108 protein-coding genes and 1 pseudogene (2 of these 109 cut by a window edge) are annotated in these 115,343 nt (G+C 62.1%); 63 read left to right on the top strand and 46 right to left on the bottom strand.

Features of this window, described 5'->3' with window-relative positions; translation table 11 throughout:
- The 8 genes from P0M12_RS17010 to P0M12_RS16975 form a co-directional block, all read right to left on the bottom strand.
- Nucleotides 1–709, bottom strand: partial view of an MCE family protein gene (locus P0M12_RS17010; RefSeq protein ID WP_003945764.1) — the 5' portion only. It extends 584 nt beyond the left edge of the window; only the first 709 of its 1,293 coding nucleotides appear in the window; its start codon is at nucleotides 707–709; its stop codon lies beyond the left edge, outside the window.
- 8 nt (nucleotides 710–717) lie between these two features.
- Entirely contained in the window at nucleotides 718–1,776 is a 1,059-nt protein-coding gene (locus tag P0M12_RS17005) for an MCE family protein (RefSeq protein ID WP_277376598.1), read from the bottom strand.
- Nucleotides 1,773–2,792, bottom strand: coding sequence for an MCE family protein (locus P0M12_RS17000; RefSeq protein WP_007734337.1), 1,020 nt, complete (start codon nucleotides 2,790–2,792; stop codon nucleotides 1,773–1,775). Before P0M12_RS17000 ends, P0M12_RS17005 begins: the two co-directional genes overlap by 4 nt.
- Complete coding sequence (locus P0M12_RS16995; RefSeq protein WP_003945815.1) at nucleotides 2,792–3,976, bottom strand: MCE family protein; 1,185 nt, start codon at nucleotides 3,974–3,976, stop codon at nucleotides 2,792–2,794. The genes P0M12_RS17000 and P0M12_RS16995 overlap by 1 nt, the downstream gene beginning before the upstream one ends.
- An 11-nt stretch (nucleotides 3,977–3,987) precedes the next feature.
- The gene (locus tag P0M12_RS16990; protein ID WP_065351963.1) at nucleotides 3,988–4,839 is read right to left on the bottom strand and encodes an ABC transporter permease; all 852 of its coding nucleotides are present in this window, start codon (nucleotides 4,837–4,839) and stop codon (nucleotides 3,988–3,990) included.
- Nucleotides 4,840–4,903: 64 nt separating this feature from the next.
- A complete protein-coding gene (locus tag P0M12_RS16985; RefSeq protein ID WP_003945687.1) occupies nucleotides 4,904–5,668 on the bottom strand; it encodes an ABC transporter permease in 765 nt (254 codons plus the stop codon).
- Nucleotides 5,669–6,170: 502 nt separating this feature from the next.
- Nucleotides 6,171–7,088: a 3-oxoacyl-ACP reductase gene (locus tag P0M12_RS16980; RefSeq protein ID WP_065351962.1), complete on the bottom strand. Its 918-nt coding sequence runs from the start codon at nucleotides 7,086–7,088 to the stop codon at nucleotides 6,171–6,173.
- A 109-nt stretch (nucleotides 7,089–7,197) separates the two neighbouring features.
- Nucleotides 7,198–7,389, bottom strand: coding sequence for a ferredoxin (locus P0M12_RS16975; protein WP_007734330.1), 192 nt, complete (start codon nucleotides 7,387–7,389; stop codon nucleotides 7,198–7,200).
- Between the two features lie 265 nt (nucleotides 7,390–7,654).
- On the opposite strand from P0M12_RS16975, the gene P0M12_RS16970 reads away from it, so the two are divergent.
- From P0M12_RS16970 to P0M12_RS16960, 3 genes are all read left to right on the top strand, one after another.
- Nucleotides 7,655–8,836 (top strand): acyl-CoA dehydrogenase family protein, encoded by a 1,182-nt coding sequence (locus tag P0M12_RS16970; RefSeq protein ID WP_003945878.1) that lies wholly within the window; start codon nucleotides 7,655–7,657, stop codon nucleotides 8,834–8,836.
- Between the two features lie 12 nt (nucleotides 8,837–8,848).
- Nucleotides 8,849–9,970, top strand: coding sequence for an acyl-CoA dehydrogenase family protein (locus P0M12_RS16965; protein WP_042449516.1), 1,122 nt, complete (start codon nucleotides 8,849–8,851; stop codon nucleotides 9,968–9,970).
- Nucleotides 9,971–10,031: 61 nt separating this feature from the next.
- Nucleotides 10,032–11,663 (top strand): long-chain-fatty-acid--CoA ligase, encoded by a 1,632-nt coding sequence (locus P0M12_RS16960; protein ID WP_277376597.1) that lies wholly within the window; start codon nucleotides 10,032–10,034, stop codon nucleotides 11,661–11,663.
- A 9-nt stretch (nucleotides 11,664–11,672) separates the two neighbouring features.
- Here P0M12_RS16960 and nagB read toward each other — a convergent pair whose 3' ends face one another.
- The 9 genes from nagB to P0M12_RS16915 are packed head-to-tail and all read right to left on the bottom strand — an operon-like array spanning nucleotide 11,673 to nucleotide 20,050.
- Nucleotides 11,673–12,452, bottom strand: a complete 780-nt coding sequence (gene nagB, locus P0M12_RS16955) for a glucosamine-6-phosphate deaminase (RefSeq protein WP_277376596.1) — start codon at nucleotides 12,450–12,452, stop codon at nucleotides 11,673–11,675.
- A gap of 11 nt (nucleotides 12,453–12,463) precedes the next feature.
- Nucleotides 12,464–13,648 carry an amidohydrolase family protein gene (locus P0M12_RS16950; protein ID WP_277376595.1) on the bottom strand — a complete coding sequence of 395 codons (1,185 nt, stop codon included), beginning with the start codon at nucleotides 13,646–13,648 and terminating at the stop codon, nucleotides 12,464–12,466.
- Nucleotides 13,645–14,337 (bottom strand): SGNH/GDSL hydrolase family protein, encoded by a 693-nt coding sequence (locus P0M12_RS16945; RefSeq protein ID WP_042920430.1) that lies wholly within the window; start codon nucleotides 14,335–14,337, stop codon nucleotides 13,645–13,647. The genes P0M12_RS16950 and P0M12_RS16945 overlap by 4 nt, the downstream gene beginning before the upstream one ends.
- Nucleotides 14,334–15,041 (bottom strand): N-acetylmannosamine-6-phosphate 2-epimerase, encoded by a 708-nt coding sequence (locus P0M12_RS16940; protein WP_161120933.1) that lies wholly within the window; start codon nucleotides 15,039–15,041, stop codon nucleotides 14,334–14,336. Before P0M12_RS16940 ends, P0M12_RS16945 begins: the two co-directional genes overlap by 4 nt.
- The gene (locus P0M12_RS16935) at nucleotides 15,038–15,967 is read right to left on the bottom strand and encodes an ROK family protein (protein ID WP_277376594.1); all 930 of its coding nucleotides are present in this window, start codon (nucleotides 15,965–15,967) and stop codon (nucleotides 15,038–15,040) included. The genes P0M12_RS16940 and P0M12_RS16935 overlap by 4 nt, the downstream gene beginning before the upstream one ends.
- A 1-nt stretch (nucleotide 15,968) precedes the next feature.
- Nucleotides 15,969–16,898 carry a dihydrodipicolinate synthase family protein gene (locus P0M12_RS16930; protein ID WP_211921488.1) on the bottom strand — a complete coding sequence of 310 codons (930 nt, stop codon included), beginning with the start codon at nucleotides 16,896–16,898 and terminating at the stop codon, nucleotides 15,969–15,971.
- A gap of 46 nt (nucleotides 16,899–16,944) precedes the next feature.
- Nucleotides 16,945–18,003, bottom strand: a complete 1,059-nt coding sequence (locus P0M12_RS16925; RefSeq protein WP_042920434.1) for a Gfo/Idh/MocA family oxidoreductase — start codon at nucleotides 18,001–18,003, stop codon at nucleotides 16,945–16,947.
- Nucleotides 18,000–18,995 (bottom strand): Gfo/Idh/MocA family oxidoreductase, encoded by a 996-nt coding sequence (locus P0M12_RS16920; RefSeq protein WP_277376591.1) that lies wholly within the window; start codon nucleotides 18,993–18,995, stop codon nucleotides 18,000–18,002. The genes P0M12_RS16925 and P0M12_RS16920 overlap by 4 nt, the downstream gene beginning before the upstream one ends.
- Nucleotides 18,992–20,050, bottom strand: a complete 1,059-nt coding sequence (locus P0M12_RS16915; RefSeq protein WP_277376590.1) for a Gfo/Idh/MocA family oxidoreductase — start codon at nucleotides 20,048–20,050, stop codon at nucleotides 18,992–18,994. The genes P0M12_RS16920 and P0M12_RS16915 overlap by 4 nt, the downstream gene beginning before the upstream one ends.
- 274 nt (nucleotides 20,051–20,324) lie before the next feature.
- On the opposite strand from P0M12_RS16915, the gene P0M12_RS16910 reads away from it, so the two are divergent.
- From P0M12_RS16910 to P0M12_RS16885, 6 genes are all read left to right on the top strand, one after another.
- On the top strand, nucleotides 20,325–21,950 hold the full coding sequence (locus tag P0M12_RS16910) for an ABC transporter substrate-binding protein (RefSeq protein WP_007734285.1): 1,626 nt from the start codon (nucleotides 20,325–20,327) through the stop codon (nucleotides 21,948–21,950).
- 43 nt (nucleotides 21,951–21,993) lie between these two features.
- Entirely contained in the window at nucleotides 21,994–22,953 is a 960-nt protein-coding gene (locus P0M12_RS16905; protein ID WP_003945671.1) for an ABC transporter permease, read from the top strand.
- Nucleotides 22,953–25,031: a dipeptide/oligopeptide/nickel ABC transporter permease/ATP-binding protein gene (locus P0M12_RS16900; protein WP_277377923.1), complete on the top strand. Its 2,079-nt coding sequence runs from the start codon at nucleotides 22,953–22,955 to the stop codon at nucleotides 25,029–25,031. The genes P0M12_RS16905 and P0M12_RS16900 overlap by 1 nt, the downstream gene beginning before the upstream one ends.
- Entirely contained in the window at nucleotides 25,028–25,846 is an 819-nt protein-coding gene (locus tag P0M12_RS16895; RefSeq protein ID WP_003945888.1) for an ATP-binding cassette domain-containing protein, read from the top strand. Before P0M12_RS16900 ends, P0M12_RS16895 begins: the two co-directional genes overlap by 4 nt.
- Before the next feature lie 60 nt (nucleotides 25,847–25,906).
- Nucleotides 25,907–26,644: an FCD domain-containing protein gene (locus P0M12_RS16890; RefSeq protein ID WP_007734278.1), complete on the top strand. Its 738-nt coding sequence runs from the start codon at nucleotides 25,907–25,909 to the stop codon at nucleotides 26,642–26,644.
- 67 nt (nucleotides 26,645–26,711) lie between these two features.
- Entirely contained in the window at nucleotides 26,712–26,867 is a 156-nt protein-coding gene (locus P0M12_RS16885) for a hypothetical protein (protein ID WP_003945810.1), read from the top strand.
- Between the two features lie 54 nt (nucleotides 26,868–26,921).
- Here P0M12_RS16885 and P0M12_RS16880 read toward each other — a convergent pair whose 3' ends face one another.
- Together P0M12_RS16880 and P0M12_RS16875 are read right to left on the bottom strand one after the other, a co-directional pair.
- Nucleotides 26,922–28,037: a nitronate monooxygenase gene (locus P0M12_RS16880; protein ID WP_003945863.1), complete on the bottom strand. Its 1,116-nt coding sequence runs from the start codon at nucleotides 28,035–28,037 to the stop codon at nucleotides 26,922–26,924.
- A complete protein-coding gene (locus P0M12_RS16875) occupies nucleotides 28,037–29,710 on the bottom strand; it encodes an acyl-CoA synthetase (RefSeq protein ID WP_039973409.1) in 1,674 nt (557 codons plus the stop codon). Before P0M12_RS16875 ends, P0M12_RS16880 begins: the two co-directional genes overlap by 1 nt.
- Nucleotides 29,711–29,789: 79 nt before the next feature.
- Here P0M12_RS16875 and P0M12_RS16870 point away from each other — a divergent pair, with 79 nt between their 5' ends.
- A complete protein-coding gene (locus P0M12_RS16870; RefSeq protein ID WP_007734275.1) occupies nucleotides 29,790–30,614 on the top strand; it encodes a crotonase/enoyl-CoA hydratase family protein in 825 nt (274 codons plus the stop codon).
- A 137-nt stretch (nucleotides 30,615–30,751) separates the two neighbouring features.
- Here P0M12_RS16870 and P0M12_RS16865 read toward each other — a convergent pair whose 3' ends face one another.
- Together P0M12_RS16865 and P0M12_RS16860 are read right to left on the bottom strand one after the other, a co-directional pair.
- Nucleotides 30,752–31,726 carry a hypothetical protein gene (locus P0M12_RS16865; RefSeq protein ID WP_042920440.1) on the bottom strand — a complete coding sequence of 325 codons (975 nt, stop codon included), beginning with the start codon at nucleotides 31,724–31,726 and terminating at the stop codon, nucleotides 30,752–30,754.
- Between the two features lie 170 nt (nucleotides 31,727–31,896).
- A complete protein-coding gene (locus tag P0M12_RS16860; RefSeq protein ID WP_019746980.1) occupies nucleotides 31,897–32,934 on the bottom strand; it encodes an LLM class F420-dependent oxidoreductase in 1,038 nt (345 codons plus the stop codon).
- A gap of 73 nt (nucleotides 32,935–33,007) precedes the next feature.
- Between P0M12_RS16860 and P0M12_RS16855 the strand changes: the two genes are divergently transcribed.
- The 6 genes from P0M12_RS16855 (at nucleotide 33,008) to P0M12_RS16830 (ending at nucleotide 38,121) form a co-directional block, all read left to right on the top strand.
- A complete protein-coding gene (locus P0M12_RS16855) occupies nucleotides 33,008–33,985 on the top strand; it encodes an OB-fold nucleic acid binding domain-containing protein (protein ID WP_021342921.1) in 978 nt (325 codons plus the stop codon).
- 10 nt (nucleotides 33,986–33,995) lie between these two features.
- Complete coding sequence (locus P0M12_RS16850) at nucleotides 33,996–35,066, top strand: thiolase domain-containing protein (RefSeq protein ID WP_007734273.1); 1,071 nt, start codon at nucleotides 33,996–33,998, stop codon at nucleotides 35,064–35,066.
- Nucleotides 35,066–36,247, top strand: coding sequence for a thiolase domain-containing protein (locus P0M12_RS16845; RefSeq protein ID WP_007734272.1), 1,182 nt, complete (start codon nucleotides 35,066–35,068; stop codon nucleotides 36,245–36,247). Before P0M12_RS16850 ends, P0M12_RS16845 begins: the two co-directional genes overlap by 1 nt.
- 36 nt (nucleotides 36,248–36,283) lie before the next feature.
- Nucleotides 36,284–37,147: a TIGR03619 family F420-dependent LLM class oxidoreductase gene (locus P0M12_RS16840; protein ID WP_019746978.1), complete on the top strand. Its 864-nt coding sequence runs from the start codon at nucleotides 36,284–36,286 to the stop codon at nucleotides 37,145–37,147.
- Nucleotides 37,148–37,156: 9 nt separating this feature from the next.
- Complete coding sequence (locus P0M12_RS16835) at nucleotides 37,157–37,567, top strand: nuclear transport factor 2 family protein (RefSeq protein WP_007734269.1); 411 nt, start codon at nucleotides 37,157–37,159, stop codon at nucleotides 37,565–37,567.
- A gap of 173 nt (nucleotides 37,568–37,740) precedes the next feature.
- A complete protein-coding gene (locus tag P0M12_RS16830; protein WP_020906296.1) occupies nucleotides 37,741–38,121 on the top strand; it encodes a VOC family protein in 381 nt (126 codons plus the stop codon).
- Between the two features lie 194 nt (nucleotides 38,122–38,315).
- Here the strand turns inward: P0M12_RS16830 and P0M12_RS16825 are convergent, their stop codons facing one another.
- On the bottom strand, nucleotides 38,316–39,566 hold the full coding sequence (locus tag P0M12_RS16825; protein ID WP_007734267.1) for a cytochrome P450: 1,251 nt from the start codon (nucleotides 39,564–39,566) through the stop codon (nucleotides 38,316–38,318).
- Between the two features lie 174 nt (nucleotides 39,567–39,740).
- On the opposite strand from P0M12_RS16825, the gene P0M12_RS16820 reads away from it, so the two are divergent.
- The 4 genes from P0M12_RS16820 (at nucleotide 39,741) to P0M12_RS16805 (ending at nucleotide 42,631) form a co-directional block, all read left to right on the top strand.
- Nucleotides 39,741–40,904 carry a steroid 3-ketoacyl-CoA thiolase gene (locus tag P0M12_RS16820; RefSeq protein WP_058227631.1) on the top strand — a complete coding sequence of 388 codons (1,164 nt, stop codon included), beginning with the start codon at nucleotides 39,741–39,743 and terminating at the stop codon, nucleotides 40,902–40,904.
- A 1-nt stretch (nucleotide 40,905) separates the two neighbouring features.
- Entirely contained in the window at nucleotides 40,906–41,394 is a 489-nt protein-coding gene (locus P0M12_RS16815; RefSeq protein WP_050655745.1) for a nitroreductase family deazaflavin-dependent oxidoreductase, read from the top strand.
- A 57-nt stretch (nucleotides 41,395–41,451) separates the two neighbouring features.
- Nucleotides 41,452–41,865: a hypothetical protein gene (locus P0M12_RS16810; RefSeq protein ID WP_042449485.1), complete on the top strand. Its 414-nt coding sequence runs from the start codon at nucleotides 41,452–41,454 to the stop codon at nucleotides 41,863–41,865.
- Between the two features lie 94 nt (nucleotides 41,866–41,959).
- Nucleotides 41,960–42,631, top strand: coding sequence for a hypothetical protein (locus tag P0M12_RS16805; RefSeq protein ID WP_050655744.1), 672 nt, complete (start codon nucleotides 41,960–41,962; stop codon nucleotides 42,629–42,631).
- A gap of 67 nt (nucleotides 42,632–42,698) precedes the next feature.
- Here the strand turns inward: P0M12_RS16805 and P0M12_RS16800 are convergent, their stop codons facing one another.
- Nucleotides 42,699–43,613: an SDR family oxidoreductase gene (locus P0M12_RS16800; RefSeq protein WP_003945561.1), complete on the bottom strand. Its 915-nt coding sequence runs from the start codon at nucleotides 43,611–43,613 to the stop codon at nucleotides 42,699–42,701.
- A gap of 102 nt (nucleotides 43,614–43,715) precedes the next feature.
- On the opposite strand from P0M12_RS16800, the gene echA20 reads away from it, so the two are divergent.
- From echA20 to P0M12_RS16780, 4 genes are read left to right on the top strand one after another with little or no spacing between them, the layout of a single operon-like run.
- Nucleotides 43,716–44,492 carry a (7aS)-7a-methyl-1,5-dioxo-2,3,5,6,7,7a-hexahydro-1H-indene-carboxyl-CoA hydrolase gene (echA20, locus tag P0M12_RS16795; protein WP_003945611.1) on the top strand — a complete coding sequence of 259 codons (777 nt, stop codon included), beginning with the start codon at nucleotides 43,716–43,718 and terminating at the stop codon, nucleotides 44,490–44,492.
- A 7-nt stretch (nucleotides 44,493–44,499) separates the two neighbouring features.
- A complete protein-coding gene (gene ipdA, locus P0M12_RS16790) occupies nucleotides 44,500–45,408 on the top strand; it encodes a cholesterol ring-cleaving hydrolase subunit IpdA (RefSeq protein ID WP_003945662.1) in 909 nt (302 codons plus the stop codon).
- Nucleotides 45,405–46,160 (top strand): CoA-transferase, encoded by a 756-nt coding sequence (locus P0M12_RS16785; RefSeq protein WP_277376588.1) that lies wholly within the window; start codon nucleotides 45,405–45,407, stop codon nucleotides 46,158–46,160. Before ipdA ends, P0M12_RS16785 begins: the two co-directional genes overlap by 4 nt.
- The gene (locus P0M12_RS16780) at nucleotides 46,157–47,218 is read left to right on the top strand and encodes a nitronate monooxygenase (RefSeq protein WP_261257516.1); all 1,062 of its coding nucleotides are present in this window, start codon (nucleotides 46,157–46,159) and stop codon (nucleotides 47,216–47,218) included. The genes P0M12_RS16785 and P0M12_RS16780 overlap by 4 nt, the downstream gene beginning before the upstream one ends.
- 78 nt (nucleotides 47,219–47,296) lie before the next feature.
- Here the strand turns inward: P0M12_RS16780 and P0M12_RS16775 are convergent, their stop codons facing one another.
- Nucleotides 47,297–48,016 (bottom strand): helix-turn-helix domain-containing protein, encoded by a 720-nt coding sequence (locus P0M12_RS16775; protein WP_042449480.1) that lies wholly within the window; start codon nucleotides 48,014–48,016, stop codon nucleotides 47,297–47,299.
- 250 nt (nucleotides 48,017–48,266) lie between these two features.
- Between P0M12_RS16775 and P0M12_RS16770 the strand changes: the two genes are divergently transcribed.
- Nucleotides 48,267–49,031 carry an SDR family oxidoreductase gene (locus P0M12_RS16770; RefSeq protein WP_007734247.1) on the top strand — a complete coding sequence of 255 codons (765 nt, stop codon included), beginning with the start codon at nucleotides 48,267–48,269 and terminating at the stop codon, nucleotides 49,029–49,031.
- Between the two features lie 83 nt (nucleotides 49,032–49,114).
- Nucleotides 49,115–50,269, top strand: coding sequence for a 3-ketosteroid-9-alpha-hydroxylase subunit A (locus P0M12_RS16765; RefSeq protein WP_261257511.1), 1,155 nt, complete (start codon nucleotides 49,115–49,117; stop codon nucleotides 50,267–50,269).
- A gap of 246 nt (nucleotides 50,270–50,515) precedes the next feature.
- On the opposite strand, the gene P0M12_RS16760 is transcribed toward P0M12_RS16765, so the two are convergent.
- Both P0M12_RS16760 and P0M12_RS16755 read right to left on the bottom strand, forming a co-directional pair.
- Nucleotides 50,516–51,721 carry a crosslink repair DNA glycosylase YcaQ family protein gene (locus P0M12_RS16760; RefSeq protein ID WP_277376587.1) on the bottom strand — a complete coding sequence of 402 codons (1,206 nt, stop codon included), beginning with the start codon at nucleotides 51,719–51,721 and terminating at the stop codon, nucleotides 50,516–50,518.
- A gap of 34 nt (nucleotides 51,722–51,755) precedes the next feature.
- The gene (locus P0M12_RS16755) at nucleotides 51,756–53,015 is read right to left on the bottom strand and encodes a TetR/AcrR family transcriptional regulator (RefSeq protein WP_007734242.1); all 1,260 of its coding nucleotides are present in this window, start codon (nucleotides 53,013–53,015) and stop codon (nucleotides 51,756–51,758) included.
- Between the two features lie 541 nt (nucleotides 53,016–53,556).
- Here P0M12_RS16755 and P0M12_RS16750 point away from each other — a divergent pair.
- The 11 genes and pseudogenes from P0M12_RS16750 to P0M12_RS16700 all read left to right on the top strand — a co-directional run.
- Nucleotides 53,557–54,366 carry an ABC transporter permease gene (locus tag P0M12_RS16750; RefSeq protein ID WP_003945485.1) on the top strand — a complete coding sequence of 270 codons (810 nt, stop codon included), beginning with the start codon at nucleotides 53,557–53,559 and terminating at the stop codon, nucleotides 54,364–54,366.
- The gene (locus tag P0M12_RS16745; RefSeq protein ID WP_003945491.1) at nucleotides 54,366–55,223 is read left to right on the top strand and encodes an ABC transporter permease; all 858 of its coding nucleotides are present in this window, start codon (nucleotides 54,366–54,368) and stop codon (nucleotides 55,221–55,223) included. Before P0M12_RS16750 ends, P0M12_RS16745 begins: the two co-directional genes overlap by 1 nt.
- 3 nt (nucleotides 55,224–55,226) lie before the next feature.
- Complete coding sequence (locus tag P0M12_RS16740; RefSeq protein WP_007734237.1) at nucleotides 55,227–56,450, top strand: MCE family protein; 1,224 nt, start codon at nucleotides 55,227–55,229, stop codon at nucleotides 56,448–56,450.
- A complete protein-coding gene (locus tag P0M12_RS16735; protein WP_042449469.1) occupies nucleotides 56,447–57,478 on the top strand; it encodes an MCE family protein in 1,032 nt (343 codons plus the stop codon). Before P0M12_RS16740 ends, P0M12_RS16735 begins: the two co-directional genes overlap by 4 nt.
- On the top strand, nucleotides 57,478–58,533 hold the full coding sequence (locus tag P0M12_RS16730) for an MCE family protein (RefSeq protein WP_007734231.1): 1,056 nt from the start codon (nucleotides 57,478–57,480) through the stop codon (nucleotides 58,531–58,533). Before P0M12_RS16735 ends, P0M12_RS16730 begins: the two co-directional genes overlap by 1 nt.
- Nucleotides 58,530–59,627 (top strand): MCE family protein, encoded by a 1,098-nt coding sequence (locus P0M12_RS16725; protein ID WP_003945762.1) that lies wholly within the window; start codon nucleotides 58,530–58,532, stop codon nucleotides 59,625–59,627. Before P0M12_RS16730 ends, P0M12_RS16725 begins: the two co-directional genes overlap by 4 nt.
- Nucleotides 59,628–59,659: 32 nt before the next feature.
- A complete protein-coding gene (locus P0M12_RS16720; RefSeq protein WP_228401890.1) occupies nucleotides 59,660–60,688 on the top strand; it encodes an MCE family protein in 1,029 nt (342 codons plus the stop codon).
- The gene (locus tag P0M12_RS16715) at nucleotides 60,685–61,905 is read left to right on the top strand and encodes an MlaD family protein (protein WP_058227636.1); all 1,221 of its coding nucleotides are present in this window, start codon (nucleotides 60,685–60,687) and stop codon (nucleotides 61,903–61,905) included. Before P0M12_RS16720 ends, P0M12_RS16715 begins: the two co-directional genes overlap by 4 nt.
- Nucleotides 61,892–62,449 (top strand): hypothetical protein, encoded by a 558-nt coding sequence (locus P0M12_RS16710; protein WP_047269603.1) that lies wholly within the window; start codon nucleotides 61,892–61,894, stop codon nucleotides 62,447–62,449. The genes P0M12_RS16715 and P0M12_RS16710 overlap by 14 nt, the downstream gene beginning before the upstream one ends.
- Nucleotides 62,450–62,473: 24 nt before the next feature.
- A complete protein-coding gene (locus P0M12_RS16705) occupies nucleotides 62,474–63,379 on the top strand; it encodes an oxygenase MpaB family protein (protein WP_003945519.1) in 906 nt (301 codons plus the stop codon).
- Between the two features lie 484 nt (nucleotides 63,380–63,863).
- Nucleotides 63,864–64,190, top strand: a pseudogene (locus P0M12_RS16700) (transglycosylase family protein); the annotation flags it as partial.
- 368 nt (nucleotides 64,191–64,558) lie between these two features.
- On the opposite strand, the gene P0M12_RS16695 reads toward P0M12_RS16700, so the two are convergent.
- Genes P0M12_RS16695 through P0M12_RS16685 form a run of 3 tightly spaced genes read right to left on the bottom strand, consistent with a single transcriptional unit; the run spans nucleotide 64,559 to nucleotide 66,773 of the window.
- Nucleotides 64,559–65,050 carry an NUDIX domain-containing protein gene (locus P0M12_RS16695; RefSeq protein ID WP_073512098.1) on the bottom strand — a complete coding sequence of 164 codons (492 nt, stop codon included), beginning with the start codon at nucleotides 65,048–65,050 and terminating at the stop codon, nucleotides 64,559–64,561.
- 23 nt (nucleotides 65,051–65,073) lie between these two features.
- Complete coding sequence (locus tag P0M12_RS16690) at nucleotides 65,074–66,495, bottom strand: alpha/beta hydrolase (RefSeq protein WP_007734212.1); 1,422 nt, start codon at nucleotides 66,493–66,495, stop codon at nucleotides 65,074–65,076.
- 5 nt (nucleotides 66,496–66,500) lie between these two features.
- Complete coding sequence (locus P0M12_RS16685; RefSeq protein WP_003945457.1) at nucleotides 66,501–66,773, bottom strand: DUF2277 domain-containing protein; 273 nt, start codon at nucleotides 66,771–66,773, stop codon at nucleotides 66,501–66,503.
- A gap of 132 nt (nucleotides 66,774–66,905) precedes the next feature.
- On the opposite strand from P0M12_RS16685, the gene P0M12_RS16680 reads away from it, so the two are divergent.
- Both P0M12_RS16680 and P0M12_RS16675 read left to right on the top strand, forming a co-directional pair.
- On the top strand, nucleotides 66,906–67,784 hold the full coding sequence (locus P0M12_RS16680; RefSeq protein WP_003945620.1) for a bile acid:sodium symporter family protein: 879 nt from the start codon (nucleotides 66,906–66,908) through the stop codon (nucleotides 67,782–67,784).
- A gap of 82 nt (nucleotides 67,785–67,866) precedes the next feature.
- Nucleotides 67,867–68,877, top strand: coding sequence for an ABC transporter substrate-binding protein (locus tag P0M12_RS16675; protein ID WP_202426981.1), 1,011 nt, complete (start codon nucleotides 67,867–67,869; stop codon nucleotides 68,875–68,877).
- Between the two features lie 47 nt (nucleotides 68,878–68,924).
- Here P0M12_RS16675 and P0M12_RS16670 read toward each other — a convergent pair whose 3' ends face one another.
- Complete coding sequence (locus tag P0M12_RS16670) at nucleotides 68,925–69,512, bottom strand: TetR/AcrR family transcriptional regulator (RefSeq protein WP_277376583.1); 588 nt, start codon at nucleotides 69,510–69,512, stop codon at nucleotides 68,925–68,927.
- Nucleotides 69,513–69,608: 96 nt separating this feature from the next.
- Between P0M12_RS16670 and P0M12_RS16665 the strand changes: the two genes are divergently transcribed.
- Nucleotides 69,609–71,009 carry a cytochrome P450 gene (locus P0M12_RS16665; protein WP_277376582.1) on the top strand — a complete coding sequence of 467 codons (1,401 nt, stop codon included), beginning with the start codon at nucleotides 69,609–69,611 and terminating at the stop codon, nucleotides 71,007–71,009.
- A gap of 97 nt (nucleotides 71,010–71,106) precedes the next feature.
- Entirely contained in the window at nucleotides 71,107–71,424 is a 318-nt protein-coding gene (locus tag P0M12_RS16660; RefSeq protein WP_020906277.1) for a DUF4333 domain-containing protein, read from the top strand.
- Nucleotides 71,425–71,478: 54 nt separating this feature from the next.
- Here P0M12_RS16660 and P0M12_RS16655 read toward each other — a convergent pair whose 3' ends face one another.
- The 4 genes from P0M12_RS16655 to P0M12_RS16640 all read right to left on the bottom strand — a co-directional run bounded on the left by P0M12_RS16655 (nucleotide 71,479) and on the right by P0M12_RS16640 (nucleotide 75,428).
- On the bottom strand, nucleotides 71,479–72,627 hold the full coding sequence (locus P0M12_RS16655; protein WP_277376581.1) for an acetyl-CoA C-acetyltransferase: 1,149 nt from the start codon (nucleotides 72,625–72,627) through the stop codon (nucleotides 71,479–71,481).
- An 11-nt stretch (nucleotides 72,628–72,638) separates the two neighbouring features.
- Entirely contained in the window at nucleotides 72,639–73,310 is a 672-nt protein-coding gene (locus tag P0M12_RS16650; RefSeq protein WP_003945807.1) for a TetR/AcrR family transcriptional regulator, read from the bottom strand.
- Between the two features lie 76 nt (nucleotides 73,311–73,386).
- On the bottom strand, nucleotides 73,387–74,199 hold the full coding sequence (locus tag P0M12_RS16645; protein ID WP_003945582.1) for an SDR family oxidoreductase: 813 nt from the start codon (nucleotides 74,197–74,199) through the stop codon (nucleotides 73,387–73,389).
- On the bottom strand, nucleotides 74,199–75,428 hold the full coding sequence (locus P0M12_RS16640; RefSeq protein ID WP_277376580.1) for an acyl-CoA dehydrogenase family protein: 1,230 nt from the start codon (nucleotides 75,426–75,428) through the stop codon (nucleotides 74,199–74,201). The genes P0M12_RS16645 and P0M12_RS16640 overlap by 1 nt, the downstream gene beginning before the upstream one ends.
- A gap of 55 nt (nucleotides 75,429–75,483) precedes the next feature.
- On the opposite strand from P0M12_RS16640, the gene P0M12_RS16635 reads away from it, so the two are divergent.
- From P0M12_RS16635 to P0M12_RS16600, 8 genes are all read left to right on the top strand, one after another.
- A complete protein-coding gene (locus tag P0M12_RS16635) occupies nucleotides 75,484–77,025 on the top strand; it encodes a FadD3 family acyl-CoA ligase (protein WP_021332413.1) in 1,542 nt (513 codons plus the stop codon).
- The gene (locus tag P0M12_RS16630; RefSeq protein ID WP_064688590.1) at nucleotides 77,022–77,894 is read left to right on the top strand and encodes an enoyl-CoA hydratase; all 873 of its coding nucleotides are present in this window, start codon (nucleotides 77,022–77,024) and stop codon (nucleotides 77,892–77,894) included. Before P0M12_RS16635 ends, P0M12_RS16630 begins: the two co-directional genes overlap by 4 nt.
- A complete protein-coding gene (locus P0M12_RS16625) occupies nucleotides 77,894–79,054 on the top strand; it encodes an acyl-CoA dehydrogenase family protein (RefSeq protein ID WP_007734181.1) in 1,161 nt (386 codons plus the stop codon). The genes P0M12_RS16630 and P0M12_RS16625 overlap by 1 nt, the downstream gene beginning before the upstream one ends.
- Nucleotides 79,051–80,016, top strand: a complete 966-nt coding sequence (locus P0M12_RS16620; protein WP_007734178.1) for an acyl-CoA dehydrogenase family protein — start codon at nucleotides 79,051–79,053, stop codon at nucleotides 80,014–80,016. Before P0M12_RS16625 ends, P0M12_RS16620 begins: the two co-directional genes overlap by 4 nt.
- Nucleotides 80,013–81,065, top strand: coding sequence for an acyl-CoA dehydrogenase family protein (locus tag P0M12_RS16615; protein WP_003945931.1), 1,053 nt, complete (start codon nucleotides 80,013–80,015; stop codon nucleotides 81,063–81,065). Before P0M12_RS16620 ends, P0M12_RS16615 begins: the two co-directional genes overlap by 4 nt.
- 146 nt (nucleotides 81,066–81,211) lie before the next feature.
- On the top strand, nucleotides 81,212–81,976 hold the full coding sequence (locus P0M12_RS16610) for an SDR family NAD(P)-dependent oxidoreductase (protein WP_003945543.1): 765 nt from the start codon (nucleotides 81,212–81,214) through the stop codon (nucleotides 81,974–81,976).
- Nucleotides 81,977–82,098: 122 nt separating this feature from the next.
- Nucleotides 82,099–82,764: a hypothetical protein gene (locus tag P0M12_RS16605; protein WP_054188066.1), complete on the top strand. Its 666-nt coding sequence runs from the start codon at nucleotides 82,099–82,101 to the stop codon at nucleotides 82,762–82,764.
- A 225-nt stretch (nucleotides 82,765–82,989) separates the two neighbouring features.
- Nucleotides 82,990–83,877 (top strand): alpha/beta fold hydrolase, encoded by an 888-nt coding sequence (locus P0M12_RS16600; protein ID WP_003945464.1) that lies wholly within the window; start codon nucleotides 82,990–82,992, stop codon nucleotides 83,875–83,877.
- A 1-nt stretch (nucleotide 83,878) separates the two neighbouring features.
- Here P0M12_RS16600 and P0M12_RS16595 read toward each other — a convergent pair whose 3' ends face one another.
- Both P0M12_RS16595 and P0M12_RS16590 read right to left on the bottom strand, forming a co-directional pair.
- Nucleotides 83,879–84,697, bottom strand: coding sequence for a Cof-type HAD-IIB family hydrolase (locus P0M12_RS16595; protein WP_003945542.1), 819 nt, complete (start codon nucleotides 84,695–84,697; stop codon nucleotides 83,879–83,881).
- Between the two features lie 62 nt (nucleotides 84,698–84,759).
- The gene (locus tag P0M12_RS16590; protein ID WP_064688596.1) at nucleotides 84,760–85,230 is read right to left on the bottom strand and encodes a MarR family transcriptional regulator; all 471 of its coding nucleotides are present in this window, start codon (nucleotides 85,228–85,230) and stop codon (nucleotides 84,760–84,762) included.
- A 111-nt stretch (nucleotides 85,231–85,341) separates the two neighbouring features.
- On the opposite strand from P0M12_RS16590, the gene P0M12_RS16585 reads away from it, so the two are divergent.
- The 3 genes from P0M12_RS16585 to P0M12_RS16575 are packed head-to-tail and all read left to right on the top strand — an operon-like array spanning nucleotide 85,342 to nucleotide 87,749.
- Entirely contained in the window at nucleotides 85,342–85,857 is a 516-nt protein-coding gene (locus P0M12_RS16585; RefSeq protein ID WP_058039213.1) for a VOC family protein, read from the top strand.
- A 37-nt stretch (nucleotides 85,858–85,894) separates the two neighbouring features.
- The gene (locus tag P0M12_RS16580; RefSeq protein ID WP_020906267.1) at nucleotides 85,895–86,683 is read left to right on the top strand and encodes a pirin-like bicupin family protein; all 789 of its coding nucleotides are present in this window, start codon (nucleotides 85,895–85,897) and stop codon (nucleotides 86,681–86,683) included.
- 1 nt (nucleotide 86,684) lies between these two features.
- Nucleotides 86,685–87,749 carry a maleylacetate reductase gene (locus P0M12_RS16575; RefSeq protein WP_221741613.1) on the top strand — a complete coding sequence of 355 codons (1,065 nt, stop codon included), beginning with the start codon at nucleotides 86,685–86,687 and terminating at the stop codon, nucleotides 87,747–87,749.
- Between the two features lie 7 nt (nucleotides 87,750–87,756).
- Here the strand turns inward: P0M12_RS16575 and P0M12_RS16570 are convergent, their stop codons facing one another.
- Nucleotides 87,757–88,278, bottom strand: coding sequence for an Lrp/AsnC family transcriptional regulator (locus P0M12_RS16570; protein WP_003945867.1), 522 nt, complete (start codon nucleotides 88,276–88,278; stop codon nucleotides 87,757–87,759).
- A 109-nt stretch (nucleotides 88,279–88,387) separates the two neighbouring features.
- Here P0M12_RS16570 and ald point away from each other — a divergent pair, with 109 nt between their 5' ends.
- On the top strand, nucleotides 88,388–89,488 hold the full coding sequence (ald, locus tag P0M12_RS16565; protein WP_081557366.1) for an alanine dehydrogenase: 1,101 nt from the start codon (nucleotides 88,388–88,390) through the stop codon (nucleotides 89,486–89,488).
- 68 nt (nucleotides 89,489–89,556) lie between these two features.
- Entirely contained in the window at nucleotides 89,557–90,432 is an 876-nt protein-coding gene (locus P0M12_RS16560; RefSeq protein ID WP_007734162.1) for an aldo/keto reductase, read from the top strand.
- On the opposite strand, the gene P0M12_RS16555 is transcribed toward P0M12_RS16560, so the two are convergent.
- The 3 genes from P0M12_RS16555 to P0M12_RS16545 all read right to left on the bottom strand — a co-directional run bounded on the left by P0M12_RS16555 (nucleotide 90,433) and on the right by P0M12_RS16545 (nucleotide 92,863).
- Nucleotides 90,433–91,683 (bottom strand): NADH:flavin oxidoreductase/NADH oxidase family protein, encoded by a 1,251-nt coding sequence (locus P0M12_RS16555; protein ID WP_007734160.1) that lies wholly within the window; start codon nucleotides 91,681–91,683, stop codon nucleotides 90,433–90,435.
- Between the two features lie 28 nt (nucleotides 91,684–91,711).
- Nucleotides 91,712–92,215 (bottom strand): SRPBCC family protein, encoded by a 504-nt coding sequence (locus tag P0M12_RS16550; protein WP_019746932.1) that lies wholly within the window; start codon nucleotides 92,213–92,215, stop codon nucleotides 91,712–91,714.
- Nucleotides 92,216–92,287: 72 nt separating this feature from the next.
- Nucleotides 92,288–92,863: a TetR/AcrR family transcriptional regulator gene (locus tag P0M12_RS16545; RefSeq protein ID WP_007734151.1), complete on the bottom strand. Its 576-nt coding sequence runs from the start codon at nucleotides 92,861–92,863 to the stop codon at nucleotides 92,288–92,290.
- An 85-nt stretch (nucleotides 92,864–92,948) separates the two neighbouring features.
- Here P0M12_RS16545 and P0M12_RS16540 point away from each other — a divergent pair, with 85 nt between their 5' ends.
- The 3 genes from P0M12_RS16540 to P0M12_RS16530 all read left to right on the top strand — a co-directional run bounded on the left by P0M12_RS16540 (nucleotide 92,949) and on the right by P0M12_RS16530 (nucleotide 96,533).
- Entirely contained in the window at nucleotides 92,949–93,407 is a 459-nt protein-coding gene (locus P0M12_RS16540; protein ID WP_003945940.1) for a PaaI family thioesterase, read from the top strand.
- Nucleotides 93,408–93,664: 257 nt separating this feature from the next.
- Complete coding sequence (locus tag P0M12_RS16535) at nucleotides 93,665–94,966, top strand: TrpB-like pyridoxal phosphate-dependent enzyme (RefSeq protein WP_003945451.1); 1,302 nt, start codon at nucleotides 93,665–93,667, stop codon at nucleotides 94,964–94,966.
- A 142-nt stretch (nucleotides 94,967–95,108) separates the two neighbouring features.
- The gene (locus P0M12_RS16530) at nucleotides 95,109–96,533 is read left to right on the top strand and encodes a PQQ-binding-like beta-propeller repeat protein (RefSeq protein WP_158170148.1); all 1,425 of its coding nucleotides are present in this window, start codon (nucleotides 95,109–95,111) and stop codon (nucleotides 96,531–96,533) included.
- A gap of 642 nt (nucleotides 96,534–97,175) precedes the next feature.
- Here P0M12_RS16530 and P0M12_RS16525 read toward each other — a convergent pair.
- Nucleotides 97,176–98,393, bottom strand: coding sequence for a helix-turn-helix domain-containing protein (locus tag P0M12_RS16525; RefSeq protein WP_041814672.1), 1,218 nt, complete (start codon nucleotides 98,391–98,393; stop codon nucleotides 97,176–97,178).
- Nucleotides 98,394–98,793: 400 nt separating this feature from the next.
- On the opposite strand from P0M12_RS16525, the gene P0M12_RS16520 reads away from it, so the two are divergent.
- A complete protein-coding gene (locus P0M12_RS16520) occupies nucleotides 98,794–100,134 on the top strand; it encodes an MFS transporter (RefSeq protein ID WP_081557363.1) in 1,341 nt (446 codons plus the stop codon).
- 257 nt (nucleotides 100,135–100,391) lie between these two features.
- Nucleotides 100,392–101,702, top strand: a complete 1,311-nt coding sequence (locus P0M12_RS16515; RefSeq protein WP_042449434.1) for an FAD-dependent oxidoreductase — start codon at nucleotides 100,392–100,394, stop codon at nucleotides 101,700–101,702.
- Between the two features lie 163 nt (nucleotides 101,703–101,865).
- On the opposite strand, the gene P0M12_RS16510 is transcribed toward P0M12_RS16515, so the two are convergent.
- Nucleotides 101,866–102,738: an alpha/beta hydrolase-fold protein gene (locus tag P0M12_RS16510; RefSeq protein WP_277376573.1), complete on the bottom strand. Its 873-nt coding sequence runs from the start codon at nucleotides 102,736–102,738 to the stop codon at nucleotides 101,866–101,868.
- The gene (locus P0M12_RS16505; protein ID WP_228232440.1) at nucleotides 102,735–103,961 is read right to left on the bottom strand and encodes an amidohydrolase family protein; all 1,227 of its coding nucleotides are present in this window, start codon (nucleotides 103,959–103,961) and stop codon (nucleotides 102,735–102,737) included. Before P0M12_RS16505 ends, P0M12_RS16510 begins: the two co-directional genes overlap by 4 nt.
- A gap of 98 nt (nucleotides 103,962–104,059) precedes the next feature.
- Between P0M12_RS16505 and P0M12_RS16500 the strand changes: the two genes are divergently transcribed.
- Together P0M12_RS16500 and P0M12_RS16495 are read left to right on the top strand one after the other, a co-directional pair.
- Nucleotides 104,060–104,623, top strand: a complete 564-nt coding sequence (locus P0M12_RS16500) for a TetR/AcrR family transcriptional regulator (RefSeq protein WP_007734140.1) — start codon at nucleotides 104,060–104,062, stop codon at nucleotides 104,621–104,623.
- A gap of 250 nt (nucleotides 104,624–104,873) precedes the next feature.
- On the top strand, nucleotides 104,874–105,242 hold the full coding sequence (locus P0M12_RS16495) for a cupin domain-containing protein (protein ID WP_007734139.1): 369 nt from the start codon (nucleotides 104,874–104,876) through the stop codon (nucleotides 105,240–105,242).
- 26 nt (nucleotides 105,243–105,268) lie between these two features.
- Here the strand turns inward: P0M12_RS16495 and recD are convergent, their stop codons facing one another.
- From recD to recC, 3 genes are read right to left on the bottom strand one after another with little or no spacing between them, the layout of a single operon-like run.
- Nucleotides 105,269–107,137 (bottom strand): exodeoxyribonuclease V subunit alpha, encoded by a 1,869-nt coding sequence (gene recD, locus P0M12_RS16490; protein WP_064112443.1) that lies wholly within the window; start codon nucleotides 107,135–107,137, stop codon nucleotides 105,269–105,271.
- Nucleotides 107,134–110,451, bottom strand: coding sequence for a UvrD-helicase domain-containing protein (locus P0M12_RS16485; protein ID WP_064112442.1), 3,318 nt, complete (start codon nucleotides 110,449–110,451; stop codon nucleotides 107,134–107,136). Before P0M12_RS16485 ends, recD begins: the two co-directional genes overlap by 4 nt.
- A 3-nt stretch (nucleotides 110,452–110,454) precedes the next feature.
- On the bottom strand, nucleotides 110,455–113,736 hold the full coding sequence (gene recC / locus P0M12_RS16480; RefSeq protein WP_277376570.1) for an exodeoxyribonuclease V subunit gamma: 3,282 nt from the start codon (nucleotides 113,734–113,736) through the stop codon (nucleotides 110,455–110,457).
- A 97-nt stretch (nucleotides 113,737–113,833) separates the two neighbouring features.
- Between recC and P0M12_RS16475 the strand changes: the two genes are divergently transcribed.
- Nucleotides 113,834–114,667 carry an ABC transporter ATP-binding protein gene (locus P0M12_RS16475; RefSeq protein WP_003945415.1) on the top strand — a complete coding sequence of 278 codons (834 nt, stop codon included), beginning with the start codon at nucleotides 113,834–113,836 and terminating at the stop codon, nucleotides 114,665–114,667.
- Nucleotides 114,664–115,343, top strand: partial view of an ABC transporter permease subunit gene (locus tag P0M12_RS16470; RefSeq protein ID WP_003945560.1) — the 5' portion only. The gene runs 151 nt beyond the window's last position; the window shows 680 of its 831 coding nt (coding positions 1–680); the start codon lies at nucleotides 114,664–114,666; its stop codon lies beyond the right edge, outside the window. Before P0M12_RS16475 ends, P0M12_RS16470 begins: the two co-directional genes overlap by 4 nt.

Here is a 115,343-nt window from a genome sequence, read left to right as displayed (position 1 = left end):
TCACCGAAGCGAGGTGACCGCTGAACTGCACGATCTGCTCGTTACTCGAGGACAACGCAGTGACAAATGCCTGCAGGTTCCGAATGGTGGAGAACAAATCGGTCCGGCCTTCGGACAGCGTGTGCATCGTGGCCGAGAGTTCGCGCAGCGTCGACCGAATCGACTCACCGTTACCGTCGAGGTTCGTTCCCACGGTGTCGATGAATCGACCGAGGGAACCCTGATCGTCCAGACCCTCCGGTCCGAGTGCGTCCGACAGTTTGGTCAGTTCGGTCTTGATCTCGTCCCACTCCACCGGAACGGCGGTGCGCTCGATCGGGATCTCGCCGCCGTTGGGCATCTGTTCCCCGCCGGAGTACACGGGGGTCAATTGCACGAAGCGTGCGGACACGAGGCTTTGAGCAACGATGAGCGCCTTGGCATCTGCCGGAACGTCGACGCTCGAATCGATCTTCATCTCGACGTAGGTGTCCCGATCACGCGGTTCGATCTTGGTCACCTTGCCGACGTTGACACCGAGCACTCGCACGACGTCGCCCTCGTAGAGACCAGTGGTCGAGACGAAGTGCGCAGAGATCTTGGTCTTGCCCAGGCCTGGGATGAAGAGGTAGGCCGCACCGGCGACGAGCAGCGCGACCAGCACACCCGCTCCGATCAGCACCCACTTCTTGCGTGGGTTGGTGGAGCCCTGTGGATCCTGTGAAGTCATGGTCTCGGTCATTCTCCCGGCCCCCTGATCGTCGGTGGAATACCGGGGAAGAAGTCTTCCAGGTCGCCCGGAACCTGCTCGGGCGCGACGCTGGTGTCCACCAGGGTCTTCCACCAGTTGCTCGGCAGAATGTTGATGATGAAGGCGTCGAAGAACGGGCCGCTGGCCACGGTCTCACCGAGCGCGGTGATGTACGGTCCGAGTCCGTCGAGCGCTCCCGCGATGTTGTCCTTGTTCTGCTGGAGAACCTCGGCGACCGAATTCAGCTTCTCGAGGGTCGGCCCCATCTGAGCCTCGTTCTCCTGCACCAGCGCTGACAGTTGACGTGAGACTGCGCCGGTGTTGACGATCAGTTCGCTGATCGCGTCACGCCGCAAGCTCAGTTCGGCAAACAGCTTGTTGCCGTCGACCAGCAACGAATCGATCTGACCGCTTCTGTCGGAGAGGATCTTGGTGACATCTTCGGCCCGCGAGAGCAATTGGAGCAGGCTCTCGTCGCGTGAGTTGATGCTCTGCGAAAGCCGCGTCATTCCGTCCAACGCGGTGCGCAGTTCGGGCGGAGTATCGGCCAGCGTGTCCGAGATCGCGTTGAGCGAATCGTTGATCTGTTCCGTGTCGAGTTCGGACACCGTTGTCCCGAGGTCACCCAGAGCGTCGTTGAGCGAGTACGGGGAGTTGGTGCGTTCGACCGGAATCGGCGTGTCCGTCCGCAACAGTCCGGATCCTTCCGGCCGTACCGCCAACGACTTTCGCCCGAGAACCGTGTTGGTCTTGATATCAGCCGCTGTCTGCTCGCCCAGGGCAACACCGTCCTGAACGGTGAAGGTGACCAACACCTTCTGGTCGTCGAGTTCGACGTCGCTGACCTTGCCGACCTTCACGCCGGCCATGGTCACGTCGTCGCCGGTGACCAGGCCGCCGGCATCTTGGAAGTACGCCGAGTAGCGAATGCCACCGTTGATGAACTGGAGTTGATCGTATTGAAGCGCGGCACCGACGGTTGACACCGCCAGGACGAGACCGATGACACCGATCTGTACCGGATTACGTTCACGGGTTGGGGTCATGAGACTTTTGCGCACCTTCCCGTGTCCTGAACTGCCGTGGGCAAGATGATCGTCGTCCCGTCGGGTCCGGAGAACTTGAAAGTGTTGGCGCACAGATAGAACTGGAAGAACGCTCCGTACGTGCCCACTCGGATCAGCTTCCGGTAGTCGGACGGCAGACGATCGAGAGCGGTGTTGATGTCGTCCTTGCCCAGGTCCAGCTGCGTCATCGTTCGGTTGGTCTCCCCGATCAGCGTCTGGATGTCCGGACGTGTCGCCTGCAGCAACGACGCGAGATCTCCCGTGGCACCGGCGATCTCGGTGATCGAATTACCGATCGGGCCACTGTCCTTCGCCAATCCACTGACCAACTGCTGGAGCTGATCGATCGTGGTGGAGAACTGATCGCCCTTGTCGTTGATGGTGCCGAGTACGTCGTTGAGATTGGTGATGACGTCCCCGATCAGCTGGTCTCGGTCCGCCAACGTGCTGGTGAACGAACTGGTGTTTCCCAGCAACGAAACCAGCGTTCCGCCCTGGCCCTGGAGTACCTGCAGCAGGGCCCCGGAGAGGTCGTTGACCTGCTGCGGGTCGAGCGAACGAAGCAGCGGCTTGAATCCGCCGAGCAGCAGATCCAGATCGAGAGCGGGCGACGTCTGATCGACCGGAATGGATCCTCCCGACGGAAGCGTCTCGGTGGAACCGGCGCCCTCGAGCAGTTCCATGTAGCGATCGCCCACCAGGTTCTCGTAGCGCACAGTCGCTTTGGTGCTCTTCATCAGCGAGTACTTGGTGTCGACGTCGAACTCGACCTCGGCCTGGTTGGAGTCACCGATGGACACTCCGGTGACCGACCCGACCGGAACACCGGCGATGCGGACCTTGTCGCCGGACTTGAGTCCCGAGACGTCCGAGAAGGTGGCGTGAAATCCGTTGCTGCTGCTGAAGCGCACCTGACTGAAGACGATCGCCAGTCCGGCGAAGATGACCGCCATGACGACGGTGAAAATCAGCAGCTTGACCGTGGTCGGTCTCATCACTTCCCGTCTTCCTGCTCGTAGGAGTCACCGAAGAGATACTGGAAAATGGTCGGCACGGTAACGCGCAGTTCGGTGTTGGGAACGAAGGGCACGTTGCCGGTGTTGGTGACTGCGAACGGTGCATGCCCGTCGACCTTCGGATCGAATTCGGGCAGACCATAACAATTGGGTCCGCCGGAGGCCGCGACCTTGGGGAGAGATTGCGGATTCTGGTACGCCTCGGCGCCGTACATGAAGCTCGCACTCAGCATCAGCGCCGCTTTGTCCCCGGTGCCTGCCAGTGGCTCGAACTTGATCCGACCGTCGTTCAACCCGACGATGAAGCACGTCAGACCCGACGAGTACTTGTCGAGCAGGGTCGTCGTCGCGGTCAGAGTGTCGAGGGCGGTGGTCAGGTTCTGCTCGTTGTCGGTCAACAACGCGTTGCCGGTGTCCGCGAGGCCGGTGACGTTGAGCAACAGCAAGTCGAGGTTTGCCTGCTCGGCCACGATCGATCCGCTTGTCGCGGTGGCATTGTCGAGGATGCGCATCAGATCCGGTGCCACGTCGGCGTACAGATTGGTGACATCGGCGGCGCCGACCAAGTCTTCCTGGAGCTGCGGTAGAACCGGATTCATCTTCTTCAGATAGGTGTCACCGAGCTCGAGAACCTCACCCAGCGACTCGCCGCGCCCGTTGAGTGCGGTGGAGATCGCGCCGAGTGTGGCGTTGAGCTTTTCCGGTTCGATCTTCGCGAGCACGTCCGAAAGATGTTCGAAGACACTGTTGAACTCGACGGTGACGCTGTCCGAAGCGATGACAGCACCCTCCTGGATCGGTTGGGTCGACGGATCGTCGGGAATCACGATGTTGACGTACTTCGCACCGAACACCGTGGTGGTCTTGATCTCCACCCGGGCGTTCGACGGAATCTTCGACATCTGGCCCGGATCCATCGCCAACTTCAGGTTTGCCTGGTCCCCGACGAGTGAGATCGACTCGACGCGGCCGACCTGCACTCCGCGCAACTTCACCTTGGCATTGGGTTCCATGACGAGGCCGGCACGCGTGGACGTCACGGTGATGGGCGTGCTCTTGGTGAACCCACCCGAGAACATGGTGAGAGCAACGGCGACGATCGCCACGAGTCCGAGGACCAGGCCGGCTGCGGCCAACTTCTTGTGCCATCTGGGTACGGTCATCGCTTGCCCGCCTATCCCGACAGGTTGAAGTTGCCGGACCCGCCGTAGATGGCGAGTGAGATGAGCAGGGTGACCGTGACGACCGCGATCAACGAGGCGCGCACTGCGTTACCCACCGCGACACCGACGCCGACCGGGCCACCGGTTGCGTTGAAGCCGTAGTAGGTGTGGATGAGCATGACGGCCAGCGCCATGACTATCGCCTGGGCGAACGACCACAGTATGTCCGTGGGTATCAGGAAGGTCGTGAAGTAGTGGTCGTACACGCCGCCGGACTGGTTGTAGAGGAACACCGTCGCAAAGCGGCTGGCGACGAACGACGCGATCACCGCCAGTGAGTACAGCGGGATGATCGCGATCATGCCGGCCATGACGCGGGTGCTGACCAGATACGGAATCGACGGGATCGCCATCGTCTCCAGCGCGTCGATCTCTTCGGAGACGCGCATCGCACCGAGCTGCGCGGTGGAGCCGGCGCCGATGGTCGCGGCGAGGCCGATTCCGGCGATGACCGGCGCTGCGATGCGAACGTTGATGAAGGCGGCGAAGAAGCCCGTCAGTGCTTCGACGCCGATGTTGCCCAGCGAGCTGTAGCCCTGAACGGCGATGGTGCCACCGGTGAACAGTGTCAGGAATCCGACGATCACGACGGTGCCACCGATGACGGCGAGCGCACCGGTGCCCATGCTGATCTCGGCGATCAGTCGCAGAGTTTCACGTGGATAGCGCATCAGCGCCTTGGGAGCGTGACCGAGAGCCTTCGCGAAGAACAGCGCTTGCTCACCGATGCTGTCGATACTGCGAGAGATCGAACCGATCTGTCGACGTGTGCGCGGGAAGCGTCCCGCTGCGGCCAACGCCATCAGATCTCCTCCCGTCTGTCGTTTGTCGTTCTGTCCACTTCGATCTCTCCGACTGCCGTGGGCCTCATCCGGCCGTCAACTTGATACCGATGGTCGTGATGAGCACGTTGACGACGAAGAGCGCCATGAACGCGAACACGACGGTCTGGTTGACCGCGTCACCGACGCTCTTGGCGCCGCCTTTGACGTTGAGTCCGAGGTAGGCCGCAACCAGGCCGGCGATCATGCCGAACAGCCCTGCTTTGACCATGGAGAGCATGAGCTCACCGAATCCGGTGAGCAGTGTGATGCCGTTGACGAACGCGCCGGGGTTCACGTCCTGGATGAACACGGAGAAGACGAAACCGCCGAGGATGCCGATGGTGCAGACCAGTCCGTTGAGGAGCAGCGCCACACCTGTCGACGCGAGCACTCGGGGAACGACCAACCGGTGGATGGGATTGATCCCGAGCACCTTCATGGCGTCGATCTCTTCGCGGATGGTTCGGGCCGAAAGATCCGCGCAGATGGCGGTTGCGCCGGCGCCGGCGACGATCAGCACGGTGACGATGGGGCCGACCTGCGTGACGGTGCCGAGGGCAGCTCCGGCACCACTGAGGTCGGCTGCACCGATCTCGCGCAAGAGAATGTTGATGGTGAAGCTGACCAGCACAGTGAACGGGATTGCGACCAGGACCGTCGGCACCATCGAGACTCGGGCCACGAACCAGGCCTGATCGATGAACTCTTGCCGCTGGAAAGGGCGGGAGAAGACTGCCCTCAAGGTTTGGGCGGACATCTGAAAGAAGCCACCGACCGCTCGTAATGGCACCTCGACGAGGTCTACCATTCGCCCTCCTCGTCCTTGGTTGCCGCAGTACTGTCTGTTCTCATAGTCCAGCCCCCGACAGCTTGTGACTCAGGTCATATTAACTAGAACGTGTTCACCTGTCAAAAACAAGTGTCCAACTCTAAGGAGTAGCCTCACGGCGCCGATCCGAAACCGGAAGATCGGAGACATGGGAAGCATCCCTTTTCGATGCGATTTTCGCCGAAATATCCTGGAAATTAATACTTTTGAATGATCGGCGCCTTTCGGCGCCAGGTTCGAAATTCAGCCATGCGAGAGCCTTGACTGGGCACGCCGATCGAATATCGCATCGTTCGCAGGAATGCAAAATTGGAACACAGTCCAGTTTTTTCGAGACCGTTGGTCTCGTTACAGAACGCAGGCAAACTGCCGCGCCCACCGACTCGTGAACACGCTATTTCTACCAGGAAGTGGACACGTAGACCGTCTGAGTGTGAACAACGGTTCTACGTGTCGCGCACCCGAGAATCAGCGCCGTCGATCAGCCCAACGCGCGCAGGGCCGCCGATGCCGAGAACATCTTTGCCGGGTCACGGTCAGCGAAGTATTCACCCATCACCGCGGACAGCGTTTCCGGCGACCAAGAATCTCCCTCGGCGTCGAACCGCTGCTCGACGACGGGCGCCGCCATCAGCGCAACCATCGGTCCGTACACCACGAATACCTGACCGTTGACGGCGTCGGCCGCCGGTGACGCCAGGTACGAGACGAGCGATGCCACATGCTCGGGCGAGAGCGGATCGATGCCGTCGGCCGGCGCGTCACCGAACACACCTTCGGTCATCGACGTCCGTGCCCGCGGGCAGATCGCGTTGGCCCGAACGCCGTAGCGCGAGAGCCCACGTGCGGCCGACAACGTCAGCGCCGTGATTCCGGCTTTTGCAGCGCCGTAGTTGGGCTGCCCTTCCGGTCCGAGAAGGCCCGCCTCCGAAGAAGTGTTGACGATGCGCCCGTACACCGGCGCCCCGGCTTCCTTGGATTTCGCCCGCCAGTAGGCAGCGGCGTTGCGACACAGGAGGAAATGGCCGCGAAGATGAACTTCGAGTACCAGATCCCAGTCTTCGTCGGACATGTTGAACAGCATCCGGTCGCGTACGACGCCGGCATTGTTGACGACAATATCGACACTGCCGAACTGCCCCTGCGCTGCTTCCATCAGTGCGTCGGCGGTAGAACGCTCACCGACGTTGCCTGCCACGAATTCGACTTTGGCGCCGAGACCGCGGATCTCCTCGAGCGTTGCTTCGACGGCCTCGTTCGGGGCCAGATCGTTGACGACCAACGACGCACCGGCCTTCGCCAGACCGATGGCCTCGAACTTTCCGAGCCCCGATCCGGCACCGGTCACGATGGCGACCTTGCCTTCGAGACTGGTTTCTGGGCTGTTCACAGCATTCATCGAAGCGCTCTCCCGGTTCTCTGCGGTCGTGTGTCGAGTTACCCGGCTCGATTGCCGTGACCCACGAGTTCGCAACTTTAGAACGTGTTCTTGTTTTGGGCAACCATCGTCACGGATGTTCGGTCAGCGCCGCACGCGGGCACTGAGCGATCGCGGAACGGACATCTTCCCAGCGATCCTCCGGCGGACGCACGGAACTGATCACGAGCTCCTCGTTGTCGTCGAGGTCGAAAATATCGGGTGCGATCCCTACGCACACGCCGTTTGCCTCGCAACGGTCCAGATCAACCCTGACCTCCATGGCGATTCCTCTTCTCTACTCACTACTACTGGCGCGAACACGGATACGAAACGAGTGCCGCAGGGCTGTGCCGCACACCGTTCCTGGCGATAACACTAGAACCTGTTTCAGTCGTGTGCAATGATTCGAAAAAGTACCGAGAACGGACGTCGAACGATCCGCCGGAGACGGCGAGAGCGTCCCTTGTCGCCGATGTACGCATCGATAGAACCTGTGTCAATCGAATGGTTGACGCTTTGATTCGTATCTCTATGGAGAGGTAACCATGCACATCACCTACACCCCTGAGCAGCAACAGCTCCAGGAGGAGTTGCGTGCCTACTTCGCACAACTGATGACTCCCGAGCGGCGTGAAGCACTCGCTGCCACGACGGGTGAGTACGGCGAAGGCAATGTGTACCGCGAAGTCGTCGCGCAGATGGGCCAGGACGGCTGGCTCACGCTGGGTTGGCCGAAAGAGTACGGCGGACAGGAACGCTCCGCGATGGACCAGCTGATCTTCACCGACGAAGCTGCCATTGCCGGTGCGCCCGTGCCGTTCCTGACGATCAATTCCGTAGCGCCGACAATCATGCATTTCGGGACGGACGAGCAGAAGGCCTTCTTCCTGCCCAAGATCTCCCGCGGTGAGCTCCACTTCGCGATCGGTTACTCCGAGCCCGAGGCCGGCACCGACCTGGCGTCTCTGCGCACGTCGGCCGTCCGTGACGGTGACGATTACGTCATCAACGGGCAGAAGATGTGGACGAGCCTGATCCAGTACGCCGACTACGTGTGGTTGGCGTGCCGCACCGATCCGGAAGCCAAGAAGCACAAGGGAATCAGCATGCTGATCGTCCCGACCACCGCAGAAGGCTTCTCCTACACCCCGGTTCACACCATGGCCGGCCCCGACACCAGCGCCACTTACTACCAGGACGTACGGGTCCCGGCGTCGTCGATAGTCGGCCAGGAACACGGCGGCTGGGCACTGATCACCAATCAGCTCAACCACGAGCGTGTTGCCCTCACCTCGGCCGGACCGATTCTGACCGCGCAGCGTGAGGTCCGCGAGTGGGCACAGAACACCAAGCTGCCCGACGGCCGACGCATGATCGACCAGGAATGGGTGCAGATCAATCTGGCTCGCGTGCATGCCAAGGCCGAGTACCTGAAGTTGATGAACTGGGAAATCGCCTCCGCAACCGATCACGCTCCCGGCCCCGAAGCGGCGTCGGCCAACAAGGTGTTCGGTACCGAATTCGCCACCGAGGCTTACCGCTTGCTGATGGAGATCCTCGGATCCTCCGCCACGATCAGGCAGAACTCCCCCGGCGCTCTTCTGCGTGGACGCATCGAACGCATGCATCGTTCTTCGCTGATCCTGACGTTCGGCGGCGGTACCAACGAAGTGCAACGCGACATCATCGGAATGACAGCTCTGCGGCTTCCCGCATCGAAGCGATAAGGACCAACGATCATGGAATTCACCCTTACCGAGGCCCAGCAGGACCTGTCCGGACTGACACGATCCATCGTCGCCGAACTGGTCACCAACGACCGCCTTCGTGAACTCGACGCCGCCGAAGACCGTTTCGACGCCCTCTTGTGGAATGCTCTGGCCTCGGCCGGCGTTCTCGGCGCGGCTCTTCCGGAATCGGTGGGCGGAGACGGATTCGGTGTCCTCGAGCAGTGCAGCATCCTGGCCGAACTCGGCCGCGGCGTCGCAGCTGTTCCGTTCCTGACGTCCATCGTCGGGTCCGCCGCAGCGATAGCCGAATTCGGCTCGGACAAGCAGCGCGACGACTGGGCAAGCGCTGCCGCTGCCGGTGAGAAGATACTCACCGCGGCCCTCGCCGAGGAATACAACGACGACCCGGCGCACCCGATCACGCGTGCCGAGAAGACCGCCGACGGTTGGCGCATCGACGGAGCAAAGATCACCGTCGACAGTGCTCCGCTCGCAGATCTGTTCCTCGTCCCCGCCATCACCGAGGACGGTGTCGCGGTCTTCCTCGTCGAACCGTCGGACGCGGGCGTGAGCATTACCAGGCAATCGACCACGGATTTCTCGAGTGCGGCCCTGGTCGAGTTCGATTCGGTGCAGATCCCGGCCGATCGTGTTCTCGGCTCGGTTGCCCAAGGATCCGACATCGCGGCATGGATCGTCGAACGAATTCAGCTCGGTTCCAGCGCCTACCAGTACGGGGTGCTCGATCAAGCGCTGAAGCTGACCGCCGAATACGCCACCGAGCGTGTGCAGTTCGGCCGTCCGATCGGTAGTTTCCAGGCCGTGGCCCAGCGCCTCGCCGACGGATACATCGATGTCAAGGGCGTGCGCCTGACTCTCTGGGCCGCAGCGTGGCGTCTGAGCGAAGGACTTCCTTCCGACGGCGCTGTACAGACGGCCAAGTTCTGGGCTGCAGATGCGGGACACCGCGTCGGGCACACCGCTGTTCACGTTCACGGCGGTGTCGGTCTGGACGAGGACCATCCAGTTCACCGCTACTTCCTCGCGGCCAAGCATCACGAGTTCCTGCTCGGCAACGCAACAGATCAGCTTCGCGCACTGGGCAAGGAACTCGCCGCAGTCCCTGCCTGAGTGCGTCCCACCGAGTGGAAATCCATGACCTGGTCCGAGACGAATCGATGATGATGCAGCTATGAGTCAGCGCCCCACTGTTTCCGATCTACTCCTCGGAGTCAGCGAGATCGACGACCGCGGTATCCGTTTCGAGGACCAGGCCATCACCTGGCGCGAGCACATTCAAGGCTCGTTCGATCGAGCAGCGCTGCTGGACACGCTGCTCGATCGAACGCGCCCCAGGCATTTCGGACTTCTGATGGAGAACGTCCCCGAGTTCTCGTTGCTGCTCGGAGCGGCATCGTTCTCGGGTTCGGTCGCCGCCGGGCTGAACACGACCAGGCGCGGCCCGGCATTGGCGCGAGACATTGCGCTCTCCGACTGCCAGGTCATCTTCACCGAGAACAACCAGGCACATCTACTCGACGACATCGATCTCGGCGACGTCCGGGTGATCAACGTGGATTCTCCGGCCTGGGCGGAATTGTTGGCGCCCTTCGCCGATACGCCGGCCTACGCGTCGACGGCGCAGCCCGACGATCTGTTGATGCTCATCTTCACTTCCGGAACCAGCGGTGATCCCAAAGCGGTTCGCTGCACGCACCACAAGTTGGCCTCTCCCGGGGTCATGCTTGCCGATCGTTTCGGGCTCGGCGCCGACGACGTCGTCTACATGGCGATGCCCATGTTCCATTCCAACGCGATGATGGCGGCGTGGACGGTCGCGCTGCACGCTCGTGCGGGAATTGCCATGCGACGCAAGTTCTCCGCTTCGGGTTTTCTACCCGACGTTCACAAGTACGGAATCACGTACTCCAACTACGTCGGAAAGCCGTTGTCCTTCATCGCTTCCACCCCCGAGGTGCCGAACGAGCGGGACAACACCTTGAAGATCATGTACGGCAACGAGGGTTCGGCGCCCGCCGTCGCCACCTTCGTCCGGCGCTTCGACGCTCGCGTCATCGACGGGTTCGGTTCCACCGAGGGCGGCATTTCGATCTCCGCGGCACCGGTTCCCCGGCCCGGCGCCCTCGGACTGCTCCCGGACGGCGTCAAGATCCTCGATCCCGAGACCGGAGCGCCATGCCCGCCTGCAGTCTTCGATGCCGACGGCCGGATCACCAACGCCGACCAGGCAACTGGTGAACTGGTCAATGTCACCGGCCCAGGCACGTTCGCCGGGTACTACAAGAACCCGGAAGCCGACGCCGAGCGAATGCGCAACGGCCAGTACTGGAGTGGCGATCTGGCGTACACCGACGTCGACGGTTACGTCTACTTCGCGGGACGCAGTTCCGGTTGGCTGCGAGTGGACGGCGAGAACATCGGTGCTGCACCCATCGAACGCTCCCTGGTCGGTTACCCGGGCTTCGCGCAGGTGTCCGTGTACGCAGTCCCCGACAGCGACGTCGGCGACCGCGTCATGGCGTCGGTGATTCCGGTCGGCGATGTCGACAACTTCGACCCGGCAGCCGTAGCCGAATACATCGATTCCCGGCCGGAACTCGGGCCGAAGCAGAAGCCGACCTTGATCCGAGTGTGCAGTGAGTTCCCGAGAACGGCGACGTTCAAGGTGGTCACTCGAACGCAGAGCGCCGAACGCTGGAACACCTCCGATCCGGTGTGGATCCGACGGCGTGGAGAATCCGACTTCCAATTACTCACTCCCGAAATGGCACTCGGCCTCGAGAAGACGCGAGAGCCCGTCTAGCCCGATATCTCAGTAGTGCTGAGCAAGCGGTTTGTGCGCAGACACCGTTTTGTAGAACTCGGTGAGCCGAAGCTGTGACGCCGCTGCCTCGTCGATCACCACTGTCGCGTGTGGATGCAGTTGGAGGACCGATGCCGGACACACCGCGGCCAGCGGCCCCTCGACGGCAGCGGCAATCGCAGCAGCCTTGTGCTCGCCGGTCGCGATCATCACCAGATGCCTTGCTTCGCAGATAGTTCCGAGTCCCTGGGTGATCACGTGCCGTGGTACGTCGCCCGGACTCTCGAAGAACCGGGCGTTGTCGGTTCGAGTCTGTTCCGTCAGCGTCTTGACCCTGGTCCTCGAATTCAGTGAGGACGTCGGTTCGTTGAAACCGATATGACCGTTGCCGCCGATGCCCAGAAGTTGAACGTCCACCGGACCATTCGACGCAATCGCCCGGTCGTAGGCCGCCGCGGCGGCAAATGGATCCGGCGCGGTTCCGTCGGGGCTGAATACCCTTGCCGCGCCCAGGTCCAGGTGATTCACCAGCTCGGTGCGGATCACCTGGGCATACGACTCCGGATGGCCTTCCGGCAGGCCGACGTATTCGTCCAACAGGAACGCCTGCACGCCGGCAAAACTCAACCCTTCCTCGCGGTGACGGCGCGCGAGTTCGCGGTACACCGAGAGCGGTGAAGATCCTGTCGCCAGGCCCAAAGTCCGTGCACCTGAATGCACCGCGTGTTCGAAGATGTCGGCAACAACGGTGCCGGCCGCCTCCGCACTGTCGACAATGACAATTTCCATCGGTTGATTCCTCAGCTTTCGATGTAGTTCATGAGCCAGGTCCCAGCGGCCATGACGGCGCGGGTTTCGAGTTCTGGACCGGTGACGATCAGATCGGCCCGGCAACCCGGCACGAGATCGCCGACTATTCCGGCCAGCCCCATCAGCGCAGCAGGCGTTGCTGTCGCTGCGATGACAGCCGAAAGCAGATCGACGCCCGCGTGATTGACGGCTCTGCGGACAATGTCCATCAACCGACTCGTCCCGCCTGCAATGGCCTTGTCCCCCTGGCCGGCCAGTCGCGCCACGCCACCGACCACGTCGACGTCGAGAGGTCCGAGTGGGTAGCGCCCGTCGGGCATTCCCGCCGCAGCCATCGCGTCGGAGACCAACGCGATCTGATGCGGACCGACCAGATCGAACACCGTCGCCACCGTCTCGTCGGCCAGATGTACTCCGTCCCCGATCAACTCGACCACCATCTGACCTTTCGCGGCCGCGGCAAGACACGCCGCCACTGCGCCGGGAGCGCGATGATGCATCGGAGCCATACCGTTGAACAGGTGAGTGGCGCTGAGCGGTGCATGCGCCGAGTGTGCGATCGAACGTGTCGCAATCGGGTTGGACGCATCGGTGTGTCCGATACTCACGACGGCACCGTGACGCTCCAGCAATGAGGCAAGTTCGCCGAAGTGTGCTGTCTCCGGAGCGATCGTCATCGAGCGGATGTGCCCGCGGCCGGCTTCGAGCAGCGACTCGAGCAGAGCCGGGTCGCCGTCGAGAATGCTGTCGGGATCCTGGGCGCCACAACGGAGTACCGACAGGAATGGACCTTCCAGGTGAATTCCGGCCAGCGTACCCTCGTCCACCAGTCCTGCCAGGAGCTCGATGCGACCGTGCAGGATCTGCGGCGGCGCGGAGACGAGCGAGCCGATCACCGAGGTCGTGCCGTTCGTCCGGTGGTGATCGGCAGCCACGGTGGATCCGAACTCGTCTGCCTCGGGGAAACCGAATCCGCCGGCGCCGTGGCAGTGAACGTCCACCAACCCCGGGATGATCGTTGTACCCGCAGCTGCCCGTTCGGGTAACGGGTCGGTTCGCTGCGACGCGGGTCCTGCCCACACCACACGATCACCGGAGATCTCGACAATCCCGTCCGAGAGCAATCGACCACCGGTCACCAATTGTCCACGCAGAATTTGTCCACGAAGTATCACGACATCACCTGCGGTACAACGGGAACTTCGGTATCCGCGATCGACAACTCGCGGAGCACGGCGTCCGCGAGCACGTAGTGCCCTTGTTCGTTCGGATGGAATGCGTCAGCCAGGAGAGCCGGCGGTGGACCATCGGGAGAATGGGCCGTCCACTGCGCGTAGTGGTCGACGAACACAACGCGCGTCGAGGCGGCAACCTGCCGCACGACCTCGACGTACTGAACCAATCCCGCTCTGGTGGGCGCATTCTCGACGTCGATCGGTGGCGGCGTCTGCAGGATCGGCACCGCACCGATCGCTCGCGTCCGGAAAATCATGTCCGAGAGGTCGTCTCGAAACCGCTCCAGTCCTTCTTCGCCATCCAATGCGTCATTCGTACCGAGCATGATCAACACCACCGAGGGTTCGAACACTTCGATGCGGTGTGCGAAACCCGCACGCACATCGGAGGATCGATTGCCGCTCACCCCGGTGTTGACAAGGACGTGGTTGAACAAGGAAAGTTCACCACGGACGCGCTCGGCGCAGTGTTCGACGTAACTTCGATGACCGTCGGTGTGCGTCAATCCCTGAGTGATGCTGTCGCCGGTGAAGACCCACCGTATCGGCGTCGAGGAGTCTACGAGCAAAGTCTCCAGTCGAATCCGTTCAGCAGTCCTGGACTTCAAAGCCTTCGACGTCGGGGTCACACTCTCGACCTTTCGGCGCCCGATACTGCGGCTGCGAATTTCGACGTGATGAACGCCGGATCCGTGATTGCGGTTCCGACAACCACCGAGTCTGCACCCAGGGCGATGGCGCGTGCCGCATCCTCCGGGCTGTGGTATCGCCCCTCGGCAATGAGGACTGCATCTGGAAGTGCCTGCCGCAGTTCCGAGATCAGTTCCAGGTCCGGGCCGGCCAGCCGTCGGCTGTTCTCGGTGTATCCCGCCAGTGTGCTGGAGATGACGTCGGCGCCCGCCGCGGCGGCAGCGACGCCGTCCTCGAGTGTTCCACAGTCGGCCATGACGAGGCCGCCGCGATCATGGACCGCTTCGACGGTGTCGGCAAAGGTCAGCCCATCCGGACGAGGTCGCAGCGTGGCGTCGGCAGCCACGATCTGCGCACCCGAATCCACGACTTCGAGGGCTGATTCCCTTGTCGGCGTGATGAACACGCCCTCCGAGCCGATCTTCGTCAAACCGATCACCGGTACCTTCACTGCCGACACGACTGCTGCGACATCCGGGGTTCCGCCCACACCGCCGCAGCGGATAGCCACCGCTCCCCCGTCGACCGCAGCGCGGGCCATCCTCTCGATGGTCCCGGTGTCGCGCAGGGCATGGCCGTGTCCGGCCTGACAGGACACGATCAGCTTCCCGCTGATGATCGTGAGCAATTCTTCGACAGTCACGGTGTTACCTCGATTCGTGTTGCGGCGGCCAGGAGCGCAGCGCCGACGAGCGGCGCATCGGTGCCCAAACGAGCAGGAAGAATGGCGGTTTCGGCAATGGGGCCCATCGCTTCCACCCGGAAAGCGGACGTCAGCGGCGACAAGAGGTCCGCTCCGATCTGGGCTGCACCGCCGCCGATGACGATCACCTCGGGATCGAATGCGGTGGCGACGCCGGCCAGGACTCGGCCGAGCAGAGTACCGGCGTCGGAGACCACGGCACGGGCGATCGGATCGCCGGAGCGCATGAGTGCCACCACTTTCTGCAACGGTTGAGTGGGCACACCCGCCCTCGCTGCGTACTCGGCCGCCATCGCCGGGCCAGACGCGACTGCCTCGAGGTGATCGGTTCTGCCGCAACCGCAACCTATCGCCCCGGAGACCGGAACCAACAGATGCGCGAGCTCGCCGGCTGTTCCGTGGGCACCGTGGTACAGCTGACCGCCCACGGTCAACGCGCCACCGATTCCGGTACCGATCGAGACGAACAGTGCAGAGCTTCGACCGCGACCGGCGCCGATCATGTTCTCGCCGTGGGCCATCGCGCGCACGTCGTTGTCCACCGTCACCGGTAGGCCTGAGTGTGCCTCGAGTTCTCCGCGAACCTCGGCGCCACTCCATCCGGACAGAATGTCGGAGGCGAAGACGACGCGGCCACGCACCCGATCGATGATTCCCGGTGCACCGACTCCGATTCCGGCTACCGTGTGATTCGCCCTCAGACGGTCGATCAACGCGGTAGCGGTCCCGAGAACGGCTTCCCTACCCGCCGTCGGTGTTGCCGCACGAACGGTGTCGATCACGTCTCCGTCGGACGTCACCACCGCGGCAGCCACTTTGGTGCCGCCGATGTCGATACCGATCCATCGCTTCTGCCCAGATGTCATGTCAGAGGAGCCCGGCCTGTTCCAGAACGACCTTGATCGTTGCGGTCTCGGACTCGTCGAGCGAGAGCATCGGCGCGCACATCGTGTTGCCGGTGATGACGCCGCGCAGGGCCAGAGCCGTCTTGAACGCGCCCAGACCCGCGGCACCGGCACTGACGCGACCCGGTGTCGGCGCCTCGACGATGGAGAACAGTTCGGTGAGTCGATCCTGCTCGGCCTTAGCTGCGGCCCAGTCTCCTGCCTGCGCAGCGCGCCACAGTCGTACGTAGCCGTGCGGGTCCACGTTGGCCAGGCCGGGCACTGCGCCCGAAGCACCCATCAGCAGGCATCCGTCGACGACTACCTCGTGCCCGGTGAAGACGGCGAAGTTTTCGAGCCCGGCCGACTGACGGAGCAACATACGGAAACTGACGTCGTCGCCGCTCGAATCCTTCACGCCGGCGATGACTCCCTCGCGACCGAGCTCGACCAGCATTGCCGGGCTGAGCTTGCTGTGGACACGAACCGGCACGTCGTAGGCGAACAACGGAAGATCCACTGCGGCGTGGATGGAGCGGAAATGCGTTGCCGTCTCGGCTGCATCGGTGATCGCGTAGAACGGCGCCGTCGCGACGATGGCATCCGCGCCCGCTTCACGCGCCTGCTCGGCAACGGCGATGACCCGGTTGGTGGTCATGTCGTTCACTCCGACGAGGACCGGTACCTGGCCGCCGACGTGACCGATGGCCGTCTGCACCACCTGGGCGCGCTGAGCGTCGGTGAGGTAACCGACCTCACCCGAGGAACCGAGGACGAACAAGCCGTCGACTCCGGCTTCGATCTGCAGTGAGAGCAGGCGTTCGAGCGACGTGGTGTCGACCTCGCCCTCGAGCGTCAGGGGTGTGACGATCGGCGGGACGATTCCGCTGAAGGTGGTGGTTTCCGTGCTCATGGGGTCTCCATATGTTGGTTGTCGGATTGAGTTGTGGGTGCGGCTGTCAGGGAGAAACGGAGACCGGCTGACCGCTCGAGGCGGACAGATAGGCAGCATCGATCACGCGCATCGACGCGCGGGCGTCTGCCACGGTGTAGTCGGGTTCGGTCCGTGTGGGAAGTCGATCGAGCACGTGAGAGAGAAAGCTCGACACCGCGTTGTCCGAACCGAAGCCGCCGATGGGTAGTGCGGTCACGTCTCCCGAGGCCGCGAAGTGGGTCACCGCGGGTTTGTCGTCGTCGGAACTCGCGTATCCGTGGGATCCGAGGACCCGAACCGTCGCGGTATTCGCGCCGAAACCCGGTGCTGCGGGGATTCTTCCGACGGTCACCGTCGCGGTGACTCCGTTTTCCAGGGCGAGCGAGATCAACGCCGTGTCTTCGACGCCGAACTGCTGGTGGGCCCCGCCGTACAGTGTGCTCGTCTCGGCGTACACCTCGGTGACGTCCAGGCCGGTGAGGTATCTGAGGTAGTCGGCGGCGTAACCGGCGAAGTTCACTACTTCTCCCCCGCCGGAAAGCGCGGGATCCACCACCAGTTCGGGACGCTCGACGGACGTCGCGAAATGTGTTCCGCTTGCGAGGAACTCGATGTCGACGTGGCGCGGCAGTCCGAGATTTCCGGCGTCGATCCAGCGGCGCAGTCGCCGGAGCGCAGGTGAATGAGTGCGGTTCACCACCGTACAGATTCGCCCGTTCGACCGTGCCGCTTCCTCGACCGCCGCGGCCTCCGACTCGTCGATACCCACCGGCTTGTCCACCAGGACGTCGAGTCCCGCGTTCAGTGCGGAAATCGCAAGCCGTGCATGCCTGGTCGGCTCACTGCAGATGATCGCCAGGTCTATCCGTTCGGGGTCGAGCAGCTCGCCGAGTTCGTCGATCCACTCGATGTCTGCGGCCTTTGCCATCGCGATTCCGTCCTCACGAATCCAATCGGGGACCGAGGATTCGTCGGAGGCCCCGACCAGGCTCACTCGAGGATCGGAACGCAACAGGTCTGCATAGGAGCCGGCATGCCTTACGCCGCTGACAAATCCGACGCGGATCGAAGCGGTGCCGGTCATTGGTTTTCTCCGATCGAGATCGCGCGGCCGGTGTCGAGTGATTGCTGTGCAGCGATGGCCGTAGCGAGAGCTGCACGCACCTGCCAGTTCTCGACTATCGGGGTCGCTGAACCGTCGAGAGTGGCGATCCAGTGGCGCATCTGATGCGACATCGCGTCCTCGATCGACGACGGCGGCGCGTTGGTCGTGTCCGTCATCAGTCCCGGGTCGTCGCCGGTGTCGTGCGCGAGCGTGCCGGAAGTCCCCGACACCACGATCCGGCGTACCATCTTTCCCGATTGTGGTAGCGCGTAGGCCAATTCGATGAGAGCCAGCGATCCGTCCTCGAAGCGAACGGTCAGATGGAAGCTGTCGTGCACGGGCATCCCCGCCGCGAAGGTGGGGAAACTACGAGCGAACACACGGGTCGGACGACGACCGATCAGCCACGTCACCAGATCGAGTGCGTGGGTTCCGTTGTGAACGGGGTGACCACCCGAACGTTCCTTGTCGTGTTGCCAGCCTCGCCAGCCCCCTGGCCAGACATGGCCGGTGTACCAACTGAGATGGATCAACCGGGGGTCGCCGATGGCACCTTGTGCAACCGAGTTTCCGATCGAGGTGATCGACGGCTGGAATCGTACGGTCTGTCCGACCATCAGTGAGGTGCCGTTACCTTCGGTGGCCTCGACCATGGCGTCGAAGTCCGCGACTGTCAGCGCGGCCGGCTTCTCCACGTGCACATGCTTTCCCGCGCGGCCCGCGGCTATCGTCACGGGTGCGTGGTCGGGAGTGGCCCCGACGACGTTGACCGCCTGCACGCTCGGGTCGGCGAGAATCTTCGCCAGATCGGTACTGGCCTTCGCGCCCGGCGCCAACGCCGCAACCGATGCGGCCCGGTCCAAGTCACTGCCGAATACGTAGGCGACTTCGACCGACGGGATGCGCGCCAAGGCGCTGACGTGGTCCCGCGCGATTCCGCCACTACCGATGACGGCTACACGCACCGTCACTTGGCACTTCCCGAGAGCGCTGCCGGTTCGCCGCCACCGAGTCGCACCTGTTCGGCGACGACGAGTGCGCGTTCACGTGCGTACGTCAACGGCGAGTCGGGATCAGCCTTGCCGTCGAGAACTGCTGCCATCTCGTCGATTTCGTGACGAATCGCAGCCTGCATCCACAGCGAGGATCCTCCGTTGCCCGAGTTGTACTTCTGCGTCCTGCTCGCAGCGTCGATCAACGATTGGTTCTCGGTGTCGACGTCGAAGATCGGCCACGACTCTACGACCTGTCCCCCGCGCAGTCGGCTGACCCGGCCGGTGTGGAAGTCCGCGTGGACCGAACCTTCGGTGGCATCGACGGTCAGCTGCCACGACGAAGTGTGTGACCGCGTCGAAATGGTGTGTCTGCCGATCGCGCCGCCGGCGAACGACACCACTGTATTGCGGAAGCCGTCGTCCGCGGTGGCGATGCTCGACACGGCAGTCACCTCGCCGCCGAGCCAGCACATCAGGTCCAGTTCGTGAATCTCGTGAGTCAGTTCTCCACCCGTTCGGCTCTTGTCGAGCTTCCACCACTGTGGATCTGCGCCGTCGGTGTCGATCCAGCGTGAGCGAGACGTTTCGATCGCAGCGACCTCGCCGAGCTCCCCCGACGCCAGCAGGTCCGCCAGACGTCGTACACCCGGCATCATCCGCATGATGTGCCCGACCATCAACGGCGAACCGCTCGCGTCGGCGCTCGCGATCATGTTCTGCGCATCGACCAGTTCGACGGCGAGTGGCTTCTCGACAAAAACTGCCTTGCCGTGTTCGAGCGCCGCGATGGCAGGTTCGGCGTGCGCGTGATTGGGCGTCGCGACGACAACGAAGGCCAACTCCGGGTGAGCGGCCACCGCGTCGTGATCGTCTGTCGGGGTTGCCGAGAACTCTGCGGCGACGTCCTTGGCCCGCTCGAAGTCACGGTCGCACAGCATCGTCAGTTCGAAACGTGGATGGGCAGCCAGCTCGCGAGCGAGGGAACTACCGAAGAATCCGCAACCGACCACACCGACTTTGTATCGGGTCATGAAGTCTCCAAAGATTGGATGAGGGATGTCCTATGTTATACGGCCAGCGTCATCGCTCGTCAATTCGACGCCGGTAACACAGTCTTCATCTATGCAGGTGAGCGCACTATTTTTGGCTCGAATCCGGCGAAACGTCGAAGTTCGGCGCCGCCAGTTCCGAAGATTCTCTAGACGCTTTCTGATCCACAATGTAAGTTACGCAACATCGGACGTCGAACATAGGACATCCCCTATCCACTCCCTTGATGTCCCGCTCCCCGCCTTGGAGGCCGCCTTGAAGAACGAACGACCGCTGAGCTCCGCGTTCACCCGCCGAGACCTGTTCCGGTACACCGGGCTACTGGGAGCTGCAGCAGGTATCACCGCGACTCTCGCGGCCTGTGGCGGCGGGCCGTCGTCGACCTCGGTTGTCGGCGGTTCCGCGAGCACCGGCGATCTGACCACCGCCATCGGATACGGCAACGACCAGAGCTTCGACCCGATGCAGACTGCATCCGGTTTCCTCATGGCAGCGGTCAACCACGTCTACGAGGGACTGCTCGAAAACGATCCAGGCACCGGTGAGACGTATGCGGCGCTCGCACAGGCCGTCCCGACCGACGCCACCGCCTCGAGCTGGACCATGAAAATCCGCGAGGGAGCAACCTGGCACGACGGCACTCCGGTCACCTCGGACGACGTCGTCTTCACCTTCGATCGCATCCTCGATCCACAGCAGAACGTACTGATCCGCTCCTTCTTCTCCTCCTGGCTGCAGTCCGTCACCAAGGTCGACGACCAAACGGTGACCCTGAACTTCAACTACCCGTTCAGCGCTGCCGCACAGCGTCTCTCGATCGCCAAGATCATGCCCAAGCACGTCTTCGACGGCCACTGGGACGAGGCCAAGTCCGGAACGCTGGTCGTCGGTTCCGGTCCGTACAAGCTCAAGAGCCACACCCCCAAGAGCAACACAGCTTTCGAGGCCTTCGAGGCGTACAACGGGCCGCGTCCGGCCAACTTCGCGACCATGAACTGGCTCTCCATCGTCGACACCTCCTCACGCATCGCGCGCGTCTCGGGCAACAATGCCGGTGCACAACTCGCCGACAACATCCCCGTCGCCAACGTCCCCACTCTGACCTCCGGTGGGCGCACCGTCGAGGGCAACCCGGGCATGAACCTCATGTACCTGCTCTTCGACACGACTCAGGCACCGTTCGACGACGTTCGTGTTCGCCAGGCGATGTTCTATGCGATCAACACCCCGAAGATGATCGAGATCGCCCTCGGCGGCAAGGCAGCACCGGCCACGAGCTACCTGTACGAGCGCAACCCCGACTACGCGCGAGCGTCCACCGTCTACTCGTACGATCCGGACAAGGCCCGCTCGCTCCTCGCTGCCGCCGGTGTCAGTGGCCTCGACCTGACGCTGCTCTCGACCAACGTCAGCTGGTTGGCCGACTGCTTGCCGACCATCAAAGAGTCTTGGGACGCAGTCGGATTCAACACGACACTCGAACCGCAGGACACCAGCGCCATGGTGAGCAAGCTCAACAGCGGCCAGAAGTTCCAGATCGCCGCCGGTACGTCCAACCCGCAGGCATTCGGCAGCGACGTCGACCTTCTCGTCCGCTACACGTACAGCAAGGGCGGCTTGTGGACGAAGACCTACGCCAAGTGGGACGACACCCCCGAAGCGCAGAAGATCTACGCCACCATGGACGAAGCCACCCGAGAGACCGACCCGGCAAAGCGCAGCACCCTCGTGCAGTCGTACCTGAACCAGATCGCCGAAAATGCTGTCTACTACCCGGTTCTCCATCAGGAGCTCCTGACTGCGTGGGATCCGAAGAAGATCGCCGACGTCACTCCGCTGCCGTACCCCGGCGTCAACCTGCTTCAGGCGAAGCCGGCCTGATACCCGCCCGCTCGGCCGTTTCCCACAACTGAGAGATCCCCCGATGGCAAGAGTCCTCCCCATGCTGATCAGGCGATTACTGATACTGATCCCCCTGATCCTCGGCATCATCGCGTTCGTCTTCATCGTGATGCAGTTCGCGCCCACCGATCCCGCAACCGCGGCGTTCAACGGTGGCAACCCGACTGCGGAACAGTTGCAGCAGTTCAAGGAAGAGAACGGACTGCTCGATCCGCTTCCGCTGCAATACGTTCACTTCGTGACCGATCTGGTCAGCGGCAACATGGGTGACAGTCTGATTTCCGGTACCCCGGTGTTGGATTCGATCTCCACCGCTCTGCCACTGACCATTCAGCTCACGGTTCTCGGACTGGTGATCGCCATCGTGCTCTCGCTGATCTTCGGCGTCACCAGCGCACTGTTCCGCGATCGTTGGCCGGATCAGGTCATCCGAGTGATCTCCCTCGGTGGTGTGGCGGCACCGTCATTCTGGTTGGCACTGCTGATGATTCAGTACCTTGCTGTCCAACTCGGATGGTTCCCTACCGGTGGCTACGTCAATCCGAGCGACTCCGTCAGCGACTGGCTCTGGTACATGGCGCTCCCGGCGCTGTCCCTGTCACTGCCCGTCGCAGCACAACTCACGCGCATCATCCGCACGTCGATGGTCGAGGAGTTGGACAAGGACTACGTCCGGACCGCGATCGGCAGCGGCCTGCCCTATCACGTGGTGATCGGACGGAATGTGTTGCGTAACGCGCTGATCAACCCGCTCACCGTCCTGGGCCTCCGTGTCGGTTACCTCCTCGGTGGCGCTGTGGTCATCGAGCAGATCTTCGGCCTGCCCGGCATGGGTCAGCTCATGATCAACGGCGTCACCAACGGTGACCCCGCAGTCGTTCAGGGAGTTGTCATCGTCATCGCGGTCGGCTTCGTCGTCGTCAACCTCGCCGTCGACATCCTCTACCTGCTCGTCAATCCACGACTTCGGAGCGCAGCATGATGAGAAGAAAACTCACCGAGAAGCTTTCGCGACCCGGCATCACCTTTTCTCGCTTCCCCCTCTCTGCCTGGCTGTCGATGGCGGTTCTCGCGATCATCGTGCTCGCCTGCCTCTTCGCGCCGCTGATCACGCAGTACACCCCACTCGAACAGGCGGTAGGTACCGCGGGCCCCAGCGCCGACCACTGGTTCGGTCAGGACAGCCTCGGCCGAGATCTGTTCAGCCGCTTGCTCTACGGCGGACGCTGGTCGCTGACCATCGGTCTCGGTTCCACCTTCCTCGCACTGTGCGCCGGCGCTCTCATCGGATCGGTGGCCGCAACGAGCCGAAAAGGCGTCGACGAGACCATCATGCGTGTGCTCGACGTGGTCATGGCGTTCCCGGGCATTGCACTCGCTGCCGTACTCGTCGCGGCCTTCGGTGGTTCGATCCCGGTTCTGATCGTCACTATCGCGTTCCTCTACACACCGATGGTGGCTCGCGTCGTTCGCGCAAACGTTCTCGCTCAGTACGGCGAGGACTACGTCGCGGCCGAAAAGGTCATCGGCGCAAGAACTTCACACATCGTCGTCAAGCACGTCGTAGCCAACTGTGCTGCGCCCGTTCTCGTCTTCTGCACTGTCATGGTCGCCGACGCCATCGTGCTGGAAGCCAGCCTGTCGTTCATCGGCGCCGGTGTGCGTCCCCCGGACCCGTCGTGGGGATCGGTGATCGCGGACGGCAAGAACATGGTCCTTCTCGGTGGTTGGTGGGCAACGGTGTTCCCCGGCCTGCTCATTCTGCTGACGGTGCTCTCCCTCAACGTGCTCGCCGAGGGCCTGACGGACGCGATGGCCGATCCGAGTCTGAAGAAGACCAAGAAGACGCCCTCCGCGCTCCAAGCAGCGCAGACCGCTGCAGCGGAGGAGACCTCCAACGAGCTCATTCTGGAGGACGAAGCCGCATCGGTCACCGACACTCCGGAGTTGATAGACGACTTCGCCGATCCGAGCGTCGTGAAAGATGTTCTCGAGCCGGCCGCCGAGCCGACTCCTCTCGAAACGCACCTGAAGATCCTGGCGGAAACCGAGCGGTCCCGCTCCGATCGTCTTGTGTACGAGGGCGATGCCGCGCCACTCCTCGAGGTCCGCAATCTCACGATCCGGTTCCCGGAACGCTACGGAGACACCGCGATCGTCGACAACGTGAGCTTCACCGTCCGCCCGAACGAGACGATGGCACTCGTCGGCGAGTCCGGTTGCGGAAAATCGCTCACGTCGCTGGCGATCATGGGTCTGCTACCCAAGACGGCAGTGGTGACCGGCGAGATCCTGTTCGACGGAGTCAACGTCCTCGAGCTGAACAACCGAGAGCGAAACAAGCTGCGCGGGCACGACATGGCCATGATCTACCAGGATGCGCTGAGTTCACTGAATCCGGCGATGCTGATACGCGCGCAGTTCAAGCAGCTCACCAAGCGCGGCGGTACCCGCACAGCCGAGGAACTGCTCGAACTCGTCGGACTCGATCCGGTGCGCACTCTCGCCAGCTACCCACACGAGCTTTCCGGTGGTCAGCGCCAGCGCGTTCTGATCGCCATGTCGCTCACCCGCAGTCCACGGTTGATCGTCGCGGACGAGCCCACCACCGCCCTCGACGTCACCGTCCAGGCCCAGGTCGTGGACTTGCTCAACGATCTTCGGGAAAAGCTGGGGTTTGCAATGGTCTTCGTCAGCCACGACCTGGCTCTGGTAGCCTCCCTGGCCCACAAGATCACGGTGATGTACGCCGGTCAGGTCGTCGAGTCGGCGCCCACGAGTGATCTGCTCGTCGATCCCCGCCACGAATACACCGAGGGCCTTCTCGGTGCCGTTCTCTCTATCGAGGACGAAGCGCCGCGACTGCATCAGATTCAGGGAACTGTTCCCTCGCCCGGAAACTTCGCGGCGGGTGACCGTTTCGCCGAGCGTTCCACTCGCCCGGACTCCGACCCCCTCCGTAAGCCGGAGATGGTCCGAATCGACGGGACCGAGCATTGGTTCGCCAACCAGTCCGCGACTCCCGTACGTACAGAATCGGAATTGGAGAGCGTGCGATGACTACAGCTGAAGCACCCATCCTGGAACTGAAGAACATTCACGTCGTCCACAAGACCCGTTCGGGATCACTGTTCAAACCGGGCACGGTTCACGCGGTCAACGATGTCAGTATCGACGTACGACGAGGGACGACGATCGGCATCGTGGGCGAGTCGGGTTGTGGCAAGTCCACTCTGGCCAAAGTCATGGTCGGACTGCAGAAACCGACGTCGGGCGACGTGGTCTTTCGCGGCCGAAGCGCTCTGACCCGGTCGGCCGGCGTGCGCAAGGAGTTCGGCCGGGCGATCTCGATCGTCTTCCAGGATCCGGCTACCGCGCTCAATCCCCGAATGACGGTGGCCGACATCCTCACCGATCCACTCGACGTCCACGGCATCGGCAACCGCGCGAGCCGAACCGCCCGAGTTCGCGAGCTGGTCGGTTTGGTCGGACTCCCCCAATCTGCGCTCGAAGTCATCCCGAGCCAGATCTCCGGCGGTCAGCGGCAACGTGTCGCGATCGCGCGTGCACTCGCGCTCGAACCTGACGTCATCGTGGCCGACGAGCCGACGTCGGCGCTCGACGTCTCGGTGCGAGCGCAGATCCTGAATCTGCTCAGCGACATCAAGGCTCGGTTGGGGCTCGGCATGGTGTTCATCTCGCACGACATACAGACGGTGCGGTACGTCTCCGACACCATCGTCGTCATGAACGCCGGGCGGATCGTCGAGCAGGGAACGGCCCAGGAAGTATTCGACAGCCCGTCCGATGCGTACACGGCCAAACTGCTGGGTGCGGCGCCCAGCCTCCTGCAACGCACCGTTGACGTGGGTTGACCAATGGAGCGGATGACCGGACATAGGATGAAGGACGTTCGTATCAGAAAAGGGGAATCGATGTCTGTCCGGAGTGGCACACAGGGCGCTCGTTTCAGCGCGCAAAACCGCATGCGCGCACTTCAGACGGACATCATGAACTTGATCCTCGAACGCAGGCTCTCCCCCGGCGACCCGATGCCCACCGAGGCCGAACTGTCCGAGGAATTGGGTATCGGCCGAAACACGCTCCGGGAGGCGCTCAAGGTTCTGCAGGCCTTGGGTGTCGTCGAGATCCGTCACGGCTTCGGAATGTTCGTCGCCCCTAGCAACTTCGACGCTCTCGCCGACGGCCTGACCTTCCGTGGCCGGTTGTCCTTGCAGGGCACCGGGCACGAGGCGATGGAACTGGTCGACATTCGTCAGGCACTCGAGACCGGACTGATCGGTGCGGCGATGGCCGAGATGACGTCGGCCGACCACGCCGACCTCGACGAACTCGTCACCGGCATGGAGGTCCGTGCCGCTGCCGGGAAGAACTTCTCCGACATCGACGCGACCTTCCACTCCCGCCTGTACTCCCCGCTGGACAACCAGGTCCTCGCTCAATTGATGGACGTCTTCTGGCAGGTGTACAGCGAGATCCAGCAGGCCATCGGGCATTCGGATACGCCACTGATCGACATCGCGTCGAAGCACCGTGCGATTCTCGACGCGATCCGTACGGGTGATGCAGTCGAGGCGGCGCACACTCTCGATGTGCACTTCGGTGGCCTGCGCGAGCGGATCGCGAGTCTCCATGCGTCCGAAGCGCAGTAATTTCGAAACACGTGATTTTGCTCCGCTGGCTCACCATCGCGCCCGTTCTTCCGGCAAAATTACAGGTATGAAGAACCCGAACCTGACGCCTTCGCGCGTTCTCGCAGTTGTTCTCGCTGCCGCCCTGGTCATTTTCGTGATCGCACGCCGCCGCGACGACGGCGCCCTCAGCCGCGGAGAATGGTTGTCGGACACCGTCGGACCGGACGACCTCGCCGGCTGAACGACGTGTGCCCTCGGCCGAAACTCGGCCGAGGGCACACGCACGTGTCATCTACTACTTCATCGAATCCAGTCGGGTTCGCGCGTCCTCGAACCCGGACACCAGCTCTGCCATGACCTCGGCGACCGGGCGGATCTCGTTCATCCGTCCCACGATCTGACCGACGGGCATTGCCACAACTTCCGGGTTCTCCGATGCAGCGATTCTCTGATGAGCGTCGCTGACCAGAAGGTTCTGCAGCGGCATCGGCAAGGGCGCCGGTGCTCCCGGGTTCGACCAGGCTTCCGTCCACTTGGTCTTGAGCAACCGAGCGGGCTTACCCGAGTAGATGCGCGAACGAACGGTGTCGGCCGACGTCGCGCCCAACAGTGCACGCTGAATAGCGGACGGGCCCTCGCCCGATGCACTGCCGAGTTTGTATTCGGACGTGGTGAGCCAGTACGAGCCCATCCACACTCCGGACGCACCGAGTGCAAGTGCGGCAGCCACCTGACGGCCGCTGCCGATACCCCCGGCAGCCAGTACGGCAGCTGAATCACCCAGTGCATCAACGATTTCCGGAACGAGAACCATCGATGCGATTTCGCCGGTGTGACCGCCGGCCTCGTAGCCCTGCGCGATCACGATGTCGACACCGTTCTCGACGTGACGACGTGCATGCTCGACGGCGCCGGCCAGCGCTGCTACCGGTACGCCCTTCTCGTGCGCCTGATCGATGACGTCCTTCGGCGGTGATCCCAGTGCATTCGCAATCAACGCAATCCGGTGTCCCAGAGCAACATCGACGTGTGACCGCGCCACCGAGTGAAGCCATCCCAGTACGCCGGTCGCATGCTCGACGTCGTCGGAAAGCGGCGGCACACCGAGCTCGTCGAGCGTGCGGTTGACGAAAGCGCGGTGCTCCTCCGGAATCAGCTTGTCGAGATCGACGGCGCCGCCCTCGGTCGGCACCTTGGCCGGCATGACGATGTCGACGCCGTACGGCTTACCGTCGGTGTTCTCGTCCATCCACGTCAGTGCGGCTTCGAGCTCTTCCGGGTCGTTGAACCGGACGCAACCGAGCACGCCCAGACCTCCCGCGCGGCTGATCGCGGCCGCGACGTGCTCGGAAGGAGTGAATCCGAAAATCGGGTATTCGATGCCGAACTTGTCGGCGAGATCCGAACGCATCAGGCTTCCACGCTTTCGTTTGCGGACGCCACAGGAGCGCCGTTTCCGTTGTGATCATCGGCCTCGCGCGATTCCGTTTCGGCCTTCGCCCAGCGGTAGTCGGGCTTGCCTGCCGGGTTGCGCTTGATCTGGTCCACAAACCACACGCTGCGCGGAACCTTGTATCCGGCAATCTCTTTGCGTGCTGCGGTGGCGATGTCGTGCAGCGTCGGCGACGTGCCTTCGCGTACCTGGACCACTGCGGCAACGCGCTGACCGAAGCGCTCGTCGGGGATACCGACCACCAGGACGTCGAAGATGTCCGGGTGCGCCTTCAAAGCGCCCTCGACCTCTTCCGGGTACACCTTCTCGCCGCCGCTGTTGATCGACACCGACCCGCGGCCGAGCATCGTGACCGTGCCGTCGGCTTCGACCTGCGCATAGTCGCCGGGGATCGAGTAGCGAACGCCGTTGATGGTGCGGAAGGTTTCGGCCGTCTTGACCTCGTCCTTGTAGTAGCCGAGCGGGATGTTGCCCTTGCGAGCGAGCATGCCGCGCTTGCCCGATCCGGGTTCGACCTCGTTGCCGTCGTCGTCGAGAACCGTTGTGGAGGCGTCGATCTTGACCGTCGGACCGCCAGTGTGCTTCTGACCCTTGCTCAGCACGGCCAGTCCGCCGAAGCCGGTCTCGGATGCTCCGATGGAGTCGGTCAGCAGGCGGTTGGGCAACAGTTCGAGGAACTGCTCCTGGATACTCGGCGAGAAGAGTGCAGCACTGCTGGCCATCACGTAGAGCGTCGAAAGATCGTACGGCTCACCGGTCTCCGGGTTTCCGGCGATGAGTGCGTCGAGCATCGGACGGCCCATCGCGTCACCCGTGATGAAGATCAGGTTGACCTTGTGCTTGTCGATGTTCTGCCACACCTCGTGGGCGTCGAATTCCGGGTGCATCAAACAGGTTCCGCCGCCGAAGAGGCTGTGGAATACCGCCGACTGCGAACCGCCGTGAATCATCGGAGGGATCGGGTAGCGGATCATGCTCGGGTTGGCGGCGCCGACCTTCGCCATCTCGTACTCGTCCTCGACCGGAACTCCGGTGACGAAGTTGATGCCTCCGCCGAGAACACGCCACCAGTCCTCGTGACGCCACATGACGCCCTTGGGACTTCCGGTGGTGCCGCCGGTGTAGAGCATGAAGATGTCGTCGTTGCTGCGCTCTTCGAAATCACGCTCACCCGAACTCTGCGCGAGTGCGTCCTCGTAGCCGATGCCGAAAGCACTGAAGTCCAGATCGGTGCCGTCCTCGACCACGATGACGGACTTGACCTTGGGAGTGTTCGGCAGGACGTTCGCGACCTTGTCCGAGTAGCGGCGCTCGTGAATGAGCGCAACCATGTCGGAGTTGTCGAAGATGTACTGCAACTCGTTCTCGACGTACCGGTAATTGATGTTGACCATCACGGCCCGGATCTTGAAAACCGCGACCATGGCCTCGATCGCCTCGATGACGTTCCGGCAGTAGATGCCGACCTTGTCACCCGGCTGAACGCCATGTTCACGCAGGTAGTGACCGAGGCGGTTTGCTCGGTCCTCCAACTGTGCATAAGTCATCTCGCGGTTGTCCGAGACCAGCGCAACGCGGTCCGGAACGAGGTCGATTGCGTGCTCTACGAAGTCTGCGATGTTAAGGGCCACGAGTTCAAAGTAGAACGTGTTACCGTTTCTGGCAAGACCCAATTTGAGAGCCAGCTCACAGACCCGCCAGGAGCCATCAGTGTCCACTTCGACGACCGAAAAATCAGACATTTCGGAAACCGCGCCGCATTGCCTCGTGGAGAAGCGTGGCCACGTTCTCATCGTGACCATGAATCGCCCCGAGCGTAAGAACGCCATCACCGGCGAGATGATGGCGATCATGGTCGACGCCTGGGATCAGGTCGACAACGACCCCGAAATTCGTGTCGCCATCCTCACCGGTGCGGGCGGCGACTTCTGCGCCGGCGCCGACCTCAAGAACATGTCCGCCAAGCCGCCGGGAGATTCCTTCGCGGGCGGTGGCGTCGACATGTCCAAGATCGAAGGCCTCCTCAAGGGCCGTCGGTTGACCAAGCCACTGATCGCCGCCGTCGAGGGTGCAGCTATCGCCGGCGGAACCGAAATCCTGCAGGGCACCGACATCCGCGTCGCGGGTGAGAGCGCCAAGTTCGGCGTCTCCGAAGCCAAGTGGGGGCTCTTCCCGCTCGGCGGTTCCGCAGTGCGTCTGGTGCGACAGATTCCGTACACGATCGCGGCGGACATCCTGCTCACAGGTCGTCACATCAAGGCTCCGGAGGCCAAGGAGATCGGGCTCATCGGCCACGTGGTCCCGGACGGCCAGGCCCTCGACAAGGCGCTGGAGCTCGCGGACCTGATCAGTGCCAACGGCCCCCTCGCCGTGCAGGCGATTCTCAAGACCATCCGCGACACCGAGGGCATGCACGAGGAAGAGGCCTTCCAGATCGACGCACAGCTGGGCATGAAGGTGTTCATGAGCGCCGACGCCAAGGAGGGCCCGCGGGCTTTCGGTGAGAAGCGGGCGCCCCAGTTCAAGGGTGTCTGACCCACCCCTGTCTGAGCCACCCCCGTCTGACCGACCCCCGCCTGAGCCCCCTTTCCCGTCCGCTCTCGGTCCCACCCACCCCCTTTTCGAGCGAACGTACCTTTCGGCGCCTTCAGTGCGCCGAAAGGCACTTTCGCTCAGCCGGTTTCGTCCAATTTCACCCATCTCGACCTCGCGAACACCTGCGGCCGGGGACGTGACTGCGCCAATCTGTAGTGCGCACGCAGGTCCTCGATCACGCGATCAGGGTCCGTTCGCAGTGCACTGGGCACCGTCGGCAACACGATGATTCCCGCATTCTGCATACGCGTCCGACGCTCCACCGTGCGCTTGTAGTCCGTCGGCGCGGCATGCCATTCCAAGGAGTCGATGTCCCACGCGAAGGCAACCGAATCGATCCATCCGTCCGGAACTGCGATGAAGTCCCCGTTGGCATCCCGGATCTCATGGTTGAACAACATTTCCGGCAGCCCGCTCCGCTGCCACAATTTTCGCGCGTGAACCTCCGGAACCGAGTGGACGTTCGCGTTCACTTCGCGCAACACGACCCGAGGTAGCGCGGAACCCCGACTGCTACCCGCTTCGAGTTCCTTCGCAAGTTCGCGCACCGAGACATCGCCGCGCTGAACAGCCTCAGCGATGAGTGCCCGTGTGGGATCGAGCGCCTTGTACCGCCTCGCAGCGTCGAGTAACGCTCGCGGCAGCGGAGCACAGCGCAGACCGTTCCGAATCTCCGGCTCGGGCAGTCGAACAGTGCGCTCCACCGTGACGAACCCAACCGATTGAACTCGACGGTCGATGGGGATGAGCACCTGCACATCCCCCGAGTGCGTTCGATATCCGTACTCCGACATGGCTGATCGCCCCGTCAGCAGGGAATCGTCACCGCTCAACATGAGCGCAGCGATCGAGCGTTGACGTGGCGTCGGTTGACCGTTTCTGAGCAGAATGACCCCCGGCAATATGCGCTGCCACGGTCCACCTACCCGACACCGGGTGTGCACTGCGGAGTTGGACACGCCCAATCGCGCCAACTCCGCCGTTCGGATCACTCCGCTTCGACTGACGCGGTAAATCGCGTCCAGATCATCGCCCCACGTTCCTCGCCGCATGGTTGCAGCATGACTCGAGCATCAGCGCGGGCCCCGGCGGCGAACTGGGGTTTCGGTGCGCCTGTGGATAACTTTGGGCGAGCGAAAGGTACGTTCAGCGCCTCAGATGCGCTGAACGTGCCGTTCGCTCGAAAAAAGGGGGGTACCGCTCGAAAATGGGGGTGCCCCGCTCAACCACCCACCGCGGCCGCGAGCTCTCGCACATGGTCGGCGTCGCGGCAGGTCACCAGCAGCATCGTGACTCCGGCTTCCTCCCAACGCTTCACGTCTGCGCGCACCTCGTCGACGTTGCCGATGATCATGGTCTCGGTGACCATCTCGTCGGGGACGACGGCAGCAGCTTCGTCCTTGCGGCCCGACATGAAGAGGCGACCGATCTCGTCGACCTCCTTCTCGTAGCCCATCCGCTTGTAGACCTGCGCGTGAAAGTTCAACTCCGGGGCGCCCATTCCGCCCACGTAGAGGGCGGTCATCGGCTTGAGAGCAGCGATGGCAGCGGCGCGATCGTCAGTCACGATGACCTGGCACGTGGCGGCCACCTCGAAGTCTTCGCGACTACGACGGGCCCCGGCGCGCGCGAACCCTTCGTCGAGCCACTTGTTGTACATCGGGGCCAGGCGCGGGGTGTAGTAGATCGCCAGCCAGCCGTCGGCGATTTCACCGGCGAGCGCGACGTTCTTCGGCCCTTCGGCGCCGAGCCAGATCGGGATGTCCGCACGCAGCGGGTGCGTAATGGGCTTGAGCGGCTTGCCAAGTCCCGAACTACCCGGTCCCGCATACGGCAGAGGGTAGTGGGGACCGGGGCTGGTGACGGGCGCTTCACGGGCGAGGACCTGGCGCACGATCGAGACGTATTCGCGGGTGCGCGCGAGCGGCTTCTCGAACGGCTGGCCGTACCAACCTTCGACGACCTGCGGTCCGGATACGCCGAGCCCGAGGATCGTTCGCCCACCGTTGAGGTGATCGAGAGTGAGCGCGTGCATGGCACAGCTGGTCGGTGTTCGCGCCGAAATCTGTACGACGGAGGTGCCGAGACGGACGTTCTCGGTGCGCGATCCCCACCAGGCGAGCGGGGTGAAAGCGTCCGAGCCCCACGACTCCGCCGCGAAGACCGCGTCGAATCCCGCGCCTTCCGCGGCCTCGATCAGTTCCGGGGCGTTTGCCGGCGGCTGTGCGCCCCAGTATCCGAGTTGCAACCCAAGCTTCATCGCAGGCCTCCACATTGCCGGTGATCAGAAGTGACTCTTGCCACAATCTCTAGAACCTGTTCTACTCGATCTTGTGACCATCGGAAAGAGCGGGGTGGCCGACAAGCCCCTGAGCGCACCATTGAATCTCCATTTCGACTACACCAGATCGACGGGACCGACCATCGGCGCGTTCGTGACTGCCCTGCGTGATCGCAAGGTGATCGGCGCACGCGGGTCGAACGGTCGTGTCTTCGTGCCGCCACCGGAATTCGATCCGGACACGGCCGAACCACTGACCGACTTCGTCGGAGTCTCCGACGGCGGAACGGTCGTGAGTTGGACGTGGATGCCCGAACCCATCGAGGGTCAACCACTGACGAAGCCTTTCGCGTGGGCCCTGATCAAGCTCGACGGCGCGGACACGTCCATGCTCCACGCAGTCGACGTCGACTCCCCCGACGACATCAGCACCGGCCTGCGGGTCCGTGCTCGCTGGGCGTCGGAGCGGATCGGGCAGATCAAGGACATCGAGTGCTTCGAACCAGGTGAGAGCGAAAATGGAATCGCGACAGTCGATTCCACCGCCGATCCTGTCACCATGATCACGACGCCTGTCGACCTGCACTTCATGCATTCCGCTTCGGCCGAGGAGAGTTTCTACCTCCGCGGTCTCGCAGAAGGCAAGCTCATCGGTGGTCGCAGCGGACCCGAAGACAAGATCTACATCCCACCGCGCGGCGCCAATCCCACCAACGGGAAGCCGACGAGCGAGCAGATCGAACTGCCGGACAAGGGAATTGTCACCACCTTCTGCATCGTCAACGTCCCGTTCCTCGGGCAGCGAATCAAACCGCCCTACGTGGCCGCCTACGTGCTTCTCGACGGGGCCGACATTCCGTTCCTGCACTTGATTCTCGAATGTGATGCCGCGGACGTACGGATGGGCATGCGCGTCGAAGCCAAGTGGAAGCCTCGCGAAGAGTGGGGTTACACCCTCGAGAACATCGAATACTTCCGGCCGACAGGTGAACCCGACGCCGAGTACTCCACCTTCCAACACCACCTGTGAGGCTCCTGAAATGACTTCTGCAGACATCGCAGTCGTGGGCTTTGCTCAGGCACCCCACGTCCGCGAAACCAACGGCACCACCAACGGCGTCGAGATGCTCGTCCCGTGCTTCCAGCAGCTCTACAGCGATCTGGGAATCACCAAGTCAGACATCGGCTTCTGGTGCTCCGGATCTTCCGACTACCTGGCCGGACGAGCGTTCTCCTTCATCTCGGCCATCGACTCCATCGGAGCGGTCCCGCCGATCAACGAATCTCACGTCGAGATGGACGCTGCGTGGGCCTTCTACGAAGCGTGGATCAAGATCTTGACCGGTGAGGTCGAGACCGCGCTGGTGTACGGATTCGGCAAGTCCTCCGCCGGGCACCTGCGCAAGATCCTGTCCATGCAGCTCGATCCGTACCTCGTCACTCCGCTGTGGCCGGACTCCGTCTCGATCGCCGGACTTCAAGCCCGACTCGGACTCGACGCGGGTAAGTGGACGCACGAGGACATGGCGGAGGTTGCCGCTCGTAGCCGTCGTCACGCGCTGAGCAATCCGAAGGCTCAGCTCGCAGGCGAGGTCGACATCGAGGCCCTTCTCGCCAGCCCCTTCCTCGCAGATCCGTTGCGCGCACACGATTGTGCGCCCATCACCGACGGCGCGGCAGCAATCGTCCTGGCCTCGGGTAACCGCGCCCGCGATCTCTGCGAGCGGCCGGCGTGGATCACCGGACTCGAGCATCGCATCGACTCCCCCAACCTGGGTGCACGTGACCTGACCACCTCACCGTCCACTACGTCCGCAGCCAAGGCGGCAACGGGCGGCGAGGTCGGCAACATCGACGTCGCCGAACTGCACGCACCGTTCACTCACCAGGAATTGATCTTGAAGGAAGCGATCGGCCTGACCGACGCCACCACGATCAATCCGTCCGGCGGTCCGCTCAGCGGCAACCCACTGTTCGCCGGTGGTCTGGAACGAATCGGCCACGCCGCCAAGGCAATCTTCGACGGCCAGGCGAATCGCGCTCTGGCCCATGCAACAAGCGGCCCTGTGCTGCAGCAGAACCTGGTAGCAGTCTTGGAGGGACGGAACTGATGGCCGGAACGCCTCAACTCGCGGCCGTGCTCGGCACCGGCCAAACTCACTACGTCGCAAAGCGTCACGATGTCTCGATGGCGGGCTTGGTTCGTGAAGCCATCGACGCCGCGATGCTCGACGCCAACGTCGGCTGGGACGACATCGACGCCGTCGTCATCGGAAAGGCCCCCGACCTGTTCGAGGGTTCGATGATGCCCGAACTCGCCATGTCGGATGCTCTGGGCGCAAACGGAAAGCCGTTGCTGCGTGTTCACACTGCCGGATCGGTGGGCGGTTCGACGGCTATCGTCGCCTCCAGCCTGGTCAAATCCGGTGTCCACAAGCGGGTTCTGACGGTTTCCTGGGAGAAGCAGTCCGAGTCGAACGCCATGTGGGCGCTGTCCGTACCGGTTCCGTTCAACATGCCCGTCGGCGCCGGTGCCGGTGGATACTTCGCGCCGCACGTCCGTTCGTACATTCGTCGATCGGGCGCACCGGAGCACATCGGCTACCTCGTCGCTGTGAAGGATCGACTCAACGGCAGCCTCAATCCGTATGCGCACTTGCGGCAGCCGGACATCACTCTCGAATCGGTACAGGCATCTCAGATGCTTTGGGATCCGATCCGCTACGACGAGACCTGCCCGTCCTCGGATGGCGCGTGCGCTCTTGTGATCGGCAACGAGGAAGCGGCCGCACAGGTCGAGGCCGAGGGTCGTTCGGTCGCGTGGATCCACGCGACGGCGATGCGCACCGAGCCGACCTTCTATGCCGGACGCGATCAGGTCAATCCGCAGGCCGGCCGTGACGCTGCAGCAGCACTGTGGAAGTCAGCGGGAATCACCGATCCGCTCAACGAGATCGACTGCGCCGAAATCTATGTCCCGTTCTCGTGGTTCGAGCCGATGTGGCTCGAGAACCTCGGCTTCGCGGAGGAAGGCCAGGGCTGGAAGCTCACCGAGGCGGGTGAAACCGCGATCGGCGGCAAGCTCCCGGTCAATGCCTCGGGCGGTGTTCTCTCCTCCAACCCGATCGGCGCCTCGGGCATGATCCGTTTTGCCGAGTCGGCGATGCAGGTCATGCACCGCGCCGGCGATCACCAGGTAGCCGATGCTCGCAAGGCTCTCGGCCATGCCTACGGCGGTGGCTCGCAGTACTTCTCGATGTGGGTCGTCGGCTCCGAACGTCCCACCACGTAAGCAGCAGCACACACGCCGATCAGGAAGAGGCCGAAGATGAAGTACACCGTCGGGGTTGCCATGAACCCCTTGGACCAGTTAGCCGGTATCGCCAAAACTGCCGAGGAATGCGGCTTTTCGTCGATCGCTCTCCCCGATTCACTGTTCTTCATGGAAACGCAGGCGGCGGATTACCCGTACACCCCGGACGGGTCTCGGATGTGGAATGCCGAGACCCCCTGGGTCGATCCGCTCATCGCCGCGGCTGCAATGGGCGCGGTGACCGAGAAGATCGAGTTCTACACCCAGGTGCTCAAGCTGGGTAGCCGCAATCCCGTCCTGCTCGCGCGGCAGGTCGGTTCCGTGGCCGCATTGACGAACAACCGTTTCGGCTTCGGCGTCGGAATCGGTTGGGCTCCGGAAGAGTTCGAGTGGTGCGGCGCTCCGTACAAGCGTCGGGGCGCACGTGTGGACGAGATGATCGACGTCCTCAAACTGATCCTCGGCGGCGGCATGGTCGAGTATCACGGTGAGTTCTTCGATTTCGATCGCCTGCAGATGAGCCCGGCCCCCACCAAGCCGGTTCCGTTCTACGTCGGCGGCCACACCGAGGTCGCACTCAAGCGTGCTGCGCGAGTCGGCGACGGTTGGACCTCGGCGATGATCAAGTTCGACGACCTGGTGGGTGTGATCGCACGACTACGCGAACTGCGCGCCGAGTACGGCCGCGAGAACGAGCCATTCGAAATCCAGACGGTGTGCATCGACCGTTTCGGCAAGGACGGTTACGCAGAGCTCGAAGATGCCGGCGTCACGGACATCATCACCGTGCCTTGGGTTTTCGACGGAATCGGATTCGATGCCCCGCTGGAGGCAAAGCAGGATTCGATGCGCAAATTCGCCGAGCAGTACATCAACTGAGGAGCCGCGATGACCGACGAACACCCCGCCCGCGTCGCGGGTAACGCTTCGCGCGCCGCAGCGAGTGGCAAGAACAAGGAAGCCTGGCTGGACCTCTTCGCCGAGGACGGTTGGGTGGAAGATCCGGTCGGGCCTTCGGGCTTCGATCCCGAAGGCAAAGGCCATCACGGGCGCGAAGCGATCTCCAAGTTCTACGACATGACGATCGCGAACGCGGACAAGCTCGAATTTCTGATCGACGATTCCCTGGTGTGCGGCAACGAGAACGTCAACATCGGCAAGATCCGAACCACCATCGGCGGCTCGATCATCGACGCTGAGGGCGTGTTCGTCTACCGGGTGAACGACGACGGCAAGATCGCGTCGCTTCGAGCATTCTGGGAAGTGGACCGTGCGATGAAGACGGCACGCAAAGCCTGAGAACCCACAGTACGAGCGCGGCCCCGGTCATCGACCGGGGCCGCGCTCGTCGTATTCGAATCAGCCTGTCGTACTTGCACCGAGAACCTCGAAATGGTTTCCTGGTTCCCAACGTCGCGTGTCGATGACGGACTGCGTCAGGCATGGAGGCGTCGTACCGCAAGGGGTCACTCATGACCATTTCGTTCAATCACACCATCATCGCCGCAAAAGACCGACAAGAGTCTGCGTGGTTCTTCACTCACATGTTCGGTCTTCCAGGCCCAGTCGAAGCCGGCTACTTTCTCGGCGTTGAACTCGAGCACGGCGTGACGTTGGACTTCGCACAGGTGGAAGAAGGCGCCGAGGTTGCGTCTCAGCACTATGCCTTCCTCGTCTCCGAGGATGACTTCGACGGCATCTACCAGCGGATACAGGCGTTGAAACTGGATCACTGGGCCGATCCGCGCCAGTCGAGTACCGGCTTCAACACCAACGACGGTGGGCGTGGGGTCTACTTCCTCGACCCGTCGGGACATTTCCTGGAAGCCATCACCAAACCGTACGGCGGCTGAATTGGAGATTGAACTACAAACGGCGGCGCCTACGGGAGATGAGGGATCCCGCAGACGCCGCCGCAGTTCCAGGTTGCCAACAAGTGGCTTCCCGGAACGTCTACTGTAGTTCTGCGTGTTCGAGAGTGCAGAGGCAACTCCCGAAAACCTACACAGAACCTACTCGCCGGTTACCAGGTCAGTATATGTCCGGATCAGTGTTTGACCGGGCAGCCCGATGTCTTGTAATCAACCTGAAACTCTTTGATGCCGTTGAGCCAGCCCGAGCGAAGGCGTCGGGGATCCCCGAGCCTGGTGATGTCGGGTAGGTGATCGGCGATCGCATTGAAGATCAGATCGATTTCCAGACGGGCCAAGTTGGCGCCGATGCAGTAGTGCGCACCGGTGCCGCCGAATCCGAGGTGCGGATTGGGGTCACGCATGATGTCGAACTTCGTCGGGTTCTCGAAGACGTCCTCGTCGAAGTTGGCCGACGCGTACATCATCACGACGCGATCGCCCTTCTTTATCTTCTGTCCGCCGAGTTCGGTGTCTTCGAGCGCGGTGCGCTGGAAGGAAGTCACCGGGGTCGCCCAACGAACGATCTCGTCGGCCGCCGTCTTGGGGCGTTCCTTCTTGTACAGCTCCCACTGGTCGGGATTGTCGAGGAAGGCAACCATGCCGTGTGTGATGGCATTGCGAGTGGTCTCGTTACCCGCGACCGCAAGCAGGATCACGAAGAAGCCGAATTCCTCTGGGGAGAGCTCATTTCCGTCGATGTCAGCTTCGATGAGCTTGGTGACGATGTCATCGGCGGGACACTTCTTGCGCTGATCCGCCATCTGGTACGCGTATCCCAGAATCTCCATCGACGCTGCCTGCGGGTCGATGTCGAACTCGGGATCGTCGTACGACGTCATCTGGTTGGACCAGTCGAAGAGCTTCATTCGATCTTCCTGCGGCACACCGAGAAGCTCGGCGATTGCCTGCAGCGGAAGTTCGGACGCGACCTGAACCACGAAGTCACCGGCACCGCCGGCAGCCGCGGTCGTGACGATCTTTTCGGCACGCTCGGTCAGTTCCTCGCGCAGGCTGTTGATGGCGCGCGGGGTGAATCCACGAGATACCAGCTTGCGCAGCTTGGTGTGCTCCGGAGCGTCCTTGTTGATGAGAATGAATCGCTGCATCTCGACGTTCTCACGCGGGATGTCGTCGGCGAAGCGAGGAATCGCAGTGTTCTCGTGGGTCGAGAAGATGTCGCTTCGCTGCGAAACTTCCTTGACCTCTTCATGACGGGTGACCACCCAGAAGCCCTCGTCCTGGAATCCACCGATTTCCGGGGGCTGCGGATTCCACCACACGGGGGCCGTCTTCCGGAGTTCGGCGAACTCCTCGAACGGCATGCGTTCCGCGTAGATGTCGGGGTCCGTGAAGTCGATTCCCTCGGGGAATGCGGGCTGTGCCACTGATGTCTCCTGCCCTAAGCCTTTTCATCACAGGGGTGATGGGGATCCGTGATGTGTAACACGTTCTACTCTCATTGAAACACAAGCCTGCTTACTAGGAAAGGAAACGTCGGCAGGTCTTGCTTCCCGCAGAGAACCTGTTCTACTTTTTCATTACAAGGAAAGGAGCCCGCTGTGGGCACACCAGTAATCGTCGAGGCTGTCCGTACACCGATCGGCAAGCGCGGAGGTTGGCTCGCCGGTCTGCACGCCGCCGAGATCCTCGGAGCTGCACAAAAGGGAGTTCTCGACCGGTCGGGAATCGACCCGTTGCTGATCGAGCAGGTGATCGGCGGCTGCGTCACCCAGGCCGGCGCTCAGTCCAACAACATCACGCGCACGGCCTGGCTGCACGCCGGACTTCCGTGGCAGACCGGCGCAACCACCGTGGACTGCCAGTGCGGTTCGGCCCAGCAGGCGAACCATCTGATCGCCGGTCTGATCGCCACCGGCGCCATCGACGCCGGTATCGCCTGCGGCATCGAAGCCATGAGCCAGGTTCCCCTCGGCGCCAACGTCGGCGATCAGGCCGGACCGCGCCGACCCGCGACGTGGGACATCGACATGCCCAACCAATTCGAAGCTGCAGAACGCATCGCGCGTCGACGCGGACTGACCCGCGACGACATCGAAGCCCTCGGCGTCCGCTCGCAGGCGCTGGCCAAGCAGGCTTGGGAGGAAGGACGTTTCGACCGCGAGGTTCTCGAACTCTCGGCACCCCAGGTCGACAAGGAAGGAAACCTCACGGGCGAGACCAAGGTCGTCAATCGCGATCAGGGCCTGCGCGATACGACGGCGGAGTCCCTTGCCCGACTGAAGCCCGTCCTCGAAGGCGGGATTCACACGGCCGGAACGTCTTCCCAGATCTCCGACGGCGCGGCCGCAGTCCTGCTCATGGACGAGGACAAGGCTCGCGCGCTCGGATTGAAGCCGCGAGCCCGCATCATCGCCCAGGCGCTGGTCGGCTCGGAACCGGAATTCCACCTCGACGGACCGGTGCAGGCAACCAGCCGTGTCCTGGAGAAGAGCGGAATGAAGATCGGCGACCTCGATCTGTTCGAGATCAACGAAGCATTCGCATCCGTCGCACTGTCCTGGGCTCAGGTTCACGAACCTGACTTCGACAACGTCAATGTCAACGGCGGCGCGCTCGCTCTCGGCCATCCGGTCGGCAGCACGGGATCTCGCCTGATCACCACCGCACTGCACGAACTCGAGCGTCGCAACGGCTCGACGGCTCTGATCACGATGTGCGCCGGCGGCGCACTGGCCACCGGAACCATCATCGAGCGTATCTGAGATGACTACTCCCCCAGCCAAACCCAAGGGACTCGACGCTCCGGCGACGGTCAAGATCATCAAGTGGATGTCGAAGGCGAACGTCGCGATGTATCGCGCCACCGACGGGCGGCTGGGTAGCAAGTGGCGGGTCGGCAGCGCGTTCCCTCGCGGGCTGCCGATCTGCCTGCTGACCACCACCGGTCGCAAATCCGGCGAGGAGCGGATCAGCCCGCTGCTATTCCTCGAGGACGGCGAGAACGTGATTCTGGTGGCGTCGCAAGGCGGTCTTCCGAAGAACCCGATGTGGTACCTCAACATCAAGGCAGACCCGGTGGTGACGGTGCAGATCAAGTCTCGGATCCGCTCGATGAAAGCCCGCGTCGCGGCCGAGGACGAGCGCGCTCGGCTGTGGCCGATGTTGAGGGCGATGTATCCGGATTTCGACAACTATCAGGCCTGGACCGACCGGGTCATTCCCGTCATCGTGTGCGAGCCACTGAAGAGTTAAACGAACTGTTTACAACAAAACGTTTACATTGACCCGGGTTCGTGCCACCCTGGGTTCATGACCGATGACCAGTTCAGACCGATCGATTCCGGCCGCGAACGCGCACATCGCGAGTACGCCGGACTCTTTCGAATCAGCGAGCGCCACGGCGCGACCCCAAGCCAGCGCGCGCGGCAATCTCATCCGGAGATGCTCGAGCCCTACGGCGCGGTGCGCGTCGTGGCTCGTCTTGCGGGCGGAACCGACATACCTGAGCCGAACGAACCCGAGGTCGACGATGCCGACGTCATGGCTGCGTTGACTCTGATCCCCAAGGCCCGAGCCGAAATGGAACAGCTGGAAGCACTGTTCCTCGGGATTGCCCGCGAACGGGGCATGACCTGGCAGGACATCGCTTTCGGGCTGGGACTCGGAAGCACTCAAGCCGCCCGCCAGCGCTACGAACGGCTCGTTCGCCGCACCGGAGGCTGAACGCGTGCCATAACCGGCGAGTTGGAGCACTATTGACTCGTACGGTCCGCACGGCGTTTCGACAGAGCCTCGAACACAGCAAGGAGTCGCATATATGACGACGCATATTCAAGATCAAATCCTGGACCGACGCGAGATCACCTCAGCCCTCGTGCGTGCGCTGGAGCGTCGCCACGAGGTGCTGGACGCAGTGGTCGACAGCAAGGACCACCAGGAGGCACTGACCACCGTCGCGGAACTCCTCGGCACGTCGGAAGCAAATGCCGAAGCAGTTCTGAGCCTCAAGTTCAGCGCACTGACCAAGGCAGCGCGCGATCGCATCCAGGGCGAGCTGGAGAATCTCGACGCCACTCTCGAATGGACGACGCTCGATCGTCCCGCGAGCAGCGGGCAGAACTTCACCCTGCGTCCGTTCAGCGACAGCGCAGACGACAAGGCACTGTTCACGATTCGCTCGGCCGAGCAGCTCGGCGAAGACGGCAAGCCGTGGAGCGAGGATCGGATCGAAGCCGAGCGCGTCGGCGGTCTCGGTCGGATCGACGACGAGAGCGCTGCCTGGTTCGTCGCCGAGGACGTTTCCGGCGACGGCCCGAAGAGCGTCGGCCTGGTATTCGGCGAACTCGACGGCCAAGAGGTGAACGTGGCGATCTGGATCGCGCCGGAATCTCGCAAGAAAGGCTACGGCACCGCCTGCGTGAAGCATTCGCGGCGCGAACTCGCAGCTGAGTTCCCCGGCACCGTGTTGGTGGTTCGGGCGCCCGCGTAGGCGGCACGCCGCCTGTGAGTGGTTGAGGAGTCCCTGCACTCCTTAACCACTCACGGGGCCGGAGGCCCTACGCCCCGTACACCGGCGTCGGAATCTCCGCCTTCTCCAACAGCGTTGCCACGACGGGCCCGATCTCCTTCGGGTCCCAGCGATCTCCCTTGTCCTCGCTCGGGCCGTGACGCCAGCCCTCCGCGACGGTGATCTTTCCGCCCTCTACCTCGAACACCCTGCCCGTGACGTCCTTGGACTCGGCGCTACCGAGCCAGACGACCAGCGGCGAGATGTTCTCGGGAGCCATGGCGTCGAAGCCCTCTTCCGGAGCTGCCATCGCTTCTGCCATCGCCCCGCCCGCGCCGACAGTCATGCGTGTGCGCGCAGCAGGCGCGATCGCGTTGACACTGACTCCGTAATTCTTGAGCTCGGCGGCGGCCTGGATGGTCATCTCGGCGATGCCGGCCTTGGCCGCGGCGTAGTTGCCCTGGCCGATCGAACCCTGCAGTCCTGCACCCGAACTGGTGTTGATGATGCGTGCGTCGACGGTCTTGCCTGCCTTGGCCTCGGCGCGCCAGTAGGCAGCTGCGTGACGGAGCGGCGCGAAGTGCCCCTTGAGGTGCACGCGGATCACCGCGTCCCACTCGCCCTCGCTCATACCGACCAGCATGCGGTCCCGCAGGAAGCCTGCGTTGTTCACGAGTACGTCCAGGCCACCGAAGGTGTCGATCGCGGTCTTGATCAGATTCTCGGCGCCCGCCCAGTCGGCGACGTCGTCTCCGTTGACCACTGCTTGGCCACCGGCGGCGATGATCTCCGCGACAACCTGCTCGGCCGGACTCTCACCGGTCGCGGAACCGTCGGCACCCGCACCGATGTCGTTGACGACGACCTTGGCGCCCTCGGCAGCAAATGCCAATGCATGCGCACGTCCGATACCGCGGCCAGCCCCGGTGATGATGACTACGCGTCCGTCGACCAATCCACTCATATTTGTCTCCTAATGCACTCTGCTCGGGCTTGTCGGCTCCGCTTGTGTGCTAACTTACCAAGCAATCGCTTGGTTTGGTACACAGACGTAAGGAATCCCGATATGGGCATCAGCACCTCCTCCGACGGAACCGGCATCACCACGGTCACCATCGACTACGCGCCGGTCAATGCAATCCCGTCCAAGGGATGGTTCGAGCTTGCCGACGCCATCCTCGACGCGGGCAAGGACCTCAACACTCACGTAGTGATCCTGCGAGCCGAGGGACGCGGATTCAACGCCGGCGTCGACATCAAGGAGATGCAGGCCACCGAGGGATTCGACGCGCTGGTCGCCGCCAACCGCGGTTGCGCCGCGGCCTTCGCTGCCGTCTACGACTGTGCTGTACCCGTCGTAGTGGCCGTCAACGGATTCTGTGTCGGCGGCGGCATCGGACTCGTCGGCAACGCGGACGTGATCGTCGCTTCCGACGACGCGATCTTCTCCCTCCCCGAGGTCGACCGCGGCGCACTCGGCGCTGCCACACACCTCTCGAGGCTGGTGCCACAGCACATGATGCGCACGCTCTACTACACCGCACAGAGCGTCGACGCGCACACACTCAAGCAGTTCGGCAGCGTCTACGACGTGGTCCCGCGCGAGAAGCTCGACGAGTGCGCTCGCGAGATCGCCGCGAAGATCGCTGCCAAGGACACCCGCATCATCCGGTGCGCCAAGGAAGCCATCAACGGCATCGACCCGGTGGACGTCAAGGGCAGCTACCGCCTCGAGCAGGGCTACACCTTCGAACTCAACCTCCTCGGCGTGTCCGACGAACACCGCGACGAGTTCGTCGCGACCGGCAAGCCGCGCGAGAATGCAACCCAGAAGGAAGGCTGAGACAAACATGGCTAGCAAGCGTGACAAGACGAAGTCGCTCGACGAGGTAGTAGGCGAACTCCGCAGCGGAATGACGATCGGCTTGGGCGGCTGGGGATCTCGCCGCAAGCCGATGGCCTTCGTGCGTGCGATTCTGCGTTCGGACATCAAGGACCTGACCGTGGTCACCTACGGCGGACCGGATCTCGGACTGCTGTGCTCGGCCGGCAAGGTCAAGAAGGCGTACTACGGTTTCGTGTCCCTCGACTCCGCGCCGTTCTACGACCCGTGGTTTGCCAAGGCACGCACCGCCGGTGAGATCGAAGTCCGCGAGATGGACGAGGGCATGGTCAAGTGCGGCCTCGAAGCAGCTGCCGCTCGCCTTCCCTTCCTCCCGATCCGCGCCGGCCTGGGTTCGGACGTCCGCAACTTCTGGGGCGACGAACTCAAGACCGTCACCTCCCCGTACCCCGAGGCCGACGGCCGCTCCGAGACCTTGATCGCGATGCCCGCGCTCAACCTCGATGCGTCGTTCGTTCATCTCAATCTCGGTGACAAGCACGGCAATGCCGCGTACAACGGCGTCGACCCGTACTTCGACGACCTGTACTGCATGGCGGCCGAAAAGCGTTACGTCTCCGTCGAACGCATCGTCGAGACCGAGGAACTGGTCAAATCCGTTCCACTGCAGAACCTTCTGCTCAACCGCATGATGGTCGACGCCGTCGTCGAGGCACCCAATGGTGCGCACTTCACGTTGGCCGGCGAAAGCTACGGCCGCGACGAGAAGTTCCAGCGTCACTACGCCGAGTCCGCCAAGACCCCCGAGTCGTGGCAGGCGTTCGTCGACACCTTCCTCTCCGGCAGCGAAGAGGACTACCAAGCCGCAGTAAAGAAGTTTGCCGATTCATCAAAGGCAGGGGAGCAGGCAAAATGAGCGAATCCACCGTCACCCGCGCAGAGTACGTTGTTCTCGCTTGCGCTGAAATCTTCTCCGGTGCAGGCGAAATCATGGCCAGCCCGATGTCGACGTCGTCCACCATCGGCGCTCGCCTGGCTCGACTCACCACCGAGCCCGACCTGCTGATCACCGATGGTGAAGCCCTCATTCTCGAGGACACTCCGGCCGTCGGAACGAAGGGTCCCGTCGAAGGATGGATGCCTTTCCGCAAGGTGTTCGACGTCGTCGCTTCCGGCCGCCGTCACGTAGTCATGGGCGCCAATCAGCTCGATCGCCACGGCAACCAGAACCTCTCCGCCTTCGGCCCGCTTCAGCAGCCGACGCGTCAGATGTTCGGTGTGCGCGGCGCCCCGGGTAACACCATCAACCACGCGACGAGCTACTTCGTCCCCAAGCACTCCAAGCGAGTGTTCGTCGACAAGGTCGACGTGGTGTGCGGTGTCGGCTACGACCAGATCGATCCCGAGAACCCGGCTTACAAGTACCTGAACATCCCCCGCGTCGTCACCAACCTCGGTGTCTTCGACTTCGGCGGACCAGGAAACACCCTCCGCGCGTTGAGCCTTCACCCCGGCGTCACCGCCGAAGAGGTAGCCGAGAACACCTCGTTCGAGGTTGCCGGACTCGCCGAGGCCGGTATCACCCGTGACCCCACCGCCGAAGAACTTCACCTCATCCGCGAAACCCTCGATCCGCGCAACCTCCGGGACCGTGAGGTCTCGGCATGACCCCCACCCTGAAGACCGCGCTGACCGAACTGGTCGGTGTCGAGTACCCGATCGTGCAGACGGGTATGGGCTGGGTTTCCGGTCCCGCCCTCACGTCGGCAACGGCTAACGCCGGTGGTCTCGGCATCCTGGCTTCGGCCACGATGACGTACGACGAGCTCGAGCACGCGATCAAGAAGACGAAGCAGCTCACGGACAAGCCGTTCGGCGTCAACATGCGTGCCGACGCCACTGACGCCCCGCAACGCGCGGATCTGCTGATCCGTGAAGGCGTCAAGGTCGCGTCGTTTGCGTTGGCTCCCAAGAAGGAACTGATCGCCAAGCTCAAGGACCACGGCATCGTCGTCGTGCCCTCGATCGGTGCCGCGAAGCACGCGGTCAAGGTTGCATCCTGGGGCGCGGACGCCGTCATCGTCCAGGGCGGCGAAGGTGGTGGCCATACCGGCGGTGTGGCCACGACATTGCTTCTCCCCTCGGTTCTCGACGCGGTCGATATTCCGGTCATCGCCGGTGGCGGATTCTTCGACGGCCGCGGGCTGGCTGCCGCACTGGCGTACGGCGCTGCCGGTGTCGCGATGGGAACGCGATTCCTTCTCACCAGCGACTCTTCGGTGCCCGATTCCGTCAAACAGGAGTATCTCAAGCGCGGACTGACGGATACGACTGTCTCCCGCAAGGTCGACGGCATGCCTCATCGTGTGCTCAACACCGACCTGGTCAACAGCCTCGAAGGTTCCAGCTATGCAACCGGTTTGATCGCCGCGGCCAAGAATGCCACGAAGTTCAAGGCCATGACGGGCATGAAGTGGTCGACCCTCGCCAAGGACGGTCTCGCGATGAAGCGGTCGGGTGACCGCACGCTGATGCAGATCATCATGGCAGCCAACACACCGATGTTGCTCAAGGCCGGACTGGTCGAGGGCAACACGGAAGCCGGTGTTCTTGCTTCGGGTCAGGTTGTCGGCATGATCAACGATCTGCCCAGCTGCAAGGAACTGATCGAAAGCATCGTGGAAGGTGCCGCGGGGCGTATCGACGCGCTTGCGGCTCTTCGCTGACACAGCTCTATCCGAGTGCGTCTCCCCCACTGCGCTTTACGCGTAGTGGGGGGAGGCGCACTCTTTGCGTTTGTCGGACTATCCCGTCTTCTCCTGCTCGAACCCGTCGATCATTCCGAAATACTGCGAGATCGCTGCTGCCGCCATCTGTACGGGAGCGGCGTTCCTCTTGTCTATCGTGCCGCGAATCAAGGGCCCACAAATCGAGAGACCTACTGGCATGTGGTCGAGCACCCCGATTCGCGCGCCGATACAGCCCATCCCGGAATTGCAGATTCCGAACGCAACTGCGTGTTGGCGAACGTCATTGGCGTTGTGCGACGATGCCACCGATCTGTTGCCGGCGCTCAACAGTGACTTCCCGATGGTCGACGCTTGCGCTGGGATACGTGAGCCGACGCGAGTCTGAAGGTCGGGGACCATCAGGCTCCCGATCTTCTGGATGTAGCGCACATGGTTTCCTTCCAACACCCCGAGGTGCACGGCGTGTCCAGTCACGAAATGCAATTGCTGAAGTAGGGGCGTAACCACTCGATCCACTTTGTTTCGATACAGCGAGAGCGCGCCCAGATCTCCTAGCTTGTCGCCTATCTCGTACTCGAGTCCTTCGCGGCGTAGCCAGTTCATCCTCACGAGTTTCAGTAGCATCCGGTGCACGGACGATCGCGGAATCCCGGTTCGGCGCGCGACCTCCCCCAATGTCAGCCGAGGCGCGTCACGAAAGCAGTCCACCACCACCGACAGTCTGTCGAGAGTTGACATGGGGATGGACTCTTCGGTGATCGGTCCGACCAACATCGATGTCTCCGTTCCGGTGGCCCGCCGCTTCGGCAGCCAACATTCGTTCCGCCCATCTGAGCTTCCGTGGACACACGACGCCAGTACGTTTCCCACGCAGCGGGAGATGCATCTGCATGGGCTCTCACCAGCACCTATACCGATGATCGGTCATGTTCGTTGAGCCCGAATCCATCCCTCGTCACAGTGATGACCGGAGCCCATCAGATCATGCGGCGCCGAGCAGAACGCTTCAAAATCAGGAGGACACATGAATGCTTCATCCCCGTCGACAGGCGTGATCATCACCGGCGGCGCATCCGGAATCGGATTGGCCTCCGCCCGCGCGCTCGCGGCGATCCGACGACCAGTCGCTCTCTGGGATATCGACGAGGCAAAAGCGGTCGATCAGGCAGCAGTGATCTCCTCCGAATTCGGCATCGACGCCATCGGAGTGGGAATCGATCTCACGAGAGCGGACGACTACGCGGCCGCATTGGCCACAACCCGTTCCTCACTTCCCTCCATCGGCGGACTTGTTCACTCCGCCGGGGTCGTCGATATCGGATCCCTCGAAGGAGTGACGCTCGACGTGTGGGAGACGGGTATCAACACCCATCTACGTCCGCTCATCCTGTTGGTTCAACAGTTGATGCCTGATTTCACGGCCAATCCCGGTTCGGCAATAGTCGGAATCGCTTCGATCAACGCAACTTTGGGCAATGCAATCAACCCTGTCTACTCCGCTGCAAAGGGTGGGATGTTGTCGATGGTCCGATCGCTGGCGGACCGACTGGGCCCGGACGGCATTCGGATCAACTGCGTCTCTCCCGGACAGATTCTGACCCCTCTGCTTCAGCCGACCGTAGACGCATTGGGTGACGGGGCATTCGAACGACGCATCCTCCTCGGCAGGCTCGGTCGCCCGGAGGAAATCGCACACGCTGTCCGCTTCCTGCTGTCCGACGAAGCAAGTTACATCACCGCAACGGAATTGGTTGTCGACGGCGGCAACATCTCGTCGCAGCGTATGTGACTTGCCCAGAGATTTACCCCCCTTCGACTGTCGTACAACGTCGCTCGGTCCAGCCCACCGGGTGCACTCACGAAAGGAAGAACATGACAATTGCGGATGTCAATGAATCGGAAGAGGTTCGCATCATCGACCAGGGAGAACCTCCCACTCGATTTGCCCGCGGATGGCACTGCCTCGGCCTCGCCAAGGACTACAGCGACGGGAACCCGCATTCCGTCGAAGCTTTCGGTACCAAACTGGTCGTCTTCTCCGACTCGCATGGCGAACTGAAGATCCTCGACGCGTACTGCCGTCACATGGGCGGCGACCTGAGTCAGGGCACGGTCAAGGGCGATTCGATCGCGTGCCCCTTCCACGACTGGAGGTGGGGAGGCAACGGTAAGTGCACCGCGATTCCCTATGCTCGACGTGTCCCCCCGCTTGCCAAGACCCGCGCTTGGACTGCGCTCGAACAAGACGGGCTGCTCTTCGTCTGGCACGACCCCGAAGGCAATCCGCCTCCTGCCGAAGTCGCCATACCGATCATCAAGTCTGCGGAGCACGAGTGGACCGATTGGGTCTGGAAGTCGATAGTCATCGATACGAACTGCCGAGAAATCGTCGACAACGTCGTTGACATGGCGCACTTCTTCTACGTGCACTTCTCGTTCCCCACCTATTTCAAGAACGTCTTCGAAGGACACGTCGCCATCCAGGAGCAGAGCGGCATCAACCGCGACGACATCGTGACCTGGACCGACCCCGACGTACCGAAGTTGGTGTCGAATCTTTCGACAGCGGCCTACCACGGACCGTCGTTCATGATCGACGACTTGCGCTACGTCTACGAGAACTTCACGACCGATTCGGTGCTGATCAACTGCCACTACCCGGTGAGCCCGAACAAATTCGTACTCATGTACGGCATTACCGTCCAGAAGTCCGCAGAGATGCCCGCCGAGTTCGCCGATCAACTTGTCGACGCGATGATCGGATACATCGGTGTCGGGTTCGAGCAGGACATCGAGATCTGGAAGAACAAGACCCGCATCGACAATCCGCTGCTCTGCACCGAGGACGGTCCGGTATACCAACTGAGGCGGTGGTATGAACAGTTCTACGTGGACGTCGCCGACGTCACGCCCGAGATGGTCGACCGTTTCGAATTCGAGATGGACACAAGCAAACCCATCGAAGTGTGGAAGCAGGAAGTCGCTGCCAACATCGCACGCAGGGCCGCCGCAGGAGTAGGGCAATGACCATGGAACCGCTGGACTGCGAGCGGTGCGGAACATACGTCCTCGTGGAGAAGAACAGCTGGCATCACACGTCGACCCAGTGGCGATCAGATTCGCGCACGGCATGTTTGGAGTACCGCGACGATGCTGAACCGCCGAGAATTCGATCCGGAAGTTGTTCCGCATTGAGAAATTCCATCAGCAGGGCCGCAATCGACGGGCGGATAACCGTTCCCGAATGACAATCTCCCTCGCGGCCTTGAAGGCTCACCTCATGGCGGCGGCCAACTGCTGAGACAACGTACCTTTGTTCTCCACCTCGACGGTGTCGCAGCCCTGCCAACGCGCAGTTCTCCGAAGGAGTTCCGCCAACCGCGGCGCAGTGTCGGCGTCCGCGGTGGGTTCGGCCCACGCCGCGCGGACAAGCAGTCGACGGTTCTGACGGTCGTTCTTCAGATCAACTCGGGCGCAGATCTTGTCGTCGATCAACACCGGGAGCACGTAGTATCCGTGAACTCGCTTGTGCGCCGGAGTGTAGATCTCGATCCGGTAGTGAAAGTCGAAGAGCCGCAACGCTCGATCGCGTGCCCACACTACCGGGTCGAAGGGTGACAACAGCGCATCCGCACGGATGGACCTGGGACGCTTCGCTCGCGGATCGATCCACACCTCCCTTGCCTTGCCTCGACGCTCCCAGCCGTCGACGGACACCCGGCGCACGCTGCCGGCGTCTTCGAGTTCCTGCAAGGCCGTTCGTGCTTCTGCGCTGGGCAGACGAAAGTAGTCGGCGATGTCGTCGAGGGTGCCGAGACCGTGTGCCTTCACACCCCGCAGCACCAGTTCGCGTATCGCCTCCGACCGCTCGACGTGTGCGTCGAGTATCTCGGGTGCAAGCATCTGCTCGGCCAGGCCGTAACGACGCTCGAAACCGGCGCGCCCCGCCGAGACCACCTCGCCCCAACGGAACAGCGTCTCGAGCCCGACCTTCACGTCGGACCACCCCCACCACGGACCGCGCCGCGTGTTCGCCTCGTGTTCGATCTCGCTCGCCGCCATCGGACCGTTGTCGCGCAACTCCTGCCGCAACCAATCGAGGAAGACGCGCCGATCGGAAGCCCACCCGTCCTTGTCACTCAACGCTTTGGCGCGAAACTGGTCCATCCGCCAGCGGAACAACGGCCACATGTCCACCGGCAAGAACGTTGCTTCGTGACCCCAGTATTCGAGGTATCCCGAACCGGGGGTGAAGGCAAGCTGATCGAGTCTGGATTTGTCGTATGCGCCCAATCGCGCATAAACGGGTAGGTAGTGACTGCGTTCGAAGACATTGACCGAGTCGATCTGCAGCACCTGCAGCCGGTCCATCACGCCGACCAGATTGCGACGCGTCACCGTCGTGGGATGCGATTTGCCGAATCCCTGAGCGGCAAGCGCTATGCGACGGGCAGCTGCCAGTGACACGACTTCGCTCATAGTGGGCCAGACTACGCACACTCACCGACACGCTTCAGGCGGCCGAAGCCCGACGGCCGAACAGTACTGCCGACATGAACACCTGCAACATGGCCGCGTTCTCTGCGGCAGCGTCGAACTTCATCATGCGGCCGACATCCGGGACCAGGTTGAGCGCAGCGTGAACTACGAACTTCGCCTCTACTGCCGACAGCTCAGGACGAATCTCTCCGAGCACTCGCGCCCATTCGACCACGTAAAGCTTCTGGCGATTCTTCAGATCGCTTCGATGACTCGGCAGAAGGTTGTTCATCTCGGAGAAGTAGACCGACATCAATTCGTGCTGTGCAAACGACAACTCCACGTACATCGCCGACAGTGACCGGAGCACTTGTTCGTGCGAAGTCGCGGAGTCGAAGACCGCTGCCGTCGCCAAGTCCAAGCGATCTGCAGCTCGATAGAACACGGCGCCGAGAAGCTCTGCCTTGCTGGGAAAGTAGCGGTACATACCGGACGCGTTCAAGCCGGCGGCCGCGGCGATCTCTTCGATGCTGACGTCGTGATACCCGCGAGAGTCGAAGAGGCGCACGGCTTCCTGCAAGAGACGTTCACGTTTGTTCGTGGTCACGGTTCGAGGTAACGAGGACTGCTCCAAGCGGCTAGCGGTGATTGCACCCTCACCTTGATCTATCGCCAGACACGCGTCGAGCAGAACCTTCTCCATCGCTCGCTGGGGCAGCAACAGGTTATGGACGGTGATACTGCCGATGACGCTGAACATCGCTGCCACGACAAGGGTCTCGTCCCTCGCCGTCATCGCGGGTTCGGAGCGCGAAAGATACCGGGCTACTCGGCGATTGACCGTACTGGCTTGCGCTCGAACGGATTTCCGATCATCGGTGTCGAGAAACCGGCTCTCCCAACGATAGATTCCGGCCGTACGCCGATTGCGGATCGTCGTTCGTATCACTGCAATCAGATCTTCGCGCAACCGCTGCGCATCGGTTGCCGCAGGCGCAACCGAAACGGCATCGAGGGCACTGGCGAGCGCTCCGGTCAACTCCAGTGCCGCGTGGCGGAACATCGCGTACTTGTTCGGAAAGTGCCGATAGAGCGCCGAACCCGAAATACCGACCGCCGACGCGATGTCGTCGACACTGACAGCAGGATATCCGCGCTCACTGAACGCGATTGCCGCTGCAGCCGCGATCTGCGCCTTGCGGTCCTTTGGTCGCCTCTTGACGGAGTCGGACCTCGGCTGCCGAACAATCCCATTCGACGTCTGCGCGTCGACGAACTGATCGTTCAGGCTCACCGTGTACCCCACTCTCCAGCCCTCACGCACAAAGCACTTCGATCCGCCTGCTCATCAGACGAGAATCAGCATAAGCATGATTCTGAAAACTCGTACACCGATTTCAGCACATCGCGCGTCTAGAGTTTCAGACATGCAGGTAACGCTGCCTTTGATCAGAACACACCACTCACCCTTCGCCACCTCCCCCGTTGCTTCCACCGAGAATCTTCGTTAACAAAACGTTGCCTGTGGCCACCAGCAGTGGGTAGGGTCACCGCTCGAAGCATCCAGCCCGCATCCACGAAGCAATCCGACTGACAGATTCGGAATATTCGTAAACATACACAGGATGTCGATATGAACAGTTCCGATATCTCCACGTCAATGAAGGAAACTCGGTCAACAGGGCTGACAGTTCGACGAGAATTTCGGTTCACATAATGCTTGCTTGGACACATATATGTGTGAGATGCTTCACAGGCAGTTCGCTCGACCGCCAGCGCTCGAACAGTTCGAACTCCGTGCCGAACACTGTTGATCTGCAAAGGAATTCAATTAGATGACGTACGAGCTGCCAGCCGCGAAGGGCCCGGTGCGAGACGTAGCGTTACAGGGGGGCTATCTGATCGGATTCTCGGTTCAGGCACTCTTCGGCCTGTTCACGGCAATCCTGCGCAGACGACTCTCATTGCACGAGACGGTTACTCAGACCCTGTTCATCGGTCGCGTCAGCACCGGCCCGTCGCTGCTTCTCATGATTCCGATCGGTGTATTCATCGCCGTCTCGGTCGGTGAACTGGCCGGCCGGATCGGAGCCGGTGGATATTCCGGAGCTGTCGTAGCTTTCATCATCGTCGGTCAGGCCGCGGCGCTGGTGTGCGCGTTGATGATGGCCGGTGTCGCAGGATCGGCGATCTGCACGGATTTGGGTTCACGAAAGATCCGGGAAGAGATCGACGCGATGGAAGTGATGGGCATCGACGTGATCGAGCGCCTCGTCGCACCGAGATTGGTTGCGGCAGTGATCGTCTCCCTTGCACTGTGTTCGATGGTCACCTTCGGCGGTGTGATCGCGTGCTACCTGTACCACATCTACGTCCAGCATCTTCCGGCCGGAACGTTCATGGCAACGTTCAGTCAGTACGGGCGATCTTCCGACTTCGTCATGGCTTTGGTGAAGGCTGCGGTCTTCGGCATCGCTTCGACTTTGGTCGCCACCTTCAAAGGTCTACATGCAAAAGGTGGCCCACGCGGCGTTGCCGACGCAGTCAACGAAGCCGTGGTCATCGCGTTCGCGCTCGTCTTCATCGTGAACACAGTGTTGTCCGCGCTCTACACCGTAATCGTCCCGGCAGTCGGTGAATTCTGATGTCGCTCGTCGATCTCCGTGTTCGAGCACGTCAAGCGAGCAGACCCCTGCGAACCGCGGGCGACGGCCTCGTCTCCCTCGGTCAGCACGTCACTTTCTACGTCCGCACTATCGCATCGATCCCCTTTGCGCTCACCAAGTACCGCAAGCATGTACTCGGTCAGATCAGCGAGGTCAGCTTCGGCACGAATTCCTTGTTGTCCGGCGGCGGCACCATCGGGATCGTCTTCGCGATGTCGCTGGCCGCGGCGATGATGTTGGGCGTCGAGACCCACCGGGGCCTCGAGCTTGTCGGGATGACCTCGCTCTCCGGCATGCTGTCCGCGGTTGCCAACACCCGTGAACTGGCCCCTGTTGTCGTCGCGATCGCGTTGGCCGCCAAGGTCGGAACGGGTTTCACCGCCCAGATCGGGGCCATGCGTATCTCCGACGAAATCGACGCGCTGGACTCGATGGCGATCCGATCGATCCCCTTCCTCGCGGGTACCCGGGTGATCGCTGCCATGATCTGTGTCATCCCGATCTACATGATCGGACTCCTGGCCAGTTACCTCTCGACCCGACTGGTCGTCGTGTTCTTCAACGGCGCATCGGCCGGTACTTACGACTACTTCTTCCATCTGGCGATCTCTCCGCAGGATCTCCTGTACTCGGGTCTCAAGGCCGTGGTGTTCGCCGCTGTTGTCGCGCTGGTTCACTGCGCGTACGGCTACTATGCCTCCGGTGGTCCGGCCGGCGTCGGGCAAGCGGCCGGGCGCGCGCTCCGAACTGCGATCCTCGCGATCGGAATCCTCGACGTACTGATGACTTTCGCGCTGTGGGGCCTCGTGCCCCAGATCCCGGGAATGGGGGTCTGAGCCGTGGACAGACTCACTACACGCACGAAGATCGTGTACGCCCTTCGCGGCGCGATCGCCATAGTCGTAGCCGTCGCCGCCGCCGTGACAATGGTTCTACGCGGTTCGGGAAATCTCGAGCAGAGCACCGACATCTTCGTCGCTGTTCCAGCCACAGCCGGTCTCATCAGCGGTGAAGCTCCGGTTCGGTACCACGGCGTCAACGTCGGCCGAATCGGCGAAATCGAATCAGGAACCGCCGAATCCGTTGTGCAGTTGCAGATTCAGACCGATGACGCGTCGAAGATTCCCGCTGACGTGGTGGCTCGCGTTGTTCCACGCACGTTCTTCGGCGACATCTACATGCAGCTCGTGGACAGTCCGAATGAGCAGGGCCAGACGACTCTGGCGGACGGAGACGAGATCCACATGGACGACGGTCCCGAAGCCGTTGCGCTCTACGACGTGTACACCAAGTTGGTGGGCGTCCTCACTGCGATGCAGCCCGAGAAGTTGCAGACAGCCCTGACTGCGCTGGGCCAGGCGCTCGACGGAAACGGAGCCGAGATCGGTACCACGATAGACAATCTCAGTGCCGCGTCCGGCGTACTGACACCCGCCGCACACCAATTCCTCGAATCGACACCCGAATTCAAGTCGGTCGTCGACGCGTTGGACCGTGCGACCCCCGACATTCTCGATACCTTGGCAGCCGCCACAACTGTCTCGAACGACATGGTCGCCAACAGAGCGAATCTCGAGTCCTCGATCGGCGCGGCCGCAGTCTTCGCCGCTACCGTCGACGATTTTGTCGGGGCGAACAACCGAAACATCATCACTGTGATCGATTCCGCCGGAAAGATACTCGCAACCACCGCGGCCAATCCCGGAGGACTGCGTTCCACCCTCGCGAATGCCAGTACGTTCGGCGCCGCGGGCGCTCGGGTCTTCGCCACCGGAAAGTTCGACATCACAGCAGTTGCCACGTTCGCCGAACCGCTCCCATACACGGGTGATGATTGCCCGCAGTACGGTGACTCGCGCGGAGCACAGTGTTCGGGCTCCAACCTGACGCCTGAACAACCCGTCAGTGCCCCGGTCGTGGGCGGCGTAGCCGAAGCGGCCCCCCTGCGGTACCTCGAAGATCAACTACTGGGCGGATCGCCGGAACCCTCGGATACCCCCAACCCGGCAACAACACTGATGTTGGGGCCGATGGTCAGAGGTAACGAGGTGACCGTCCCGTGAAGGTCCGTCCTGGCCAGGTAATTCGGTTGTCACTCTTCTGTCTCACCGGCGTCGCCTGCGCGTCGTTCGTGGCGAACACGTTGTCGGTCCCGGTTCGCGGAAGCACCGATTCGTACTCGTTCGAGTTCACCGACGTCGAAGGACTCAACCCGGGCAACCCGGTCACCATGTCGGGTGTGCGTATCGGCCGCGTGGACTCGGTTGCGTTCGCCGACAACGGAGGCGGGACGAGCAAGGCGATCGTCGACGTCGAAATCGAGTCGCGATATTCCCTCGAGTCGGATGTCCGTGCCGCCGTGCGCTACGGCGACATGCTCGGTGCTCGATATCTGGCACTGACGCAGGACGACAGCGCAACAACGGTATCCGCACGACAGCTCGAACCAGGTGACACGATACCGCTGGCGCAGACAACACCGCCGATCAACTTGACGGCCCTGATGAACGGGTTCAAACCGTTGTTCGCCGCGCTGCAGCCCGAGCAGGTCAACACGCTCACGCGAAGTTTTGTCGAAACCTTCAACGGCCAGGGCCAGGCAATGACCACCCTGCTCGACCAGATCGCGACCATGAGTTCCGGCCTGGTCGACCGTCAGGACGTCTTCGCGCAACTACTCACGAACATGAACACTCTTCTCACCTCCGTCGACGAGCGTCAACCCGAATTGGTCGGTCTGTTGGACGGTTTGAACGATCTGAGTACTTCCGTCGTCGGGCAGAACGATCAACTGGTCTCGCTCTTGGATCAGGGAAACCGCACTGTCTCGTCGTTGGCTCAGATCATGGCCGGGTCGAACGGTGCATTCGGTCAGACCGTGCAACAACTCGAAAGTGTCACCGGGAGTTGGATTGCGAGCACCGACGAGTTCAACAGACTTCTCGTCAACCTTCCCCAGTTCGCCGACGCCGCCAACCGGATCGGAAGTTACGGAAGTTTCATCAGCCTGTATCTGTGCAATTTCACTCTGAAGGCAGGCGACATGGAAGCCAACATCTTCGGTCCGACACACTCGCCGGTGTGCTCATGATGTTCCTGGTCAAGCTGATCGACGTGTTCGTCGGCATCATGCTCTTCCTGTTCAAAGGGGATCGCCGTCGCAGCGGTAGCGGCACCGCTCTCGCCCTGGGCAGTCTCGGAATCTTCGTTCTGGTGGTGGGACTCGGCGCCGCCTTGGGCATTCCGAAGCTCTGGTACAACGTACGCACGTCGGCATACACAGCCGAGTTAGCCAATGCCAGCGGGCTTTCCGACACCGATCCGGTTTACGTGGCCGGGGTTCCCGCGGGCCGAGTGGATTCGATCGACCTTGCCGGCGACCACGTCGTCGTCAACTTCCGCTTGGACAAGGACCAGCCTTTGGGAAACCAGAGCACGGCGACGGTCAGGCTCAAGACGGTCCTCGGCAAGCGCTACCTGGAGATCGTGCCGGCCGGAGTGGTCGACGACTCCGAGGCGCGGGTCATCCCGCTCTCCCGCACAACCGTGCCGTACAGCCTCGACGACGTCAGCAGTGATGCCACCACTGCGGCAACAGGCGTCGACCTACAGGCGATGGAGTCCATGATGAACACCCTTTCGCAGGTGATTCCCACTGATTCCGATCAGGTGGGCCGGGCTCTGGCCGGAATCAGCGGCGCCTCGGCGGCTTTCGCGCAGAACAGTGAACAGATCGACCAGATTCTCATCATGTCTCGTGAGCTGTCGGACATGGCTGCGGCACAAACCGATTCGATCGTCGGTACTGCGGCCAATGCTCAGACGATCGTTCGAACTCTTGCGATGCGCAAGGACGCACTGACTCAGCTGGTCGACAACCTGACAATCATCATCTCGAAGCTCTCCACCACTTTCGTCGATCGTCAGGACGAGTTCGGAGCCATGACCGACAACCTCGTCGCGGTCACCACCACGCTGAAGAACAACGCAGATCAGATCGACCTGCTGTTGACTCGTCTTCCTTCCGCGCTGCGTTCGGTCACCGATTCAACCGGCACCGGCAATTGGACCGACGTCAACGCGCCGGCGGCCGTGATCCCGGACAATCTGCTCTGCGCGCTCGGCATCATGGAGGGCTGCAAGTGAATACACGAAAAGCCGTCACGGCCATGCTGGTAGTGACCTTGGCGATCGCCCTGCCCGGTTGGTACATATTCGGACGAACAGATCAGTCCAAGACCGTCTACGCCGATTTCAGCTACGTCGGCGGAATCTACGAGGGAAGCAAGGTCACCGTCCTCGGAGTCGGCGTCGGGACGGTCACGTCGGTGGAACCTCGCGGAACTTCTGTTCGAGTAGCGATGTCGATGCCCGACTCCGTGGACCTGCCCGCCGACGCCTCGGCCTATGTCCTCAATCCATCGGTGATCAGCGATCGACACATCGAACTCGGCCCGGCGTACACCGGCGGAGAGACACTGAAAGACGGCGACCAGATTCCGATCGAACGTGCCCACTCCCCCATAGATTTCGACGGCTTGATGGGAAGCGTCAGCACTTTGGCCGACGCATTTGCCGGGGATGGGGGCAATCTCGGCGATCTCGTGAGCCGCGGCGCCGCCGGGTGGCAGGGCCAGGGCGATCAATTCAACACCGCAATTCGCAACCTCAGCACAGCAACCGGAGTTGTCGGCGCTCGGTCGGAAGACATCGGTGCCCTTGTCGACAATCTCAACACTTTGATGAATGCTCTGGACGCACGGCAGGTCAGCCTCGACGAACTTGTCGGCGACCTCGGCGTCCTGGGTGATCAATGGGCGAGCCAGAACATGGACATCTCACAGCCTCTGCAGGATCTGCAGGTGGTCTTCGACCAGTTGAACAGTTTCATGACAACTCACGGCGATGATGTCGGTGCCATAGCCGACAACGTGCGAGTTCTCGGTGACACTCTGGCTGCCAAAGAACCCGGCCTCGCCGAGTTCATGGACCTGGTGCCGTTGATGATGCAGAACCTCTCCCAGACAATCGGTCCTGATCAGCGCGGGCGCATTCGGCTCAACGTCTCGACTGCATTGACTCAGTTCGCGGTGGCGAAACCGCTGTGCGACACCTACAAGTTGCCGATCTGCACCGGAGCCGGGTTCACGAATCCGATTTCCTTCCCCCTCAGCACTTCTGATCCGCTCGGCATCGCCTCCGCGATTTCCGGCGGAGCCGTCCCCGGAGGTGGCAATTGACGCGGCAATCGGTTCGAATAATCGCCGGTATCGTGATCATCGGTGTGGGTTCTGCGGCCGTGCTCGCCTTCGGCGGCTGTAGCGCAGGCATTCAAGACCTACCCCTGGGTCGTTCGGCCGACGGTGACGCGTACAACGTGGCGCTGCAGCTGGCCGGCGCCGACGGCCTGGTGTTGGGAGCAGACGTCCGCAGCGGCCAGAAAGTCATCGGTCGAGTATCCGCGCTGTCAGCCGATGTCGTCGGAGCCGATGTGACTCTGAGTCTGGACGCCGCGACGCCATTGCCCGACAACGTCGAAGCTTCCGTCGAACTCCCGTCCGCACTTGGCAATCCGTTCATCAGACTCTTGGTGCCGGAAGTTCCGTCCGGCTCCACGCTCAGCGACGGAGACACAATTCCGGAGTCTCGCACCGAGATCGGTCCGCAGGTCGAAAGTGCGCTTGCCACCCTCGGCACGGTTCTGACCGGAAGCGGCATCGACCAACTCGATACCGTGGTGCGCGAGCTGAACACCGCGTTTTCCGGGCGCTCCGGTGAAGTTCGTTCTCTGACCGAGACCCTCACCTCGCTCATGGCAGAGGCAAGCAGTCACCGCAGCGAGTTCGACGAGGCCGTCGACCTCGCTGCCCGGGTCTCCTCCCAACTGGCCGGCCAACGCGTAGTTGTCGACAACTACCTCGATTCCGTTCCACAGGTGGTGTCGATTCTCGTGGGACAGAAGGATCAGATTGCGAGCCTGTTGAACTCGACCGTTCAGCTCGCCACCAACGCAAACACCATTCTCGACTCGTCTCCCAACGGCCTCGACGCGATGCTGCACGATGCGTCGACCGTTGTCGGGACTCTGGATTCGTTCAACTCGGAGATCGGCCAGACGCTGACGAACATGAACGGGTTGCTCGAAAACTTCACCGGTGCAGTGCAGGGCGACTACCTCGTTTTCGACGGCGCCCTGGATATTCCGGGAACGATCGACAAGCTCTGGAGCGGCGGTATGGCCGGTCAATCGATCGCACCAGCGGGAACTCTCACCGATCTACTTCAGGGAGGTCTGCGTTGAGTCGCCTTGCGCTTGTTCAACTTGTCCTGTTCGCTCTGATCGCTGCTGTGGTCATCCCTTTCGGGATCGTCTACGTGGTCGGCCCTCAGGGTTTCGGGGGTCAAATCCTGCTGCACGCCAACATGTCCGACGCCTTCGGACTGACCAAGGGCACGGTCGTCACGTATCGCGGCGTACAGGTGGGGAAAGTGAGTGAAGTCGAACTCGACGCAGGCACCCGCACGGCTCGGGTGGAACTCTCACTCAACGACAACACCGAGATACCTACCGACAGCGTCGCCAAGGTGACGATGGGGACCGCAGCCGGAATTCAGAATGTCGACATCTACCCCAACACAGACCACGGCCCGTATCTTAGGGACGGCGACGAGATCGCCATGCCCGCGGATCAGCAACCGGTCCAGATGAGCCAGTTGATGCTTCAGGCGTCCGGTGTCTTGGAAGGGATTGATCCACAAGCGATCAGCGACATCGGGACCGAGCTGGGGAATTCGTTCAACGGGCTCGGCCCGAGCTTGGCGACGATGATCGACAACGGTGGGACCATGTCGGCGCAGTTGAACGACCAGTCGGCCGAACTCGCTGCGCTGCTGTCGCGAACCTCCACGTTGGTGGACTCCATGGCGACACAATCGGATTCGTTCGTCCGGGGAATGGCAGCTGCCAAGAACTTCACCGAACAACTCGAATCCAATGCGCCGGTGCTGATCTACCTCACCGATCATTCGCCCGCCGCCCTGAACAGCGCTCAACAGTTGTTCGACAAGTACCACAACACTTTCGGAGCGGTCCTGGCCAATCTCGTCACTGTCGCACCGATCATCTCCGACCGCACAGAGGCCCTGGAAACCGGACTTGTCACGATTCCTGAAGGTCTCGCCAAACTGGCATCCATCGTCAAAGGCGATCGCGCCGACTTTGCCTTGGTTGCGACCCAGGGGCCGGTCTGCAACTACGACACCCCTCGGCGTGAGGTCGGCGATCTGTCTCCCACCAGTCCGAGTCTGGCGATGTACTGTCCCCCCGCCGACGACCTCGTCCAACGCGGAGCACAGAATGCTCCGCGTCCGAACGACCTCGGTTTGCAGAACTCGACCGTCCCGGGCACTCCGATCGGACCGCCCGTCGTCGCAGATCCGATTCTCGTCCCGACCGGAGTCGACGCCCTGAACTACTGGAGATTGATGTTGGAAGGACTGGGAAATGGCACACGGTGACAACGCACTACTCGACGAGACAGAAGCCGAGGTGGCCGAACATCCGACTTCTCCGTCGCTACTTCACCGCCTGAAGGAGCCACGCAACGCACTGATCTCACTAATGGCGGTAGCGCTGGTCGCAGCATTGGCGGTGCTCGGATTCCAGATGTACTCGGCGAATCAGGAAGACACGCTGCGGCAGGAGGCTTTGGACACCGCACGGGATTACTCAACCATCATGTCCTCCTTCGATTATCAGAACCTCGATGTCAACAAGGACACCATCGCCTCGATGTCGACCGACGAGTTTGCCGGCACCTACCGAACGATGGTGGATTCCCTGAGGGAAGTCGTTGCCGGGGGCCAAGGCCAGGCGAGCGCGACGGCGACAGACGTCGGCATCGGATCACTGGACGATTCGTCGGCCAAGGTGCTCGTGTTCGTCGACCAACAAGCCAAGAATGTCGCAGCGCCAGAGGGAAACACACAGAAGTACCGCATGGTCGTGTCCCTGGTCCGCTCGGGCGACCGGTGGCTCGTGAGCAACGTCGAGACCAAGTAACTCACCACACGCGGAGGAAGATCCATGCCCACTCACTACCTGGATTCGGAAAAGTCCGAGTCGTCGCTTCGCACCGATCAGACACGCATCACCATCACGGCCGAGCGTAGACGGTGGGCACGTAAGCCCGCACACATCACCGACGCACTCGATTTCTGGTCGTTCGCCGGAGCCGCTGCCAACGTCATCCTGCAACTCGGTTGGCCCGAGGTGGCGTACGGCGTCATGGAGAGCAAGGTCGAATCGGGTGCTCTGACAGCGCATCCGTGGAAGCGTGCACGAACCACGACGCAGTACCTGACGGTCGCGATCCTGGGTGACGAGGAAGAGCGAAAGGCTTACCGCGAGGCCGTGAACTCGGTGCACCGACATGTGAAGTCGGATTCAAACAGCCCGGTCAAGTACAACGCCTTCAATCGCGAACTCCAATTATGGGTTGCTGCATGCCTGTTCATCGGTTTCGAAGACAGTCATCAGTTGCTGCACGGCAAGATGTCCGAAGAACAGGCGGAGTCGTTCTACAAGTCCGCGTCAACTTTGGGAACGACGCTGCAGGTCACCGAAGAGATGTGGCCGGCCACACGTGCCGACTTCGAGCGCTACTGGAACCTCGGTTGCGAACGCGTCGTCATCGACGAACGCACCAAGCAGTACCTGATCGACTTGGTCAACCTACAGATGATCGCGTGGCCGATACGCCTGGTGTTCCGAAACTTGTTGCGGTTCCTGACGGTCGGATTCCTTCCACCGATCTACCGCGACCAACTCGATCTCGAGTGGACCGAAGACGACCGCCGCCGGTTCGAACACCTCTTCATTTTCGTGTCGTTCGTCAACAGGTTCATCCCACGCTCCGTTCGTCAGGCCGGCAACACCATTCAGATGCGCGACATTCGCCGCCGGATCAAGGCGAGCAAGAATCTCGTCTGAGCCAGCGGCGCGTTATTCGTTGTCAATTCTGCTGCCCTACAGGTAAATCGGGCCGGTCGGTCGACAACAGATCACGGCTGGACATGGGTTCCAGCACGACTGAAAACCGGGTCGAAAAGCCGACAAACCGGGCTGATCGAGTGTCACATTCGCCGCATATCGACGCCGCCGAGGCACGTTTCAGGTGACTTGCATCACATTTCATCTCGTTTATGTAACGCCGGGAGAGGTGGCATATCGCCATGCGACCTGGGAAAACACTCTTTGATGCATTTCTGTTGCACAAACATGTGTCGACACGCCGACCCGTGACCAATCCGTAATCATCTCTTATGGTTGGTGACAGCCCGATCAACCGGGCATTACCGAATCGCCACCGCCCGTCCCACCCCGCGGTTCGGACTCGACAACATTCCTAGTGGTGGGAGCGGAGCTGAGACGGTCACCGTCCTCCGTCGGCGGGACTCGAGAGGATTTACCAAAAATGACCAAGACCACCGTTACCCGTGCACTTGCCTCTGTCGCTGCAGCCGGAGCCCTCGCAGCCGGAGCCCTCGGATTGAGCGCAGGCACCGCATCCGCAGCCACCCACGACTGGTCGGGTGTCGCAGAATGCGAATCTTCGGGCAACTGGGCCGCGAACACCGGAAACGGCTACTACGGCGGACTCCAGTTCAGCCAGAGCACGTGGGAGGCCTACGGCGGAGCGGGCAGCGCCGCCAACGCCAGCCAGGCAGAACAGGTCCGCGTTGCTGAAAACGTCCTTGCCGGTCAGGGCGCCGGCGCGTGGCCGGTGTGCGGACAGTACCTCCGCTGACCCCAGTTCGAGTAGTGCGTCACTGCCCGGTGTTCGTCGAGAATTCGACGAACACCGGGCAGTGTTGTATACCGATACCTATTTCCCACCACCACTACTGTTGAAAGATGTTACAGCGGTGCGTGATCCGTCGGGATGCCGCGGAGCGAGCGAGGTATATCGACTCGCCTTCCGATCCCCCATCATCCCTCGGAGAGCCATCCACAATTTTTGGGCCGTCCTCGCCAACCGGTTGTGAGAACTGACCGGCGCAGCCGTAGAAGCGTACGGGATGGGGTCCTTACGCACGTAGTGCTCCATAACCCCAGCGTAGCCGTGTTTCGATGCCGAAATGTTCGTTTTCAATCGCTACCTCGCATCCCTCACTGCGACCGAACAAATCGATCCGGCGCACTCGATGGCCCATCCTTGACCAGGCGTGCAAACCGGTCGGGTAAATCGCGTGGCCCGAACACTTCTCGACCACTGTGTGACAAGAGGCGGTCAACACTCCACCACTCGAAGTGCTCGACCAGCTCGGCGGCCAGCGCTTCGCGCCCCAACGACCCACAGGGCTCGAATGCGGTCGCCACCGGCACGAGGAAGTAGTCGTTGATCGCACCACCCCAACCCGGCAATATCGCCGGGTCACGGATCTCCTCATGCCACACATGGGTGGCTGCGCCGTAGTCGCGCAAGCCGATCTCCTCGTCCAATTCGCGCGCGAGCGCCTCGGACGGGGTTTCGTCTCCTTCCAAGCCTCCGCCCGGAGGACACCAGACCGTCAGCCCGCCCCCGGGCGCGATGAATCGGTAAAGCAGAAGACGGGACTGGTCGTCAACGACCAACCCCCTGGCCGAATGCCTCAGACGCATGAGTGCCACTGTAAGCCAGCAGGTCAGGCCATAACGGCCAACTCCGGCAGTCCGGCAACCACAACCGCGAGGTTGTATCCCGACATCCGCAGTTCTCCGTTGTCCCCTGTCCTCGCGTACTCCGCATGCCCGAACGCCCGCTCGTGTTTCACTCCATCCGGGGTGATCCCCTCGGCCGTGGACAACCGATGGAACTCGGTGCGCGTCGGATCGCCACCGAAACGGCCGAACCCCGCGATACTGTCGCCTTCCGCTTTCATGACGTAGACGTGGCGGTCGGCGATACCGAGGTCCGACTCCACCTTGGCTCGCACCCCGGGTGAACCGTAGAACACCACGTCGTCGACCGCTGCGCTTGCCCCGCGTTGCAGCGCAAGAGAAGTCGCGAGGGATCCGTAGGAGTGGCCCAACGCGGTGATATGGACTCCGTCGTTGACCGACGCAGAACGAAGACCGTGAAAAAAGCTGCCCAATGCGTCGGCGGCTATGCCGGCCTTGGACGATCGACTGACGTCGAAGCTGGCCCGACCGATGTCGAACTTTCCCGGCCCGATCACCTGTGGCGCGTCGTATCCGATCCAGGCGATGGTGGCCACGCTTTCCTTTCGGCCGGCCAGTTCGAGCTGCCGCATCGCCTCGGCTCGTAATCGCGTTGCCTCGCCGACCATTCCGCGCATCGAGTCCTTGACGTTGGTGTTCAGTCCGGGAATCGTCACGGAGATGTGATCCGCTGTGTCCGGATCACCGATCGCAATTGCAGCGAAGCCGCGTTCGCCCGAGCGCATGTCCATGAGCAGTAACCGTCGATCAGGTTCGGCGCGAAACAACTCGTCGAGCGCGTCCAGATCCTCGAGTTTGCGTTCGGCGTACCACTGGCCCGCCCCGGTGTTACTCAGTCTGCCGCCGAAGAACTCGCGGTGAAGTTCTTGCGAGATTCGGACTGAATCATCTTGCAGCCGTGCTCGTTCCGATTGAATTCGATCGAGATTGGCCGGGCTGCGAATCGCAGCAGGAATGCCGTCGAGGTTGGCGATCAGGCCTGGTGCATGACGCAACATCTGACGCTGCCGATCAGGGCTGAACGCTCGCCACTCCTCCCCCACACGCACAGCTTTGTCACGGAGGTCGGTGCCGACCTGAGACCGCAGAGACAACGCATGATGAAGATCCGCGCTGACCAGCAGTGCCTCACCGATCAGTTCTCGAACTGCGACCTCGAGCAACTGGGCGTGCACGTGGAGCGGGTGACCGTCGGCGATGGGCGCAACGGCAGAGACGGTTCCATCCTGACGAATATGCAAGTCGTCGGCGACGGCCTCTTTGCGCAGCGTATCCAGCCGTCGACGGATGTCGCGAACGCGGTGAGCGACCAGAACGCCTTCCAACCCAGCAGACAGTTGATCCAAGGCTTCGACGTCCCATACGTCGATATCTGTGAGATCCACTCGGGTCAGGACGAACGAGCAGCGATCCGAGCCTGTACTTCCGGGCGACGCAACGGAGGGACGGTCTGAGGTGGCTGTCTGCGAGGCGGCAACGCACTGAGCAGGCGCGTCGTCGTTTCGGTCACCTCACGCACCGCCTGTTCGAAGGCGTCTCGGTTCGCGTCGGACACCTTGGCTATTCCGCTCACCTTACGTACGTATTGGCGAGAGGCCGCCTCGATCTCCTCCGGCGTAGCAGCGGGCTCGAGTCCACGAAGTTCAGTGATGTTTCGGCACATAATTCGACGATAACCCTGCTCACCGACGCCGTCACGGTTCGATACATCAATGTATCCAAACTGCCACGCAGATCCGGGCATCACGGTAGTTTCAGTGAAATTCCCCCAGTGACTGGAAGTAGCCACTAACTCATGGACTCTGCACTCACCTCCGTCGGCCTACCCGCCGCACTCGCCATCATCATGTTCGGCCTCGGACTTTCCTTGACGGTCGGAGATTTTGCCCGCGTGGCAAAAGCGCCGAAAGCCGTCTCGATTGCCCTGATCTGTCAGTTGTTGTTGCTCCCGGCCGCGGCCTTCGGTCTGGTCACGTTGTTCGACCTCGACCCGCTGCTCGCTGTCGGCATGATGCTCCTCGCCGCATCACCGGGCGGCACCACGGCAAACCTGTTCAGCCATCTGTTCCGCGGCGATGTCGCTCTCAATGTGACACTCACTGCGGTCAATTCGGTGATAGCGGTGGTCACCCTTCCGCTCATCACCAACTTCGCGTTGGGCTACTTCGAACCCGAGGACGCGGACGGCACCCTCGGACTGCAGTTCACGAAGGTACTTCAGGTCTTTGCCGTCGTACTGATTCCTGTCGCCCTCGGAATGTGGGTTCGATTGCGCTCGAGCGCCTTTGCCGAGCGCATGGACAAGCCCGTCCGCATCGGATCCGCGGTGGTTCTGGCACTGGTGATCGTCGGAACGGTTGTTTCCGAGCGCGAGAACATCGCGGACTATCTCGTCGACATCGGCGTCGTCGCTGCCTTGTTCTGCCTACTGAGCCTCTCGATCGGTTACGTCGTTCCCCGGATATTCGGCATCGAGGATCGTCAGGCCATCGCCAGTTCCATGGAAATCGGCATCCACAACAGCACGTTGGCGATCACCATCGCCGTCAGTCTCCTCGACAACGTGCAATTGGCAGTACCGGCCGCGGTGTACGGCGTTCTGATGTTCCCGCTCGCTGCAGCCTTCGGCGCCGCCATCACCCGAAAGTCACGGACCATGGCCGAAATCGACTAATATCAGGCGGTTTTCGATATAGGTGATCTGGTATCGCCAACCCTACGATCGATACGGACTCAGACCGAAGGGTATCGAAAAAATGCTGACCAACACACCTACCGTGCCGGACGAACGCGTCTGGCAAGAGCTAGTCGACGCACTTACCCGTCGCCAATTCGGCATCGGAGCCGGGATGGCAGCAGTCGCAACTATTCTGTCGTCCTGCAGTTCCAGCGACGGTTCAGGGGCCGATGATGACGCTCAAATGCGCACCGTCACCACGCCGTTGGGGACCTACGACATACCTACCAACCCCAAGCGGGTCTTGGCCGTCGACGCCCGAACCGACCTCGAGCTCGCCATTGCCCTGGAACTACCGGTGTTCGGATACAACATCTCGCCCGTCACCAAGTGGGTTCCCGTCGACGGCTCGGCCGAATACCTCAGCGACAAGCCCAATCTGGAGCAGATCCTCGGACTCGCACCCGATCTCATCATCTGCGTCAACGCCGACAACGAGTACTGGCCCGCCGCAAAGCTCCAAGCCATCGCTCCTGTCCTGACGACCGAATCGAAGCAGACGTGGCGGGAGAACCTGACCCGGCTCTCCGATTGGCTGGGCCGAACACCCACCATGGATCGCCTGATCACCGACTATGACGCTCTGATCACCGACATCCGCTCTCGACACGCTTCGGCGATCGCGGGCAAGACCGTCGCAAGCTTGTCCTACAGTCCGGACAAGGCCACGATCTACATCGACAGCCTGCCCGTGTCGGAGGAAACGGGAAAGAAGAATCGTCAACCCACCGACATGACGCTCGCCGATATCGGCGGAAGAACATTGAACACAACCGGTTTCGACAATCAGGGACGACTGAGCATCGAAGAGATGGATCGTCTGCAAGGCTGCGACGCGTTCATGGTTTCTGTCACAGACAGCAATGACACCACCTTCGAACAACTCTCGGACACCAAGTTGTGGCAAAGACTTCCGGCTGTGCAGGCCGGGAACGTCACCGTTCTGCAAGGAAGTACGTACTACGGGTCCATCTACACCAACATGTACGTCGCCAAGGGCTGGGACGATCTCTATTCGACGCTCGACTGATCAGACTTGTCCGTGGAAATGCCGGCCGCTCCCGCGCAGTCGGCATTTCACGTTTCGAGGTCGATGCCCAACGCTCCGGAGAGGGTCCGCAGACAGATCACTCTCAACTCTTCCTCCGGTATGGAAGGTTGATCGAGCCAGTCGAGGCAGACAGCTCGGACGAACGCGATCCATCCCCGAACTGCAACGGCAGCGAGCCGTCTTCTTTCGCCCTCGAATCCCAGTGCATCGAGGATTCGAATCTGCTGCTGTTCGAGTTCGCGCTCGACAATCGCCCGGATACCGGCCTCGGCCGACAGCGTCCCGACGTTGATGGCGCGCACTCCCCTGCTGTGCGACTTCACGTACGCGAAGTAGGCGTCCAACCCGGCTGCCACCTGTTCGCGCACCGGTAGCGTCGCATCGGGTGCGGTCACCTCGAGCAGGTGCTGCGATTCGCGCTCGACGATTGCGGCGAAGAAGTCTCGCTTGGTCGGAAAATAGTGGTACATCAACCCGCGCGAGACGCCCGCAATCTCGGCGACCTCTTCGATCCACACATCCTCGTACGAGCGATCGGCAAAAAGTTGCGCGCCGATGTCGAGCAACTGCGTGCGCCGCTGCTCTCGGTCCAGGCGTTTTCGTGGTGCGACCATAGGCAAGTCAGATTACTACTTGACACCGATTCAGTAAGGCGTACTTTGCGTACTAGACATCAATTCAGTAAGCGATCTCACCCCGGGGGACACACAATGAGCGTCGACACCACTCCAGAGGCGACGACCGATGCTCGGATCCCGCATCCGGCGTGGCGCCTGCCGGTCCTCGGGGACGTTCTCGGGATCAATATCCGGACACCGCTGCAGAACTCCGTGAGCATCGGCCGCGAACTCGGCCCGATCTTCGAGAGAAATGTCCTGGGAAATCGCTTCGTCTTCGCCTCGGGCGCGGACATGGTGGCAGAACTGTCCGACGAGTCCCGGTTCGCGAAGCACCTTGCACCTGGAGTCAAAGCACTCCGCGGAATCGGCGGCGACGGCCTGTTCACGGCGTACAACCACGAACCCAACTGGGGCAAGGCGCACAATCTCCTGGCACCGGCGTTCAGCCAGACTGCGATGCGCTCGTACCACCGCACCATGCTCGACGTAGCCGGCGAGTTGGTCGACCATTGGGACAGTCGTGAAAGTGACTCCCCCATCGACGTCTCCGCAGACATGACCAAGCTGACGCTGGAGACCATCGGACGCACTGGATTCAGCTACTCGTTCGACTCCTTCGAACGTGAAGAACAGCATCCGTTCGTCAAGGCAATGGTCGGCACACTCTCCCATTCGCAGCGCACGACGTTCCTGAAGTCGACCGCCCTCGGGCGAGTGCTCGCACGTCGCGCCGATCAACGTGACGAGGTCCGCAAGGCGTACATGGCCGAGGTTGTGGACGAAGTGATCCGTGCCCGGCGGACAAGTACCGAACCGGGGCCCGAAGATCTTCTCGAACTGATGCTGCGGGCGGCACGCGAGAACGATCCCAACCGTATCGACGAACTGAACATCCGCCATCAGGTCGTGACCTTCCTCGTCGCCGGACACGAAACGACCTCCGGCGCATTGTCGTTCGCGCTGTACTACCTGTCACGAAACCCTGACGTGCTGGCCAAGGCGCAAGCCGAGGTCGACAAGGTATGGGAGGGCGAGGAGCCCGCCTTCGAGAAGATCGCGAAACTTCGATACGTACGACGCGTCCTCGACGAATCATTGCGTCTGTGGCCGACCGCTCCCGCCTACGGGCGCGCGGCGCTCGAAGACACGACGCTCGTCGGCAAGTATCCGATGAAGAAGGGCGATTGGATGCTCGTGCTCATCCCCTCACTTCATCGTGATCCGGTGTGGGGCAACGATCCCGAGGCGTTCGATCCGGATCGCTTCCTGCCCGCCAACATCAAAGCCAGGCCGGCGCACGTGTACAAGCCGTTCGGAACAGGTGAACGCGCCTGCATCGGAAGACAATTCGCTATTCACGAAGCGGTCCTCGTGTTGGGCACCATCTTGCAGAAATACACGATCGAGGCCGATCCGGACTACGAGTTGAAGGTAGCCGAACGGCTCACCCTGATGCCCGAAGGCTTCAACTTGACGGTCCGCCGACGCTGACCTCGCAAAACTGCGTCGCGCAACTCGGTTGAACAGTCCCGAATGCGGTAATCCCTGAGGTGGCAGCAGCGAGCACCGGCGCACCCTGGGAGTTCACATGACAAAGAGGCCTGCAGTGGGAATCGTCTTACTCTCGGCGGCATTGGCCACGGGAGCTTGCTCGGCAAGCGTCGGGACGCCGCAAGTGGACAAGTCCGAAGTCGCAAGTCAGATCTCCACTCAACTCGCCGAGAAGATCGGCGAGCCACCCGACGACGTGACGTGTCCGGAGAACCTCGACGCCGAAGTCGGCGCATCGATCACGTGCATCCTGACCGAGCAGGGCACCGAATACGACGTCACAGCTACCGTGACCAGCGTTGACGGTGAAAGTGCGAACTTCGACATCAAGGTTGCGGATGTGCCGAACAACTAACTGCTGTGCGCCTTTATTAACCGCCGGCGGTTAATAAAGGCGCACAGCAAGGCGTCAGAGACGCTCGATAATCGTCGCGTTCGCGGTGCCGCCACCTTCACAGATGGTCAGCAGGCCGTAACGACCGCCGGTGCGCTCGAGTTCGTTGAGCAGGGTTGCCATCAGCTTGGTGCCGGTCGCGCCGAGCGGGTGACCGAGTGCGATCGCGCCGCCGTTGACGTTGACCTTGGCCGGATCTGCGCCGATTTCCTTGATCCAGGCCAGGACGACCGGGGCAAAAGCTTCGTTGATCTCGACGATGTCGATGTCGTCGATGCTCAGGCCGGCCTTCGCGAGAGCATGCTTCGTGGCCGGGATCGGCGCACTGAGCATGAAGATCGGGTCGTCGCCGCGTGCGCTGAGGTGATGAATCCGGGCGCGGGGCTCGAGGTTGTACTTCTCCACCGCTTCCGCCGACGCCAGCAGCAGCGCACTCGCACCGTCGGAGATCTGGCTGGCCACTGCCGCGGTCATGCGTCCGTCTTCGACGAGAACCTTGAGCGTCGCCATCTTCTCGAGGCTGGTCTCGCGGGGTCCTTCGTCGACGGTCGCGTCGCCCATGGCGACGATCTCGTTGTCGAAACGACCCGCGGCGATTGCAGCCTTGGCGCGCTCATGGCTCTGCAGGGCCCACTTCTCGAGCTCTTCGCGGCTGATGTCCCACTTCTCGGCGATCATTTCGGCGCCCTTGAACTGCGAGACTTCCTGGTCACCGTAGCGCTCGGTCCAACCGACCGAACCCGAAGTCGGCGTGTCGAATCCGTACTGCTGACCGACGATCATCGCTGCCGAGATCGGAATCTGGCTCATGTTCTGAACGCCGCCGGCAACGATCAGATCCGCAGTGCCCGACAGGATGGCCTGAGCGCCGAAGTGCACTGCCTGCTGGCTCGAACCGCACTGACGGTCAACGGTCACCCCGGGAACGTGCTCCGGGAATCCCGCTGCGAGCCAGGACATACGGGCGATGTTGCCGGCCTGGCCGCCGATGGCGTCGACGCAACCGAAGATCACGTCGTCGACGTCACTGGGGTCGATACCGGTGCGCTCGACCAGTGCCTTGACGACGTGCGCACCGAGATCGATGGGGTGCACGCCGGACAGCGCGCCGCCCCTCTTGCCGATCGGTGTGCGAATGGCGTCGACGATGTAAACCTCGGACATAGCGTTAGCTCCTAGTTTCGTTGTGCAGCAATAGTTCTTGAAGTTGATTCAGCAATAGCGTCTGAAGTTGTGGCCGGATCGGAGAGCCCGTCGAGCACGATCGCGAGATATTGAGCCGCGACGGCGTGCGCCGAGAGGGATCCACCCGGGCGGTACCAGCGAACCGCGACCCACACGGTGTCGCGCATGAAGCGGAAGACCAATTCGACGTCGATGTCGGAGCGGAAGGTCCCGTCCGCGACGCCGGCTTCGAGGACGCCGACCCACAGGTCCCGGAATTCGGTGTTGCGCTCGGCCAGGTAAGCGAAGCGCTCGTTCCCGACGAGGTGCTTGACCTCGTCCTGGTAGATCGCCACAGCCGAATGTGAGGCGTCGATGGCCTCGTACGACGTCACGACCAGTGCTTCGAGCGTCGCGCGACTGTCCAACCCCGCCGCGACGATCTCGCGGTATTTTCCGAAGAGTTCGTCGAGGAACTGGTGCAGGATCTCGTCGACCATCGACTCCTTGGAATCGAAATGGTGATACAGGCTGCCGGACAGGATCCCGGCGGCGTCGGCGATGTCGCGGACGGTCGTCGCGCGCACTCCGCGATCGGCGAAGAGCCCCGCGGCGATCTCGAGCAGCTCGTCGCGGCGCCCGGACTTGCCGTTTGATTCGTCGGAATTTCGAGGTGGCGTCATGTATTCAATCCTATCCAGGGCCTTCCCCTGTGCGCGGTCAGCGAGTCCAGGGGCTCCTTAACCGCGCACGGGGACGCTAGGCCCTCTGCGAAGAAACGGAGACGATCTCGCCGGTCATGTAGGTGGAGTAATCGCTGGCGAGCATCGCGATGACCGTTGCGATCTCCCAGACCTCCGCGGCGCGGCCGTAGGCCTCACCGGAAGCCAACTGGTCGAGCAGTTCCTCACTGGTGACCTTCGCCAGGAACGCGTGACGCGCAATGGAAGGCGAGACCGCGTTGATACGGACTCCGTACTCCGCTGCTTCGATGGCGCTGCACCGAGTCAGCGCCATGACGCCGGCCTTGGCTGCGGCGTAGTGCGCCTGGGAATGCTGCGCGCGCCAACCGAGAACGGACGCGTTGTTCACCAGAACACCGCCGTGGGGAACGCTCTTGAAGTACCGCAGGGCGGCGCGCGTCGAACGGAAGGTGCTGTTGAGGGTGATGTCGAGAACGCGATCCCACTGATCGTCCGTCATGTCGACGACGGGAGTTTCACCGCCAAGGCCCGCGTTGTTGACGACGATGTCGATACGTCCCAACTTCTCGGCGGCGCCGACGAACAACGCGTCGACCTGCTCGGTGCTCGATACATCGCAGATGATCGATTCGACCTGCTGACCGGGGAATTCGGCCTTCAGCTTCTCCACCGTCTCGCCGAGTCGACGCTCGTGGAAGTCGGAGACGAGAACGTCGCCGCCCTCGAGAAGCACCCTGCGCGCAGTGGAGAAACCGATGCCGGTTCCGGCTGCGGCGGTGATGATCGCCTTCTTGCCCGCGAGCAGTCCGTGGCCCGGGGTTTCCTCCGGCGCAACGGAAAGCGGGGACGCGGCTTTGGTGTCAGACATTAACGGGCCTCTCGAGGAAGACCGAGCACGCGCTCGGAAATGATGTTGCGCTGAATTTCGTTGGAGCCGCCGTAAATCGTGTCGGCGCGGGTGAAGAGGAAGAGTCGTTGCCATTCGTCGAGCTCGAGGTGCTCGGGATCGGTGATGTCCGAGGCATTGCCTTCGGAATCCGCCCACGGTGCAACCAACGACGACGGACCCTGCACGTCCATCGCCAGCTGTCCCAGATCACGATGCCAGTTGGCCCACAACAGTTTTGCGACGGACGCTTCTCCGCCACCGGTTCCGGCGTCGACCGCGTCGAGAGTGCGCATCGCGTGGGCGCGCATCACGCGCAGTCCGACCCACGCGCGGGCGATCTTTTCGCGAATGTGCGGATCCTGGTCACTGCCATTGGCTTTCGCCAGGTCGACGACGCCTTGGAGCTCGCGGGCAAATCCGATCTGCTGTCCGAGCGTGGATACACCGCGCTCGAAGGTGAGCAGCCCCATCGCGATCTTCCAGCCCTCGCCGGGTTCCCCGACCACCAGATCGGCATCGGTAACGGCGTCGTCGAAGAAGACCTCGTTGAACTCCGATGTGCCGGTGAGCTGCTGAATGGGCCGAACTGTCACACCGGGCTGATCCAACGGGACAAGCAGGAAGCTCAACCCCTGGTGACGCTTGGAGCCCACCTCGGTGCGGCAGACCACGAAGCACCACTGCGCGACGTGAGCCAGTGAGGTCCACACCTTCTGGCCGTTGATGATCCACTTGCCGTCTTCGAGGCGTGCGGTCGTGGAGACGTTCGCGAGGTCGGAACCGGCGCCGGGCTCGGAGTAGCCCTGCGACCACAGTTCACTGACCGTGTTGATGCCAGGAAGGAATCGGCGCTTCTGCTCGTCGGTGCCGTACGCGATCAGCGTCGGGCCGAGCAGCTCTTCACCGATGTGGCTGACGCGAGCGGGCGCACCGGCCTTCGCGTACTCCTGATGGAAGATGACCTGCTGGGAGATGCTTGCTCCCCGCCCGCCGAACTCCTTCGGCCACCCGAGGCACGTCCACCCCGACGCTGCGAGGTGCTTGTCCCACTCGAGTCGTTGCTCGAAGAACTCGTGCTCACTGCCGGGGCCGCCCTTACCCTTGAGCTGGGCGAATTTGCCCGTCAAGTTCTCGGCCAACCACTGCGCGACCGTGGCCGCAAACTCGTCGTCCGTCATCTGCCCGTCCGGGCTCTCGCTCTGGTCCACATATGTAAGATAACCTACCAAGCACTTGCTAGGTAGCGTGTCAGGTAGGAGTCCAGTGACCGAACAACCGAGAACCATCCCATCAGCCCTCATCCGGGCCGCCGAGGAGTTCGGTGAGCGCGCGGCTATCGCCGATGGCGACACCCGACTGACCTTCGCACAGCTACATCAGCGCGTCCGCGATTTCGCCGGCGCACTGATCAACCGTGGGGTGAAGGCAGGCGACCGCGTCGTCATCTGGGCGCCCAACACATACCACTGGGTGATCGCCCTGCTCGGCGCTCAGTACGCCGGCGCAGCCATCATCCCGATCAACACGCGCTACACCGGCACCGAAGCACTCGACATCATCGAGCGCGTCGACGCAGCTGCCCTGGTGGTCGTCGGCACGTTCCTCAAGGCCGACCGGTACCAGCAGTTGCTCGACGCCAATCCGGACCTGAGGATCCCCACCGTCATCCAGGTACCGATCGACGGGGACGACGACCGTGACGGCGTCATCGAGTTCGAGGACTTCCTCGCGCTCGCCACCGACGCCGCCCGCACCGAAGCCGACGCGCGTGCTGCGAAGGTGCAGCCAGACGACGTCAGCGACATCCTCTTCACCTCCGGCACCACGGGGCGCAGCAAGGGTGCGATCACCGCGCATCGTCAGTCCATCGCTGTCGCCAAGTCGTGGGGTGAATGCGCCGAGGTCACCGCCGACGACAACTTCCTCATCATCAGCCCGTTCTTCCACACCTTCGGGTACAAGGCCGGAATCCTGGTCTGCCTGTTGAACGGTGCGACGATCGTGCCGGTGTCCGTCTTCAACATCGACGACACCCTCGCATTGGTCAGCAGCGAGAAGATCAGCATCCTGCCTGGCGCCCCGACGATCTACCAGACCATCCTCGATCATCCCCGCCGCAGCGAATACGACCTGTCCTCGCTCCGCATCGCGATCACGGGCGCAGCACCCGTGCCGGTTGCTCTCGTCGAGCGCATGCAAGCAGAGCTTTTCGACGCCGTCCTCACGGCATACGGTTTGACCGAGGCAGTGGTTGCGACCATGTGCCGCACCGACGACGACCCGGTCACCGTCTCCACCAGTTCCGGCCGCGCGACAGCCGATTTCGAGGTCAAGATCGGCGACCAAGGCGAGATCCTGCTTCGCGGACCGAACGTCATGCTCGGGTACCTCGACGACCCGGAATCCACCGCCAAGGCAATCGACGTCGACGGCTGGCTGCACACCGGAGACGTCGGAACCCTCGACGAGCGCGGATATCTCGACATCACCGACCGTCTGAAAGACATGTACGTCAGCGGCGGATTCAACGTCTACCCCGCCGAGATCGAGGGCATGTTGGCTCGCCTGCCCGGCGTCCACGAGTCTGCTGCCATCGGCATCCCCGATCACCGGATGGGAGAGGTGGGCCGCGTCTACATCGCCCAACTCGACGGTGCCGGCCTCACCGAAGAGTCGGTAATCGCCTTCCTCAAGGAGAAGATCGCAGGCTTCAAGGTGCCCCGCGAGGTGCGCTTCGTAGATCACCTGCCCCGTAACCCTTCGGGCAAGGTCCTCAAAACGGTTCTGCGCGAGGAACAATCATGACCGTTCCCTTCGAAGCCGACGTCGTGACCTACGAGGTTCGTGACTCGGTCGCCGTCGTGACCTTGAATCGACCCGACTACCGCAACGCCCAGAACTCGGTGGTCACGTACGCCCTCGACGCGGCATTCCAGCGCGCCGTCGAGGACGACGACGTGAAGGTGATCGTCCTGGCAGGCAACGGACCTCACTTCAGCGCCGGACACGACCTGGGAACTCCGGGACGCGACCATCACGTCGAGTACGAGAACAAGGCCACCATGTGGTGGGATCACGTCGACAAGCCAGGCGGTGACCAGCGTTTCGCCCGCGAGATGGAGGTCTACCTGGGCATGTGCCGCCGTTGGCGGGAGATCCCCAAGCCCACCATCGCGATGGTCCAAGGCGCCTGCATTGCCGGTGGGCTCATGCTCGCCTGGGTCTGCGACATGATCGTCGCGGCCGACGACGCCTTCTTCTCCGATCCCGTTGTCCGCATGGGCATCCCCGGCGTCGAATACTTCGCGCACCCGTGGATGGTCGGTTCACGATTCGCCAAGGAAATGCTCTTCACCGGCGATCGGTTCACCGCGCAACGTGCATACGAAATCGGCATGGTGAACCGCGTCGTCGCCCGCAAGCATCTCGAGAAGGAGACGTTCGAGCTCGCCGGACGTATCGCCGAGATGCCGCGCTTCGGACTGGCTTTGACCAAGAAGGCCGTCAATCAGTGCGAGGATCAGATGGGGATGCGCAACGGCATCGACTCCGTCTTCGGTCTGCATCACTTCGCTCACGCTCACAACGCCGAAGTCGGCAAAGACTCGCTTGGTGGTCTCGACGCCAAAGCTATGGCTGCCAGTGCTCGCGCACCGCAGGAAGGAACAAAATAGTGGATCTCGTATTCGACGACGCCACAACCGCATTCCGTGACGAGGTTCGCTCGTTCCTGGAAGCGAATGTACCCGCGACTCCCCTGAAGTCGATGGATACCGCCGAAGGCTTCGAAGAGCACCGTCAGTGGGAGCACACACTCGCCGACGCCGGCTACGCCGTCGTCTCCTGGCCCAAGGAACTCGGCGGACGCGATGCATCCCTGCTCGAGTGGGTCATCTTCGAGGAGGAGTACTACCGCTCGGGCGCGCCCGGCCGCGTCAGCCAGAACGGCATCTTCTTGTTGGCTCCCACACTGTTCGAGCATGCAAATGCCGAGCAGTTGGCTCGCATCATGCCGCGCATGGCTCGTGCCGACGACATCTGGGCCCAGGCCTGGTCCGAGCCCGAGTCCGGTTCCGACCTCGCAAGCCTGCGTTCGAGTGCGAAGAAGGTCGACGGCGGCTGGCTGCTCAACGGTCAGAAGACGTGGAGCTCACGCGCGAGTTACGCCGACTGGGGCTTCGGCTTGTTCCGCTCCGATCCGGATGCGCAGCGCCACAAGGGCATCACGTATTTCATGTTCGACCTCCGGTCGAAGGGTGTCACCGTTCGCCCGATCGATCAGCTCGACGGTGAGCCCGGCTTCGCCGAGATCTTCCTCGAAGACGTCTTCGTTCCGGACGACCCGGCCAACCCAGGTGAGTCGGGTGTGATCGGAAACGTCAACGAAGGTTGGCGGGTCGCGATGAGCACCGCGAGCAACGAGCGTGGTCTCTCGCTGCGCAGCCCCGGCCGCTTTCTCGCCACCGTCGACCGCCTGCTCGAGCTGTACAAGTCCAGCGGACGCACCGACGACAGCGCTCTGCGCAACCAGGTCGCCGACGCCTGGATCGGCGCTCGCGCTTACCAACTCAACACATTCGGCACCGTCACCCGTCTGGCCGACGGTGGACAGCTCGGCGCCGAGTCCTCGATCAACAAGGTCTTCTGGTCCGAGTGGGATATCGCCACCCACGAGACTGCTCTCGAACTTCAGGGCCCTGAAGCCGAGTTGGCCGACAACTGGATGGACGGATACCTGTTCTCCCTGTCCGGCCCGATCTACGCAGGCACCAACGAGATTCAGAAAAACGTCATCGCTGAGCGTCTGCTCGGCCTACCGAAGGCGGACCGATGAGATTCGCGCTCGACTCCTCCCACCAGGACTTCGCTGCAAGCATCGATGCGCTGCTGACCAAGTCCGACATGCCCGCCGTCATCCGTTCGTGGAACGACGGTGACACCGAGCCGGGCAAGAAGCTCTGGCAGCGCCTCGCCGAGACCGGCGTCAACGGTCTCGTCATCTCCGAAGAGCACGACGGACTCGGCGCCGACGCCGTCGACCTGGTCGTTGCGCTCGAACAGCTCGGTCGGCACGCAGTACCCGGACCGGTCGTCGAAACGATCGCCGTGGCGCCGACGCTCCTGGCTTCCGTTGCACCGGAACGTCTCTCTGCTCTCGCCGAGGGTTCGCTGGCAACCGTCGCAGCTCCCCCGCGCACACCGTTCGCGCTCGACGCCGATGCGGTGGATCTGGTTCTGCTAGCGCAGGACGGTGCCGTATCACTCGGCGTCCCTGGCGAAGCCAAGGCATCAGTGGATCTCTCCCGCAAGCTCTACGAGGTTTCCGCCGGCGAATCACTGGGCTCCGCCGACTTCTCGGCCGCCTTCGACATGGGCGCTCTTGCCACTGCCGCGCAGTTGCAGGGCCTGGGACAGACACTGCTCGAGGTCACCACCGAATACGCGAAGCAGCGCAAGCAGTTCGGCAAGGTCATCGGACAGTTCCAGGCCATGAAGCACCACCTGGCCGAGGTTGCCGTCTCCCTCGAGATGGCTCGCCCCCTGCTGCACGGCGCCGCACTGTCGGTTCGCGATCAGTCGGCCGACGCCTCGCGTGACATCTCTGCGGCCAAGGTCGCGTGCGGGGATGCTGCGTACAAGGCCGCTCGCGTCGGACTCCAGGTTCACGGCGCCATCGGCTACACGATGGAACACGATCTCTCCTTGTGGCTCACCAAGGTACGGGCGCTGCTCACCGCGTGGGGCACACCGTCCGAGCATCGCGCACGCGTCGTCGAAGCGCTGGTTGCATCATGAGCATCGACACCGAAGACCAGGCAGCATTGCGCGCATCGGTACGCGATCTCCTGAGCAAGCATTCCGACTCCGCTGCCGTCCGCGCCGCCATCACCACAGAGATCGGCTACGACGCCGCTTTGTGGAGCAAGCTGTGCGAGCAGATCGGCGTCGCCGCGTTGGCGATTCCGGAGGAGTTCGACGGCGTCGGAGCAGGTTTGGGCGAAGTACACGTGGTCCAGGAGGAATTGGGCCGCACGCTGACCCCGTCACCGATGCTGGGTTCGGCGATTCTTGCCGCACAGGCACTGCTGCTTTCCGGTGACAACGACGCATGCTCGCGACTGCTGCCCGGTGTCGCGTCCGGCGAGAGCACGCTCGCTCTGTGCTGGGCAGGTGCCGCGGGTTGGAGCACCTTCGGCGTCGAGGCAACCGAAGACGCGTTGACCGGTACGGCGTCGTACGTCCTCGACGGACACGTCGCAGACACCCTGCTCGTTCTCACGGCCGACGGGTTCTACGAAGTGGATCCAGCGGCCGAAGGCGTCTCCCGCCGACGCGTCCCCACCATGGATCCGACGCGAACGCTGGCGGAGGTCACGTTCTCCGGTGTTCGTGGTCGGCCACTGGAGTGGTCCGAAGATCTGGTCGATCGGATCCGAACCGTCGTTCTGATCGCCTTGTCTGCTGAACAGGTCGGAGCGGCAGCAGCGATCGTCGAACAGACCGTGGAATACACCAAGTCGCGCAAGCAGTTCGGTCGCGCGATCGGTTCTTTCCAGGCCCTCAAGCATCGGATGGCCGACATGTACACGTTGGTCGAGACGGCGCGGTCGATGACGTACGCCGCCGTGGCGACGCAGTCGGCGGACGACGCGGCAGTGGCGAAGGTCTACTGCTCGGAAGCCTTGCAGCAGATCACCTCCGAAGCGGTTCAGTTGCACGGCGGAATCGCGATCACCTGGGAGCACGACGCTCAGCTGTACTTCAAGCGTGCACACGGCAGCGCTCAGCTTTTCGGTCAGCCGAGCACCTACCTGCCGAGCCTCGCGCAGGCAGCGGGCCTCTAGGAGACGTCGGTGCTTGTTCGCTCGGGATTGCGAGCGAACAAGCACCACTGGTGCCCAGTCAGTGGAATGCCCAGCAGATTAATAGCTCTGGATCGCGCAGAATCGGTCACCAGACAGCTGTCCATCCCACAGACCGGAGTTTTCTCGTGAATCGATTCGACGACAAGCGCGTCCTCATCAGCGGCGCAGGATCCGGAATCGGCCAGGCCACCGTTGCCCGCATCCTGGCAGAAGGTGGCACCGTCGTCGCCGCCGACATTTCCGAGACCGGCCTCGAACAGACGCTGAACGCAGCGAAGGACGCAGGCCATTCCGATCGCCTGACCACGGTGAAGGTCGACATCTCCAGCGAAGAGTCTGTTCGCGAACAGGTCGGCGCTGCGATCAAGGCTCTGGGCGGGCTCGACGTGCTGGTCAACGCGGCGGGCATTCTGCGCTCCGCGCACACCCACGAGATGACACTCGATTTCTGGAACACCGTCATCGGGGTCAACCTCACCGGAACTTTCCTCATGACGAGGGAGTCCCTGCCGGCACTGCTCGAAAGCGGGGCAGGCGTCGTGGTCAACTTCAGTTCCACGTCGGCCACCTTCGCCCACCCATATATGACGGCATATGCAGCGTCGAAGGGCGGAATCCAATCCTTCACGCACGCTCTTGCACTCGAGTACAGCAAGCAGGGCCTTCGCGCCGTGGCCGTCGCACCCGGCAGCATCGCTTCGGGCATGACCTCCGATCCTGGATTCCCGGCCGACATCGACTTCACGCTGCTCGGCAAGCTGGCGCCGGCAATCGGTGAGGGTTTCGCGCCCCCGTCCGCGGTCGCCGGCGTGATCGCGATGCTCGCTTCCGAGGACGGCTCGTTTGTCACCGGAACGGAAATCCGCATCGACGGCGGCACGCATATGTGACCACTTGCTGTGCGCCTTTATTAACCCCCGGCGGTTAATAAAGGCGCACAGCAGCGAGGCGGCATACTTAACTGGCCGCCGGGAACCCGTCCGGCGGTACGACGTGCGGTGGGGAGCCAGCGGTGAGCGAGTCAACAGGCACTACGAACCTCGAGCCCGTGCTGATCAGTCCCGTCGTCGGCGGAATGATTCGCACGTGGTCCGAGGACGAGACCCGCTTGTGGAGCGTCGACGATCCCGCGGCGCTCGGCGCACAGTTGGGACGCGGTCTCGTAGCCCGTACGACCCTGCCGGACAACAAGTTCCGAGAGGTTGCGTTTCTGGATACCCAGACCCAGGCCCTCACTGTGCAGCCGCGCTTCGCTTCCCCTGACAGCACTGCACTTGCCGCACCGTTCAAGCTCACCGAGGCGTCGGCCCCGACGTCCGACGCTTGGGAAGATCTCGAATCGGTACTCGCGTCGGTCGCGATCTCCGCTGCTGGACGTGGCGAATTCTGGCTCGCGGAACTCGGCGGGTGGGATGCTCCGCACGAGCCGAACTGCCTCTTCACGACCGTCGACGAATCGGGACTGGCCAACGCGGTCATGGAGGCCACCCCCGCGCCCGCCGGAACCGGCGTCTGGCCGGAGGTTCCGAGCGGACAAACCGGCGTTTCCGTTTCGGCACCAGCCTCACAGGACACCATCGAGGCTGCCGGAATCTTCGCGGTATCAGCGATCGAGACGTGGGGCGTCACACCGTGGGACATCAACCTCACTTTCGGCAAACTGGTCGATTTCGCCTGATCAGCGGCGCCGACACGCGGCGGTGAGTTGTACGTCTCCCCTCAGCCGACGGCTCACGGTTCGTCACAACACGCCCGATGGCGACGACATCGGGCCCCTCGGTGGGCATACTGAGGGAACTGGGGTTACTCCCGGTCACAAATACCCGTGGATCCGCGTCGGGGCGGGTGCGGTCCGACAACACGCGAGCAGCCACAGACACTGGCGGCTCCGAAAGGTTCAATCATGGCAACCGACCAACTACAGACGGTTGTATTGCACGGCGACCAGCTCAAGTACGTCGACCAAGGCAGTGGCCCCGTTGTGGTGCTCATTCACGGCCTACTGGGCGCGCACTCCAATTGGGAGCCGCAGATCGAGACGCTCTCGCGTCATTACCGCGTGATCGCCCCTGATCTCTTCGGACATGGTGCGTCGGACAAGCCTGCCGGCGACTATTCACTCAGTGCTCACGCCGCCACCGTTCGCGACCTCCTCGAAGCCCTCGATATTCCGTCGGCCACCCTCGTCGGTCACTCCCTCGGTGGTGGGATCGCGATGCAGACGCTGTACCTGTTCCCCGACCGGGTGGAGCGGCTGTGCCTGGTGGCCAGCGGCGGACTCGGCCCCGAGGTGAGCCCACTCCTGCGCGCGGCGACTCTGCCCGGCAGCGAACTGGTACTTCCCGTTCTCGCGTCCAGGACGCTGACCGACGTGACGGACAAAGCGCTCGGACTTTTCAACAAGATCGGCCTGTTCAAGCTCGGTGCCAGCGCGAGTGAGGCCCGTAAGAGCTTTGCTTCGGTATCGGACGCGTCGACACGTCAGGCATTTCTGGCGACCGCGCGATCGGTCATCAACTACAACGGCCAAACCGTCAATGCCACTCCGCATTTCGCCAACTTCAAGAACCTGCAGGCACTACTGGTGTGGGGCGAGGAAGACACCATCATCCCCAACGCCCACACCGAGAATGCTCGCGCCGAACTACCGCTGGGGCGGGTGGAGATATTCAAGCGCGCCGGGCATTTCCCGCACCTTGACTATCCGGATCGCTTCGACCGTGTCTTCTCCGAATTCATGACGGACTGCGGAGTCGGTATCGGCACCGGACCCAAGGCCGTCAGCAGCTGAACTAGCTCCCCGCAACCAGCTCTTCGAGGTAGCTCGCCACCCCGTCCTCGTCGTTCGTGGGCAAAATTCGGTCGGCGAGCTCGATGACCTCGGCTCTGGCGTTGGCGGGCGCCAGAGCCGTTCCGGCCCAGGTCAGCATCGCAACGTCGTTGAAGGCGTCACCGGCCGCGGCAACTTCCGACGCGTCGATGCCGTCGATCGCGCACAACTGCGCGAGAGCGCTGGCCTTCGAGACGCCCGCTGCAGCCATTTCCATGTACGGGGCGCCGGAGTGGGTCAACTCCACACCCTCGATGCCCGCAGCGACCGCAGTTCGGTACAGGTCGGCGCTGGGAACCTCGGCATGCCGGGCCACGATCTTGACCATCGGCTCCACGTCCAGCGGCAGCGTATCGGCGAGCACCATCTCGTGCAGGTGCCGGTGATGGTCCGCGAACTCGCACAGAGCGGCATACTCCGGCTCGGCAAAGAACTGCGTGGGTCCGACGTTCGCGAACACGACGCCAGGAATCAGAGCACGAACCTGCTCCATAGCTGTTGCAGCCAAAGATGTTTCGATCGAAACGGTGTCGACGATCTCCGGAGTCCCGTCCGCCAGGTCGAGAATGACAGCTCCGTTGGCACACACAGCTTTACCGCGAAATCCGCACGAGCTCGCCAACGTGTGTACCGAATGCCTGGCCCGGGCCGTCGCCCACACAACTTCGATCCCCGCGAGCCGCGCGTTCTCCATGGCCTGCGCGGTGCGCGCCGAAATCGTTCGGTCGGAGCGCAGCAGGGTGCCGTCGAGGTCGGTTGCGAACATACGAATACGGGTCACCAGACAATGATGGCAGTCCGTTCGCAGCCCTCACCAACTACGTGACATGGGCCGTTGCTCTGTCAATTACTTGCTTGGGCCTCGAGAAGGTGCCGACGCATCTCACCGAAGACCACACCCAGCCGCTCGACATCTCGCGGGCTCAGCAGGTCGAACATGCTCTCCCGTACAGCGGCCACATGCGCCGGGCTTGCCGACGCCAATTTCTCGGCACCCTGGTCGGTCAGCTCCGCATTAGCGCCCCTCTTGTCGTCGACACACTCGACCCTGCGCACCCAACCGCCACCGACCAGCCGATTGACGGCCCTGGTCACACCACTTCGGGTCGCCATCACAGCATCGGCGAGCTCACTCATGCGCAGTTGCCGCCCAGGCGCTTCGGATAGAGCAACCAACAGTTCGAAGTCCGTGAACGAAATGTCGGAGTCTCGCATCAATTGTTGGTCGAGCACACGCTGCAGCAGTCGCGTCGAGTCCAGATACGCCCGCCAGGCCGATTGCTCCGAGTCGGTCAACCACCGCACTGATTCCATAACGCCAGCATATCCGAAGTAGTTGACAACGAAATCAAATGAGCTATTCTCAATGTAGTTGATCAGTCAACTACTTGTTCGAAGTGAAGATTCAACCGGGAGGCGGGCGCCATGAGCGACGACAACGCAGTGCAGGTCGACAACGCAGTGCGGTTCGAGGAACGCCGCGCCGAGATCAGGGATCGACATCTGCTCCCCGCCGACAAACGACCCGCATCGACCGCACGCGGCCTGCACCATACGGCCCTGATCAGCAGTGACGTCGAACGAACCGTGAAGTTCTACCAGGATCTCCTCGGCTTCCCACTCACCGAGTTGATCGAGAACCGTGACTATCCCGGGTCGTCGCACTTCTTCTTCGACATCGGCAATGGCAACCTTCTGGCGTTCTTCGACTTCCCGGGTCTCGACGTGGGCCCGTACCAAGAAGTACTCGGCGGCCTCCACCACATCGCGATCAGCGTCGAACCCGCCAAGTGGGCGAAGCTACGTACCAGACTGACCGAGGCCGGCGTCGAACTGATCGAGCACAGCGAGGTCTCGTTGTACTTCCGCGATCCCGACGGCGCTCGACTCGAGCTGATCGCCGACCCACTCGGTGAGATGTACGGCAATCACGTCCTCTGAAAACTTGCTCTCCCCCACACCATTCGGAAGGCACACCATGACCTCCACTCTGTCGCAGCCGAACCTCGATATCCGTCGATCCGGGGATCGCTTCAAGTCCAATGCCGGCTGGCTGGACTCGAAGCACTCGTTCTCGTTCAGCAATCACTACGACCCGAAGAACACTCACCACGGTCTTCTCCTGGTCAACAACGACGACATCGTCACGCCCGGAATGGGATTCGATACCCACCCGCACCAGGACATGGAGATCGTCACCTGGGTACTGAGAGGTTCTCTCGTACATCAGGATTCGATGGGGCATTCGGGCGTCATCTACCCCGGTCTCGCCCAGCGGATGAGCGCTGGAACGGGAATCCTGCATTCGGAGAAGAACGATTCGTGGCGACTCGGTGACGTGGCGGGTGCGCATTCCGACAAGCACAGCGACCCGGTTCACTTCATCCAGATGTGGGTCGTCCCCGACGAGGCCGGAATCACGCCCGGATACGAGCAGTTGGAGATCGACGCCGAATTGCTTGCCGGTGGACTGGTTCCCGTCGCGTCGGGCATGGACGCGTACGCCGATCACTCGGCAATCCGGATCAAGAACAAGTACGCCGCGATGCACGTTGCGCGTCTGCAACCCGGACAGCCCGTGACCCTGCCCGACGCACCGTTCCTGCACGTTTTTGTCGCCGACGGTCAGGCCGCCATGGAAGGCGTCGGAGTGCTCGAACAAGGTGACGCGGTACGCGTGTCCGGCGGCGGAGGTCAGCAGCTCAGCTCCGATACCGGGGCAGAGGTCATCGTCTGGGAAATGCACGCCACCGTTTCGCAGGGATGACATGAAGCCCTTCTCGTACGACGCTTCACCGGCTCGAATCGTCTTCGGCCAAGGGATGATCGATACGATCGCCGAAGAAGTGCGGCGGCTCGGCCGTAGCCGAGTGATGGTGCTGGCAAGTCGTCGACTCGACGCGGTTGCCGCCGCCGTGACCGAATCTCTCGGCGACATGGCGGTGGTCCGCTTCGACGGCGCTGTGATGCATACTCCGATCGAAGTCACGACAGCCGCGCTGAGACTTGCCGAGAACCATCACGTCGACACGGTCGTCGCGATCGGCGGCGGTTCGGCAACCGGGTTGTCCAAGGCACTGGCACTACGAGCGGGGTTCGATCAGATCGTCGTTCCGACAACGTACGCGGGATCAGAAGTCACTCCGGTGTTGGGTGAAACAGAGAACGGACGCAAGACAACTCGCTCCTCTCCCCACATCAGACCCGAAACCGTCGTATACGATGTCGACCTCACTCTCGATCTGCCGCTGGACACCACGGTCACCAGTGCCGTCAACGCGATGGCGCATGCGGTTGAAGCGTTGTACTCCACCGAGTCCAACCCGATCACGGACTTGATGGCGATCGAGGCGATCTCCGGGATCGCCCGTGCGCTGCCGAGCATTGTCGATGATCCGAAAAATCTGGAAGGTAGGGCCGAACTACTGCAAGCAGCCTGGTTAGCCGGAACCTGCTTGGGCACGGTCGGTATGGGGCTTCATCACAAGTTGTGCCACACCCTCGGTGGCAGCTTCGGTTTGCCGCATGCTCCCACCCACACCGTTGTCCTCCCCCACGCGATGGCATTCAACGCGCCTGCTGTCCCGGATGTGATGTCGCGAATAGCGACTGCTCTGGGCGCATCCGATGCCGCTACCGGCGTTTTCGACCTCGTCACCGCGTGCGGCGGACCGACCACTCTGCGAGAACTGGGAATGAGTCACGATCAAATCGAAAATGCAGTCGAACTCGCCACCTCCGCCGCGTATCCGAATCCGCGTGAGATCACCCCGCCGGGCCTGAGCGAACTCCTCGAGAACGCCTGGTCCGGGCGTCGACCCGCCATCAGGTGAGAACTAATCAGGCAGTACCGCCTCGAGGCCTGACGTGTTCGAAGATCAGAATCGTCTCGGTCGCAGCAACCGCCGGATGCGCCGAGAGATTGTTGACGACGAAGTCACGCAACTGCGCCGAATCCGTCGTTGCGACGTGCAGCATGTAGTCGTCGACACCGGCAACGAAGTACACGTTGAGCACGGAGTCCAGCTTGGCGAAATCGTCGCCGAGCCGGTTGAGGTGCGACCGTGCGTTGGCCTGCAGTCGAACTGCGATCATCGCCTGCAGATCCATTCCGAGAGCGGCGGGGTCGATGTCCGCGTGAAATCCCCTGATCACGCCGTTGTCCACCAAGGCGCGCACACGGCCGAGGCATGTCGACGGCGCAATTCCCGCGATCGCAGCCAGCGCATTGTTCGGAATCCTCGCGTCTTTCGCCAGCTCTTCGAGCAGAACCCGGTCGATCTCGTCCAACTTCATTGCTGCCCGAACATGCTTCGGCGAGGCGGCCGTCTGAATACCGATTTTTGAACTTTCGCGCACCATGAATACAGCCTAGAGAATTATCTTCACTTCTCTTCACTATCTGGCGACGAAACTTCATGCTTGGCACCTGCCATTCGAAGAAACAACAGACTCAGTTCGGAGCCGTGTCATGAAGGTCGGAATCCCCCGCGAGATCAAAAACCACGAGTACCGCGTGGCCATCAGCCCAGCAGGCGTCCACGAACTGGTCGGCCGAGGACACGAAGTCGTCATCGAAACGGGTGCAGGCGTCGGCTCCTCGTTCAGTGACGAGGATTTCAAGGCCGCGGGCGCGCAGATCCTCGGATCTGCCGATCAGGTCTGGACGGACGCAGATCTACTCCTGAAGGTCAAAGAACCTATTGCAGAAGAGTATTCGCGACTCCGTAAGGATCAGGTTCTCTTCACCTACCTGCACCTGGCGGCGTCGAAGGAATGCACCGACGCGCTCCTGACGTCGAAGACCACCTCCATCGCCTACGAAACAGTTGTCGGTTCCGACGGTTCACTGCCCCTCCTCGCCCCGATGAGTGAAGTAGCCGGACGCCTGGCACCGCAGGCGGGCGCCTATCACTTGATGCGTCACGGCGGCGGACGCGGAGTGCTGATGGGCGGCGTACCCGGAGTGCGCCCCGCCAAGGTCGTGGTGATCGGTGCGGGAGTCTCCGGCAAGAACGCCATCGCCGTGGCCTACGGCATGCAGGCCGACGTCACCGTTCTCGACCTGTCGATCGCGCGCCTGCGGGAAATCGACGAGCTGTACCACGGCCAGGTCAAGACCATCACGTCCAACAGCTTCGAACTCGAACAGGCAGTACTCGACGCCGACCTGGTCATCGGCGCAGTGCTGGTCCCCGGGGCGAAGGCGCCGACTCTCGTCTCCAACAGCCTGGTGGCGCGTATGAAGCCGGGTTCTGTCCTGGTCGACATCGCCATCGACCAGGGCGGCTGCTTCGAGGATTCACACGCGACCACGCACGCCGATCCGACGTACCAGGTTCACGGTTCGGTCTTCTACTGCGTTGCGAACATGCCCGGAGCGGTCCCCCGTACGTCCACCTACGCACTCACCAACGCGACGCTTCCGTACGTCGTCGCCTTGGCCGACAAGGGGTGGAAGGACGCGGTCGCGACAGTTCCCGGCCTGGGGTCAGGTCTGAGCACACACGACGGCCTGCTCCTGTCCGACAGTGTTGCAGCGGCGCATGGGTACTCGGCTACCACTCTCTGACCCAGGCAGCTCTGACCCAGGCAGCTCTGACCCAGGCAAGGACAGCTCGAGATCGCTAGCCTTGATCCATGAGCATTCCTGACATCACGCTGAATTCCGGAACCACGATCCCGCAACTCGGCCTCGGAGTCTGGCAGGCCACCAACGACGAAACCGAGCATGCAGTACGGTTCGCACTCGACGAGGCCGGCTACCGGCACATCGACACCGCTGCCGCCTATGGAAACGAAGAGGGCGTCGGACGAGGTATCGCCAACTCGTCCGTCGCGCGAGAGGACATCTTCCTCACTACGAAGCTGTGGAATGCAGATCAGGGCTACGAGCCGGCGTTGAAGGCTTTCGACACCAGCATCGACAAGCTCGGCGTCGACTACGTCGATCTCTACCTCATCCACTGGCCTCTGCAGGACAACGACCGACTCCTCCGCACGTGGGACGCACTCGAAAAGATCGCGGAATCGGGCCGCGCCAAGGCAATCGGGGTGTGCAACTTCGAGCCGCATCATCTGCAGCTTCTCGTCGAACGCGGTGGATTGTTGCCCGCAGTCGATCAGGTGGAACTGCACCCGCACCTCACGCAGCACGCCATTCGCGACAAGGCCGCCGAGCACGGGATCAAGGTCGAATCGTGGAGCCCACTCGGCGGTACCAGTAACGCAGGTTGGGGTAAGGCGTCCAAGCCCAACACCCTGCTCACCGACCCGATCATCACACGAATCGGTGACCGCCACAGCAAGACTGCCGCGCAGGTCCTGATCCGTTGGCACCTTCAGAACGGCCTGATCGTCATCCCGAAATCCGTACACGATGCTCGAATCGCTCAGAACATCGACGTATTCGACTTCGAACTCACCGATCTCGACCTGAGCGAAATCGACACTCTCGACGACGGCACCCGCGTCGGCGCGCATCCCGATGAACTCAACATCGGTGCACCGAACTGATCAAGCCGCTCGTTTGGTGGGGCGAAGCGCATCGAATCCGTTTCGCCTCACCATCGTTCCGAGGGTCTTCCACCACGGCCGAGCCGGATCCGGCTCGCTTCCGTCGCCCATCCGGTGCAGCTGATCGGTATGCCACTGCAGGTCGAGTGCACCGTCGAGCATCGAGATGTCGGCAACCTTCCCCAACAACTTCCGCGCTCCGAACTCAACAGTCGGCACGGTCAATCGTTCCCGATCCGATTCCAGGAGAACGGTTGCCGCGTCGGGTATCGTGATCGTCGGCCGGCCGAGGCCGATCACGTCGCACGCGCCGGAAGCCAGTGCCTCGACCATCGCCGATCGCGAGCGGAAGCCGCCGGTGACCGCCAAGGGAATGTCGCCGGCAATCGCTCGGACTGTCTCGGCGTACTCGAGGAAATATGCCTCTCGATCGCGAGTGCTCTGCTTCTGCGCTTTACCCATCATGGCCGGCGATTCATAACTGCCACCGCTGATCTCGATGAGATCCACCGACTCTTCGGTCAACGCGCGCACTACTTCTCGCGACTCGTCTTCCGAGAATCCACCTCGTTGGAAATCAGCCGAGTTGAGCTTGACCGAGACCGCGAATCCCGGAGCAACGGCAGAGCGTATGCGCCGAACGATCTCGATCAGAAAGCGTCGTCGACGCTCAGGATCTCCACCCCACTCGTCCGTCCGCTGATTGGACAAGGGCGAAAGGAACTGCGCAACAAGATAACCGTGCGCTGCGTGTATCTGCACGCCCCCGAAGCCGGAGGACTCGGCGACGCGAGCGGTTTCCGCGAACTTGTCGATGATCTCGTCGATCTCAGCGGTCGAGAGTTCTCGCGGCGTCGCCATTCCCGGAATCTTCAGCGCGATCGCGCTCGGGGCGACCGGTCTACCTCTGCTGGCAATCGGGTTGGATTGCCGCCCTGGGTGGTTCAGCTGCATCCAGATCTCGGCGCCGCCGTTCTTGGCGGTCTTGGCCCAGGCAGTCAGTGCTTCGGCATCACGATCGTCGTCGACGACGACATTGCCCGGTTCGGCGATCTGCGATCGATCGACCATGACATTGCCGGTGATCAGCAAACCGAACCCGCCACTGCCCCAACGACCGTACAGCGTTTCCAAGCGAGTGGACGGTCCATGAGTGCGGTCACCCAGAGCCTCGCTGAGCGCAGCTTTCATCGTGCGATTCCGCAGGATCTGCCCGCAGGGCAAAGTCAACGATTCTCCGAGCGTGGTCATGGATGCCTCTCGTATGAAGGGAAGAAAGTCAATGGCGTGGCGCAGAACCGAAGTGCCGCTTGGTATCGCGCACGAAGCTCGAGAAGATCAGCGAGTTGACCGGTAGCCCGCCGCGCACCGCGAGCGACAGCTTCGGACGCGGCGAGAATGCAAAATTCCACTGCAGTCTCGAACCCACTGCGAGCTCGTCGACGCGGTAGTCCTCCGCGAAGGATTGGAACAGCGGAACATTGGACTGTTCGACGTAAAACGAGTGCCGACGCGTTTCGTCGTCCCAGGTGATGAACTTTTCGCGCATCTGCATCGCACCGCCGCCCACCTCCGCGATTCGGCGCGTGCCGACGCCGTAGGGGCGCGGCGAGGTGTAGTGCACTTTTGTGAGCAGTCGGCACCACGACAAAGGCTCGTCGGCGGTCAGACCGGCCCAGACGGCGTCAGGTTCGGCGGCGAGATCGATCGAGTACGTGAAGATATGCGGTGCCGTGTCGAAGAAATCGACACCGACCGGTTCGAGGTCGAACCAATGTGTCATCGCCTACTCCTGCCCAATTAGCCGTTACATGAAGTTACGGATACTTGACGACCGAAGTCAACCCCCGAAGGCTCAGCGGGACCAAGCCTCAGAACGAGAGAGCCCCTGCAGTGAAGCGATGACCTGTTCGAGCGGCTCGATACTTCGAGTCGTCTGGCACACCGCCACTGCACCTTCGACCGACGTGATCGTCAGGTTTGCCATCGATTTTGCCTGCACTGCAGGATAACCCGCAGTTTCGAGTTGCGATTCGATCAACTTCTGCCATCCCAGCATGACCTCAGCCGACACTTCCGCGACTTCTGGCTCACTGGCACGCGCCAACCCGCCGGCAATCACCGGGCAGCCGATCGCGAAGTCCGAGCGTGTGAGATTGAGTCGCCAGATGTCTCCGACCGCTTCGATCACGTCGGCCGTGGAACCGGTAGCCGCAGCCGAGCTGATTCGTCTGGTGATGATCGCACCGGCCGCGCGCACAGCTTCGACCATCAACTCGGTCTTGCCGCCTGGAAAGTGATGGTAGATCGACCCACGGGGCGCGCCGCTGTGCTTGATGACGTCGCTGAAGGATGTCGCATCGACGCCGTTGCGGCTGATCAGTTCGACCGCACTACGAATCATGCGATCACGTGAGCTTAGCTCTGCCATGTCACAGATCCTTCGGCCGTCGGTACACCTGTCGACTCATACGCTACGTTATGTATGACGACCTACATAGTGATGGGATGAAACAATGAGTGACGAGACAACCGCGACCGTCGATCCGGCGCAGATGACAGGCCTCGAACTTCTCCGCTGGATGGGAACGCAGGTCAACGACCGGCCCAGCATCGGACGCCTCCTCGGCATGGAGATGCGCGAGGTCAACGAAGGATCCGTGAGCTTCGCCCTGACCCCGCGCGCCGATTTCAGCAACCCGCTCGGCACTGTGCACGGCGGCATCTGCGCAACGCTGCTCGACTCGGTCATGGGCTGCGCGGTACACACGATGCTTCCGGCCGGCGTCGGCTACACGACCCTCGAACTCAAGCTCAACTACATCCGCACGGTGCCTCTCGACGGTGACGAACTGACAGCCCACGGCAGCGTCATTCACGTGGGCGGGCGTACCGCGACGGCAGAGGGCAAGGTCTTGGACAAGAACGGCAAGTTGGTGGCGCATGGAACCACGACGTGCATGATTTTTCGCTGAGCCGACGAAGGATGGCGAGAATGTAGCTGCGCCCGACGTGAGCAGGGTGCGAGTGCCGATGTACGATCGGCTCGTGACCCTGCTCACTGCGCACCTCTGGTGGCCCGACCGCTGACGGTCAGCCGCAACTGCGTGCTGCCCGGACCGATATCGGGTGGTCCAGCAGGCTCCTCTCAGGATCCCCGATCCGGCAAATGCCGTACGCGTCGTCGCTACGACCGCCAAGATCAGGTACCGAATCCACGAAGGAGAGTTAGTTGACCACCACCCCACTCAACCGTTCGCTCGAGCCTTTGGGCGTCTCCATCCCGTCGAAAGTGCCGACGCACTGGTACAACCTGGCGGCTGACCTCCCCGAGCCCGTTCCCCCGCACCTGCATCCGGGCACTCGTGAGCCGCTCGGCCCCGAGGACTTGGCGCCGCTGTTCCCGATGAACCTCATCGCGCAGGAAGTCGCAACCGAGCGCTACATCGAGATCCCGGAGACGGTTCGCGAGATCTACGGCATGTGGAGGCCCTCTCCCCTGTTCCGCGCGCATCGACTCGAGCGCGCTCTCGGCACACCTGCCCGCATCTACTACAAGTACGAAGGCGTGAGCCCGGTCGGTTCACACAAGCCGAATACTGCTGTCGCGCAGGCTTACTACAACGCAATCGAGGGAACCACCAAGCTCACCACCGAAACCGGTGCGGGACAGTGGGGTGCGTCGCTGTCGTTCGCGGGCGCGCTGCTCGGACTCGACGTCGAGGTATGGCAGGTTCGCTCGTCCTTCGATTCGAAGCCGTACCGACGCATCCAGATGGAGGCGTACGGCGGAATCTGTCACCCGTCGCCTTCGGACCTGACGGAAGCCGGACGCGCACTGTTGAAGTCGCATCCCGACACCACCGGCTCGCTCGGTATGGCCATCAGTGAGGCCGTCGAGGTCGCTGCGCAGGATCCGAACACGCACTACTCACTCGGTAGCGTGCTGAACCACGTCATGCTGCACCAGACCGTGATCGGTCAGGAAGCAATGGTCCAGCTCGAAGAAGCCGGCGACGCCGTCCCCGACACCGTGTTCGGTTGCGCCGGTGGCGGTTCCAACCTCGCCGGACTCACCTTCCCGTTCCTGGGACGAAACCTTCGCGAAGGCACCAAGACTCGTCTGGTCGCCTGCGAGCCGTCGGCATGCCCGTCCCTCACCCAGGGCGAGTACCGCTACGACTTCGGTGACGTCGCCGGCCTGACGCCGCTGCTCAAGATGCACACTCTGGGTAAGGATTTCGTACCGCCGGCCATCCATGCCGGTGGCCTCCGCTACCACGGCATGTCGCCGATGGTCTCGCACGCGGTCAACCTCGGACTCATGGATGCAATTGCCGTCGATCAGGACGACGCACTCCAGGCAGGTCTGATTTTCGCCCGCGCCGAAGGAATCATCCCGGCTCCGGAATCCACCCACGCGGTTGCCGGCGCTATCGCTCACGCCCGTGCCGTCACCGAACCCGAGGTGATCGTGATCGGGCTGTCCGGCAACGGTCAGTTGGATCTTCCGGCGTACTCGCCTTACGTCTGACGCCGTCGGTGTGGTGGTCTCGTGCGTACGAGGCCACCACACTTCGTCACACCGAGCACGTGGGCTCGATCTCGCGATCGACATCGTGCCGGCCGTCCGCGAAACGAACCGATCAGTTTGATCGATCGGTTACGGTCTTTCGATGCAGCTTCGGTTGAAGGAACATTGGAAACTGGTCGCACTCGGACTGGCATTGCTCGTGGCGATCGCGTTCATCGTCGTATCGGTAATCTCCGACTCCAGTGATGCGGCATGGCCGAAGCAGAAGACAGGCGGTCCGATCGTCGAGCAAGGCGTTGTCGACGTAGACCTCTCCGATCCTCCGCAACAAGCCTGGGAACTCGATGTCCGAGCGCTCACGGACAACCCCGGGGACGTGCTGCTGTCGATGCCTTCCACGCTCGATAGCTACTACGGCTACGGCAACACGTACCAAGTCGGTGACGTGCTGGTGGCCGCGACTGCTTATCCGCTTCCCAAGACCGACGAGTCTTCGTCGAGTCAGGGAGTCGGTGCCGTCACACTCGTCGGGGTGAATCCCGACGACGGAAGTCCGCTGTGGAAAACGCGAATCGGCGGAGTCATCGGCCAGTGCAGTCAGCAGAACGAATCCACGATCATCGCGTGCTGGGGCGATCGACGGATGATCTTTGTCGATACCGCGACCGGAACTCTGATGTCCGACCTCGGAACCGACTTCGATCTCAATGGCGCCACCATCGCCGGAGACACCGTGTACACGTCCGGCGAAAGGATGGACGGAACGGTTCGAACACGAATTCTTGCCAGCGGCACCACAACCAATTTGACTGCCAACTTCGTGCGTACCTTCGAACCAAGTGAGAAGTTCGGAGCCGTCTACACGGTCCCTCACACCGACACTGTCATTGCGATGGAACAGGGCGACGGCGGGGACCCGCAGTACCGCTATCGAATCTACGATCTGCAGTCCGGCGCCGAACGATTCCGATTCGAGGGCGATTCGCTTGTCCCTACCGGGAACGGATTGTTCCTCACCAGTGTCGGCGGCCGGTCGGGATATGCCGGAACCCAAAACCTCTTGGCTTCCGACGGATCCACGATTCGTGCGATACCGATTCCCTCGTACTCATCGTCGTCCTACCCGAGTAAGCCCTCGACGGCGGTGCCGATGTTTCTCGGCGACGGCGCCTACGATCCGGAGTCGGGTGACGAACTCTGGCGCAGTTCACAAATCGTCAACACCGCGACGGCCGGGACAGGAAGCGCCATCGCCGCAGTGGTAGGAAAAACAATCCTCGTCACGTCGCCGGAGACCCGCACAATCTCGGGTCTCGACGTCGAGAGTGGCCGACAACTGTGGCAAACACCCTGGCAAGACGCGTACTGGGTTCGAAGCGGTGCGACTGATGGCGATCACTTCGTCTTCAGCGACTACACCGGCATGCATTCGATCAGGGCTCGCGACGGAAAGATGATGTGGTCGGTCCCCCTTCCGCCAGAGGTCGATCCGCGCGGAGTCGTCGTCTCGAATGCCGGCAAAAACGTGTCGTTCTCCTGGCAAAACCACTTCACCGTTTGGCGATAGGCCGGCAACATCACCGGTTCAATGTCGTACTGACCAGCCGGCTCAGCAACCAGCAAATGGATAGACGTACAGCCTCGATGGCCACAATCCAGTCTGGCGCGTTTGTTCAATTTCGGGGGAACGATCTCGAACAACTGCATGTATCTCCGCGACTCCGACTTCGGAAAGATCAGACCAGACCTGCGGTGAAGGGGTGCATACGAATCGCACCGACTCAGGTATCTGATCCAATCCAACGATAAAGGGAGCCAACGGGAATGGATGCGAAATCCCCAATTTGCAGTCGGCAACAAATAGTCCAGTTCGCGCGCGAACATCTGCGTACCGGGGGACCGAACTCAGACCAAATTCGTCGTCATTTCGGTTTGCAAAAACGCGCGTTCTTCACGCAGCTCGACACCCATCTGGACGATTCTGCACTTTCAATGCCCGAAAAAGTTGCACTCCGCCGCATCTGCCGACAGGAGGATAGAAGGTGCCCGATCAAACGTATGAACGTCTCAGCAGGTCAAGCCAACCCACCCCGGCCGATGTACGACGCGCTTCCTTTCCCACCCCAGAACCATCATGCTTGACGATCGAAAGCCGCCAACTACGTTGAGCCGCTCAATTCTTCCGCAGTCCCCTCTTCTCGGATCGGGATCATCGGAGATCCAACAGCCGCGCGACTTTCAGGCTCAAATGCAAGGCCAACCGGTCGTCGCCGTTTGCCAAGTCTGCTCGTGTTATCTCCTGAATTCGCCGCAAGCGATAGTACAAGCTCCCTCGATGCACACAGAGCGCCTCTGACGTTCGCTTTACGTCACCGGCATTGTCCAAAAAGCTCTCCAGCGTCGCGAGAAGAGCCTCACTTTTCGAGTCCTCATGGCTGAGCAAGGACTGCAAACCTGAGTGAATACTGTTCTCGAGTCGATCCTCCGACAGTTCGGCCAGAAGTCCGTAGACGCCGAGATCCCGATAACGCACAACATTTCCGAGCACCTTGACGACCTGGGCCACATCTGCGGAACGTCTGGACTCTTCGTAGGATTCGCGCACATCCGCAACCGAGGTTCGCGGTTCACCGATACCGACCCAACATTCGATGTTCTGGCGCCCACTTTCAGACAAGACTCGCTCCCGGGCTGCCACGATCAGCGAGTCCAGATGGGTTTGAGTCGAGCGTTCGGCCACCGATACGATCAACAGACTGTGGTCGGGGCGGTCGAGTTGGATTGCACTGTTCCGCGGGAGCCTCCGACGAAGCTGATCGACGCCGACGGCAACACTCAGACGATCTCTTTCGGTCAATGTCGACTGGTCGCCAGGACGGAGCAACACAGTGACCACGACTGCTGGACCCGCAGCCAACAAGCCCTCCTCGGCCAACCTGTTTGCCGCGTCCTCGCGCAGCGACCGCTCGCCCGACAGGACGTCTCGAGTAAGTTCCCGCTCCCGACTTCGGGACAACTCGTCCAGCAACTGTTCGCGGTGGAGGATCATCGCTGCCGCATCAGCCGTGCGCCTCAAGACCTCGGCTTGATCCTCGTCAACTTCGCCCTCCGAAGTCAACAGCCAGACGAAGCCCAGCAGCGCATTGCGGTACCGGATCGGCATCCCGACCCGGCCAAGGGTCAGCCCTAGTTCTTCGTTGACGGGAACAGTGAAGAGATCGAGGGCTTCACGGCCTCCACTCGCGTAGATGAAGTCTACGATCTCGCGTGAAACATTCCGCTGTAGAACGGAATTCATTCTGACTGAATCGACGGCACTGTCATGCGAGTTGTACGCGAGCAGACGAATCTGTACATCATCGATCGCAACGGAACGGTCCAGTCGGCGCCCGGTAGTGTCCACCAAATGCTGCAGTTCTCCGACCATGGTCGAACTGTACGAGCCCCCTCTCCGGTTTGCAACATATGCCCAAATTTCTACGTAGAAAATTGAACACATGACAGTGATGCAACTAACTTTTGCACCATAGGCTCGCTTCATGCCAAGCACTCCAGACCCGTGACGTCTTCACTCGGTTCGCAACCCGTCAGACGTGGCAGCGACGAGATCTGTTGCAGCCGTGGGATTTGCATAGTGGGGCGCGAGGCCGGCCGGCACGATCTCCCTCAGACGAAGTCGCCTCCGACCCGAAATCGACAACGACCTTCGTTCGCCAGTTCAACATCGAATCCCACCGACCTCTTTCAATGTCGAATACCTCGAATGACATCGGTGACCGTGATGTCGCAAAGCCGTTGCCATTCAGCATATCCCGAGAGGAATCATCATGACCGGCACAGCAAATGCTCCTGCAGGGCATCAAACCGAGACTCCACCTGGACGTCGATCGGCGCGCCGTAGGGCCCTGATCGCCGGGGCGACAGGCAACATCGTCGAATGGTTCGATTTCACGATCTACGGTTTCACTGCCGCAGTTCTCGCGACAGTGTTCTTCCCTCCGGAGTTCGGCAGTGGCGCACTGCTTGCCACCTTCGCTCTTTACGGAGTCGCCTTCTTGGCCAGACCTGCCGGCGGCATATTCTTCGGACGGCTTGGTGACCGCCTCGGCCGACGGAGGTCACTGTCCCTGGCAATTACGCTCATGGGCTGCTCGACGGCGGCAATCGGTCTCCTACCGACGTACGCTTCGATCGGTGTTGCCGCACCGCTGTTGCTGCTGCTGTGCCGATTGGTTCAAGGATTCTCGGCCGGGGGCGAATACACCGGAGCTGCCACCTTCGTCGTCGAGCATGCGCCGTCCCACCGCCGAGGCTTGTACGCAGGGATAATCAGCTCTTCGTCATTTGTCGGCAGCATCTTGGCCACGGTCACAGTCTTGTCATTCAGCTCGGTCGGCGCTGAGCACTTCGCCGACGGAGGATGGCGTTGGCCGTTCATCATCGGAGGCGTTGTCGCCATGGTGGGCCTGTTCATGAGGCTTGCCGTCGAGGAGACTCCGGCGTTCAAGGAAATGCAAGAAAACGATTCCCTTCCAAACCGCCCACTCGCAGATCTGTTCCGCAATCACTGGCGGACTCTGCTCACGTCCTTCGTGTACTTCGCCTCGCTCGGTGTCGTTACTCATATGCTGCTCGGCTACATGCCGACATTTCTGGTTCTCTCAGCCGATGTTCCGAGCACGGTTGCACTGCTGATGACAACCGGCGCTTTGGTTCTCGCAGTACCGCTGTTCATCTTCTTCGGCGCCACAGTCGACCGAATCGGCCGGAGGCCACTCGTCAGAATCGGCATGGTGATGTCAGTTTTCGTCTCGGTGCCCAGCTACATGCTCATCGGTACCGGAAACATTTTCGCGATTGCCGTTGCACTGGCTTCTCTGGTCCTCGCGCTTTCCTTACTCGCGTCCGCTTTGCTCGTAATTCTCGAAATGATGCCGACGCATGCGCGATTCACCGGCACGGCAATCCCCTACAACATCGCATATGCACTTTTTGCAGGGACCGCTCCTCTGGTGTGCGCAGCACTGGTCAACGCCACTGGAAGCGATCTGTCGCCTGCCTTCTATGCGACCGCCATCGCTTTGATCGCGCTTCCCATTCTGTGGCGAGGGATTCCGGAAACGAAAAACTGGTCTGCCACGCAGGGCAGCCCGACGAAGCATTTCTGACAACGGACGCGCCACGGCTGTGATTTTTTGCGCAGCTGTCGATAGCGTTCCGATGGCCGCCACGAGAGAGTTGAGGACGACGAACACCTCTGGACTTTCAGGTGCCAAATTCATTAAGGCAGAGCCGAATCCGAGAAGTCGGGATGAAGCTCTCCAGAGGAAGTCGACGGCGTCGGAATTACCAGAACCCAAGCTTGCCGGATCGAACAACTGTGCTTTCGATCCGGCGAAGCCATCAGTAGAAAGAGAGGCCGAAAGTGCCTACCGACAAGACCGATGCAGTTGTGGTCGGAGCTGGAGTGATCGGCAGCTCCATCGCCTACGAACTGGCCGCTCGAGGCTACGAAGTCCTGGTCATCGACAAGTCTGGTGGTCCGGGCTACGGCTCGACCAGTGCATCCAGTGCGGTTATCCGGTTCAACTACTCCACATTCGACGGTATGGCTGCGGCTTGGGAGTCGCTGCATTGCTGGCAAAACTGGAGCGAGCATCTCAACGCGACAGTCGACGGCGCGCTTGCGAAGTTTCGGCAATGCGGGATGGCACTGCTCGATGTCGACGTCGCGCCCCACGCGCGCACGATCGGATTATTCGAGAAGATAGGAATCGATTACCAGCTTTGGGACGCAACGACACTCGTCGAGAAGATTCCCGGTATCGACGCCGGCAAATACTATCCTCCGAAGCCAGTCGACTCGGAGTCCTTCTTCGCAGATGCCGAAACCACGCTCGGCGCGCTGTACACACCTCAGGCGGGGTTCGTCGACGACCCGCAACTGGCTGCCGCGAATCTTGCTGCGGCAGCACGTTCGCACGGTGCGGTTTTCGCATACAACACGCGTGTAGTGGCAGTCGAGCAGTTGCCTGACGGCATCTGGCAGCTAGGGCTCGACGACGGGGAAAGTGTGAAATCCAAGATTGTCGTCAATGCCGCCGGCCCCTGGTCAGGAGCGTTCAACAAGCTGTCGAACGTCGGGGCCGACTTCAAGGTTTCGGTTCGGCCCTTGCGCCAGGAAGTTCATCACGTCACCGCACCCACTGGCTACAACGACGACGAGATCCTCGGCCCGATGATCGCCGATTTGGATCTCGGAACCTACATGCGAGCCGAACCTGGAAACGGTTTCCTTGTCGGCGGAACCGAACCGGATTGCGATCCGCTCGAGTGGATCGACGACCCTGATACCGCCAACCCGAATCGCACTGTTGCCCGGTTCGAAGCGCAGGTTTTCCGCGCCGCCAGGCGTTTCCCCACCCTGGAGGTCCCGTCACAACCGAAAGGTATTGCCGGCGTGTACGACGCAGCATCCGACTGGACCCCGATCTATGACAAGACAGACAGGCAAGGTTTCTACGTCGCCATGGGCACCAGCGGGAACCAATTCAAAAATGCGCCCATCGCTGGGCGCCTCATGTCCAGGATCATCGACCAGGTGGAAGCTGGACACGATCACGACGCTGATCCCCTGACCTATGTCGGGATGCACACCGGGCTCGAAATCGACCTCGGCGCATTCTCCCGCCTTCGGGCACCCAATGCCGAGTCGACCGGGACGGTCATGGGTTAGAAGTCTTGTCCGGCTTGGAGAATCGATAGCCGCGACAACTGAATAGACACGGCTGTGGGTGTCCACCACGTGGTGGACACCCACAGCCGACTTCTCCTTCAACGGCGTCTACGGAAAATCGCCCTAGAACGTGTCAGCGGCACATCGCCTCCGGGACGGAGAGCTAACGTGCATGGCAGCTCTTCAAGTAGCTCAGGAACGATGCCTGCAGCCCGGTTACGTGCGTCTCGTGCAACAACGCGGTCGAAACATCCTGCGACCGTCCCTTGCCATGCAACTGCTCCACGACGGCGAGAACGTTGCGTGACAGTCCGCGATAGATCGGAATGGGTCCAGTCAGTTCGGCTTCGTTCAGCGTGACGTGCAGCTGCGGAACAACTGAGCCCACGCCACGCTCGGGCAGTGCCTCGACCAGTGTGTGGATCTGGCTGTCGGCGTTCACAACTCCGGGACTACCCGCACCGAAGGTCGCGAATGGGGGCGCGTCGCGCAGCCATGCGTAGAGGGCGAAAAGGCCTCCGTACGAGTACCCGAAGAGTCCGTGCCCGGACTCGCTGACACGTAGCTCCGACGAGTACAGGCGAGGGTGGAGTTCGTTGGTCAGGAAGTCGAGGAAGACGTCCCCGTGGGTGTCTGCCAGCTCCTTGAGGTAGGCGTCCACATACTCCTGGGTCATTGCACCCGAGTCGCGAGCAGCGGCGAGAGTAGCCATCATTTCTTCGCCTACCGGTTCCCCAGGCGGCACGAGATCGCGGTTGCGGAGCCGTGCCCAGTTGGCAGCTTCCTCACCGGCATATCCGACGCTGACCTGGATGTACGGGGCGACCGTCAGGTACGGGTCTGCCTGCGTGACGATGAGCGGGGCGGTAAGACCTACAGCCCAGTTGCCGTCCATCACGTAGATCAGCGGTAAGGGATCCATGGAGTCCGCGTAGCCGGGGGGTGTGGTCACCCAGACGCCGTAGCTGTGTCCCGACTTCGCCGTGATTTCGAAGTACTCCGTGTCTGCAAAGCATCCGTGCAGCATTGCGCTCATCGAACGTCTCCCTTGACGATATTTCCGGACTTCACGACGAGAACAGCCATGTCCGGATCGGCGAACACCTTTGCGTCTCGGAGTGGGTCTTGCTGCCAGGCAACCATGTCCGCCTGCATACCGACGCGGATCGTCCCGACGCTTTCCCCGATACCGAGAATGTCGGCATTGACGCTGGTGGCCGAAACGAGTGCATGCATCGGCGACTCCAACTCCGCGCGCAAGTGCAACTCCTCACCTCGGTGCTTTTGGTGCGGCCCGATGAGGTCCGAGCCCAGGCCGATCCTCAGGCCTGCTGCGCGAGAGGCCTCGAGCGCTCTGGCCATGCGTTGACGCACTCCGGCTGCACGCTCTCGTATTGCCGGGTCCAGGTCCATGCTTTCGGTGTCCGCCAACTGCTCGACCACGGCGAAGGTGGGGACAAGTGCCACGTCATGTTCCCGCATCAGCTGGGCCGTCTCCGCATCGATGTCGGTGCCGTGTTCCACGCACCGGACGCCGGCCCGCACCGCGTTGCGAATGCCCGCATTGTTGTGCGCGTGGACCGTGACGTAGGTGCCGCGCGACGCTGCTTCTTCCACTGCCACGGAGATTTCCTCGACGGTGAACTGTGTGTCGGTGAGGCTGTCATGGCCTCCGACGACACCGCCGGTAACGCACAGTTTCAGAAATGTTGCGCCTCGGCGGAACGATTCGCGCACGTTGCGTCGTAGCTCGTCGGCATTGCCCGACATCAAGGACAAGGCGCAGAGCCCGGGAATGTGGTGCATGTTCCACAGCTCGGTCGGCTCCCATGCGGCCCCGTAGTAGCCGTGTCCACCGGTCTGGCACTGCACAGGACCGCACGAGAGGACACGCGGACCACGCACCTTGCCGCTCGCAATAACGTCGACGACTCCGCCGTCGATGCCACCGACGTCTCGCACCGTGGTGAAGCCCGCGTCGAGGGCATCGCCCGCGGTGGCGAAGATGCCCGCAGCCAGTTCGGCTGCCGAGAGCTCAAACCCGAATTGCCTTCGGATCGGACTCGAAATACCCAGGTGCACATGAGCATCGATCAGCCCCGGAGTCAGAAGCATGCCGTCCAAGTCAACTGTCGTCGAACCCGACGGCGCCTGTCCGATCGCGGTGACAATGCCGCCACTCACGCACACGTCGACTTCGACCGGGTCGGTGCCCGATCCATCCGCGACCATGCCGCCGGCAAACCATACGTCAGTCAAAGGGACCTCCCGAGCATTGGAAACCACTCTCCTAAACACTGGTGAATTCGATATGCGGTACCGTACTCAACAGTGGTGAACCCGTCAATGGAGGTAGCGTGAGATCGCCGGTTGGGGAGGGTCGAGAGCGACTGTTGCAGGCACTGTTCGACGAGTTCGGTGAAACCGGCCCAAGCCCGAAGCTGTCGATGCGCCAAGTAGCGGAACGACTCGGAGTGCACCACACGCTGCTGACCTATCACTTCGGATCACGACCGGGACTCCTCAGCGCCGTGCTGTCGGAAGCTCGCCGCCGTGACAACCTCGTCATCGCCGCGATGGGCAAGGATCTCGGGTTCGCGGCCCTGTGCAGGGCGATCTGGACCTTCTACTCGAACGCCGAGCACGAAGATCGAAGCCGCACCTTTTTTCACCTGGCCGGACTTGCGGTTTACGAGCACAAAGCATTTCAAGATTTCGCCGCCGACCTCGACGATTTGGCGCACCTCCTCGAAGCGGCGGCCCTCCGCGAAGGGTTCACAATGGTGGACGCAAAGCAGCAGAGCATCATCGCAACCGCATGTCTGCGAGGACTGTTGCTACAGAGGTTGCTCACCCCCGACGCCGAGGTCGACGCGGCAGCCGAGCGCTTCATCACCTCGTTGACAGCGTCCACCACGTAAACCCCTCATACACAACCGATCACCCCCGTTCGAGATCACCGGCGCGGGGGCGTTTTCCCTGGGCTCGGGCATGTTTCGGCGTGAGACGGTTCCCTGAGCCCCGGTTGAATGATGGTCGATCACCCTTTCGACATCTGTACGAGCGAAACGCCGAAAGATGCGACAAGTGAATGTATCCCGGCTCAGCAGACACACGACATCATCGACAAGTCCGATGATTCACATGAGTTTCGAAAGTCAGGATTGAATTGTGACCATTACCTTCCGTGCCGCAGAGTTGAACAGCGCAAGTGGGATCTTCCAGCAAGCACTGCTCGGCCAACCCAGTGCAGAGCCACTCGGCGGAGACATCATCACTCGTGCAGATGTCGAGTTCACCAGTGACGACGGCCGCATTCAATCCGGAGTCTGGGAGAGCGAACCGGGAAAGTCGCGGTGGGAGTTCCTCACCCGCGGCGAGATCATCACCATCGTCTCCGGCGCCATGACCGTGGAGGAGGACGACGGCGATCCCGTACATCTCGTTGCCGGTACGAGTGCAATCTTCCCAATCGGATGGAAGGGTACGTGGACGGTCACCGAGACCGTACGCAAGGTGTTCGTCGTATACAACGAATGACCAAGAGAATCCGCAACATCCGACTTTCACGGCCCGTCGTACGGACGGATCTCCCGACGCAGCCCACTTGCCCTGAGTACCTGTCGCTGCACTCCCGCCCTCACGGAATCCTCGGTGCCGATTACTCTCACATGGTTTCTGGCGCGAGTGATCGCCGTGTACAACAACTCCCGAGTCAGCAGTGACGACGCCTCGGCCGGCAACATCACCGATACGGTGTCGTACTGGCTGCCCTGGCTCCGGTGAATCGTCATCGCGTAAACCGTCTGCACCGACGAGAGTTGGCTCGGGTGAATCAGAAACGCATCACTGCCCCGCTGGAATGCGGCAATAGGCACGCCATCCTCACGCTGCACGATCACCCCGGCATCCCCGTTGTAGATCTTCGCCTCGTAGTCGTTGGCCGTCACCAACAGGGGTTGGCCCGGATACCACCGCGTCGGGTCAAGAAACTGCCCTGATGCCGTGCCGACCCACTCCATCGCCTGCTGCGCCCACCTCCCGACACCGTACGGTCCGTCACGGTGGGCGCACAGAAGGCGGTGCGATTCCAAGCCTTTCAGCGCGCCGATCGCATCACCCACCTCGGCCGACGCCGTCACCACCTCTGAACTCGCAACGATGTCGGCGCGCAATGCGTCAACATCCTCGGGCGAATGGAAGGAGACGGCTGGATCACCGCTGCGCAGGATACGCAGAACCTCACCGGAATCTCCCGCTCGAACTGCCCTGGCCAACGACGCGATGGTTCCGTCGAAGCGGCGCCCGCGTGAGAGTTGAATGATCCCGCCCCGCAGACGATCCTGCTCATCCGCACTCAATGCCTCTTCGGAACCAGTGGCCGTGAGATCGTCACCCACCAACTGTGTCAGCGTCGGATTTCCACTGACCTTTACCGGGCGGGCGACAAGATCAGCAAGAACAGCGCCCGCGTCGACTGAGGTCAACTGATCGGGATCGCCGACGAGCAGTAGCCGGGCATCGGGGCGAACGGCTTCGAGCAGGCGCGCCATCAACGTGAGGGAGACCATCGACGTCTCGTCGACGACGACCACATCGTAGGGAAGTCTGTTGGTCGCATTGTATTTGAAACGACTCGAACTCCCCCGCTGCCAACCGAGTAGGCGGTGCAGGGTCATGGCCGCGAGTTCTTCGGGAAGGCCAAGGCTCGCGGTCTGCTCACGTACGGACTCCTGCAGCCGTGCTGCGGCTTTACCCGTCGGTGCGGCCAGACCGATGCGAGCATTCGAACCCAATTCCTCCGACAGGAGAGCGAGAATACGTGCGACCGTATGGGTTTTGCCGGTTCCGGGCCCACCGGCGATGACGGTGGTCCACTGTGTCGCGGCGAGAGCAGCTGCTATCCGTTGACGATCCGGCGCGATGGTCGGCCCGTTCTCGTCGACGAACAGCGAATCCAGCCGCGTTCGGACCGCTTTCAGGTCGGCGGGCGGCCACGTGGACGCCCGCTCGTCGAGCACTCGCCGAATCGTCTGCTCCTGCAGAAAATATCGATCGAGGTAGAGGAGTTCACCGTCGTCCGTGTCGATCAACCGGAGCGGTCTGAGAGGTCCGGCGTTTCCGCCGATCACCAGAGGGCTCAGCCGAAGGGCGGCAACGATCTCCGACGGTTCGGGCCACGGCAACGACGTAAGTTCCTCCTCCGTCGCATTGTCGACGCTCACATCACGCATCCGTCGTAGATCGAGGCACACCGAACCTGATCGCACGGCCCGAACTGCCAACGCCGCGGCCAGCATCACTTCTTCGGAAGTTTCACCGCCCAGGCTGCACACTCTCGTCGCGACATGAACATCGGCGGCAACCAGAACCCCGGCTTCGTTGAAGATTCGCACGATCCCTTTGGCGCGCTGCGCCAATTGCGCCTCGGTCATCGAATCTTCTCCCCTACTGTGTGGGACGCATCAAGACCGGCCAGCAGATCCGATAGTTCAACCGTCAGCTGAGCAGGCGGTTTCCATTCGAAGACACCGCATTCCGGCGGGCTGTCCGGGCCGAGCATCCCACGCACGAATTGATACTGCGCGCCCCCGAGATGACGGTGCGGATCGTAGTCGGGCAGGCGCCACCGCAGATACCGATGCAGTGCAACCGAATACAGCAGTGCCTGCAGCGGATAGTGCGAGCGCATCATCTCCGTCGCCATGAGTTCACGCGTGTAGTTGGCAGCCGTCAGATCGCCGCGACCGATCCGGTTGGTCTTGTAATCGACGATCACGAACGACGGGCCCGGGATCCGCAAGACTGCGTCGATACTGCCCGTCAGGAATCCGCGCATCGGTGACGTCTCGACACGGTCCAGATAGTCGGCGTACGACGCCAGAATGTCGTCGGAGGAAAGGTGGCGCCTCAACAGTTCCGATACTCCGCGGAGTGTGACACTCATCGACACCGGATCGTCGCCACCGGCCAGTGGGAGTTCGAAATCGAGTTCGGGAAGACGATCTTTCGGCGCGATCGTGGCCAAGGTTCCGAATCCCAAGGGAGTCTGCATCACCAGATACAGCGCATCCGCGAGTGCTTCGGAGTCGACCTCGGCCGCCCGTACCGAGACCGCCTCGGCGCAACGCATCCCGAGTTCCGCTCTCAGATCTGCCACAGCCGTGTCCACCACCTCGAGCACCTCATGCACCAGCGTGCCGAATGCGGCGCCCGCGGGAAGTCCGTTCATGGGTGAAGGGAACGCCTCCAGGGGCGAGGGGGTAATGCTCCCGAGGTCTACGGAATCCTCTGGCTCGTCGTCTTTTTCGGGATCCTCGACCTCGCTGCCCGTGGTCGTGACCGCGTGGTGCGCTCCGGCGGTGAGTGCCGAGTACGACGTACGACGCCACAGAGTGTCCAGGTCTCGATCGAAACGCGCCGCGGCCAGTTCGGTCACGTCCGCAGCCGCTCTGGACCAGTGGACGGGCGAGGGCGGATGGGGACCAACAGGTTCCACCGAGATCACGTCGGAAGCTGCTGCCGGCCAGGTTGCGAGCCGTGCTGCGGTTGTACCGTCGTCGAGCACCTTCACTACCCGAGCAGGTTCGGCGATGCCGGGTGTACGTCCGAGCATCAACCGGTGCAGCGGCGAGCGGGAGGTCCCGTAGCTGGGTGCCCACCAGAGCACGAGTTGGCACTGCGCCCGGGTCAGCGCCACGTACAGCAACCGCAGTTCTTCGCCCGCTTCTTCGGCCTCCGCAACAGTCTTTCTGGCGTTGTACCCCGGGCCTTCCTGCCCGCCGACGTCGAGGATGCGGCGTCCCTCCGGGTCGTGCAACAGCTGCGTCGGCGAGTTGAAGCCGCCAACGCTCTCCCAACTGAACGGGACGTAGACGATCGGGAACTCGAGCCCTTTGGTGGCATGCACCGTAGCGATTTGCACTGCGGCAGCGTCACTGTCGAGGCGACGGCTTCTGTCGGTCGCGCTCCCGGACGTCGGATCCTTGATTCGGTCGGAAAGCCAGCGAACCAGTGCGCTCAACCCGAACGCTTCCTCGGTGGCGACGCGACCGAGGAGTTGTGCGACGTGCCGCAAATCGGTGAAATCTCGTTCGCCGGACGGGGCCGCGAGTACACGCTTCTCCAGATTTGTTTCGGCAGAGATTCTTTCGAACACAGCCGCAAACCCGACGCGTGCGAACAGCCCGGAATAGGAGCGCAGTTGACCTGCAAGTTCTGCAACGACGTTGTCGCCGTCCTTGTCCAGTTCTTCGGAGGTGCGCCCGAAAATCGGCGAGAGGGCCGTCAACCGGACACGGTCGGAGCGATGGGGCTGCTCGATCGCCTGCAACAGCCACAGCCACTGGGTCGCACTGGGTGTCGCGAAAACACTGGACCCTCCGGTCAATACGGAAGGTACACCGACGGCATCGAGAGCATCGCGGATCATCGCCACGTGCTTGTGGGTGCGCACCAACACCGCGACGTCTCCCGGTTCGACCGGGCGTGGATCACCGTCGACTGCCAAGCGGGCATCGCCGCCCAGGAGCGCGACCACGTCTGCTGCGACGTCGTCCGCGACGCGACTGCGAAGTCTGCCTACGGCCGGAAATCCCGAACGATTGAGCGGTCCGGCTCCGGTACGGGGCAGATGGCGCACACGCATCGGCACCGGGCCGAACAACCGAGACTTCTTGTGCGAAGCCTCCACCGGATGCGCGACGATGCCTTCGTTGCCGAGTGCGGCACCACCGTAGAGGTGTTCGAGTGCCGCCAACAACCCTGGGTCGCTACGCCAATTGGTGGTCAACTCCTGGTGCGCATCCGCCTGATCGACCGCATCGAGATAACTCAGGACTTCTGCCCCGCGGAACGCATAGATGGCTTGTTTGGGATCACCGACCAGGACCAGGGTGGTGTGACCGTGGAAGGCCAACCGCAGAATGTCCCACTGCAACGGATCGGTGTCCTGGAACTCGTCGATCAACACAACCTTGAACTTTTCGCGCACCCGACGACACGCGACGGGACCGTATTCCGGATCCGTCAATACACCGTGCAACAGCGTCAGCAGATCGTTGAAGTCGCGAATTCCTTTGGTCCGCTTACGTCGTTCGACCTCGACACGAGCAGCAGCCGCGAAGAGGACGCGCTGACCGGGTGCGGTCTCCTCCTCGCCGTCGGGTTCGAGAATTGCCTGACCATCACCGACTGCGCTTCGGGCGATGGCCAGCGCGTCCTTCGTGGAGAACGGTGGAGACGAGTCCGTCCGGCTGTAGCGGCTGAGGTACAAATCCGAGACGACCTCACTGATCAGGTCGTCGACCGACTCCACAAAAGTTGTGTCCGGTTCGCGTTCCCCGGCGATGCCGAGTCCGTCGAGCATCCTCTGACAGAAACTGTGGGTGGTCGTGATGGTGCCGGCGTCGAACTCCGCGAGAGCGCGCAGGAGTCGACGACGCCGCACGCCGATCTCCTCGTCGTCAGCTGTGGCGAGGTACGCCACCAGATCATCATCCGACCGCCTCGCCGCCTCCGGGTCGACCAGAGCGGCGGACACTCCCGCGAACCTCTCCCTGGCACGCTCACGAAGTTCCTGAGTGGCGGCCCTACTGAATGTCACCAGCAGAACTTGCGAAATGTCAGCGAGGCCTTCGGCAACACAACGGGTCGCGAGTCCGACGATCGCGTAGGTCTTGCCAGTTCCGGCGCTCGCTTCCAACACCGTGGTGCCGGTCGGCAGTGGCCCCAGAAGATCGAAGTCCACGGGTTACTCCGCTCTTTCGTTGGTCAGCAACGGATCCCACAGTCGTCGGGCGAGAACTCCGAACCGAGTCGGTTCCTCGGCCCAGACGAACTCGTCGTCCGACGGCGGATCCGCAGCCAACTCCGCAAGTGTTCGAGCCTCTCCGAAAACGTAAGTGTTGCTCGGATCGATCATCTCGCCGTACTGCCCGGTCCACTGGGTGTCCGCACCGTTTGTCGCATCGTCGACCGACTCCCCACCAAAGCGTCGGCGCGCATATTCGGCTGAAGTCGCGGCCCACATCGGCAACGGGCGCTGCAGCCCCCGCTCCCGTAGGTCCACCAATTGCTGCAGTATCTCGACCGCATTGCCCGGCGCATCGAGCACCGACCGTGCCGCTGCTGTCTTTCCCCGACCCCGTCCGATCGAGACTGCATCGAGCGGACCGGGTCGTCCGTGTGATTTCAAGGCGAGGAGATTGATCCAGGCCGTCATCCGATGTTTAGGCGCCAGTGAGGAATACGACGCTCGCACCACTGAATTGCCGTGCACACCGGTTACCGTTCCGGTGAGACGACGCCCGTTACCGAGGTCTATGTCGACGTCGACAGCTTCGGAGTCTCCGTCGAAGTGCGGCAAGGCAAGTCCGGCAATCTGATCGACCACCCATTCGACGTTGCCCAGAACCGTAGCGCCCAGGTTGTAGGGCGGCAGAGTGCCGCGGCGCCACTCGGCTGCACGAAAATCCGCAGAGCTGCGTCCAGCCAAGCGCGAGAGAAGCATTCGGTCACCCAGAGCCCAGGTGGACAGTGGATCGAGCTCGGTTGCCAGCGAATCCGCGATGTCGTCGTCGAGTTCCGGTACCCGGACGCCGAGGCGTTGGCGCAGAAAACCACGCGCGGGATGTACCAGGAAGTTCACCAAGTCGGCGATGTTAACTTCCTTCGGATGCACCTCGGGTAGCTCGGCCGACAAGACTGTCGGCAATTCGACCGGTGTTCCGGAGGCAGCCCTCGCACCGGCCAGCGCTGCCGTGTCGAAGCTGAACGGCTTGTTCGGCGCGAAGTTTCGATTGTCGAACGATTGCAACGGATGCCGTGTCAGCACTCCGTTGATCGCTTCCGGACCCACCGTCGCACTGAGTACGTCGAGAAGGCCACTGAGGGGGATCGCCGGTGGTCTGACGACACCGGTGACCGGATCGGCACCGGTATACAACAGAATCAGATGTTCGCCCGCAGACATCACGGCATCGAGAAGCAGTTGCCGGTCTTCACTGCGCAGATCACGCTCCCCCACAACGGGATCACGGGACAAGATGTCGTCGCCGTCGACTCCACAGGTTCGAGGGAACACCTCGTCGTCGAGTCCGATCAGCACGACCACGCGATGCGGTACCGAACGCATCGGAACCATCGTGCACACCGTCAGTTCGCCGGTTCGGAAGTTGGCACGCGTCGGTCTGCCCGCGAGGCTGCGCGAGAGCATCGCGCGAACATCGGCCAGACGTAACACCGTCTCTCCGCCGAATTCGACAGCAGCTACCAGTTCGCGGTGGGCCCCCGCGCTCTGCCAGGAATCTGCGGGCGCTGTGTCGGTCAGCAGATCCAGGGCCCGCATCAGCACACGAAGCCATTCGGCCGGTGAATGTGGGCCGGCAAGATCGCGAAGCGAGACGGCCAGGCGATCGACGAACTCTGCGAAACGTCCAGTCAGGTCGATGTCTGTGCCGTCCACGTCATCGAGTGGTAGCGCGAGATCCAACCAGGCATTTTCCGATTCGTCCGCGCTGACCCCCAACAAGATTCGGTCCATGGCGGTGTTGAAGGTGTTCTGCGGAAATGCGTCGAGGCCGAACGTGGCACGCTGCCGACTACCGATTCCCCAGCGAGCACCCGCTTCCGTCGTCCATTCCCGCAGTCTTTCCAACTCGTCGTCGCCCCACGAAAAACGTGTGCGGACAGGCTCGGTCGCGGCCAGGTCGAGAACCTCACTGGCTGTGGCCCGGCCGTCGGCCAATTCGAGGAGAGAGCCGAGAACGGCCAGGACAGGATTGGTCTGACGTAATCCGCGGTCTGCCAGCCTTACTCGAAGGAGATGCCCCGGGTGGCCATGGACGCCTTGCCCGAATGCAGCACGAACCAAAGGTGCGTACGTTTCGACGTCCGGGCACATCACGAGTACGTCGCGCGGCTGCAATGTCGGGTCGTCCTCGAACAATCGGAGCAGACATTCGCGGAGCACCTCGACCTGCCGTGCCGGCCCGTGGCAAGCGTGGACCTGAACTGTCCCATCCGGTTCCGCTGCAACCCTGGGAGCACGATCTGCGATGACATCGGCCTTGACCGTCGCCAGGAGAGATTTCGGGCCGGCTGGTTCGGGAAGATGCACCGACTCGAACTCGGCGGCACCGAGGCTGATCTGAAGTTCACGAACGTCGCGAGCAAGACTCGACAGCAACGGATTGGCGGATATCAGCGCTGACCCGTCTTCCGAACGTCGGATCGTGCTCTCACTTCGAGGCGGTATGCGCGAGCTCATCTTGGTCCACAGCGCGGGGCTGGGATGCGGGAGCCAGATGTGCACGTCCCGATTCGCACTGAGTGCGCTCAAGATCATTCGCTGATCGACCGGCAGCCGTGTCGGCCCGAAGACCGACAGGCGTTCCGGTAGGTCGACCAAGGCCGGGTCCTCGACCAGTGCGCGGCTCACTTGCCCCAGTCGCTCTGCGGGCCCCGGAACGTCGATCTTGTCCGCGACGATGCACCACAGACGTGCCTGCCATTCGAAATCCTCCGACAGCGCCAATCCGTGTCCGTCGGTCAACCGCCCGGCGGCCCAGTCGATCAGCATCTGCGGGCGTTGCGCGGCATAACTGCGGAAGAGTTCGGTGACATGTGTGGCGGAGGCAAACCGTCGACCTTCACGATGGCCTTCGAGATGTTTCGCCAGGACTCCGCACCAGGGCTCGCCGAGGGACTCGTCGATCACATAGAGAACCGTCCACACCAATCGCGTCGGCGACCATGGGTCGTCGTCAGCCGTGATTCCACTGACCGCGGCCACGGACTCCGCGACCAGGCGCGCGGGTGAAGGAAACGCGATGTTCGCAGAAATTCCGTCCACTGCTGACGGTCCGGACGTGCCTAGCTGGGAGGACAGCCGCTGATTGAGCCAACGCTCGACGCCCTTGGCCGGCACCGCAACAGTTTCCCGGGCGAATGGATCCGACAGCGGGGTACGGAGGAGCGTGGCCAACGCCGAGACCAAGGTGTCCGAACGCTCGGCCCGGTACAACTTCAGCAATCTTCGCTCCCCTCACTCCGTCCAGACGTCCATCTCACCACGGCGCTGTGACAGGAGACGCCGAACCAGCCTCACGCAGCGGTGACGCGCAGGCAACATGACCGCAACCGGACGTTCGTACTGTGCGGGAATGACCAGTCCCGTCACCACACCTCGCCCCGCTGGAACCGGTCTCGACATCTCCGGCCTCGGCAAGACCTTCGAGATGGGTCGTCGGTCGGTGACCGCGCTGACCGACGTGTCCCTTCAAACCAGCGAAGGCTCTTTCCTGTCTCTGCTCGGGCCGTCCGGATGTGGGAAGTCCACCGTTCTCCGCATCCTTGCGGGCCTCGATAGTCCGACGTCGGGAACGGCCCTTGTCAACGGACAGTCGCCGGCCGAGTTACGCAAGCGCCGCGAACTCGGAATCGCCTTCCAGGATTCGGCTTTGCTGCCGTGGCGAACAGTGGCCTCCAACATCAAACTGCCCCTTCAGGTTGCCGGCATCGATCCCGACCCCGACCTGATAGCCGACCTGATCGCGCTCGTCGGCCTCGAAGGATTCGAGAAGGCCAAGCCCGCCCAATTGTCCGGCGGTATGCGTCAGCGTGTGTCGATCGCACGATCGCTCGTGGTCAAGCCGAGTGTCCTCCTACTCGACGAACCCTTCGGCGCGCTGGACGACATGACCCGTCAACGGCTCAACATCGAATTGCTCAGGATCTGGACCGAGAAACCGGCGACCACGTTGATGGTGACTCACGGAATCGCCGAAGCCGTGTTCCTCTCCGACGTCGTCGCCGTCATGACGCCGCGGCCCGGACGCGTCCTCGAAGTCGTGCCGATCGACCTGCCGCGCCCGCGTACACCCGAGATGATGCGTACACCCGAGTTCCACGAGATCCACGACTACCTCTCCGGACTGCTCTTCGGAAAAGCAGGCGTCGCATGACAATTACCGATATCGAGAACGTCGCGACCGCGGCGGCGCAGCCATCTGTGCCGCGCCGGATCCGATTGAAGCGTCCAACGTGGTTCGGCGGTGCAGTCGGCATCTGCGGACTGATCGCTCTCTGGTGGATTCTGGCGGCGGCCGGTGTTGCGGGAGGCACGATTCCGACGCCGTGGGTGGTTGTCTCGACGATGTTCGACGACGGTTGGTCGCTGTACGGACCCAATTTCACCGTCACGGCTTCCGGTGCGCTGCAGGGCTTTCTCTGGGGAAACCTGCTGGCGATAACGCTTGCCGTGCTTGTCGTTCTCATTCCGCCCATCGAGGGATTGGCCACACAACTGGCGATCCTGAGCTACTGCACACCGCTGTTGGCGCTTGGCCCAATCATCCTGGTCGTCTTCGGCGGCCGGACCCCCACAATCTTTCTCGCCGCAATGTACTGCTTCTTCACCACGATGGTCGGCACACTCGCCGGCCTGAGATCGGCCGACAAGACGAGCCTCGATCTCGTCGCCGCCTACGGCGGTGGGCGTTGGCAGAAGTTCACCAAAGTTCAACTTGTGAGCGCACTTCCGAGCACCTTTGCTGCCCTCAAGATTGCTGCACCTTCGGCCGTACTGGGTGCAATTCTCGGTGAGTATCTCGGCGGGGTGGACAGCGGGATCGGCGTCGC

Origin of the sequence: Rhodococcus sp. RCBS9, assembly GCF_029457415.1 — a bacterium.
Taxonomy (GTDB): domain Bacteria; phylum Actinomycetota; class Actinomycetes; order Mycobacteriales; family Mycobacteriaceae; genus Rhodococcus_F; species Rhodococcus_F qingshengii.
This window is presented reverse-complemented; position numbering and strand designations above follow the sequence as displayed.

Coding starts and splice junctions, on each gene's coding strand:
- P0M12_RS16545 (WP_007734151.1), bottom strand. CDS start 92,863: ATGGCAGAGCTAAGCTCACGTGATCGCATGATTCGTAGTGCGGTCGAA.
- P0M12_RS16510 (WP_277376573.1), bottom strand. CDS start 102,738: ATGAGCGCAATGCTGCACGGATGCTTTGCAGACACGGAGTACTTCGAA.
- P0M12_RS17005 (WP_277376598.1), bottom strand. CDS start 1,776: ATGACCCCAACCCGTGAACGTAATCCGGTACAGATCGGTGTCATCGGT.
- P0M12_RS16695 (WP_073512098.1), bottom strand. CDS start 65,050: ATGCGTCTGAGGCATTCGGCCAGGGGGTTGGTCGTTGACGACCAGTCC.
- P0M12_RS16995 (WP_003945815.1), bottom strand. CDS start 3,976: ATGACCGTACCCAGATGGCACAAGAAGTTGGCCGCAGCCGGCCTGGTC.
- P0M12_RS16540 (WP_003945940.1), top strand. CDS start 92,949: ATGAGTGACGAGACAACCGCGACCGTCGATCCGGCGCAGATGACAGGC.
- P0M12_RS16675 (WP_202426981.1), top strand. CDS start 67,867: ATGCTGACCAACACACCTACCGTGCCGGACGAACGCGTCTGGCAAGAG.
- P0M12_RS16890 (WP_007734278.1), top strand. CDS start 25,907: ATGTCTGTCCGGAGTGGCACACAGGGCGCTCGTTTCAGCGCGCAAAAC.
- P0M12_RS16810 (WP_042449485.1), top strand. CDS start 41,452: ATGACCGATGACCAGTTCAGACCGATCGATTCCGGCCGCGAACGCGCA.
- P0M12_RS16840 (WP_019746978.1), top strand. CDS start 36,284: ATGAAGTACACCGTCGGGGTTGCCATGAACCCCTTGGACCAGTTAGCC.
- P0M12_RS16965 (WP_042449516.1), top strand. CDS start 8,849: ATGGAATTCACCCTTACCGAGGCCCAGCAGGACCTGTCCGGACTGACA.
- P0M12_RS16990 (WP_065351963.1), bottom strand. CDS start 4,839: ATGGCGTTGGCCGCAGCGGGACGCTTCCCGCGCACACGTCGACAGATC.
- P0M12_RS16575 (WP_221741613.1), top strand. CDS start 86,685: ATGAAGCCCTTCTCGTACGACGCTTCACCGGCTCGAATCGTCTTCGGC.
- P0M12_RS16525 (WP_041814672.1), bottom strand. CDS start 98,393: ATGGTCGGAGAACTGCAGCATTTGGTGGACACTACCGGGCGCCGACTG.
- P0M12_RS16580 (WP_020906267.1), top strand. CDS start 85,895: ATGACCTCCACTCTGTCGCAGCCGAACCTCGATATCCGTCGATCCGGG.
- P0M12_RS16630 (WP_064688590.1), top strand. CDS start 77,022: ATGACCGTTCCCTTCGAAGCCGACGTCGTGACCTACGAGGTTCGTGAC.
- P0M12_RS16975 (WP_007734330.1), bottom strand. CDS start 7,389: ATGGAGGTCAGGGTTGATCTGGACCGTTGCGAGGCAAACGGCGTGTGC.
- P0M12_RS16760 (WP_277376587.1), bottom strand. CDS start 51,721: ATGAGCGAAGTCGTGTCACTGGCAGCTGCCCGTCGCATAGCGCTTGCC.
- P0M12_RS16705 (WP_003945519.1), top strand. CDS start 62,474: ATGCCCACTCACTACCTGGATTCGGAAAAGTCCGAGTCGTCGCTTCGC.
- P0M12_RS16750 (WP_003945485.1), top strand. CDS start 53,557: ATGACGTACGAGCTGCCAGCCGCGAAGGGCCCGGTGCGAGACGTAGCG.
- P0M12_RS16865 (WP_042920440.1), bottom strand. CDS start 31,726: ATGCGGCGAGGAACGTGGGGCGATGATCTGGACGCGATTTACCGCGTC.
- P0M12_RS16665 (WP_277376582.1), top strand. CDS start 69,609: ATGAGCGTCGACACCACTCCAGAGGCGACGACCGATGCTCGGATCCCG.
- P0M12_RS16645 (WP_003945582.1), bottom strand. CDS start 74,199: ATGTCTGACACCAAAGCCGCGTCCCCGCTTTCCGTTGCGCCGGAGGAA.
- P0M12_RS16660 (WP_020906277.1), top strand. CDS start 71,107: ATGACAAAGAGGCCTGCAGTGGGAATCGTCTTACTCTCGGCGGCATTG.
- P0M12_RS16620 (WP_007734178.1), top strand. CDS start 79,051: ATGAGATTCGCGCTCGACTCCTCCCACCAGGACTTCGCTGCAAGCATC.
- P0M12_RS16980 (WP_065351962.1), bottom strand. CDS start 7,088: ATGAATGCTGTGAACAGCCCAGAAACCAGTCTCGAAGGCAAGGTCGCC.
- P0M12_RS16935 (WP_277376594.1), bottom strand. CDS start 15,967: ATGACATCTGGGCAGAAGCGATGGATCGGTATCGACATCGGCGGCACC.
- P0M12_RS16835 (WP_007734269.1), top strand. CDS start 37,157: ATGACCGACGAACACCCCGCCCGCGTCGCGGGTAACGCTTCGCGCGCC.
- P0M12_RS16830 (WP_020906296.1), top strand. CDS start 37,741: ATGACCATTTCGTTCAATCACACCATCATCGCCGCAAAAGACCGACAA.
- P0M12_RS16530 (WP_158170148.1), top strand. CDS start 95,109: ATGCAGCTTCGGTTGAAGGAACATTGGAAACTGGTCGCACTCGGACTG.
- P0M12_RS16710 (WP_047269603.1), top strand. CDS start 61,892: ATGGCACACGGTGACAACGCACTACTCGACGAGACAGAAGCCGAGGTG.
- P0M12_RS16885 (WP_003945810.1), top strand. CDS start 26,712: ATGAAGAACCCGAACCTGACGCCTTCGCGCGTTCTCGCAGTTGTTCTC.
- P0M12_RS16590 (WP_064688596.1), bottom strand. CDS start 85,230: ATGGAATCAGTGCGGTGGTTGACCGACTCGGAGCAATCGGCCTGGCGG.
- ald (WP_081557366.1), top strand. CDS start 88,388: ATGAAGGTCGGAATCCCCCGCGAGATCAAAAACCACGAGTACCGCGTG.
- P0M12_RS16550 (WP_019746932.1), bottom strand. CDS start 92,215: ATGACACATTGGTTCGACCTCGAACCGGTCGGTGTCGATTTCTTCGAC.
- P0M12_RS16860 (WP_019746980.1), bottom strand. CDS start 32,934: ATGAAGCTTGGGTTGCAACTCGGATACTGGGGCGCACAGCCGCCGGCA.
- recD (WP_064112443.1), bottom strand. CDS start 107,137: ATGACCGAGGCGCAATTGGCGCAGCGCGCCAAAGGGATCGTGCGAATC.
- P0M12_RS17000 (WP_007734337.1), bottom strand. CDS start 2,792: ATGAGACCGACCACGGTCAAGCTGCTGATTTTCACCGTCGTCATGGCG.
- P0M12_RS16555 (WP_007734160.1), bottom strand. CDS start 91,683: ATGACCACGCTCGGAGAATCGTTGACTTTGCCCTGCGGGCAGATCCTG.
- P0M12_RS16930 (WP_211921488.1), bottom strand. CDS start 16,898: ATGAGCACGGAAACCACCACCTTCAGCGGAATCGTCCCGCCGATCGTC.
- P0M12_RS16570 (WP_003945867.1), bottom strand. CDS start 88,278: ATGGTGCGCGAAAGTTCAAAAATCGGTATTCAGACGGCCGCCTCGCCG.
- P0M12_RS16685 (WP_003945457.1), bottom strand. CDS start 66,773: ATGTGCCGAAACATCACTGAACTTCGTGGACTCGAGCCCGCTGCTACG.
- P0M12_RS16670 (WP_277376583.1), bottom strand. CDS start 69,512: ATGGTCGCACCACGAAAACGCCTGGACCGAGAGCAGCGGCGCACGCAG.
- P0M12_RS16560 (WP_007734162.1), top strand. CDS start 89,557: ATGAGCATTCCTGACATCACGCTGAATTCCGGAACCACGATCCCGCAA.
- P0M12_RS16650 (WP_003945807.1), bottom strand. CDS start 73,310: ATGACGCCACCTCGAAATTCCGACGAATCAAACGGCAAGTCCGGGCGC.
- P0M12_RS16985 (WP_003945687.1), bottom strand. CDS start 5,668: ATGGTAGACCTCGTCGAGGTGCCATTACGAGCGGTCGGTGGCTTCTTT.
- P0M12_RS16925 (WP_042920434.1), bottom strand. CDS start 18,003: ATGACCGGCACCGCTTCGATCCGCGTCGGATTTGTCAGCGGCGTAAGG.
- P0M12_RS16895 (WP_003945888.1), top strand. CDS start 25,028: ATGACTACAGCTGAAGCACCCATCCTGGAACTGAAGAACATTCACGTC.
- P0M12_RS16905 (WP_003945671.1), top strand. CDS start 21,994: ATGGCAAGAGTCCTCCCCATGCTGATCAGGCGATTACTGATACTGATC.
- P0M12_RS16785 (WP_277376588.1), top strand. CDS start 45,405: ATGAGCGAATCCACCGTCACCCGCGCAGAGTACGTTGTTCTCGCTTGC.
- P0M12_RS16745 (WP_003945491.1), top strand. CDS start 54,366: ATGTCGCTCGTCGATCTCCGTGTTCGAGCACGTCAAGCGAGCAGACCC.
- P0M12_RS16775 (WP_042449480.1), bottom strand. CDS start 48,016: ATGTTGGTCGGACCGATCACCGAAGAGTCCATCCCCATGTCAACTCTC.
- P0M12_RS16655 (WP_277376581.1), bottom strand. CDS start 72,627: ATGTCCGAGGTTTACATCGTCGACGCCATTCGCACACCGATCGGCAAG.
- P0M12_RS16730 (WP_007734231.1), top strand. CDS start 57,478: ATGTTCCTGGTCAAGCTGATCGACGTGTTCGTCGGCATCATGCTCTTC.
- P0M12_RS16960 (WP_277376597.1), top strand. CDS start 10,032: ATGAGTCAGCGCCCCACTGTTTCCGATCTACTCCTCGGAGTCAGCGAG.
- P0M12_RS16615 (WP_003945931.1), top strand. CDS start 80,013: ATGAGCATCGACACCGAAGACCAGGCAGCATTGCGCGCATCGGTACGC.
- P0M12_RS16520 (WP_081557363.1), top strand. CDS start 98,794: ATGACCGGCACAGCAAATGCTCCTGCAGGGCATCAAACCGAGACTCCA.
- P0M12_RS16805 (WP_050655744.1), top strand. CDS start 41,960: ATGACGACGCATATTCAAGATCAAATCCTGGACCGACGCGAGATCACC.
- echA20 (WP_003945611.1), top strand. CDS start 43,716: ATGGGCATCAGCACCTCCTCCGACGGAACCGGCATCACCACGGTCACC.
- P0M12_RS16815 (WP_050655745.1), top strand. CDS start 40,906: ATGACTACTCCCCCAGCCAAACCCAAGGGACTCGACGCTCCGGCGACG.
- P0M12_RS16880 (WP_003945863.1), bottom strand. CDS start 28,037: ATGCGTTCGGATCTCGCCGACAAGTTCGGCATCGAATACCCGATTTTC.
- P0M12_RS16765 (WP_261257511.1), top strand. CDS start 49,115: ATGACAATTGCGGATGTCAATGAATCGGAAGAGGTTCGCATCATCGAC.
- P0M12_RS16900 (WP_277377923.1), top strand. CDS start 22,953: ATGAGAAGAAAACTCACCGAGAAGCTTTCGCGACCCGGCATCACCTTT.
- P0M12_RS16600 (WP_003945464.1), top strand. CDS start 82,990: ATGGCAACCGACCAACTACAGACGGTTGTATTGCACGGCGACCAGCTC.
- P0M12_RS16770 (WP_007734247.1), top strand. CDS start 48,267: ATGAATGCTTCATCCCCGTCGACAGGCGTGATCATCACCGGCGGCGCA.
- P0M12_RS16970 (WP_003945878.1), top strand. CDS start 7,655: ATGCACATCACCTACACCCCTGAGCAGCAACAGCTCCAGGAGGAGTTG.
- P0M12_RS16845 (WP_007734272.1), top strand. CDS start 35,066: ATGGCCGGAACGCCTCAACTCGCGGCCGTGCTCGGCACCGGCCAAACT.
- ipdA (WP_003945662.1), top strand. CDS start 44,500: ATGGCTAGCAAGCGTGACAAGACGAAGTCGCTCGACGAGGTAGTAGGC.
- P0M12_RS16800 (WP_003945561.1), bottom strand. CDS start 43,613: ATGAGTGGATTGGTCGACGGACGCGTAGTCATCATCACCGGGGCTGGC.
- P0M12_RS16585 (WP_058039213.1), top strand. CDS start 85,342: ATGAGCGACGACAACGCAGTGCAGGTCGACAACGCAGTGCGGTTCGAG.
- P0M12_RS16915 (WP_277376590.1), bottom strand. CDS start 20,050: ATGACCCGATACAAAGTCGGTGTGGTCGGTTGCGGATTCTTCGGTAGT.
- nagB (WP_277376596.1), bottom strand. CDS start 12,452: ATGGAAATTGTCATTGTCGACAGTGCGGAGGCGGCCGGCACCGTTGTT.
- P0M12_RS16850 (WP_007734273.1), top strand. CDS start 33,996: ATGACTTCTGCAGACATCGCAGTCGTGGGCTTTGCTCAGGCACCCCAC.
- P0M12_RS16780 (WP_261257516.1), top strand. CDS start 46,157: ATGACCCCCACCCTGAAGACCGCGCTGACCGAACTGGTCGGTGTCGAG.
- P0M12_RS16680 (WP_003945620.1), top strand. CDS start 66,906: ATGGACTCTGCACTCACCTCCGTCGGCCTACCCGCCGCACTCGCCATC.
- P0M12_RS16475 (WP_003945415.1), top strand. CDS start 113,834: ATGACCGCAACCGGACGTTCGTACTGTGCGGGAATGACCAGTCCCGTC.